Origin of the sequence: Promicromonospora iranensis (assembly GCF_028994805.1) — a bacterium.
GTDB lineage: Bacteria > Actinomycetota > Actinomycetes > Actinomycetales > Cellulomonadaceae > Promicromonospora > Promicromonospora iranensis.
The window spans coordinates 1-115343 of record NZ_JAJQQP010000014.1; the positions used below are offsets into that span (position 1 = coordinate 1).

Here is a 115343-nt window from a genome sequence, read left to right on the forward strand (position 1 = left end):
TGGAACACGAACCCGACCCGGTCCCGACGCAACCGCGTCAACGCCTTGTCGTTCAGACCAGTGATCTCCGTGCCACCAAGGAACGCCTGCCCCCCGGACGCCGAGTCCAGACCAGCCAACAGATGCATCAACGTCGACTTACCCGACCCCGACGGCCCCATGATGGCCGTGAACCGACCCTGCTCGAAGTCGACGTCCACGCCATCCAGAGCGCGCACGATCGCCTCGCCCTTGCCATAGGTCTTGGTCAGGCTCCGGGCCCGTACGGCGCGGGCGGCGCCGCCCGGCGCCGGGGCCGGCTGGTCCGCCGGGACGTACACGGTGGTGTCCACGAGTTTGCTCCTCGAGTCGTCGATGCTGCTGAGTGCTGCAGGCGGGTCGCCGGTGGCGACTCGCGCCGGGCGGCGCACGTGGAGAACGTCCCCTGCGTGCGGCCCGGAAGTGGTCCGGCCTTCCCGGGGTTGACCCCGGTACGGCCGGCAGGTACGAACTTACGGAGCGGGGACCGGCAGGGACATCGGGCGTCGGCCTGATCCTTCCCTGGCCGTGTCATCCCCTGGTCGTACATCCGGTCGGGCCCGGGTAGGGGCACTCACCCAGGGGTTGTGCCGTAGCGAGCACGACGGCGGTCCTGTGGAATCCGGGATCGTGCACAGAAACCCTTGTGCCCGCCCCGATCCGGGCGGGTGGACGACGAGGCTGGGACCATGACTCCACCCCCGACGTCCGGCGACGCCGTGTGCGTGACCCTGCACCCTGGCGAGGACGTGCTCCTGCGCCCCGGCGCCCGCCTGACCGACGTGCGGGCACCCCTCGCGGCTCTCACCCGGCGCCCGGAGCTGCGGTACGCCACGTTCACGGTCGACGACGTGCCCCTGACCGACGACCAGGTGGTCGGCGAGCGCCCCCTGCTACCCGGTGCCGTCCTCGGGGTGCGGCTGCCGGGCCGGAACGGTGTCGAGCGCACTCCTGCCCCGGGGGCTGGCCCAGGTCCTGGACCAGCTCTCGGGCCAGCTCTCGGCTCCGCCGACGGCCGGCCCTGGCTCGTGGCGCGGGTCACGGGCCCGGACGCCGGAACGGTGGTCGGCGTCGCCGGACCGCTGGCCGCGCTCCGGACCTGGGTCCGCCTGCGGCCGGGGGGTCGCCTCGCGGTCCGCCGGACGCGGGGTCCGGCGGCGTGGCTCACGCCCCGTCCCGCGCCGCCGCACAGCGGCATGCCCTGGGCACTCACGCTGCTCCCGGCCGCCGCGTCGCTGAGCCTCGCCCTCGCTCTGCGTCAGCCGCTCCTGGCGGTGTTTGCGCTGGTAGGCGTGGCTGTGGCCCTCCCACAGCTCCGCGCGGCCCGGCAGCGGGCCACGGCTCACGGCGGGCCGCAGGACCGCGCGCAGGAGCTGCCCGGACCGGCCCGGCTCCTGGCCTTCGCGCACGCCGCGCACCACGTCTCGCCGGGTGCCTGGGCGGCCGCGCTGGACGCCCGGGCCGCTGCCCCCGCAACCCGCCCGTCGAGTGCCCCGGGCACTCCCCCGGGAACCGCCCTTGGGCTCTTGCCCGCGCGCCCCGACGACCCCTGGGAGCCGCTGCTGCACGACGGCGCCGTCGCCGTGCTCGGCCCCGCCGACCTGGCCGGCTCGGTCGCCCGCGCGCTCGTCGCCGGCCGTGCCGCCCGGGGTGCCACCGTGCGGCTCGGCGCCGACACCCCAGGCTGGTCCTGGGTCCGCTGGCTCCCCCGGGGCGGCCCGCTCGTGCTCGTGCTGGACGGCGCCGGTCCCGTGCCGGGCCCCGCATCCGCGGTCGGAGCCGCGGTCACGCGGGCCCGCGCGGCCGGCGGACTCGTGGTGTCCGTCGGAGCGGTACCACCCGGGTGCCGCGCGGTGGCGCACGTGCTCGACGCCCGCCGCGTCCGGATCAGCGGACCGGACGGGACCGCGCGCGTCGTGCCGCTCGTCGGTGTCACCACGGAGTGGGCCGAGCACCTGGCCCGCCTCCTCGCCGGCGCGGCCAGGCTCGGCCGCACCGCCGCCGGGCACCCCGAGGACGCCCCCCTCCCCTCCGCCGTATCCCTGACCAGGGCGCACGGCCTTGCGGAACTGCCCGGGCCAGAGGCACTCGCACAGCGGTGGAGCCGTGCGGACGGCTGGGCGGTACCGCTCGGGATCGGCACGGACGGCGCGCCGGTGTGCCTCGACCTGGTTCGCGACGGGCCGCACCTGCTCGTCGCTGGCACGACCGGGTCGGGCAAGTCGGAGCTGCTGCAGGCGCTCGTGCTCGGGCTCGCCCTGACCCGGTCGCCCGCCGACCTCGCCCTGGTGCTCGTGGACTTCAAGGGCGGAGCCAGCCTCGGCGCGTGTCCCGGGCTGCCGCACGTCGTCGGTCAGGTCACCGACCTCGAACCAGGGCTTGCGGCACGGGCGCTCGCCGGGCTGCGGGCGGAGCTGCGTCGCCGTGAGCGCGTCCTCGCCGTCCGCGGCCTGCCCGACGTCGCCGCCCTGCCACCGGGTGTCCTTCCCCGGCTGGTGGTGGTGATCGACGAGTTCCGCGCCCTGGCCGACGACCTGCCCGCGTTCCTGCCGGCCCTGCTGCGCGTCGCGGCGCAGGGGCGGTCGCTCGGTGTGCACCTCGTCCTCGCGACGCAGCGTCCGGGCGGGGCCGTCGGGCCGGACCTGCGGGCCAACGTCAGCGCCCGCGTCGCGCTCCGCGTCACCGACCCGCTCGAGTCGCGGGACGTGCTCGACGATCCCGTGGCGGCGAGCATCCCGGTCGCGGCACCAGGGCGGGCGGTGCTGCGCCTGGGCCCGGCGCCACCCGTACCCCTGCAGTGCGCGCACGTCACGGCGGCGCCCGAGACAGAGATGCCGCTGGTGCGCCGCGCCCCGGCCTGGCCCACGGGCCGCTGCGTGCCTGGGCCCGCTGGCGGCCCCGGGACGGTGACCGCGCGCGCCGACGCCAACCTCCGGGTCCGTCCGCAGAGCGGGCCCGGTCCCGCTCGGCCGGACACGGCGGTGCTCGTGGTCGACACGGCCCGTCGAGCGGCGAGCGCGCTGGGCCACACACCCGGTGCACCGCCCTGGCTGCCGCAGCTCCCCCAGCGGGCAGGCGTCGCCGACCTGCCACCGGCCACCCGGCGGGACCGGTCGGGGCTCGTACTCGCCCTCGGCGACGACCCGGACCGGCAGCGGCGCACGGCCGTCACGTGGGACCCGGACGAAGGCCACCTCGCGATCGTCGGACGGGGCCGGTCCGGCCGCACCACGGCGCTGGTCACCCTGGCACTGGCCGCGCTGCAGCGGGGCTGGACGGTGCACGGGATCGCCCGTGACCCGCGTCCGTTCGCGCACCTTCGGCAGCATCCTGGCTACGGCGGGACGGTCCGTCCGGACGACGCGGGGGCGGTGGCCCGGCTGCTCGCCGACGCCGACGCCCGCCCCGACACAGGCGCCGACGCCGGTACGAGCACCGACACCGATACCCGGCGCCAGGCCCGCGCGCTGGTCCTCGTCGACGGCGTCGAGGACGCGCGCGCCACGCTCTCACCAGCGGCGTTGCGGTCCGAGGTGGCGTTCGCGGTCACGGCGGAGGGCCCGTCGGTGGGCGGCCTGACGTCGCGGACAGGGCCACGTCTGGTGTTGCTCGGGACGGACCGCGCGGCCGACGTCGCGCTCGGGGCACCGGTAGCCCTCGCCGGCTCGGGTGGTCCGCCGGGCCGGGCAGCGTGGTGCGGCCGGAGCGAACCGGTGCTCTGCCAGGTGCTGGAGCCGGCGATCGGTCCGGAGCCGCCGATCAGTCCTCGGAGCCGGTCCCCGACGTGGCCGCCACGACGGACGGAGTCATGAGCAGACCACCGACGGCCACGGCGATCACCAGGGCGGCCCAGCCGCCCGTGACGGCGATCCCGGTGCCGCTCCCGATCGCCGCGACGGAGCCGATGATCTGAAAGAGCTGCCAGGTCACGACGGGTCCACGGCCAGAACGACGACCCGCCAGGAGGGCTCGGCAGCACACGACGAGAACCCAGGCGACACCCAGGAGGAAGAGCACCAGAAAGAGGCTCACCCCGAGAGATGAGGAACCGCCCGCAAGGAGTTCACCAAGTAACACCACTGCGAAAGCAACGAGCCCGATCACTTCGATCAGGACGCCGATGACGAGGGCACGAAGAAACGCCGGGACACGACTTGCGAAAAAGGCTTCCAGTACGGGCACGACGGACTAGGATACTGGTGAGCGGCCTATTCACAATAGTGTGACGGATACCTCAGGGTTCACTCCGAAGAAACTTCGCCGTAACCCCTTGTGCGAGCGTTCACGAGCGTGTGAACCTAGACGCAGCAATCCACCACACCCCCGAACAAACCCCCGTCGGTCGCCGCCTGGCGCACAGGGATCGGAAAAACGATCCATAACCAGACCTGTGCGCCCCAGACGCACGACGACGATGCTCCCACATGGCGAGCCGGACGGCGGGTAGTTCCTTCCAAGGAGTACGTGACCATGGACTGGCGCCACCGCGCAGCATGCCTCGAAGAGGACCCCGAGCTGTTTTTCCCGATCGGCAACACGGGCCCCGCCCTGCTGCAGATCGAGGAGGCCAAGGCAGTGTGCCGTCGCTGCGACGTCGTCGACACCTGCCTCAAGTGGGCTATTGAGTCCGGCCAGGACGCCGGCGTCTGGGGCGGTATGAGCGAGGACGAGCGCCGCGCGCTCAAGCGCCGCACCGCGCGCGCTCGTCGCGCGGGCTGACCTCCGCCCCACGCTTTTCTCCGCGAGCCGTGCCCGAGCACTCCCCCTTCGCTCGGGCGCGGCTTGCGTCATTTTTTGTCGGCGATGTCCGGGCAGCCGGCTCAGGACCGTGACGAGTCCGCCACCCGCAGCACGAGCTGGAGCTCCACCTGTGTGCCGCCGCCCTCACGGGTCGACCATTCGATGGTTCCCCCGAGCTCGTTGGTGACCAGCGTGCGCACGATCTGGGTACCCAGGCCGCTGCCCGGGCCCCGCCCACCTGCACCATCGTTCTCCGGCAGACCGACGCCGTCATCGGCGACGACCACCCGCAGATCCGAGTTCTCGCGCTCCACGCCGATCTCGATGGTGCCCACCGTGCGACCCACGAACCCGTGCTCCACCGCGTTGGTGACCAGCTCCGTGAGCACGAGGGCGAGCGGCGTCGCGTCCTGCGCCGGCACCATGCCGAACGAACCGGTGCGCACCGTCCGGACCGAGGTGCCCGCGGAGGCGACGTCGGCCGTCAGGCGGAGCGCCCGGCCCACCATGTCGTCGAGCTCGACCTGCTCGTCCAGGGTCTGCGAGAGACTCTCGTGCACCAGGGCGATGGTCGAGACACGCCGCATGGCCTCCTCGAGCGCCTCCTTCGCCGCCGGCACGTCCATCCGCCGCGCCTGAAGCCGGAGCAGCGCGGCCACGGTCTGCAGGTTGTTCTTCACACGGTGGTGGATCTCGCGGATCGTCGCGTCCTTGGTGATGAGCTCACGCTCGCGCCGGCGCAGCTCGGACACGTCGCGGCACAGCAGCACGGCGCCGATGCGCTGACCACGATCCGTCAGCGGCATCGCGCGCAGCGACAGGGACACCCCGTGCGCCTCGATGTCGGTGCGCCAGGGCGCGCGGCCCATCACGACCAGCGGGAGCGACTCGTCGACGGGCTTGAGCTGCTCGACCATCTCGGCCGTCACCTCGACGAGCGACTGCCCCACGAGCGGGCCGATGACACCCAGCCGGTGGAAGCACGACAGGGCGTTGGGGCTGGCGTACAGCACCTCGCCCTCGGAGTTGAGGCGGATCAGGCCGTCGCCCACGCGCGGGGCACCGCGCCGCGAGCCGGTCGCGGCGTTCGGCAGGGGGAACTCGCCCCGCGGGATCATCGCGACGAGGTCGTCGGCGGCCTCGACGTAGTTCAGCTCCAGCCGTGACGGCGTGCGGCCCGAACCGAGGTTGGTCTGTCGCGCGATCACCGCGACCGCCGTCTCCTTGTGGACGACGGGGATGGCCTCCTCCCGCACCGCGTACGCGCCGAACCAGCGCGGCTCGCGGGCGCGCTGCGCCTTGGCCTCCGCCATGGCCTTGGCGAGCTGCGGGCGCTGGCCCTCGGGCGCGAAGGAGCCGACGATGTCGTCGTAGTGCACCGTGGCGCCCGTCGAGGGACGGCACTGCGCGATCGCGACGAACCGCCCGTCGTCGGTGGGCAGCCACAGCACGAGGTCCGCGAACGCCAGGTCCGAGACCACCTGCCAGTCGCCGACCAGCAGATGCAGCCACTCGACGTCGGCCGGCTCGAGGTCGGCGTGCTCAAGGATCAGGTCACTCATCGCGGACACGCGCCCAGCCTATGCCGGAACCACCCATGACCTGTTGCGGGCGCAGCGCCCGCCCCTGGCCAGGGCATCGCACGTACGGATCGGACGCGCGCAACGCGTCGGTTAGAGTTCCACCACCGGCATGCCCCGTCGGCGCGAGGAGGAAAGCCCGTGCACCTGACAGTGGACCTGACGTTCCCCGCGAACATCGACGACGTCTCAGCGATGCTCGCCGACGAGTCGTTCGTGCGGTGGCGTGCCCAGCGCTCCACCGGATCCGTGAACGGCGCGGTCGAGCAGGCCGACGTCACCGGCTCCGCGGCCACCGGCTTCACCGTGGTGGTGCGTCGCACCCTGCCGACCGACATCATCCCCGTGCAGGCCCGCCCCTTCGTGGGCGCACATCTCGAGATCCGCCAGGCCGAGGCGTGGGAGGCAGCGTCCGAAGGACGCCGCACGGGCACCGTGGCCGTCGAGATCATGGGCGCGCCGGTGCGGGTCACCGCGACGGCCGCCCTGACCGCGCTGCCCGACGGCGGGACGCGTCTCACCTACGCGGGTGACGTCCGGGCGACGGTGCCGCTGTTCGGCGCGGTGATCGAGGAGGCCGCGGTCAGCGCGGTGCGCACGACCCTCGAGACCGAGGCGGAAGCAGGCCGTGACTGGCTCGCGGGCAAGCACACGGGTACGGCCTGAGCCGTCCCGCTCCGGACGCCCCGCCAGGGGCGCCCTCTGCCGGCCGCGCCGGGCACCGCGGCCGTGTCATCCTGACGACCCTGTGCCCGTTCTGGCGCAAGCACGTCATTTCGGACATAGTTTCCACATTGTGACCTCTGGTTCGTCCAAAGCCTCCCCATTTCGGGCAACTGGTGCTAGAACCTGAGCGAACATTCGTGTCGGATGTGGGCAACTCTGTGCTCTGATATCGCTTTCAAGCCCCGACACACACGTCACGATCACGAGGAGTCCCGAGTGCCCAGCAAAAACGGACCGGTCCGAAGCCGGACCGTCGCCCCCAGACGCACAGCCGTTGCCGCGCTCACAGCCGTCGTCCTGCCCCTCACCGCCTGCGGCTCTCTCCTGGGGCAGAGCCCGGCGGACGACGGAGGCGACGACGCCCCGATCACCCTCACCGTGTCGACGTTCAACGACTTCGGCTACTCCGAAGAGCTGCTCGCGGAGTACACGAAGGAGCACCCGAACGTCACCGTCGAGCACATCGTGGCTCCCACGTCGGACGAGGCCCGTCTGCAGATGCTCAAGGCGTTCACCACGGGCGACGGTGCCGAGCTCGCTGACGTCGTGGCGGCCGAGGTCGACTGGATGCCGGAGCTGATGCAGCACTCCGAGCTGTTCGAGGACCTGACGGATCCCGAGGTCACCAAGCGCTGGGTGGACTGGAAGGTGGCACAGGCCACCACGCCGGACGGCAAGCTTCTCGGCTACGGCACCGACATCGGCCCCGAGGCCATCTGCTACCGCGCCGACCTGTTCGAGCAGGCCGGCCTGCCGAGCGACCGCAAGGCGGTCGCCGAGCTGCTCGGCGGCAAGAACGCCACCTGGGAGCGCTACTTCGAGGTGGGCCGCCAGTTCGCCGAGCAGTCCGACGTCGCCTGGTTCGACGGCGCCACCGGCACGTTCCAGGGCATGGTCAACCAGCTTCCCGCCGCGTTCGAGGACCCGGCGACGCAGAAGCCCACCGACCTCTCGACCAACAACGAGGTCCGCTCGGTCTACGACCAGATCACGGCCGCGATCGGCGACGACCTCTCGGCAGGCCTCGTGCAGTGGACCCCCGAGTGGGCGGCGGGCTTCCAGGAGGACGCCTTCGCCACGATGCTGTGCCCGGGCTGGATGATGGGCCCGATCGAGTCGTACTCCGAGGGCGTGCAGGGCTGGGACGTCGCCAACGTCTTCCCCGGTGGCGGCGGCAACTGGGGCGGCTCGTTCCTCGCGGTGCCGTCCGCGGGTGCGTACACCGAGGAGGCGAAGGAGCTCGCCGCGTGGCTCACCGCACCCGAGCAGCAGACGAAGGCCTTCGCCGCGGCCGGCGCCTTCCCGTCGCAGATCGAGGCGCAGGACTCCAAGGCCGTGCAGGGTTACACCAACCCGTTCTTCAACAACGCTCCCGTCGGCAAGATCTTCACCGCACAGGCGCAGTCCATCGACGGCGCGCCGTACAAGGGCCCGTACTACTTCGCCATCCGCGACGAGGTGAACAACGCCCTGACCGCTGTCGACACCGGCAGCAGCGGGCCGGAGATCGCCTGGAACCAGGCGGTCCAGACCGTCGGCGACTTCCGGGTCCCGGAGTAGCCGACAATCCTTTCGCCCACTGCCCGTCTTGACACGACATGGCGGTCAGCGCAACGATCAGTGCCTGTGGAAGCGCTACCACACCATGGTGGTGGGAGCGCTTCCAGCGCAGGTACGCCGACGTGCTCGCACGTCACGCGACCGCACCCAGCTTGACCGCAAGCCCCAGATCGCACGACAAGGGAGTCCCCAGTGCTGAGCAGTACCCGACCCACGCGGCGCACCGCCGCCCGCACCCTCCAGGCGACCGCCGGCGTCGCCGCCATCGCCCTCGCCCTCACCGCCTGCGGCGGGTCCGGCGACGCAGCCGAAGGCGAATCGGGCGACGACAGCCCCATCACGCTCAAGGTCGCCACGTTCAACAACTTCGGTTACACGGAGGAGGTGCTCGCCGAGTACACGGAAGAGCACCCGAACGTCAAGGTCGAGCACGTCACGGCCGCCACCAGCGACGACGCTCGCGCCAACCTGACCACCAAGCTCGCCGCCGGTGGCGAGGGCCTGGCCGACATCGAGGCCATCGAGGTCGACTGGCTGCCCGAGCTCATGCAGTACCCCGACCTGTTCACCGACCTGGCCGACCCCGAGCTCGACGGTCGCTGGGTGGACTGGAAGGTCGAGCAGGCCACCACGCTCGAGGGCAAGGTCATCGGTTACGGCACCGACATCGGCCCCGAGGCCATCTGCTACCGCTCCGACCTGTTCGAGGAGGCCGGCCTGCCGACCGACCGCGAAGAGGTCGCCGAGCTGCTCGGTGGCGAGGACGCGACGTGGGAGGACTACTTCGCCGCGGGCCGCGACTTCGTGAAGGAGTCCGACGCTGCCTGGTACGACAGCGTGGGCGGCACCTTCCAGGGGATGGTCAACCAGCTCCCCGAGGCGTTCGAGGACGCCGAGACCGGTGAGCCCAAGCCCCTCGCGGACAACACCGAGGTCAAGGACATCTACGACGAGATCACCGCCTCGGTCGAGGACGGCCTGTCGGCCGGCCTGGTGCAGTGGGAGGGTGACTGGGACGCCGGTTTCCAGAACGACGCCTTCGCCACGATGATCTGCCCGGCCTGGATGACCGGTCCGGTCGAGGAGCGCGCCGGTGGCGTCGAGGGCTGGGACGTCGCCAACGTCTTCCCCGGTGGCGGCGGTAACTGGGGCGGCTCGTTCCTGACCGTCCCCGCCTCGGGCGAGAACGCCGAGGCGGCCAAGGAGCTCGCCGCGTGGCTCACCGCCCCCGAGCAGCAGTCCCGGTTCTTCGAGTCGGCAGGCACGTTCCCGTCGCAGCTCGAGGCGCAGGACTCGGAGGCCGTCCAGGCCGCCACGAACCCGTTCTTCAACGACGCGCCGGTGGGCGAGATCTTCGCCACCCGCGCCCAGACGATCGAGGGCGCTCCCTTCAAGGGCGCGCACTACTTCGGCATCCGTGACGAGGTCACCAACGCGCTCAACCGTGTCGACGTCACGAAGTCGCAGGACGCCGACGAGGCATGGGACGAGGCAGTGCAGAAGGCTTCGGCCCTCGGCTGACCTGAGCTGCGCCTGAGCCCTCCCGAGGGCTGACGTGATCCGGTGGTCGAGCGTGTCGAGACCTGAGGTCTCGACACGCTCGACCACCGATTGCCGTCGCCCTCCGTTCCGGGCTCGGCGACACACCGGAAGTGACCCTCACCCGACGATGACGCGGCGGAAGATGAAATGGCTGTCCTGACACCTCAACGATCGGCACCGGATTCCGGTGCGCCCCAGCGCGAGTCGCGCAGAATCGGCTTCTCCCAGCGGCTCGGCCGGTGGGACGTGAAGCTTTCCCCGTACCTGTACATCTCGCCGTTCTTCATCCTGTTCGCGGTGACCGGCCTGTTCCCGCTCGGCTACACCGCCTTCGTCTCGGTGCACGAGTGGAGCCTGCTGGGCGGACAGGGCGACTTCGTCGGCCTGGAGAACTTCACGTTCGTGCTGGCCCAGCCCACCTTCTGGAAAGCCCTGGTCAACACGCTCTCGATCTTCGTGTTCTCCTCGGTGCCACAGGTGGTCATCGCGATCACCATCGCCGCGCTGCTGGACCAGAACCTGCGGGCGGCGACCTTCTGGCGCATGGGTGTGCTGATCCCCTACGTGGTGGCGCCCGTCGCGGTGTCGATGATCTTCGGCCGGCTGTTCGCCGACCAGTACGGTCTGATCAACGCGATGCTCAACACGATCGGGCTCGACTCCATCGCCTGGCACGGGGACCGGATCGCCAGCCACGTCGCCATCGCCACGATGGTCAACTACCGGTGGATGGGCTACAACGCCCTGATCTTCCTGGCCGCGATGCAGGCCGTACCGCGTGACCTCTACGAGGCCGCCGTGATCGACGGCGCGGGCCGCGTGCGCCAGTTCTTCTCCATCACGGTGCCGCAGATCCGCTCCACCATCATCTTCGTCGTCATCACCTCGACCATCGGCGGCCTGCAGATCTTCGACGAGGTCCGGCTGTTCGACTCGATCGGGCTCGGTGGTCCGGACCAGAACTGGATGACCACCGTCGTGTACATGTATGACCTCGCCTGGGGCGACCAGCACAGCCTCGGCCGGGCATCGGCCGTCGCCTGGATGCTCTTCATCCTGATCGTGGTGATCGGCCTCGTGAACTTCCTGGTCACGCAGCGCATCTCGTCGAACGCGGCGGTCAAGAAGCCCAAGCGCAAGAGCACCACCGGAGGGAACGCATGAGCTCCGTCGCTGTCACCGCCCAGACCGCTGGTGAGGGCGCCGCCAAGGTCGCCGCTCAGCGTCGGGCGAAAAGGTCCCGCGGGAGCACCAACCGCCGCGCGAGCTGGATCGTCTACGCGCTGCTCGGGATCACGCTGGTGGTCTCGATCTTCCCGCTGTACTTCACGCTGCTGCTCGGCTCGTCCGAGCCGATCGCGATCTCGCAGAACCCCGTGCCGCAGTGGCTGCCGGACCTGTCGCTGTTCACCCAGTTCCGGACGGTGATCGAGTCCACGCAGATCAACTTCTGGCTGGCGCTGACCAACTCGCTGATCATCGCGGTGATCGTCTCGGCTGCCGTCGTGCTGTTCTCGACGCTCGCCGGGTTCTCGTTCGCGAAGCTGCGTTTCCGCGGCCGCGGACCGCTGCTCGTGTTCGTCATCGCGACGATGGCGGTCCCGACCCAGCTCGGCGTGATCCCGATGTACATCCTCATGTCGGACCTCGGCTGGATCGGCAAGCTCCAGGCTGTCATCGTGCCGTCGCTGGTCGCGGCGTTCGGTGTCTTCTGGATGACGCAGTACCTGTCGGAGGCGCTGCCGTACGAGCTGATCGAGGCGGCTCGCGTGGACGGTGCCTCGATGATCCGCACGTTCTGGAGCATCGCGCTGCCCGCCGCACGACCCGCGGCGGCGATGCTGGGCCTGTTCACGTTCGTCCAGCAGTGGACCAACTTCTTCTGGCCATCGATCGTGCTCAGTTCATCGAATCCAACGCTGCCGATCGTCGTCAAGTCCCTGCAGGCGAACTACTTCGTCGACTACTCGCTGGTCATGGGCGGTGTGTTCCTGGTGACGCTGCCGCTGCTGGTGATCTTCGCCTTCGTCGGCAAGCAGCTCGTCGCGGGCATCATGCAGGGAGCTGTGAAGGGATGACTTCCGAGATGACACTGAACGTCAAGACCGCCGCGGGGGCGCACCGCGTGCCCGCGCCGGGCATCGCCCTGCCGTACACGCCGACCGCGCCCCGCACGGAGCGGACGGCCAACGCCACCGGCACCGTCGACTTCCCGGACGGGTTCCTGTGGGGCGCGGCCACCGCCGCCTACCAGGTCGAGGGCGCCGCCCACGAGGACGGACGCGAGGACTCCGTCTGGGACGTGTTCGCGAAGGTCCCGGGCGCCGTGCTCGGCCAGGAGGACGGTGAGGTCGCCTGCGACCAGTACCACCGCTACCCGGCCGACGTCGCACTCATGAAGGACCTCGGCATCAAGGCCTACCGGTTCTCGACGTCGTGGGCCCGCGTGGTCCCCGGCGGCCGTGAGGTCAACCCGGCGGGTCTCGCGTACTACGACCGGCTCGTGGACGAGCTGCTCGGCGCCGGCATCCTGCCCTGGCTCACGCTGTACCACTGGGACCTGCCGCAGGCCATCGAGGCCGAGTCGAACGGCTGGGTGGGCCGCGACACCGCGTACCGGTTCCGGGACTACGCCGTGACCATGCACGAGGCCATCGGCGACCGCGTCGACGTGTGGACCACGCTCAACGAGCCGTGGTGCGCCGCGTTCCTCGGCTACACGGGCGGCCAGCACGCACCGGGCCGGCAGTCCCGCGAGGACGGCCTGGCCGCCGCGCACCACCTGATGCTGGGCCACGGGCTGGCCGTGGAGGCACTGCGGGAGCGCGCTCCCGAGGCCAACCTCGGCATCACGCTCAACTTCGAGGTCGAGGACCCGATGAACCCGGACGACCCCGCCGACGTCGACGCCGCACGCCGGCTCGACGGTGGGTTCACCCGGATCTTCGCCGACCCGATCCTGCGCGGGGCCTACCCCGAGGACGTGCTGGAGGACGTGCGCGAGTACGGCCTGGAGCAGCACATCAAGGACGGCGACCTCGAGATCATCTCGACACCCATCGACTCGCTCGGTGTGAACTACTACCACGGCAACGGCGTCTCGGCGACGCCGCCCGAGCGGTCGCTGGACGGCAGCGCCCCGGTGACCCGGCCGTCGTCGTCCCCGTTCCCCGGTGGCGACGGCGCGTACACGCACCCGCGTGGCCTGCCGATCACCGACCAGAACTGGGAGGTCCAGCCCGAGGGCCTGACCCGGCTCCTGCTGCGTCTGCAGCAGGACTACACCGGTCCGCGCGGCGTCGCGATGTACGTGACGGAGAACGGCAGCGCGTACGACGACGTCGTCGGGCCGGACGGGTTCGTGGACGACCAGAACCGGCTCGAGTTCATCGACGTGCACCTGCGGGCCATCAAGGACGCCATCGACGAGGGCGCCGACGTGCGCGGGTACTTCGGCTGGTCGCTGCTCGACAACTACGAGTGGGCGTGGGGCTACGGAAAGCGCTTCGGGCTCGTGCGCGTCGACTTCGAGACGCAGGAACGCACGGTGAAGGCGTCCGGCCGCTGGTACGGTCAGGTCGCGCGGGCCAATGCCGTTCCGGAGCGAGCTGTGGCGCCCGCACCGCACGGAGACGACGACAACGGCGGAGACAAGGCGGTTCCCCAGGCGTGACCATCTCAGGCCCACCCACCCTGGACGACGTGGCCCAGGCGGCCGGGGTATCCCGGTCGACCGCGTCGCGCGCCATCAACGGTGGCCTGCGAGTCTCACCCGAGGCGCAGGCGGCGGTGGACGACGCCGTCGCCCGCCTCGGGTACGCACCGAACCGCGCCGCCAGGTCGCTCGTGACCCGGCGGACCGACTCGATAGCCCTCGTGGTTCCCGAGCCGGACCAGCGCATCCTCACCGACCCGTTCCTCAGCGGCACCCTCGCGGGCGTGAGCGAAGGGCTGGCCGGGACGGACCTGCAGCTCGTGCTGCTGCTCGCCCGTCCGGGCGAGCAGCGCGGGCGTGTCGGCCGCTACCTGCGCAGCGGCCATGTGGACGGCGTCATCGTGGCGTCGCACCACCGGGGCGACCACCTCGAGACGGAGCTCGGGCCGGCCATGCTGCCCGCCGTCTTCGTGGGGCGCCTCTTCGAGCCCGACCCCTTGTTCTCGCGCGGCCTGCGCTACGTCGACGTCGACAACGTCACGGGCGGGCGCATCGCCACCCAGCGGATGATCGACCGTGGGCGTCGGCGCATCGGCACCATCACCGGGCCGCTCGACATGCCGGCCGGGGTGGACCGGATGATCGGGTGGCGCGATGCCCTGCGTGACGCCGGCCTGCCCGACGACGCCGTCGTCGAGGGTGACTTCACCGTAGCCGGGGCAGCTGTCGCCGCCGCGCGGCTGCTGGACCAGCACCCGGACCTGGACGGCATCTTCGCCGCGTCCGACCTCATGGCGGAGGCCACCCTGCGCGTGCTCACCGACCGCGGCCGGTCCGTGCCCGGCGACGTCTCGGTCGTCGGGTTCGACGACCTCGGCATCGCCGAGACGACGTCGCCCCGGCTGACCACCGTGCACAACCCGGTGGTGCAGATGGTCGGCGCGGCCACCAGCATGCTGGTCGACCTGGTCGCGGGCCGCCCGGTCCGCGACGAGCGCCGGATCTTCGCCCCGCGCCTGGTCGAAGGCGACTCGGCCTGACCAGCTCGACCTGTTGAGTGCTGGCTATTTGTTGCTCTCGAGGGCCTGGAGCAACAAATAGCCAGCACTCAACGAGGTGGGTCAGGCGGTGCGTTGGTGGCCGTAGCGGTGCATGGTGCGGCTCACGGCCTGCTCCCGCAGCATCGTGAGTAGCTCGCGCCGGCCGCTCGCCAGCACCGGGCCGTCGAGCACGGTCACCGAGCCGAGACGGCTCGCCGCGGCCTCACGCAGGCCCGGCGCCGTCCCCACCACGCGGATCCGACCGGTCACCTTGCCGTCGGCGACGGCCTCGGCGAACGCCTCGTCCGTCATCTCCTGCTGCCCGACGACGGTCGCCGCGACGTCAGCCCGCGCGGCCGCTGCCAGCACGCGCTGCACCTCGACGTCCGGTGCGTCGGCGCCCACCCGTACGGTGATGCCGGGGATCGGCCGGTAGCGGAACACGTTCGACTCGACGCCGAGCGCCGACGGGTCGTGCTCGCAGCCGAGCTCGGTGACCCAGGCGCGGTCGTCGTCGGCCCGGGCCCAGGCGAGCCAGCCCGACGGGTCCGCGGTGCGCGACGGCACCTCGGGCGCGTCCTCCCAGCGGCCGAGCTGCGCGACGTAGTTCGGACCGCCCGCCTTGGCGCCCGGACCCACCGACGAGGCCTTCCAGCCGCCGAACGACTGGCGCTGCACGATGGCACCGGTGATGTGCCGGTTCACGTACGCGTTGCCGACCTCGACCCGGTCGAGCCAGTGCTCCACCTCGGTGTCGTCCAGGGAGTGGATGCCGCCCGTGAGACCGAACGACACGGCGTTCTGCAGCGCGATCGCCTCGTCCAGGGTGCGGGCGGTCATGATGCCCAGCACCGGGCCGAAGCACTCGGTGAGGTGGAAGAACGAGCCGGGGCGGACGCCGTCGCGCACACCAGGGGTCCAGAGCCGGCCGTGGCCGAGACCCGTCGCCCGCGCCACGCCGTCCATCCGGCGCGGCCGCACGAGCCAGGTCTCACCGGGCTCCAGCGTGGTCAGGGCACGCAGCAGCTTGCCCTGGGCCGGCTCCGTGAGCGGCCCCATCACGGTCGCGAGGTCCGTGGCGGGCCCGACCGCGACGGACGCCACCGCGTCGACCAGCTGGCGGCGGAACCGCTCACCGGTCGCCGTGCGGGGGTCGCCGACGGAACCGACGAGGATCACGAGCGACGCCGCCGAGCACTTCTGCCCCGCATGCCCGAACGCGGAACGCACCACGTCCGCGACGGCCAGGTCGAGGTCGGCCGAGGGGGTGACGACCAGGGCGTTCTTGCCCGAGGTCTCCGCGAGCACCGGGAGCTCCGGCCGCCACGACGCGAACATCTCGGCGGTCTCGATGGCGCCCGTCAGGATCACGCGCGACACGTCGTCGTGCGTCACGAGCTGGCGCCCGAGGTCGCCGTCGGGCACGCGGACGAACTGGGCGACGTCGCGCGCGAGCGCCGAGTCCAGCCCGATCTCCGGGGCCACCTCGTCGAGCGCCGCGTGCACCGCCTCGACGGCGAGCTCCAGGCAGCGCGGCGTGGGCGGCGCGGGCTTCGCGATCACCGCGGAGCCGGCCGCGAGGCCCGCGAGCACACCGCCGATGGGGATGGCGACGGGGAAGTTCCACGGCGGGGTGACCAGGGTGACGCCGTCGGGCGTGAAGCGGGCGCCGGGCCAGGCCTCCGACGTCGGGTCGAGTGCCTCCGCGGCCTGCGCGTAGTAGGCAGCGAAGTCCACCGCCTCGCTGACCTCGGGGTCCGCCTCCGCGACGGTCTTGCCCGCCTCGTGCACCATGGCCGCGACGAGATCGGTTCGCGCGGCCTCGAGGTGCTTGGCCGCCGCGCGGAGCACCCGGCCCCGGTCCGGTGCGGACACCTTGGACCACGCGGCGCCCGCGCGGCGGGCGAGCGCCACGACGTCGTCCACCTGGGCGGACGTCGCCAGCGGCTCCGCGAGCGCCGGGACGTACCCGGAGTGCGTGCTGGTGACCTGCTGCGCCCACTCCCGGTGAGCGGCGACGGCGGGGTCGGTGTCGGCGGCGTTGCGGAACGGCCCCGTCAGTGGCTGCGGCGCGGGTCGCGGGCGGCGGCGCGGGGTGACGTCGTCGGGCGAGTAGTGCACGCCGTGGGTGACCGAGGCCCGGAACGCGGCCTCCTGCCGGTCCATCGGCGCGCCACTGTGCGAGTCCGGCGTGGCCGGGGCGAACGCCGCGTGCAGGAAGTTCTGCTCCGTCGCGTTCTCCTCCAGGCGGCGCACGAGGTACGAGATCGCCACGTCGAAGTCCTCGTCGCGGACCACGGGGGTGTAGAGCACCACACGACCGTGGTCCTTGGCGACCTCGTCGCGGACCGCCGCGGCCTCGGTGGGAGCCATGCCCTGCAGCATCTCGATGTCGAGCGCCTCGGAGACACCGCGCGCGCGGCCGAGCAGGATCGCGAGCGCCACGTGGAACAGGTTGTGCGACGCCGCGCCGATGCGGACCGCGTGCGCACGCTCGGGGCGCAGCGCGTGGTCGAGCATGCGGACGTAGTTGGCGTCGACGTCGGGCTTGGTCGGGTACGGCGCCTGCGGCCAGTCGTGCAGGGCGGCCTCGACGTGCTCCATGGCAAGGTTCGCGCCCTTCACGATGCGCACCTTGATGCGCGCGCCGCCGTTCGCCACGCGCTGCGTCGCGAACTCGGTGAGGCCGTCCAGAGCGCCCAGGCCGTCCGGGAGGTAGGCCTGCAGCACGATGCCGGCCTCCAGGTCGCGGAACTCGTCGCGGCCCAGGATCTCGGTGAACACCGCGGTCGTCAGGGCGAGGTCGCGGTACTCCTCCATGTCGAGGTTGAGGAAGACATCGTGGTCACGGGCGGCGCGGTACAGCGGCAGCAGCCGTTCGACGACGCGGTCGCGGGATCCCTCGAGGTCCCACGTGACCAGCTGTGCGGCGACGCTGGAGACCTTGACCGACACGTAGTCGACGTCGGGGCGCTCCACCAGCGCGATGGTGCGGGCGAGCCGGGCCGTGGCCTCGTCCTCCCCGAGGACCGCCTCGCCGAGCAGGTTCACGTTGAGGGTGTACCCCTCGGCCCGGGTGCGGGCGAGGTGGGCGGCGAGCCCGGCGCCGGCGTCGGCCACGAGGTGCCCGACGAGCTGGCGGAGACGGATTCGGGCGGCGGGGACGACGATGCCGGGGAACACCGGGGCGGCGAGGGCGCCGGCGCGGAACAGGGCACGGTCGGCGGGGCTGAGGAACGTGGCGCTGCCGGCCTGCTTGCCGAGCCGGGCCAGGGCCTTCGCGGCGACGTGGGTGTCCTGCGGGCGGGCGACGTCGTCGACGAACCCGACGGCGAGCTCCAGGCCCGCCGGGTCGGACACCAGGGCGCCGAGGGCGGCCGAGGCGCGGGCGACGGCCTTGTCCGTCTTGGTGGACCTGGGGGTGGACCCGGTGGTGGACCCGGTCGGGGGCGTGCCGGCGGCGGTGCCGGAGGTGTGGGTGCCGGAGGTGTCGGTGCCGATCCAGGTCCTGGCGAGGGCTACGGCGTCCTCGACCAGGGTGTCGGCGGCGGGCTGCACGGACGACTCGGTCGGAGCCGGCGGCGTGGCGCTGTCCGGTGCGCCTGCGCCCCCGGTCGGGACTGCGGCGGAAGTGGCGCTGTCGCGCCGGGCGGAGGTCTTCATCTTTCCAGGGTGCACCCGAACGCGTTCGCATGTATTGGCGGGATCACTCGCTGTGGGCACCGGTTTTCGCCAAGGCGCCGCGTACGATCAGGTCGAGATGAGCAACCCGTCGAACGGCACCGCTCGGCCTGAGACGAAGGCCCTGCTGGCAGCGCTGAACCCCGCCATGGTGTCCCTCATGGACGAGCTGTCCGGTGTCATGTTCTGCGCCAAGGACGCCGACGGGCGGTACGTGCTGGTGAACCAAGTCTTCGTGGGCCGTACGCGGGAGCGCTCGCGCCGGGACGTGATCGGCAGGCGCGCCGCCGACCTGTTCGTGCCCGAGCTCGCCGAGCGCTACGAGAGCCAGGACACGCTCGTCCGCACCACCGACAAGCCGCTGCGGGGAGAGCTCGAGCTGATCCGTCACGTCGGTGGGGCGCCCGGCTGGTTCCTCACCTCGAAGTTCCCCCTGCACGACGACGACGGCGCGTACGTGGGGCTCGTCTCCGTCTCGCAGGACCTGCGCTCCGGGGACGCCGACGACGCGACGATCCAGGCCATGGCTCGCCTGCGCGGCGACATCGAGAACCTGCTCGAGCACGGCGAGGTGCCCTCGGTGACGGACCTCGCCGCCCTGGCAGGCTGCAGCCCGGCCTCCTTGGACCGCCGGGTACGCCGGGTCTTCGGGCTCTCCCCGCGCCAGCTCGTGCTGCGGTTGCGGGTCGACCGCGCCGCGCACCTGCTCACGACGAGCACCGTGCCGCTCGCCGACGTCGCGGCGGCCGCGGGCTTCTACGACCAGCCGTCGTTCACGCGGACGTTCGCGCGACTGACCGGCGAGACGCCGTCGTCGTTCCGCAGCAGGTCGAGGCGGCAGAAGGCGGAGCCTGAGGCGCCGCCTCGACCGGCCGCGGACGTGGGTCAGCGGGACAGCCGCCGGTAGGCATGCGCCGTCAGCGGCACGAACACCAGGACCAGCGCCGCCGGCCACAGCACGGCGAGAAGGAGCGCGTGGTCGGCCAGGACGCCCCCGGTGATGCCTGTCGGGTTGCCGAACAGCTCGCGGCACGCGGCCGCCGTCGCGGAGATCGGGTTCCACTGCGCCACCGCCCCGAGCCACGCGGGCATGGACTCGGGCGCGACCAGCACGTTGGACAGGAAGCCGACGGGCCACACCAGCACCTGCACCGCCGTCACACCGCCCTCACCACGGAACGCGAGCCCGAGGAACACCCCGAGCACCAGCATCGCGAACCGGAGCCACAGCAGCAGCACGACGGCGAGCACGGTCGCGCCGAGGCTGCCCGTGGCCCGCCACCCGATGAGGAACCCGCCCACCATGAGCACGGCCAGCTCCGCCGCGGAGTTCATCAGGTCGGCCCCCGCCCGTCCGAGCGGCACGGCGGCGGAGCTGATGGGCAACGACCGGAAGCGGTCGGTGACGCCCTTCTTCGAGTCGTTGGCGACGGCGCTCATCGTGGCCTCGATGCCGAACATCATGGAGAGCGCGAAGATCCCGGGCAGCAGGTACGGCAGGTAGTCCCCGCCGCCCGGCAGCCCGATCGCTCCGCCCATGAGGAAGCCGAACATCAGCACGAGCATCACGGAGAAGGCGATCCCGAAGATGGGTGTCCACGGCTCCCGCTGCCAGTGCTTGAGGTCGCGCAGCGTGATCACCCAGCTCTGCCGCAGGGTGGTGGCGACGGCGTTCATCGGTGAGCTCCTTCGGGTCGTGAGGAGACTGGGGCCGGGTGGGCCGCAGTGAGGTGCAGGAACACCTCGTCGAGGGTCGGACGGCGCAGCAGGATGTCCTCGGCCTCCACGCCCGCGGCGTCCAGGGCTCGGACGGCGGCCGTCAGGGCCGACGCCCCGCCACCCGGCCCCGCCTCGACGGTGACCTGCCGGAGCTCCGGGTCCCCGACGCCGCCGAGCACCGCCGCCAGCCGGTCCAGGTCGGCATGTGCCGGTGCGGTGACGAGCACACGGTCGCCGCCGACGCGCCGCTTGAGCTCCTGGGCGGTCCCTTCCGCCACCACCCGCCCGGCGTCCATCACGGTGATCCGGTCGGCGAGCTGGTCCGCCTCGTCGAGGTACTGGGTGGTCAGCAGAACGGTCGTTCCGGCGTCCACGATCCGGCGCACGGCCTGCCAGACCTCGTTGCGGGCACGGGGATCGAGCCCGGTGGTGGGCTCGTCGAGGAACAGCAGCGCCGGACGGCGGATCAGGCCCGCGGCGATGTCCAGCCGGCGCCGCATCCCGCCGGAGTACGTGGACACCTTGCGGTCCGCGGCGTCCGACAGGCCGAAGGTGCGGAGCAGCTCGTCGGCCCTCTCGCGCGCGGCGGCCTTCGACAGGCCGTACAGCCGGCCGAACATCACGAGGTTCTCTCCGCCGAACAGGACCTCGTCGAGTGCTGCGTGCTGGCCCACCAGCCCCACGGCGGCCCGCACCGCCGCGGGCTCGCGGCGGACGTCATGGCCTGCGACGTGCACCTCGCCCTCGTCACAGCGCGTGAGGGTGGCGAAGACGTTGACCGCCGTGCTCTTACCGGCCCCGTTGGGGCCGAGCAGCGCGTGGACGGAACCGGGTAGGACCTCGAGGTCGAACTCGTCGAGAGCGAGGGTGTCGCCGTACCGCTTGCGCAGTCCGTGAGCGACCAGGGGTAGGACAGGCACGATGGCCTCCTTTTTCGTACGGCGTACGGCTAAAGCCCGACCAGGGTAGCATCTATTCCGTACGGCGTACCAAAAAGTTACGGTGAAGCCATGCCCAACCAGCCCGACCCCGTCCTCCGACTCCTGTGGCGCCACGATGCCGGCGAGCCGGAGGGACCTCGGCGCGGCCGCAAGCAGCGGTTGACCGTGGACGACGTCGTCGACGCGGCGATCCGGATAGCCGACCGCGACGGGCTGGCCGGCCTCTCGATGCGACTGCTCGCCACCGACCTCGGGCTCGGCGCCATGAGCCTGTACACCTACGTGCCCGGCCGGGACGAGCTCCTCGCGCTGATGGTGGACCGGGCCCTCGGCCGTCGGGAGCTACCGGCGATGCCGGACGACCTGCCCGACCGCATGGCACTGATCGCGCGCGTCCAGTACGAAGAGCTCCAGGAGCACCCCTGGCTGCTCGAGATCTCGGGGCTGCGGGCCTGGGTGGGCCCCGGCGCGTCCGACCGCTACGAGTGGCAGCTCTCCGGTCTCGAGGGTGTGGGTCTCGACGACATCGAGATGGACCAGACGGTCGCCCTGCTCAGCGGTTTTGTGGGCAGCGTCGTCCAGGCCCAGCAGCGGATCCGGCAGGACGAGCGCACGTCGGGCCTGACCCAGGCCGAGTGGTGGGCGGCGAACGCCGACGAGCTCGACGTGGTGATGGCCGGGCGGGCGTACCCGCTCGCCGGGCGCGTGGGAGCTGCCGCGGGAGAGGCCTACCAGGCGGCCACGGACCCCGCTCGGGAGATGGAGTTCGGCCTTGCACGGATCATCGACGGCCTGATGTCCTACATCGAGGACAAGCAGGCCGCCGAACGCTGACCGCCGCCCGGGCGGCGACCGCACCTGGTCCCGCTCAACCTTTTCCGTGCGCAAATTTCCTTGCCTGGCCGCCGTTCGACGGCAGAGTTTCGATCGGCAAGCCTTGCGGCCACCGAATCATCACCAAACTGATTCCCGCCGGTGAGCACCGAGGCCCGTCGAAGCGATACGGTGATACCCGAGGCGCAAACCCCGCGCCGCGCAACCCGCGCCCTCGCCCTCGAGGCGGTCGGCGCCGTTCTCCCCGGAGGACCCACGTGACGACGACAACGACGTCCACACCCGCAGCACCGCCCAGCTTCGCACCGTCCGGATCGCCCATCGAGGGTTCAGCGCTCGCCACCGCGCACGCGCAGCTCGCCACGGCGGCCGAGATCCTCGGTTACGACGAAGGCCTCCACCGCATGCTCGCGACCCCCCGCCGTGAGATCCACGTCGCGGTGCCGCTTCGCCGCGACTCCGGAGAGACCGTGCTGTTCCACGGTTTCCGCGTGCAGCACAACGTGAGCCTCGGCCCGGGCAAGGGCGGCCTGCGCTACCACCCCTCGGTCGACGTCGACGAGGTGCGGGCGCTGGCCATGTGGATGACCTGGAAGTGTGCGGTGGTCAACCTGCCGTACGGCGGCGCCAAGGGCGGCGTCGCCATCGACCCCCGCGGCTACTCGCAGGCCGAGCTCGAGCGCGTGACCCGGCGGTACACGTCGGAGATCATGCCGATGATCGGCCCCGACACCGACATCATGGCCCCGGACATGGGCACCGACGCCCAGACCATGGCCTGGGTCATGGACACCTACTCGGTCAACCGCGGGTACACGATCCCCGCGGTCGTGACCGGCAAGCCCCTCGCGGTCGGCGGCTCCCTGGGCCGCGGTACCGCCACGTCCGCGGGCATCGTGCACGTCACGTCGGCCGCGCTCGCCGAGGCAGGCATGAGCCTGAGCGATGTGTCCGTCGCCATCCAGGGTTTCGGCAAGGTGGGCTCGCACGCGGCGGCGATCTTCGCAGCGCGCGGCGCGCGCGTCGTCGCGGTGAGCGACCAGTACGGCGGTATCCGTGCCGACGACGGCCTCGACGTGCCCCGGCTCATGGAGCACGTGCGGCGCACGGGTTCCGTGATGGACTTCCCTGACGCGGACCGGGTCTCCAACACCGAGCTGCTCGCGCTCGACGTCGACGTGCTGGTCCCGGCCGCGATCGAAGGTGTGCTCGACGAGACCACGGCCAGCCACGTCAAGGCACGCTGGGTGGTCGAGGGCGCCAACGGCCCCACGACCGAGGCCGGCGACGCGCTGCTCGCGAAGAACGACGTGACGGTGGTCCCGGACGTCCTGGCGAACGCCGGCGGCGTCGTCGTCTCCTACTTCGAGTGGGTCCAGGCGAACCAGACCTACTGGTGGACCGAGTCGGAGATCGCGGACAAGCTGGAGCACCGCATGACCACCGCGTACGCGGAGGTCTCGGCCCTGGCTCAGCGTGAGCACCTGTCCCTGCGGGACGCCGCCCTCGTGATCGGCGTCAAGCGGGTCGCCGAGGCCCACCAGATCCGCGGCCTGTACCCCTGACGGCGTCCGGTGGTCGAGCTTGCCCGGACCTGGAGGGGTCTCGGCAAGCTCGACCAGCGGTGGGGCGGGCGGGCTCGTCTACGCTCTCGGAGTGGACGAACTCGTAGCGCGGCTGCGCGCCGCCGGCTGTGTCTTCGCCGAGGACGAGGCGCGCATCATCACCGAGGCCGCCGACGGTGACGTCGCCCGCCTCGAAGAGCTGGTCGTTGCCCGCGTCGTCGGCCTTCCGCTGGAGCACCTCGTGGGCTGGGCCGAGCTCGACGGCCGCCGCTGGCGGGTATCGCCCGGCGTGTTCGTGCCGCGGCAACGGTCCGAGCTGCTGGTCCGGGAGGCGACCGCGCGCGCGGCCGGCGACGGGGCTGCGACCGGGCCCGTCCTGCTGGTCGACCTGTGCTGCGGCTGCGGCGCGCTCGGCGGGGCGGTCGCGGCCCGCCTCCTGGCAACGGGGCGCGACGTCGAGATCCACGCCGCCGACGTCGATCCCGTGGCTGTGGCCTGCGCCCACGACAACCTCAGGACGCTGGCCGAGAACGCTGCCGCGCACCCGGCCGGCGCGCTCACGGCGCACACCTACGCGGGCGACCTCGCCGATCCCCTCCCGGCTGAGGTGTGGGGCCGCATCGACGTCCTCGTCGCGAACGCGCCGTACGTGCCGACGTCCGCGATCAGCCTGATGCCGCCCGAGGCCCGGGAGCACGAGCCGCATGCGGCACTCGACGGCGGCGACGACGGCCTGGCGATCCTGCGGCGGGTGATCGACCTGGCCCCGAAGCTCCTGCGCCCGGGCGGACACCTGCTCGTGGAGACGGGCGACGGTCAGGTGAGCGCCGCCGTCGGACACCTGGAGGCGGCCGGACTGACGACCACGGTCCTGTCCGACGACGACCTGGGCGCCACGGCCCTGGCCGCCACCCTCCCGCCGAAGTAGTCACCTGGCGATCCCGGGTTAGCTCAGGGGCTGGCGGGACGCCCAGGCCTCCAGGCTCGTGCGCGGGCCCGTGAAGAACGGGATCTCTTCACGCACGTGACGGCGGGCCTCGGTCGCACGCAGGTCGCGCATGAGGTCGACGATGCGGTGCAGCTCGTCGGCCTCGAACGCGAGGATCCACTCGTAGTCACCGAGCGCGAACGCGGAGACCGTGTTGGCGCGGACGTCCTTGTAGCCGGCGGCCGCCATGCCGTGGTCGCGCAGCATGGCGCGGCGCTCGTCCTCGGGCAGCAGGTACCAGTCGTAGGAGCGCACGAACGGGTACACGCAGATGTAGTCGCGCGGCGCCTCGCCCGCGAGGAACGCCGGCACGTGCCCACGGTTGAACTCGGCCGGGCGGTGCAGCGCGGCGACCGACCACACGGGCTCGAGCGAGCGGCCCAGCTCGGACGCGCGCAGGGCCTGGTAGGCGCCCTGCACCGCCTCGATCGAGGACCCGTGGGTCCAGAGCAGGAGGTCGGCGTCGGAGCGCAGCCCGCCCACGTCGTACCAGCCACGGGTCACCAGGTCCCCGACGGTCGCGGCCGGGTCGCTGCCGCCGCCGACGGCCGCCTCGGCGTCGGCCACCACTGCCTTGCGCTCTGCCTCGTCCGCCGGGAGCGTCTCGGTCACGGAGAAGACCGAGAACATCGTGTACCGGATGCCCTCGTTGATGGCGGTGGTGTCGATCTCGTGGCCGGTGTCGCCGTGCACGTGTGCGTCGTTCATGTGTTGCCTCTCGCTCGTGGCCGTCCCGCGGGACTCAGGAGTACAGGTCGGTGCTGCACAGCGCCGGGACGCCGCTCGGCTCGCCGTCCCGGCGCAGGCAGCAGCCCGGGGCGCAGACGGAACGCAGGGCGGGCAGCGAGCCCACGGTCGCCTCGGTGATCTTCTCGTCACGAGCCAGCGCGGCCCGCTCGAGCAGCAGGTCCACGAGACCACGGACGAACGGCTCGCGCGTGCCCACCGTGCCGGCTCGTACCGCCGTCATGCCGAGGTCCTTCGCAGTGGCGAGCGCCTCGGTGTCGAGGTCGTAGGCCACCTCCATGTGGTCCGAGATGAACCCGATCGGAGACAGGACGACGTTGCGCAGCCCGTCGCCCGCGAGGGCCTCCAGGTGGTCGTTGACGTCCGGCTCCAGCCACGGCTGGCTCGGCGGGCCGGAGCGCGAGCAGTACGCCAGGTCCCAGGGCACGTCGTGCCCGAGACGCTCGGTGACCTGCGCGGCGACGACCCGAGCGAGGTCGAGGTGCTGCTCGGAGTACGTGGCGCGCGAGATCCGTGACGCCGCCTCCATCGTGTCCGGGATCGAGTGCGTCACGAACACCAGCCGTGCGTCGGCCCCCGACCCGCCCGCCGCCTCGAGCTCGGCGTAGGCCTCGACGACGGCGTCGATGTTGGCCTGCGCGAAGCCCGGGTGGTTGAAGTAGGAGCGGATCTTGTCGAACTGGACGCCCGTGGACCCCTCAGGGCCGAGCTGTCCGCGCTGCTCCAGCGTGACCGCGAGGTCCTCGCGGTACTGGCGGCAACCGGAGTACGACGAGAAGGCGCTGGTCACCAGCGCGACCGCGCGCTCCGCGCCCAGCTTCTCCAGCTCGTCGACCGCGTCGTGGGTGTACGGCTCCCAGTTGCGGTTGCCCCACACGACGGGCAGGTCGATGCCGCGCTCGGCGAGCTCGGCCTCGAGCGCCGCCTTCAGCGCGAGGTTCTGCTCGTTGATGGGGCTCTTGCCGCCGAACCCGTAGTAGTGCTCGCCCACCTCTTCGAGCCGCTCGTCCGGGATGCCCTTGCCTGCGGTGACGTTGCGCAGGAACGGCACCACGTCCTCCGGCCTGTTCGGGCCACCGAAGGAGTAGAGCAGAAGGGCGTCGTACGGCGCGGCGTCGTGCGCCGCAGGCCGGGGGGAGTTCGCGGGCATGCGCCCATCTTTCCACCGTCGGCGACGCGCGCTCGCCCGGAGCGGGGCGAACGGGACGTGACATCGATGCGACATCCTGTCAGAACCACCCCGGGCGCCCCCGGCTCAGGCCTCGCGTGCCCGGGCGTGCACGTTGCCCCGGTCCAGCCGCTCCCGCAGCCCGGGCAGGACGTCGACCAGGTCCGACGGCGCCGGGCTCCGCGTCACCATCGACAGCCGGACCCGGGACCGGACCGGCGCCGGCACGATGCGATCGCCCGGCGCCGCGTACCAGTGCGCCACCATGTCGGGCACGACGACGGCGCAGCGCCGCTCCCGCGCGGTCCGCACCGCCGACTCCGCCGTGGCCGCTTGCCGGACGTGCGCGCCCAGGTCCGTCAGCCGCTGCAGCAGGACGTCCCGGGACAGGTCGAGCGCGCAGCACACCACCGTCTGTCCGGTATACGGCCGACGACCCTGCCCGCGCTCCGGGGCGCCGTGCGGCAGCAGCGTGACCAGGTCGTGCTGCCCCACCTCCGTGATCACGAGGCCTCGGGCGATCGGCACCTGCTTCGCGATGGTCACGAATGCCGCGTCGAGCGTCCCCCGCTCGACCCACTCCAGCAGCCGCGGGCCGTGCTCCACCTCCGGCTGGACGACCACGTCGTCGAGCAGCACGTCCAGCACGGCGAACAGCGTGCCCGCGAGGCTCGGGATGGTGCCGACCGACACGGTGCGCGACCGGGCGGCCACGAGCGTGCGATCGACGATCGCGCCCAGGTGGTCGAGCACGTGCGCCGCCTGCTCACGGAACTCCTGCCCGGCGGCCGTCGGGCGCGCACCGGTGGTGTCCCGGTCGAACAGGGTGACGCCCACGCGCCGCTCCAGCGCGGCCAGCCGCTGGCTCGCCGAGGGCTGGCTCACCAGCAGCTCGCGCGCGGCGGCGCCGAGGGACCCGTGGCGCGCGACGGCGTCGACCAGCCGGAGATCCTCGACCGTGGGGTATGAGCTCATAGTCCCAGCCTATGTCCGCTCCTGCGAGGCAGGCGTCTACCGGCCGGCCTCGGGCCCGCGCAGGATGACGCTGTGCGTCACCCCCACCTCGTCACCCTGACCGCCACGACCTTCGTCACGTGGACCGGCCAGCGCATCACCGCGGTCGCGCTGCCGCTCGTCGCGCTCGACCAGACGGGCGACGCCTGGACCACGGGCCTCGTCGGCGGCTTCGCGGGCTTGCCGCTGCTCACCTCCGCGTGGTGGGGCCGGAGCCTGCGGTCGCGGCTGGCCTCTGGCCGCGCACTGGCGGTCCTGCTCGCCGTGCAGGTGCTCGGGCTCGCCATGGTGCCCGTGGCGGCGGCCACGGTCGGCGTCGGTGCGGTGGTGCTCTGCGCGACGGGCCTCGTCACCGGCACGACGTCGGCGATGCTCGCGCCGGCGCAGCGCGCCCTGACCGCCGACCTGGCCGAGCTGCCCGGCAACGGGCCGGACGTCGGCGCACGGGCCCTCGCCTGGCAGGACCTTGCGCACCGGTCGTCGATGATCTTCGCGCCACCGCTCGGGGCGTGGCTGCTGGTCGTGTGGGGCGCCGTGCCGCTGCTGTGGTGCGAGGCCGCGGCCGTCGCGCTGGGCGCCGTGGCGATGCTGACGGTGCCGGCAGCCTCGGCGGTCGAGCGCACGCCGTCGGTGGAACCCGACCGACGAAATGAGCCGGCCCCCTCGATCCGCTCGGTGCTGCGCCATCATCCGGACCTGGCCGTCGGCATCGGTCTGGCGGGCATCGGAGGCGTCACGTGGTTCGCCTTCACGCTGGGCCTCACCCTGCTCGGCGCCGAGCTCGACCGGCCCGGCGAGCTGGTCGCGGCCGGCATGGCGGGGTACGGCGCCGCGACGGTCGGCATGTCGTTCGTCGTGCCGCTCGTGGTGCACCGGGTGCCACGCCTTCCCGCGATCATCGTGTCGTGGGTGATGTTCGGACTGGCCTACCTCGCGCTGCCCCTGGTCGCACCCGACCTCCTCGCGGTCGCCCTGGTGTCCGCGGTGGGCGGTACGACCATGCCGTTCGGGATAGCGGCGCTCAACGCGCTGATCGTGGACCGGACGACGGGCGCGGAACGCCGGACCGCGTTCACCGCGGAAACCGTGCTGCACAGCGGCGGTGCCTCGGCGGGACTGCTCGTGGGTGGTGCGGTGATCGGCGCGTTCGGCGCCGGCCCGGTCCTGGTCGCCACCGGGATGGTGCAGGTCGCCGCGGCGGTCGGGGCGGTCCTGTGGCTGCGCGCCCGGCATGCGGCGGACGCACGGCGACCCGCTCGGGACCTGCTGGTCCGGGCCTCGGCAGGCGCGGCCGGTCCGAGCACCGGCAGCGCGGTCACCGGCAGCGAGGTCACCGGCCCCACCGGCAAGGGCCGGACGAGCTAGCGGCGGGCCGCACCGATCAGGCTCGTCACGGCCGCGGCGAGATCGCGCAGTCGCGGTGCGGTGCGAGCGATCAGGTCGTCCAGCTCGACCGGACCGGGCGCTATCGAGAACGCGGCGGCGATACCCGCCGCGCGTGCCTGCGCCTCCGGCAGCAGCACCTGACCGGCCACGACCACCACGGGCGGCCGGGCGGGCGACGCGGCGGCGAGCCGCGCGACGCCGTCGGCCACCTTGCCGTTGACCGACTGGGAGTCGAAGGAGCCCTCCCCCGTGATCACCAGGTCGGCGGAGGCGAGCGCGGCCGGCAGGCCCACCGCCTCGGCCACCAGCACCGCGCCCGGGGTGTTCTCGGCACCGAGCACGGCGATCAGCCCGGCGGGCACACCGCCGGCCGCGCCCGTGCCCGGGAGCTCGGCGACCGCGACGCCCGTCTCCCGCTCCAGGACCTCCGACCAGTGCCGCAGCGCGTCGTCGAGGAACTCCACCGCTCCGTCGCGTGCGCCCTTCTGCGGCCCGAACACCTGCGCCGCACCGTGCTCGCCCACCAGGGGGTTCGTGACGTCGACGGCGAGCCGCCAGCGCACCTCGCGCGCCCGCGGGTGCAGCCCGGAGAGGTCGAGGGAGGCGACGGAGGCCAGCCCTTCCCCGCCGTCGGGCACCTGCCGACCCTCTGCGTCGAGGAGGCGGGCACCCAGCCCGGTCAGGATGCCCGAGCCGCCGTCCGTGGAGGCGGAGCCGCCCAGGCAGAGCAGGATCTCGTCGACGCCCGCGTCGAGCGCAGCTTGCGCGACGTCCCCGGTGCCGCGGGTGCTCGCGTGCAACGGCTGCAGCGGCGCGTCGGACACCCCCGGCAGGCCGCTGGCCTCGGCCAGCTCGACCACGGCGGTGCGCCCGTCGGGCGATACCGCCCAGCGGGCCGGCGCCGGCCTGCCGATCGCGTCGACGGTCGCGGTGACCAGCGCCTCGGCGCCCCAGACCTCGAGCAGCGCGTCGAGCGTTCCCTCACCGCCGTCGGCCATGGGCAGGCGGATGACGACGGCGTCCGGGGCGGCGTCCAGCACCCCGTCGGCGATCGCGGACGCGACCTCGGCAGCGGACAGGCTGCCCTTGAACGAGTCGGGACAGACAACGACGTGCAGCGGCTCCACGCGCTGATCGTAGGCGGTCGAGGCGGTCAGTCGGAGAGGATTTCGGCCACTGGAACCACGTTCGCACCGAACGCCTCGGCCACACCCGCGCTGGTGATGTGCCCGGCGTGCGTGCTGAGGCCGTGGGCGAGCGCCGGATCGGCCCGCAGTGTGTCCCGCCAGCCCTTGTCCGCGAGCGACGCGACGTACGGCAGGGTCGCGTTCGTCAGGGCCCGGGTCGCCGTCACGGGGACGGCGCCGGGCATGTTCGCGACGCAGTAGTAGAGCGTGTCGTGCACGGCGAAGGTCGGGGCGTCGTGCGTGGTGGGGTGCGAGTGCTCGAAGCAGCCGCCCTGGTCGATCGCGATGTCGACGAGCACGGCACCGGGCTTCATGGCCTTGACCATGGCGTCGGTCACGAGCTTGGGCGCCGCGGCGCCGGGGATCAGGACCGAGCCGATGACCAGGTCGGCGGTCTCGATCTGTTCGGCGACCTCGTACGTCGTGGACGCGCGCGTGGCGAGCGCCCCGCCGAACTGCACCTCCAGCTGACGCAGCCGCGGGATGGAGATGTCCAGGATGGTGACGTCGGCGCCCATGCCGAGCGCGTTGGCCGCCGCGTGCTCGCCGGCCACACCGCCCCCGATGACGACGACCTTGGCCTTGGGCGTGCCGGCCACCCCGCCCATCAGCACGCCCGCGCCGCCCTGGGGCCGCATCAGGTGGTAGGCGCCCACCTGCGTGGACAGCCGTCCGGCGACCTCGCTCATGGGGCTGAGCAGCGGCAGGGAGCGGTCGGGCAGCTGGACGGTCTCGTATGCGATGGCGGTGGTGCCGGCCGCGAGCAGCGCGTCGGTGCACGCCCTGGACGCCGCGAGGTGGAGGTAGGTGAAGAGGGTCAGGTCGGGCCGCATCAGTGCGTACTCGGGCTCTATGGGCTCCTTGACCTTGACCAGCAGGTCGACGGTGCCCCACACCTCCTCGGCGGTGGCGGCGATCTGCGCACCGGCGAGCCGGTAGGCATCGTCGTCGAAGCCGGATCCCTGCCCTGCGCCGGCCTGCACCAGCACGTCGTGGCCGCGGCGGACCAGCTCGTGGGTGCCGGCGGGCGTGAGCGCGACCCGGCTCTCGTTGTTCTTGATCTCCGTGGGGACGCCGACGTTCATAAGGTGACGGTAATCACGGTGCGGTGTGCGGGTCCAGGCCGCGTTGCCGAATAGAATGTTCGGCAGTTGTGCACAAGAATGGGTGAATGCTCAACCCCTGGCGACTGCGCCTTCTGCACCAGCTGCACCTTCTCGGCACCGTTCGGGCCGTCGCCGACGCGGCCCACATGAGCCCGTCGAGCGTGTCCCAGCAGCTCGCGACGCTGGAGACCGAGTCGAAGGCACAGCTCTTCGAACGGGTCGGACGGCGCATCCGGCTGACCCCTGCCGGCGTCACGCTCGCGGGCCACGCCTCCGACATCCTCGACCGGATCGCCGCGGCGGAGGCCGACATCGCGGGCCTGCACTCCGAGGCCACCGGCGTGGTGCGGCTGGCCGCGTTCACCAGCGCCTTCCACGGCATCGTGGTGCCTGCCGTCGCCGGCCTCGCCGAGGAGCACCCGCGCATCACGGTGGAGCTCACCGAGGCGGAACCCCTGGTCAGCCGCCCTGCGCTGCAGCGCGGCGAGGTGGACGTCGCCGTCTGCGCCGACTTCCCGGACGCGCCGGTCCCGCCCGACGCCGACCTCACCCGCCTACCGCTGACCGGCGACCGCGTGGTGCTCGTGACGGCCCGGGACACACCCACCGGCGAGCGGTCGGGCCGGGTCGACCTGGCCGCTCTCGCGGACGAGCCCTGGGCGTTCGAGCATCCCGGCGCCCACCTGGCCGACCTCGCCGAACGGCTCTGCCGCCGCGCCGGCTTCACACCACGGACAGTTGCCCGGTTCGAGAGCCACGGCACGCTGCTCAGCCACGTCGAGGCAGGGCTGTCGGTCACACTGCTGCCGCTGCTCGCCGTCCACGACCGGTATGCGGTGCGCACGCTGGACCTCATCGACCCACCCCGCCGGGACATCCACCTCGTGGCCCGCCGCACCACCATGGACCGGGCGGCGGTCCGCGTGGTCGTGGAGGCACTCCGTCACCAGGCCCGATCGGCCTGAGGCGTCGTCAGAAGTCGTCGATGTCCGCCTGAGCGGCGCGCAGCGCTTCCGTCAGCTCGCGCAGCCGGGCGAGATCCTCCGCGTCCATCGCGGGAGCCACGTAGTGCGCTATCGACCGCACGTGGCGGCGACCGAGCTCCTTCTGGGTGGCCGAGCCCTCGTCGGTGAGGCTCACCAGCACACCCCGCCCGTCGTCCGGCGAGGGATGCCTGCGCACCAGGCCGCGCTTCTCGAGCCGCTCCACCATGCGCGACAGCGAGGACTGGGCCATGAGGATGTTCTCGTTGAGCTCACGCAGCCGCAGCGTCTCCCCCGGAGCAAGAGCGAGAGTGAACAGCACGTCGTACTCCCGCATGCTCAGATCGCCCCAGATGTCGTCCGCCAGGAGCCGGCGCATCACCGTCACCTGGGCGCGGAACAGCGACTCCCACGCTTCGGCGGCCTCGCGAGCCGACGGCGCACGTCGCTCAGTCATCAGCGCCCCCCTCGTCATCCACGGCACGCTACCTGACTGAACTTTCGCTTACCTACCTGGGCAGGTGGTGGCGAATTTCACCATGTCGAATATCGGCGACAGAGGCGTCGTGACCCCCACGGGCGACACGTCCTCACCGTCCGAGACGGCGCTCCCGGAGCGAGAAGTCGCGCAGCGCGCGCAGGAAGTCGACGCGCCGGAACGCGGGCCAGTACGCCTCGCAGAAATAGAACTCGGTGTGCTGGCTCTGCCACATCAGGAACCCGCCGATGCGCTGCTCCCCCGAGGTCCGGATGACCAGCTCCGGGTCCGGCTGCCCCTTCGTGTACAGGTGCTCCGCGATGTGCTCGACGTCTATGGACTCGGCAAGGTCCGCGAGCGTGGCCCCGTCCTTCGCGCGCTCGGTGAGGTAGGAGCGGACGGCGTCGGCGATCTCCGTGCGGCCGCCGTACCCGATCGCGACGTTGACCTGGAGGCCCTTCACGCCCGCCGTGCGGTCAGCCGCCGAGCGCAGCGCGCCGGCCAGGCGGGCGGGCAGCAGGTCGAGCCGGCCGATGACGCGCAGGCGCCAGCGGCCCGACTCCGCGAGATCCGACACGGCGTCCTCGATGATGTCGAGGAGATTGCTCAGCTCCCCGGCCGACCGGCTCAGGTTGTCCGTGGACAGCATCCACAGCGTGACGACCTCGATGCCCAGCGACTCGGCCCAGCCCAGGAACTCGGTGATCTTGTCGGCGCCGCGCCGGTGTCCGGTCGCCGCCGTCTCGCCGAAGGAACGCGCCCAGCGGCGATTGCCGTCGAGCATCACGCCGATGTGCCGGGGCAGCGTCGCGCCGTGCAGGGCGGACGCGAGGCGGCGCTCGTAGAGGCTGTACAGCGGGCTGGGCAGGCGCACGAATACCTCAGTGGGTCCGGGCCGTGGACCGCGAGACGCGGTCCGCACGGCAGCTCTGGCGGCCGGATCGACACCCGGCAGGACGTGGACAAAGGTACCCCCCGAACACGCGCGTTCCCGCGCACGGGGACCCTTCCGGGACGCCTGGCGGGCGACTCCCGCCAACCCGGCGCAGGATCTTCACAAGGCCCTTGTCACGGGGGCGGCCAGCCAACCTACGCTAGAGTAAGTTACGCAACCGTAGGTAGCGTCCTGCTCTGCGGACGCCGGTTGCCGAACGAAGAGGAGAGCAGCGTGCGAGCACCCACGGACGAGCCCGACAACTCGGCCGGCCGCTCGGACGAGGACACGAGCAAGCTCACCGACAGGCTCGACGACGTGCGGGACCGGGCTGACGACGTCGTGCAGGACATCTCCGACTCGGTGTCGAACACCGTCGAGAAGGTCGAGCAGAAGATCAAGCCCCGCCTGCGCGGCTGGATCCACGCGGGGACGTTCCCGCTGGCCCTCGTGGCGAGCGTCGTCCTGATCGTGCTCGCCCCGACCGTGCCGGGCAAGATCTCCGCGTCCGTCTTCGGCCTGAGCGCCTGCCTGCTGTTCGGCGTCTCCGCGGTGTACCACCGCGGCAACTGGTCACCCCGGGCCGACGCCGTCCTCCGCCGCCTCGACCACACGAACATCTTCCTCATCATCGCGGGCACCTACACGCCGCTCGCGGTCCTGCTCCTGCCCCGCGACCAGGGGACGGTGCTGCTCTGGCTGGTGTGGAGCGGCGCGCTCCTCGGACTGCTGGCCCGGGTCTTCTGGCTCCACGCCCCCCGCTGGGTCTACGTGCCGGTCTACCTCGCGCTCGGCTGGGTCGCCGTCGCGTACATGGGCCAGTTCTGGACCACCGGCGGTCCGGCCATCGTCTGGCTCATCCTCGCGGGCGGCCTCGCCTACACGGTCGGCGCCATCGTCTACGGCACCAAGAAGCCCGACCCGAGCCCCGCCTGGTTCGGCTTCCACGAGATCTTCCACGTGCTCACCGTGGTCGGCTTCGTCTGCCACCTGGTCGCGATCTACCTGGCCAACCTCGCGATCTGACCGCCCGGCGAAACCGCCCGGCGGTGCCCTGTGAGCGCTCAGGCGCCGGTGGGCACCACCGTGTAGCGCCGGTTCGCCAGCGACGGGTTCGTCCGGCGGACCGCTGCGAGCGGGGCGGGGTCCAGGTCGACGGTGCGGTACGCCTGCTCCTCACCCATCTCCAGACCCACGGCTCCGTCCGGCCCGACGAGGAGCGTGCGCCCCGTGACGCCCTTTCCCGTCATGCCGACGCCGATCACCACCGCGGTGTTCTCGATCGCCCGCGCCCGGAGCAGCGTGCGCCAGTGGTCGGCCTTGAGCGGGCCTGCGACCCAGGCGGCCGGGTAGACGAGCACGTCGGCGCCGGCGTCGACCACACGGCGGGCCGACTCCGGGAACCGTAGGTCGTAGCAGGTCAGCACCCCGAAAGTGAGCCCGCCCAGGCGCAGCGTGACCGGCTCCGCATCGGCGGGGCCCGGCTCGAGCAGGTCCGACTCCTGGTACCCGAACGCGTCGTACAGGTGCACCTTGCGGTAGACACCCGCGAGCTCGCCGGCGCCGTCGACGACGATCAGGGCGTTCACCGCGCGGACCCCGTCCGAGCCGGGCAGCGTGACGCCGGCGATCACGGCGAGCTCATGCTTGCGCGCCCTGGCCCGCAAGAGCGTGACGAACGGTCCGTCGAGCGGCTCCGCGTGCTCCGGCCCGACGCCGTGCGGGTCGTAGCCGGAGGCGTACTCCGGCAGTACGAGGAGGTCGGCCTTGGCCCGCGCCGCCACCTGGAACGCGTCGAGCACGGTCTGGCGGTTGGCGCCGTGGTCGTCGGTGACGGCCACCTGGGCGACCGTCACGCGGACCGCTTCGGCTGCGCTGACCCGCTCGGCCTGATCAGTCACCCGAGCCGCCGCTGTCCCCGCCCGAGGAACCACTACCGCCGGACGACGAGCTGCCGGCGTCGGTCGGCGCGGAGGTGCCGACCGCGTCAGAGGTACTCGCGTCGTCGGGCTCCTTGGAGCCGTCGTGCGCCGTGCCGCCTGCCGCGTCCGACCGGCGGAAGCTGACGACCTGCGGCGCCGGGACCGGCAAACCCTGCTGGCGGGCGTTGTGGCCTGTCTGACGCAGGTGCTTGCTCATGTTCAGGAACAGCAGCACGCACGCGAGCGCCAGCGCGAAGGTGACGACGAAGCCGATGAGCCCCGGCGAGACCTGCCACTCCTCCAGGCCGGGGCGGAGCGTGCCCTCGGTGGGGTTCGGTGACGGGTCGGACGTGAGAGCGATCGCGCCGGCTACCAGCGGGTTCATGCGGGGACCTCCGACCGGACGCCCTCGAACAGGTCCTCCTCGTACTCGCCGGTCGCGCGCTCGGGCAGCGGCACACGGGACTCCGCGATCTCGTACTCGTCCCACGGCCACACGTCGATCTCGAGGTCGCGCGGCACGGCGAAGAAGAAGCCCTGGGGGTCGATCTGCGAGGCGTGCGCCATCAGGGCGGCGTCCCGGTTCGAGAAGTAGTCGGCGACCGGGACCAGGGTGGTCACCTGGCGCTCCGGGATCTCGCGGGCGTCGCGCGACTCGACCCAGTCACCGAAGGGTGACTCGAGGCCTGCGCCCTCCATCGCCTCGTGCACCGCGCGGATGCGCTTCATCGAGAAGCCATGGTTGTAGTAGAGCTTGAGCGGCTCCCACGGCTCCCCCGTACCGGGGTAGCGGTCCGGGTCGCCCGCCGCGGCGAACGCCTCGAACGACACCTCGTGGCACTTGATGTGGTCGGGGTGCGGGTAGCCACCCGACGGGTCGTACGTGGTGATCACGTGCGGGCGGAACGCGCGGACCGCCTGGACCAGCGGCGCCGCGGCCTCCTCCAGCGGGACCAGCGCGAAGCAGCCCTCGGGGAGCGGGGGCAGCGGGTCGCCCTCGGGCAGACCCGAGTCCACGAAGCCCAGCCACTGCTGACGCACCCCCAGCGCCTCGGCCGCCTGGGCCATCTCCCGCCGGCGCACCGCGCGGCGGCCCTCGACCGAGTCGAACTCGTGGCCCGCGGGCACCTCGAACGACGGGTTCAGGATGTCGCCCCGTTCGCCCCCGGTGCACGTCACGACGAGGACCTCCACCCCCTCGGCGGCGTAGCGGGCCATCGTCGCGGCCCCCTTGCTCGACTCGTCGTCCGGGTGCGCGTGCACCGCCATCAGACGGAGCGGCTCGCGCTCGGGTACGGACACTGGGTCCTCCTGTGTGGGATGAGGCTGCGTGGGATGACTACTGGGACAATCACTCACATGGACCATGATGGTCCAGGGACAATCTTGCTACGAACCACTGACACCCCGAACCGAGCGAGCTGTGATGACCGACCCAGACCCCGCCGCCCCGACCGGCACCGAGCCCGTGCCGGCACCGAGCCTCGCCGAGCGCTACGGCCGCGCCCGGCCCGGGTCGCAGCAGGCAGCGGCACAGCCCGGCGAGGGCGACCCGTGGGACGAGGCGGACGGCGTCCGACCTCGTCCGAAGCTCTCGGTGGGCGCCCGGATCGCGGTCGCCGCTGCGCTGGCCGCCGGCGTCGCGATCGCCGCGTGGTTCACGATCGCCGACACCCAGCGCGATCCCGTGACCTTCACCGACGTCGGGTTCTCGGTGACGAGCGCCGAAGCGACGGACGTCACGTTCGAGGTGAGCAAGCCGCCGGGGACCGAGGTCGTGTGCACGGTGACCGCGCTGAGCCCGAGCTTCGCGGAGGTCGGCGCGGTCGACGTCGAGGTGGGCCCGGACGCGGCGCGCACGACACGCCACACGGTGACCGTCGCCACGACGGAGCTCGCGACGACCGGTGTCGTCGACCACTGTGAGCTGCGCTGAGACCGAGCTCCCCGAACAAGTACGTCGTCCGCTCAGAGCGGAAACAGGGATTGTCTTGGCAAGTCTTTCCCGGGAATTGGTATTCTCGTCGTTTCACACGCTGTGTTGACCGGCTGGCGCGCGTGCCCGATCCGTTCCGTCGGCCGGGACCGCGCGCTGTCGTAACTGTGGCTCGATCGAGCAACGACGAAAGGAGAGCCCCCGTGGCCGACGCTTCTGTCACCTGGCTCACCCAGGAGGCGCACGACAAGCTCAAGGCTGAGCTGGAGTATCTCTCCGGCCCTCACCGGGCGGAGATCACCGAGCGCATCGCGGCTGCCCGCGACGAGGGCGACCTCAAGGAGAACGGCGGGTACCACGCCGCGCGCGAGGAGCAGGGGAAGAACGAGGCGCGGATCCTTGAGCTCACCGAGAAGCTCCGTAACGTCCAGGTCGGCACCCCCGCGGACGACGGCAAGGTCGAGCCGGGCATGGTCGTGACCGCGATCGTCGCCGGCGACGAGATGAACTTCCTTTTCGGCTCGCGCGAGATGGCGGGGTCCACGGAGCTCGACGTCTACTCGCCGACGTCGCCGCTGGGCGCAGCGATCGACGGCAAGTCGATCGGCACGAAGACGACCTACCACGCGCCGAACGGGCGCGACATCCCCGTGGAGATCACGGGGGCGAAGCCCTTCCAGGGCTGAGCCGCAGGCTCGGGCCGTGCCCGGAGAGCCTGATCGCAGCGCAGAACGACGGGCCTGTCAGACGGCCGGTTCACCCAGGTGACCGGAGTGTCCGGCAGGCCCGTCGGCATGCCCGAGCTCCGCGAGCCGGCGCTGCAGGAACCTGCGGTCGCCCTCCCGGTCCACCTGCTCGAGCGCACGCCGGTACTCCACCGCGGCCTCGGCCGGCCGGCCCGCGCGCCGCAGCAGGTCCGCCCGCGACGCAGGGAGCAGGTGGTACGCCGCCAGCTCGGGTGCTGACGCGACGTCGTCGAGCACGGCCAGGCCCGCGTCGGGCCCGCGTGACATCCCCACCGCCACCGCCCGGTTGAGCGCCACCACCGGCGAGCGCGTCATACCCGCCAGCACGTCGTAGAGGGCTTCGATCTCGGCCCAGTCCGTGGCGTCGGCCGACTCCGCCCGGGCGTGCAGCGCCGCGATCGCCGCCTGCACCTGGTACGGCCCGGCACGGCGTGTTGCGAGCGCGTCGTCGAGCACCGCCAGTCCCTCGGCGATCTCGTCGAGCCGCCACAGTGACCTGTCCTGTTCCTCGAGCGTGCGCGGCGCCACCTCGGTCTCGGCACCCTCCCGTGCCCGGCGCCGTGCGTGCTGGAGCAGCAGCAGGGCGAGCAGCCCGCGTGCCTCCGGCTCGTCGGGCAGGAGGCGCGCGACGAGCCGGGCGACGCGGACCGCGTCGTCGGCCAGGGCACGGCGAGCCGCGGCCCCGGCGACGTCGTCGGCGGGCTCCGCCCAGGCGTCGTAGCCCTCGGTGAACAGGACGTACAGCACGGCCAGGACCGCCGAGACGCGCTCGTGCAGCAGCTCGGGCGGCGGCACCCGGAACGCGATGCCTGCAGTCCGGATCTTGCGCTTGGCCCGGGTCAGGCGCTGGGCCATCGTCGTCTCGGGCACCAGGAACGCTCGCGCGACCTGCGCCGTCGTCATGCCGGTGAGGGACCGGAGCGTGAGCGCGACCCGGCCCTCCAGCGGCAGCGCGGGGTGACAGCAGGTGAAGACGAGGCGCAGCAGGTCGCCGTCGGGGTCCTGCGTCCCGACGGCGGCCCAGCCGTCACCGGGGCCGACGGCGCCGTCCACGGCGTCGGCCCCGGGATCGCCGGCAGCCGGGGCGAGCCGCTCGGTCAGTCGCGCCGCGACCGCCACCTTCTCCGTCTCGACCTTGCGACGGCGCAGCCGGTCCAGCGCGCGGTTGCGCGCGGTGGTGGTCAGCCACGCCCCGGGACGTACGGGCACGCCGTCCCGCTCCCAGGTCCGCAGCGCGACCGCGAACGCCTCCTGCGCGCAGTCCTCCGCGAGGGCGAGGTCACCGGTGCTGCGGGCGACGGCTGCGAGCACGCGGCCCCACTCCTCGCGGAACGCGGTGGTGACCGCCTGCCCGACGTCGGTCACCCCTCGGCCTCGGCGCCCTCATCGAGGTCGAGCGGCCAGAACGGGCGCAGCTCGATCGCCCCGGTGTGTGCCATCGGGTGGGCGGCCGCGATCCGGATGGCCTCGTCGAGGTCCGGCGCCTCCAGGACGTCGAAACCTGCGATCACCTCTTTGGTCTCGGTGAACGGGCCGTCGGTGACGACCACCTCGCCGGTACGGACCTGCACGCCGACGGCGTCGGCAGGCGGGCGCAGCCGGTCGCCGATGACCGCCCGTCCCGTGCCGTAGATGTCCCGCACCCAGTCCTCGATGTCGGGCACGTTCTCCGTGGACGCAGGTGCGTCGGGTGTGGACAGGACGAGCATGAGATAGCGCATGGTGTGCTCCCTTCCGGGGCAGCCCCCGGGTCATGGTCCCGCGACCGGGCGGCCGCGTCACTCCGACGACGAACGGGAACGCGCCCGCACGACACCCGCACGACACTCAGTTCGCGACGACCTCGTAGCCCTCGGACTCCAGCCGCTCGACGACAGCGGCCCGGTGCTCGGTGCCCTTGGTCTCGAGCTGCAGGTTGACCCGCACCTCGGACACCGCCAGCGAGACGTCGGTCCGTGTGTGGTCGACGGCCACGATGTTGGCCCCCGCCGCGGCGATCGTCTCCACGAGCCGGGCGAGCGCACCGGGCTTGTCCATCAGCCGCACCTGCAGCTTCAGGTACCGGCCGGCCGCGACCAGGCCGTGCTGCACCACGCGCAGCAGCACCAAGGGGTCGATGTTCCCGCCCGACAGCACAGCGACGACCGGCCCCTTGAACGCTCCGGGGCCGGCGGACATGATGCCGGCGACGGCGGCCGCGCCGGCCGGCTCGACCATCAGCTTCGAGCGCTCGAGCACCGCGAGCAGAGCCCGCGAGAGCTGGCCCTCGGTGACGGTCCGGACCTCGACGCCCTCCTTCTGCACGATCCCGAACGGCACGTCGCCCGGCAGCCCCACGGCGATACCGTCAGCCATGGTGGAGCCGAGCGTGCCCGCCAGCGGCTTGCCGGCCTTCAGGGAGCCCGGGTAGGCCGCGGCCGACGCCGCCTGCACGCCCACCACCTTCACGTGCGGTGCCGTCTCGGCCAGCACGGCGGCGATCCCGGCCACCAGGCCGCCACCGCCCAGCGGCACGACGACGGTGCCGACGTCCGGCACCTGCTCGAGGATCTCCAGGGCGATGGTGCCCTGGCCCGCCACGACGTCCACATGGTCGAACGGGTGGATGAGCACCCGGCCGGAGCGGGCGGCCTCGACACGTGCGGCGGCGAGCGCCTCGTCCACCGACGAGCCCACCATCCGCACCTCCGCCCCGTACCCGCGGGTCGCGGCGACCTTGGGCAGCGCCGCGTCGACCGGCATGTAGACGACGGTGTCGATCCCCAGCATGCCTGCGGCGACCGCCACGCCTTGCGCGTGGTTCCCGGCCGAGGCCGCGACGACTCCGCGCTCGCGCTCAGCGGCCGACAGGCGTGCGAGCCGCACGTACGCGCCGCGCACCTTGAACGAGCCGGCACGCTGCAGGTTCTCGCACTTGAGCAGCACCTTTGTACCGGCGATGGTGGACAGCGCGCGGCTCTCGGTGATGGGCGTACGGGTGATGACGCCGTCGAGCATCTCTGCGGCGGCGCGGGCGTCGTCGGCGGTCACCGTGAGGTGGCCGCCGTAGGACTCCAGGTCGAACGGATCCAAGGGCACAGCGCGCATGTTGCCCGACTACGCCCTCGGATGCACGTTCAGTGCTTCTGATCGCCCTCTGAAGGATCGCGGTCCTCGGCGACGCCGACGTCCGTGACCGCGGCTTCGGCCACCACGCCGGGCGTACGGCGCAGCCGGAGCGGGATCGGTGGCGCGTCGGCGGCACGCCACCGGATCGGGAGCGCGTCCTCGTCCCCGAGCTCCGGGAACTTGTCGTGCCCGTTGAGGTAGAGGATCACGGTGTTCAGCACGGCCGCGAGCGGCACCGCGAACAGGGCGCCGACGATGCCGGCGGCGTACGACCCGGCGGCCACGGCGAGGATCACGGCGACGGGGTGCAGCGAGACGGCCTGACCCATGAGGAACGGCTGCAGCGCGTGCGACTCGATCTGCTGCACCAGCAGCACCACACCGAGCATGATGAGGGCGGCCACCCAGCCGTTCGACACGAGCACCACGACGACGGCGATGGCTCCCGTGACGATGGCACCGACCACCGGCACGAACGAACCGACGAACACGAGGATGCTGATCGGCAGGGCGAGCGACGGCACGAAGAACACGGCGCCGATCCCGATACCGACCGCGTCCACGGCGGCGACGAGGATCTGGGTGCGGGTGTAGGCGGCGAGCGTGACGGCGCCGCGGCGACCGGCCTGGTTGACCCGCTCCCGGGAGGACCGCGGCAGCAGGCCGACGATCCACGTCCAGATGCCTCGCGGGTCGTGCAGGAAGAAGAACGTGCAGAACAGCGCGATCAGCGCGCCGACCAGCACGCTGCCCGCGGTGGCGGCGGCACCCAGGGCGCCGCTCACGATCGCGGCCTGCTGCGCCTCGAGCTGGTCGAGGATGTCCTGGCTGTAGCTCTGCAGCTGCTCCTCGAGCCCGAACTGCGACGAGAGCTGCGTCCAGAGCTCGTTGAAGCCGCTGATGGCCTGCGCCGTCAGGTCGGCGAACCCGTTCGCGATCGACTGGCCGGCCAGGGTGATCAGGCCGGCGACCACCACGATCAGGCCGACCAGGGAGAGCCCGGCGGACAACCCGCGCGGCAGGCGCAGCCGCTCGTTCAGCAGGCGGCGCACCGGCGTCAGCATGATGGTGAGCAGCAGCGCGACCGCCACCGGGATCACGATCGACTTCAGGAGCGTGAGGAGCCAGAGCGCGGCGGCGACGAACGCGCCGATGAGGAGCATCCGCCACGACCAGGAGGCAGCGGCCCGGATCGTTGGCGGGACCGCACCTGACTCGTCGGTCGGCGGCGCGGTGGTCTGGCTGGACGTCACGCTTGTCTCCTCGGTCTGCGACACGGATACGACCCTAGGGGAGCACACCGGCACGCCGCTGGCCTGCTCACGCGCCGCACCAAAAGTGCACCGCCCGCTCACGGGTCCGACATGTCTCGAACGCGGCGCGGGTGCCGCTCTCGCGAGCCGTCCCGGCAGCCGAGGTCAGGCCTCCAGCTTCCGCTTCTGCGGGTACACCGTCTCGCCGCGCTCCAGCATCTCGACGAACTTGGTGACGTTGCGGGCGCGGGTCTCCGCCTTCTTGCCGCTGGTGACCCGGAACAGGATCGCGAACCGGTTCTGGGCGGTGAGGATCTCGAACATCGCCGCGGCACGCGGGCTCGCCGCGAGCGCCTCTGCGAGGTCGGGCGGCACCTCGAAGTTGCTGTTGACCTCGTAGGCGGCTTCCCAGCGCCCGTCGGCTCTCGCCTTGTCGATCTCCTCCTGACCCCGGGGACGTATCCGCCCCTCGGCGATCAGGCGCTCCACGATGCGGACGTTCCGCGCGGACCACCGGCTGCGCGGCCGGCGGGGGCAGTACCGCTGCAGGGTGGTCGTGTCGTCGCGACTGCGCGCCTGGGCGTCGATCCAGCCGCTGCACAGCGCCTCGTCGAGCGCCTGGTCGCGGGTCAGCGTGGTCGGAGAGTCCTTGCCCTTCCTCGCGAGGATCAGCCAGACGCCGTTCGCCGTCGACTCGTTCTCGTCGAGCCAGGCCCGCCACGCCGCGACGTCCGGGATCAGGAGCTCGGGATCGGTCTCAGCCATGGGGAGGACGCTACGCCGAACCACTGACATGCCGCCCGTCCCTCGGCCCGAACGCCCGCAGCGCGTCGGCGTCGCTGTTGGCCGAGGTCACGTACTCCCGCGCCCACTCCCCCGCGCCGGGATAGGTGCTCGCCGTCGCGATCGAGGCGACCGCCACCTCGACGTCGACGGGCGTGTGCCGCAGCTCGACCTGCCCGTCCCGCAGGAGCACCCACGAACCGCCCGCGCGACCGTAGGGCATGCCGATGCTGCCGGGGTTGACGCACAGGCGCCGGTCGACGAGGCGCACGAACGGCATGTGGGTGTGGCCCATCACGACCGTCCCCACGTCGGCGTCGAGCCCACCGAGCACCTCGGCCCAGCGCTCCAGGGAGGAGTGGACGAGCACCACCTCCTCGTCGTCCCGCGGCGTGGCGTGACAGAACACGACACGGCCGAACCCGCGCACCGTCAGCTCGGCCGGGTGCGGCAGGCCGGCGAGCAGCGCGACGTCGTCGGCGCGCAGCTGGGACGCCGCCCACGGGGCCACCGGATCGGGGATGTCGGTGCCGCCGCCGCGCGCGAGCGCGACCAGCTCGCGGTCCGCGTTGCCGCGCACCAGCAGTGCCCGCTCGCCCAGGGACCGCAGGCGGTCCAGCACGGCGACGGGCTGTGGCCCGGCGGCGTGGTCGCCGGTCACGACGACACGGTCGGCGGCCACCACATCGGGCTCCGCGAGCACCGCCTCCAGCACGGGAAGCACCCCGTGGACGTCCGACAGGACCGCTACGGAACCGACCTCGCTGCTCATGCCTCGACCTTGGCGTGAACCGGCTCGCGCCGCCACCAGGGTCTGCCGCTGGCAGAACGGCAGCGCCGGAACACCTCCACGTCGGTCCGTGTTGGGATAGGCAAACGTGCTACCGCACGAAGCAGACCCTTAAGGATGTGCGCCTGATGACGTTCTTGAACTCCCTCTTCGGCCCTGGTTCCGGCTCCACGAAGACCACGATGGTCGCGCCCGAGGACGCCCTGCCCGGCCGCTCCGCGCCGCTGCTCCAGAACCCACGCCCGCACACGGTCCTCGGCTCGTCGATCACCGGTCCGTGGGAGCCCGGCACACGGGTGCTGTACCTGGCGATGGGCTGTTTCTGGGGCGCCGAGGAGATCTACTGGCAGGTCCCCGGTGTGGTGAGCACCGCCGTCGGCTACATGGGTGGGACCACGCCGAACCCGACGTACGAGGAGGTCTGCAGCGCCCGGACCGGCCACACGGAGACGGCGCTGGTCGGGTACGACCCCACCAAGGTGACCGAGGCCGAGCTGCTCAAGATCTTCTGGGAGCGGCACGACCCGACGCAGGGCTTCCGCCAGGGCAACGACGTCGGCACGCAGTACCGCTCGGCGATCTACTGGACGTCGCCGGAGCAGGCAGCGGCCGCCAAGGAGACCGCGCAGCGCTACGCCGAGGTGCTCAGCGCCAAGGGGTACGACGCGATCACCACGGAGATCGCCCCGGCCGCCGAGGCCGGACCGTTCTACTACGCCGAGGACTACCACCAGCAGTACCTGTCCGACGCCAAGAACCCGAACGGCTACCGCTGCCACGCGACGACCGGCGTCCCGTTCCCCGACGCCGCCTGACGGCCGGCTCCCCGCAGGAGGTCAGGCCTCCTGCGGGGGTGAGCTGCCCGTCGACCCGGTGGCGACGTAGACCGTGTTGCTCGACTCCCCACCCGTGACGGGATTCGCGAACGCGACGACGTGCGCCCACGTCGTGGCGAAGACCTGTCCGAGCGCGTCCTCGAAGGCGGCATCGGGCGGGTCGTCCGACCACAGCGCGAAGACGCCGCCGTCGGTCAGGTGCCGGGACAGCTGACGGACACCCTGGACCGTGTAAAAGGCCGCGTGGCTCGGGTGCAGCACGTGGCGTGGGGTGTGGTCGATGTCGAGCAGGATCGCGTCGTAGCGGCTCTCAGGCTCGTCTCGGACCAGCCGGAAGAAGTCGTCGTGGACGAGGCGGCACCGCGGATCACCGGCGAGTCCCCGGGTCTCGGGCAGCAGCTCGCGTCGGTGCCAGCCAAGGACCGGCTCCGCGGCCTCGACGACCGTCAGATCGGCGACCCGGGCATCGGCCAGTGCCGTGTGCGCGGTGTAGCCGAGGCCCAGGCCGCCGACAAGCACGCGCACAGGGTCCCGGTCGACGGTGTCCAGCGCCAGCGTCGCGAGCGCCTTCTCCGCGACCGTGAACAGGCTCGACATCAGGTACTCGTCGCCGAGACGAACCTCGTACACCTCGGCGGCAGCCGCGGGGTCGTACCGACGACGGAGGCTGATCTCGCCCAGCGGCGTGCGCTGCCAGTCGAGCTCCTCGAAGCGAGCCTTCAAGGCGTTTCCTCTCCTCCAGCGTCATGAACCACGGTCCGGGTGGGTCGCCCGGCCAACATACCGACTCGGTCAGGTCTCCTGCCCGGCGGACTGTCAGGGGGTCCGACTACTGTCCGCAGCATGATTCGAATGCCCCCGACCGAGACCTCCGTGACCGGCGAGGACTGGTACGGCCGTGACCTGTCCGGTGAGGACCACACGGCCACCCTGTTCGCCGACGTCGATCTGACGGAGGCCACGGGGACCGGCGCGACCTTCGACTCGTGCGTGTTCCGGGGCGTGCGCTTCAACAGCGCCCACCTCACGGAGCTCGCCTTCACGTCGTGCGTGTTCGACGCGTGCGTGTTCTTCGACGCGAAGCTGGAGCGCTGCAAGCTCGTCGGCTCCCAGTTCGCCGACTGCCGGTTCGACCTGCTCAAGGTCACCGGCGGCAACTGGTCCTTCACCGACCTGCACCGCGCGGCGCTGGCCGGCGCGGAGTTCGACGGCGTCCGCTTCCGCGAGGCCGACCTGGCCGGGATCAAGGCGTCCGGAGCGGTGCTCGTCGGCTGCGACCTGTCCGGGGCGGATCTGGAACAGGCCGACCTGACCAACGCCGACCTGCGCGGCAGCGACCTGTCGACGCTGGACCCGCTCTCGGCGAGGCTGACCGGCGCGGTGGTCGGCGAGGCGCAGGCGATCATGCTCGCCGAGACGCTCGGCCTGGTGGTCCGGCCGGACTGAGGGCCGGCGGCGCTGCCGCTCCGGCTGGTGATACCTCGGCTGGTGATATCGGTTCGATCGGACCCGGCGCACGGCCCTATGCTCGGGTCCGCTCGCACACGTACTGGGCTCACGCCCTCGAGGGACGAGGATCGATGATGATCAGCCGCGAACTGACCGACTGGAACCTGACGGCCACTGGTGGCCCCGTCCCCGCAGACCTCGCCGGGGTCGAGGTCCCCGCGACCGTCCCGGGCACCAACCACACGGCGCTCCTGGACCGCGGCCTCATCCCTGATCCGTACCTCGGCACCAACGAGACGTCGCTCGCCTGGATGAAGCGGGCCACCTGGCGGTACGCGACGGTCCTCGACGAGCCCGCCGCGGCCCCCGACGAGCGTGTCGACCTGCTCTTCGAAGGGGTCGACACGGTCGCCGGCATCTCGCTGGGCGGCACCGGGCTGGGCCGCACGGCCAACATGCACCGGTCCTACCGGTACGACGTCCGGTCGTTCGTCGGTGCACCGGCCGACCTGGTCGTCGACCTCGACTCCGCGCTCGAGACCGCCGAGGCCGAGGCGAACCGCATCGGGACCCGGCCCATGGCGTACGACCAGCCGTTCAACATGGTCCGCAAGATGGCGTGCTCCTTCGGCTGGGACTGGGGCCCCGACCTGCAGACCGCCGGCCTGTGGAAGCCCGTACGGGTGCAGCGCTGGCGGGTGGCACGCCTCGCACAGGTGGTCCCCCTGGCCACCGTGTCCGACGACGGCACCGGGCTGGTCGATGTCCGCCTGGAGGTCGAGACGTCCGGCCTGTCCGACGTCGGACAGCTCGTCGTCGACGTCTCGGTCGGTGACCGCGGCGTGGCCACCGAGATATCGGCAGGCTGGTCCGGCGGGTCCATGGACGTCCAGGTCGAGGTGCCCGACGCCGACCTCTGGTGGCCGGCCGGACACGGCGCGCAGCCGCTGTACCCGATCGTGGTGACCCTCTACGAGGGCGACGGTGAGGACCGCTCGAACCCGCTGGACTCGTGGTCCGGCCGGGTGGCGTTCCGCACGGTCGAGGTGAACCGCGACCGTGACGAGCACGGGACGGCGTTCACGTTCGTCATCAACGGCAAGCCGGTGTTCGTCCGCGGAGCCAACTGGATCCCCGACGACCACCTGCTCACCCGCATCACCCGCGAGCGTCTGGAACAGCGCGTCGACCAGGCGCTCGGCGCCAACCTCAACCTGCTGCGGGTCTGGGGCGGCGGCATCTACGAGTCCGACGACTTCTACGACGTCTGCGACGAGAAGGGCGTCATGGTCTGGCAGGACGTCCTGCTGGCCTGCGCCGCCTACCCGGAGGAGGCGCCCCACTGGGCCGAGCTCGAGGCAGAGCTGCGCGAGAACGCCGCCCGCCTCGCACCGCACCCGTCGCTCGTGCTGTGGAACGGGGGCAACGAGAACATCTGGGGCCACGAGGACTGGGACTGGAAGGAGCCGCTGGGCGACCTCACGTGGGGCGCCGGCTACTACTACGAGCTCTTCCCGAAGGTCCTGGCCGAGGTGGACCCGACCCGGGCCTACTCGGACGGGTCGCCCTACTCCCCCGGCTTCACGCCCGAGGAGACGCACCCCAACGACCCGGACCACGGCACCCACCACCAGTGGGACGTCTGGAACCGGGTCGACTACACGCACTATCGCGACGACGTGCCGCGGTTCCCGTCCGAGTTCGGCTTCCAGGGCCCGGCGACGTGGGCGACGATGCAGCGTGCCGTCCTTCCTGACAGCGCTGACGTACCGCCGGGGTTCAAGGAGTCCGAGGTCTTCCTGCTGCACCAGAAGGCGCTGGACGGCAACGGCAAGCTCGACCGCGGCCTGGCCCCGCACCTGGGCGTCCCCGAGGACTTCGCCGACTGGCACTGGGCCACGCAGCTCAACCAGGCGCGGGCCCTCCAGTTCGCCCTGGAGCACTACCGGTCGTGGTGGCCCCGTACCGCGGGCGCGATCGTCTGGCAGCTCAACGACTGCTGGCCGGTGACCTCCTGGGCCGCCGTCGACGGCGACGGCCGACGCAAGCCCCTCTGGTACGCGCTGAAGCACGCGTTCGCGGACCGGATGGTGACGGTGCAGCCGCGCGGCGCCGACCTCGTGGCGGCGCTCGTGAACGACACCGACGAGCCGTGGACCGGGCAGGTCGAGGCGGTCCGGACGACCCTGGGCGGCGAGCTGCTGGCGACGTCGGACACGGCGGCCGGGACGGTGACGGTCAGCCCGCGGTCGGTGGCCCACGTCCCGCTGTCCGGAGACCTGGTAGCGGTCGGCGACCCGGCGAACGAGGTGCTGGTCGTCACGCTCGGCGAGGCACGCGGGCTGCACCGCTGGGCGGAGAGCAAGGACCTCGCCCTCGACCCGGCCCCCGTGCGGACCACCGTGATCGAGGAGGACGGCGGCTACCGGGTGGACGTGACGGCGACGTCGCTGGCCCTCGGGGTGACGCTGCTGGCCGACCGCCTCGACCCGGACGCCCAGGTGGACGACCAGGTCGTCGACCTTCCAGCGGGCACGACGGCGGTGTTCCACGTGACGGGCCGCGGCCTCGACCCGGAGGCGCTGGTCGCCCGGCCGGTGCTGCGTACGGAGAACGACCTGGTCCGCACGGCGGGCTAGGGTCGGGCGGATTCGATGTCGGTGGCCGCACGTACGGTGTGGCCGAGGGGGCGGAAGGACACCACCATGAACGCGCTTGTCGAGGATTCCAGCTGGTCAGTGCTACGCCGCGACGGTGTCGCGGTCGTGGTGGCGCACCCGGAGGTGGGCCTGCCGCTGGTGCTCCACTGGGGTCAGGACCTGGGCGAGCTCTCGCCCGCTGATCTGCGGGCGCTCGACTCGGCGACCAGCCGCCAGACCGCTCCCGGCACGCTCGACGCGGCCTGGCGCCCGTCGCTGCTCCCGCAGGAGTCGGACGGCTGGTCGGGTCGGCCCGGTCTGCTCGTGGTGTCGGACGGCGTCACGCTCTACCCTCGCTGGGCCGTCACCGAGGCCGAGCGGGACACGGCGGAGCTGATCGTCACCGCACAGGACGCGCACCTGGGGCTCACGCTGCGGTCGCACCTGCAGATCGGCGCGGGCGGACTGGTGCTCCTGCGGCACGAGCTCCTCAACGACGGTCCCACCGTGGTCGACGTGCACTGGCTCGAGGCCACGCTGCCCGTGCCGCGGTCCGCTGACCACCTCACCCAGTTCACCGGCCGCTGGCCTCGCGAGAAGGTGCCGGTCACCACCGCCATGCCCGCCGGCAGCACGGCCCGCCAGACCCGTCGCGGCCGCTCGGGACACGACGCGCCCTGGGTGACCCTGGCGTCGTCCGGCACGCCGCGCAACCGTGCGGGCGAGGTGTGGGCCACCCACCTGGGCTGGAGTGCCGACGCCACGCACCGGGTGGACCACCTCACCGAGCACTCGACGCTGCTCGGTGCGGGCGAGCTCGTGCGACCCGGCGAGATCCGGCTGACGCCGGGCGAGACCTACCGCACGCCGGTCACGTACTTCGCGTGGTCGGCGGCAGGGCTGGACGGTGTCGCGGACCGGTTCCACACGTGGATGCGCGCGCGCCCGCAGCACGTGACGAGCCCTCGGCCGCTGGTGCTGAACACGTGGGAGGCCGTGTACTTCGACCACTCACCGGCCAAGCTGGAGCGGCTGGCTCGCCGCGCCGCGGCAGTCGGCGTGGAGCGTTTCGTGCTCGACGACGGGTGGTTCCACTCCCGTCGCGACGACACCACCGGCCTGGGCGACTGGGTGGTCGACCACGACGTCTGGCCCGAGGGCCTCGACCCGCTCGCCGGTCTGGTGCACGAGCTGGGGATGCAGTTCGGGCTGTGGTTCGAGCCTGAGATGGTCAACCTCGACTCCGACCTCGCACGCGCCCACCCCGAGTGGATCCTGTCCAACCCGGCAGCCGTCCCGTCGCCGGACGGCCTCTCGTTCCGCACGCAGTACGTGCTGAACCTCGCGAACCCCGACGCGTGGGAGCACGTGCGGTCGCAGATCTCGACCCTGGTGGCGCAGCTGGGGATCGACTTCATCAAGTGGGACCACAACCGCGACCTCGCCGAGCCCGTCCACGTCGGCACCGACGGTGCGGCCCGCCCGGGTACTCACGTACAGACCAGAGCCGCCTACGCGCTGATCGCACGGCTCAAGGCGGACCACCCGGGACTCGAGATCGAGTCGTGCTCCTCGGGCGGCGCCCGGACCGACCTCGGCATCCTCGAGGTCACGGACCGGGTGTGGGCATCGGACTCCAACGATCCCCTGGAGCGCCAGGACATCCAGCGGTGGACGTCACTGGTGCTGCCGCCCGAGCTGGTGGGGGCGCACGTCGGGCCGTCGCCGGCACACTCGTCGGGGCGGAGCACGGACCTGTCGTACCGGGTGGCCACGGCGTTGCAGGGGCACGCGGGCTTCGAGTGGGACCTGCTGACCTGCACCGACGACGAGCTGGTCGCCGTCGCCGCGTACGGGGCGCTCTACAAGGAGCTCCGGTCGCTGGTGCACACCGGGACCATGGTGCATGCCGACACGGTGGACCCGGCGCTGCGGGTCACCGGCTTCGTGTCCCCCGACCGCACGGCGGGCGTGTGGACGGTCGCGACGGTGGCGTCGCCGCGGGACGCCCTGACCGAACGGGTGCGGCTCGACGGGCTCGACCCCGCCCGGCGCTACAGCGTGCGGGTGCGCGACGAGGCCGGAGCGGCGAAGTGGCACCGCTGGATCACCCCGGGCTGGCTCGGCAAGGACGCGATGGACATACCCGGATCGGTACTGACCGGTGTCGGCCTGCAGCTGCCCACGCTCTGGCCGATGCAGGCCCTGATCATCCAGGTGGCGGCCACCACCCCGCCGGAGTAGTCCGTGCGCGGCCCCGCCTGACGATCGGGGCGACTACCGGTCCCACTACGAAGAGCGGGCGCCCGGCCGGCCCTCCACCCGGAGCCGAAGCTCATGGGACGGAGAACCTGCCGGACGCCCGCTCTACCAGCGGTCGCTCGTTGCGACGACTCGGTATGACGACAGCGTCAGCTACCGAGCACGCCCTTGCGGCGGAGCACGATCAGCGTCACGCCGCCACCCACGAGGGCCAGCGCGATCAGCGTGAAGCCGATGGCGGTGCTGGCACCGGTCGCGGCGAGCACGCCCGGCGCGTCGGTGGCTGCGGAGGGAGAGGGGGACGGCGTGACGTCGCCGTCGACCTCGTCGACCGGGGCGACAGACCCGTCGGTCGGCTCTTCGCCCGGCACGGTCGGCTCGACACCCGGCACGGTGGGCTCCTCGCCCGGCACGGTCGGCTCGACGCCCGGTTCGGTGGGCTCTTCGCCCGGCACGGTCGGCTCCTCGCCCGGCTCCGTCGGCTCTTCGCCCGGCTCCGTCGGCTCTTCGCCCGGCTCGGTGGGCTCTTCGCCCGGCACGGTCGGCTTCGGCGTCGGCTCGGTGGTGATGTCGACGTACACGAGCGCGTAGTGGCTGACGTCGCGGCCCCCGCCCCACGGGTAGGTGATCGTCACGCGATCGGTCGGCTCGCCCAACGTGACGAAGTACGCGCCGCCATCGCCCTCCTGGTTCTTGGAACCAGCCTTGACGCAGTATCCGGAGATCAGCTTGCCCGCAGGAGCCTCGACGGTGACCTTCTCGCTGTTCTCCTTCGGCTCCTCCTTGCCGGAGTCATAGTCTTCGCAGACCTGAGCATCCGGGAGGTACTTCTCGGTGTCGGTCGGCGTGGCGAATGCAACGGCGGGCGAAGCCATCAAGCCGGCGACGAGGAGCGCGGAGGCTCCCAAGACGGTCATCTTGCGCACTGAGCGCTCCTTCGGAACGGGGGTCTGGCCCGTGCCCGACATCGGGCACGACTCCCCGGAGCGTAGCGAGAATGTCGCAGATCGCCAATATGCCGTTATCTTACCGAAATACCTTACATAGGCTTGTATCGGAGCCTACCGTCCTTTGCCCTTTTTCTTCCCTTTGGGGGTAGGCCGCGCACCCTTGCCCCGTGGCACTCCGCCGCCGCTCCGCTGAACACCGCCGCGACCGCCGGCCTTCGCCCCGCCGCGCCCTCCGCCGGAGCGTCCGGCCGTTCCGCCCGAGCCGCCCTTCACCGGCTTCTTCCCTCCGGTCTTCGCGGACTTCCCGGCCGATGCGCCAGCGGCGCCGTCCACGGCCTGCCGGGTGGCCGGTCCACCCCGACCGCGCGAGCTGTTCACCGTGCGCCCCCGAACGATCCCGATGAGCTCCTCGACGAGGTCGGTGGTGCGGTCCGTGGGCCAGACCAGCCCCACAGGCGCCGTCGGACCGTCCACGAGCGGGCGGTAGGTCACGTCCTTGCGGCGGTGCAGCCGCGCGAGCGACATGGGCAGCACCGCCACGCCCACGTTCGCGGCGACGGTCGCCACGGCGTCGGCGGTGGTCGGGACCGGGCCCAGCGGGTTCCCGTCCGGGTCCACGGGCACGACGCCGGGCACCGGATGTGCGGCGAAGAGGACGTCGTCGGCAGGCACCCAGACGGGATCCTCGGTGATGTCAGCGGTGGACACCGCCTCCTCCTCGTCGAGGGCCGCGAGCAGGTGGTCCCGCGAGAAGCACACGACAGAGGTCTCCTCGTAGAGCGGGATGGCCGAGAACACCTCCTTGTCCACGGGGAGCCTGCCGATCGCGGCGTCCGCCTCGCCCGCCGCCAGCGCTGGGACGACGGCGGCCGCCTCCAGCTGCACCAGGTCGAGACGCACGTCAGGCAGCCGCTCGCGCCACACCGCCGCCCACTTGCCTGGCGACGCACCGGGCACGTAGGCCAGCCGGAAACGCGGCAGGCTCGGATCGGCATCAGCATCAGCATCAGCATCGAGGTCGGCGTCGTCCGCGGACGCCGGGCCGTCCACCGCCTCCGGCTCGGCGGTCGAGGGGTCGGCGGGGTCGCCGCCCGGAACGGGCGGTCCGACGTCGGGCAAGGGCTGGCTCACGTGCCAAGGCTACGGTCCCGGACCGACAGCGGCGGCTCGTCCGGTCCGCCCCGACCTGGTCCGGAGCGAGGCACCCGCGGATGAGCGGTGAGGATCACGCCCGCCATGGAGAGCGAGGAGGGCATGCCCCGATACCCTGGGAACATGAGTTCCTCCTTCGCCTCGCAGCGGTTCAAGCCGTCCAACGCCGCCAAGCGACTCGGCGTCTACCTGCCTGCCACCCCGCAGGAGTTCCAGGACAACCCGATCACGCGCGCAGAGCTCGAGGAGCTGGAGACCAACCCGCCCGAGTGGCTGGCCGATCTGCGCCGCAACGGCCCGCACCCGCGGCCCGTCGTAGCGGGGCGCCTCGGCATCTCGATCGCGGGCCTGGCGCGCGGCGGAATCACCGAGCCGCTGACCACCGAGCAGATCAACGAGCTGCGTGACGACCCGCCGGAGTGGCTGACCCAGGAGCGCGAGATCGCCGCCCAGGTACGCGCCGAGGAGGAGCGCGTCGAGGAAGCCCGGAAGGCGGCGGAGAAGAAGGCCCGCTCCGCACGGTGAGCCCCGAGGCGGACGCCGTCCTGGCCGAGCTCCTCCCGTACCCCGAGGACGGCTCGCGCGCCGACGGCCCCGTCGCCGTCGACGCCACGGACCGGTTGCTCCTCGACGAGGCCGCACCGCTGATCGCGAACGATCCCGAGCATGTGGTGGTTATCGGCGACCGGTTCGGCGCTCTCACCCTCGGCGCACTGGCGCTGGGGGCCCGTGCCGTCCGCGTGCACCTGGACGCGATCACCGCCGAGGCCGCGCTCTTAGACAACGCCTCGCGCGCGTCCCGCACCCTGTGGGCCGCGCACCGAGAGCTCGCCGAGAACGCGCCGACCCCGGACGAACCGGACCCGGTCGGGTACACCGTGCACGACGACCTCGGTCCCCAGCTGCTCGCGGGGGCGCGTCTCGTGCTGCTCCAGCTGCCGACGTCACTGGCGGAGCTGACCGAGATCACCGAGCACGTGGCCCGGCACGCCGACCCGGCGGTGACCCTGCTCGCGGGCGGCCGGGTCAAGCACATGACCCACGCGATGAACGACGTGCTCAGCGCCTCGTTCAGTCAGGTCACCGCGTCGCTCGCCCGGCAGAAGTCGCGGCTGCTGGTCGCGCGCGAGCCACGGTCCGACGTCGGGCCGCTCACCTATCCCGTCACCGCCCGCCTCACCGACCGCGAGATCCTGGACGCCATCGGTGCCCCGGAAGAGGCCAGGACGCCGGACGCCGGGCTGACCGTCGTCGCGCACGGGGCCGCCTTCGCGGGCGCCACGCTCGACCGGGGCACGCGCTTCCTGCTGGCCCAGGTCCACCGCTGGCCGGACCTGTCGGGCGCCGAGCCCCTCCCGACGAGCCCTACGGACCGCCCGGACCACGCGGACGGCCGGCCCGTCGCGGTCGACCTCGGCTCCGGCACCGGCATCCTCGCCACCGTCCTGGCACTGCGGTTCCCCGGCGCCCGCGTGATCGCGACGGACCGGAGCACTGCCGCCTGTGCCTCGACGAAGGCGACGCTCGCGGCGAACGGCGTCCGCGCTGCCGTCGTGCGGGGCGACGCCGGGGACCGGCTGCCCGTCCCCGACGGTTCGGCGGACCTCGTGCTGCTCAACCCGCCCTTCCACGACCGCGCCGCCGTGAGCACCGACGCCGCGCACCGGATGTTCGCCGCGGCAGGCCAGGTCCTGCGCGCCGGTGGCGAGCTCTGGACCGTCTTCAACACCGGGCGGCACTACCGCAACGCGCTGCAGCGCGCCGTCGGGCCGACGGAGCACGTGGCCCAGGACCCCCGGTTCACCGTGACCCGGAGTGTGCGGAAAGCACTTACAGACTAGTCAGTGAGTGGCCGTTAGCCTGGCTGGGCGCTCTCCCCGGGCGCAACGCACCGGCAGCACGCCCGGTCATCGCCGGCCTGCCCCCGAGCCCGAAGGATCTGTCGATGAGGACACTCCGCACCACCCTGCGCGGCGCCGCCGTGGCAGCGGTCACAGCATCGCTCGCCGCCGGAGCAGCGGTCGCAGCGCTACCGGCCACCGCCGCACCGTCCGCCACCGACGAGGGCAGAGCCATGGTCAAGGCCTCCGTGGTCAAGCAGAAGGCGACGTCCGAGGCCAGGGACCAGAAGGCGAAGCCGAAGGTGAAGCCGAAGGTGAAGAAGCCGAAGAAGGCCGCGGCCGACCCGGACTTCGGACCGAACGTCACGTTCATCGACCCGACCTGGTCGACGGACCGGATCAACACCTTCCTCGACTCGGTGAACGACGAGGCGGAGATGAGCCTGGGCCGGCACCAGGTGTTCTTCGAGCCCGGCACCTACGGCAGCGCGGCCGGGCAGAACGACCCGGCAACGGCCACCGACATCGTCAACCAGACGGTCGGGTACTACGAGTCGATCTCGGGTCTCGGCGCGCAGCCGGGCGACGTGCTGATCAACGGCGCCCTGCACGTGGAGCCTGTCGTCGGCTGCCCGGAACGGCCCTGGGAGTGCGCCGCCCCGGGCTCGCTGAACCATTTCTGGCGGTCCATGTCGAACATGGCGATCAACCCGATCCAGCGTCCCGTCGGCGAGGACGCCGCCCGCCCGTTCCCGGCGGGTGTGACCGAGCCGCACCAGATGCGCTGGGCGGTGTCCCAGGCCGCGCCGATGCGCCGCATGGACATCCAGGGCAGCCTGACGGTCTTCGGCCGGTACGGGGAGTTCGCCTCCGGCGGCTACCTCGCGAACTCGCGCGTGGCCGGCACGATCGCCACCGGGTCGCAGCAGCAGTGGTTCACGCGGAACAGCGAGGTCGGCACCTGGGACGGCGGCGTCTGGAACATGGTGTTCTCGGGCGTCCAGGGCGCCCCCGCCACCGACTTCGGGCAGGACCTCGCCGAGGGCGCGAAGGGTGTCAAGACCACCGTCGACAACACCCCGATCAGCCGGGAGGCACCGTTCGTGTACCGGGCCGACAACGGCGAGCTCGCCGTGTTCGTCCCGAACGCGCGGACCGACAGCAACGGGACCGACTGGTCCACGTCCGCCGAGTCCGGCACGTCGATCGGCATGAGCGACTTCTACGTGGCCCGCGAGGACGTCGACTCCGCAGCGTCGATCAACGCCGCGCTGGCCGACGGCAAGAACCTCCTCCTCACGCCCGGCGTCTACGAGCTGGACGCAGCCCTGCGGGTCGACCGCGCCGACACCGTCGTGCTGGGCCTCGGCTACGCCTCGCTCACCCCGACGGCGGGCAACAGCGTGCTGGAGATCGGTGACGTCGCGGGCGTCAAGATCGCGGGCATCACCGCCGACGCGAACGTGCCGGAGTCGGCGACGCTGATCAAGGTGGGTCCGGAGGGCGCGAACGTCTCGGACCCGGCCAACCCGACCACGCTCACCGACGTCTTCGTCCGCGTGGGCGGCCCCTGGGAGGGCAAGGCCGTCACCTCGATCGAGGTGAACAGCGACCACACCCTGCTCGACCACATCTGGGCGTGGCGCGCGGACCACGGCCACGGCGTCTCGTGGGACGGCAACACCGGCGCCCACGGCGTGATCGTCAACGGTGACGACGTGACGGCGACCGGCCTGTTCGTCGAGCACTACCAGGAGAACCAGACGATCTGGAACGGCGAGAACGGCCGCACGATCTTCTACCAGAGCGAGATCCCCTACGACCCGCCGTCGCAGTCGGCGTTCATGGACGGCGACCGTCTGGGCTACGCGTCCTACCGGGTGGCGGACGACGTGACCAACCACGAGGCGACCGGCCTCGGTGTCTACTCGTTCTTCAACCAGGAGCAGGACATCCGCGTCGAGTCCGGCATCCAGACGCCGAACCGACCCGGCGTCAGGTTCCAGTCGATGACCAGCGTCTTCCTCAACGGGTCGGGCGGCATCAACCACGTCATCAACGACACGGGCGGCCCGGCGGTCGGCAGCTTCGCCGCCCCCCAGGTGATCTCCTACCCCTGATCCGACCCACCAGGTAACCCCAGCCCGACCAAGCCAACCAGCCACAACCGAAAGTGACGCCCACAGAAGAGCGGGCGGAGAACAAGAACACCTGCGCGGACGTCAAGGGACGAAACAGGTGAGCCGCCCTCTGGAGGCGCCTCGTCGGCCCAGTCCGCGCAGGTGTTCTCGTTCTCCGCCCGCGGGCCCGCCAGTGCGAGCCTTAGAACAGCGTCACTTGACGTCGACGATGTCCACGACGAACACCAGGGTGTCACCGCCGCCGATCCCGGCCTGCGGCACCCCGCGCGCACCGTAGCCGTGCTCCGGCGGGATCGACAGGAGCAGGCGCGAGCCGACGTTCTGGCCGACCATGCCCTTGTCCCAGCCACCGATGACGGCGCCGACGCCGATCGGGAAGTCGATGGTGGTGCCGCGGTCGTACGAGTTGTCGAACACGTGGCCGCCCCAGGTCTGACCCAGGTAGTTCACCACGATGGTGCGGCCGGACTCGACGACCGGGCCGTTGCCCTCGGAGAGCACCTGCACCTGCAGGCCGGCGGGCGCACCACCCTCGGGGAACGTCAGCTCCGGCTTGTCACCGAAGGTGCCGGAGGCGGTAGGAAGCGTGGTCACGAGGATTGCCTCTCGATCGGGATGGCGCCGGGCAGTCCCGGCGCCGGTACCCGCCCACCCTATGCGGCCACCACTGCCGCCCGCGAAGCGACCGCGGCCTGCCGCAGCGCGTCCAGTGCGGCGATCGCGGGCGGGGTGTGCGCGACGGCGTCCTGCAGCACGGCGTAGATCGAGCGCACGGGCGTGGGACGCACCACGGGCACCGCGACGGTCGCCGGCGGCAGGTTGACGGCACCGAGCTCGGGCAGCACCGTCATGCCGATGCCGGCCTCGACGAACGCGACCGCCGTCGGGTAGTCGTGCGCCTCGACGCGGAACGTGGGGCTGAAGCCGGCGGCCGTGCACGCCTCCAGGAGGTTGCGCCGGCACCAGCCGCGCGCGAAGTCGTTGTCGACCCAGGACTCGTCCGCGAGCTCGGCGAGCTCGATCTCGTCCCGGTCGGCGAACCGGTGGCTCCGCGGCAGGACGGCGACGTACGGGTCGTCGAGGAGGTGGTGCGCCGTGAAGCCGCTCCCCGCGGCGAACTCGGCGTTCGCGACGACCACCTGCAGGTCGGCCCGGTCCTCGGTCTTGTCCGGGATGTGCTCGGCCAGCTCGAGGTCGAGGCGGACGCCGGGAAACTCCGTGGTCACGGTGCGCACGACGTCGGGCAGCCAGGCGGAGCCGACCGAGGCGAAGTAGGCCACCGAGAGCAAGCCGGTGCGCCCCGCGCGCAGGTCGGCGACCATGGCCTCGGCCTCGCCCAGCCGTTCGAGCACGCCGTCGGCCTGCGCGGCCAGAGCGTGCCCGGCGGCGGTGGGCCGGATGCCGCGGCCGTGTCGCGCCAGGAGCTTGAGCCCTGTCTCGCGCTGGAGCGCGGAGACGTGCTGGCTGACGGCGGAGGGTGTGTAGCCGAGGTTCGCCGCGGCCGCGCCGATGGACCCGGAGGCGACGACGGAACGGAAGACGCGGAGGCGGTGGACGTCGAGCATGGGCTCACTGTACAGCCAGACTGAATCCAGATGAAGGAAGAATCGCTGGTGCTTCACAGTGGTTCGGGGCCACCATCGCACCATGACGAACACCACGGCCGATAACCGCCAGACCCGGGCTCCCGCCTCGGGCAGAGTCCCGGACATGACCGTGACCGCCGTGCCCGCCCCGCCGGTCACGAACCGCTTCCTCGTGCCGGCAGCCGCCGCGGTGACCGTGGTGCTGTGGGCCTCGGCGTTCATCGGCATCCGCTCCGCGGGCGTCGACTACTCGCCGGGCGCGCTCACCCTGGGCCGGATCCTCGTCGGCACCGTCGCGCTCACGGTCATGGCCGCCCTGGCCCGCAAGCTGCGGCTGCCGCGCGGCCGGACCCTGGTGGGCATCATCGTCTGGGGCGTGCTCTGGTTCGGGCTCTACAACCTCGCTCTCAACGCGGCCGAGCGCACCCTCGACGCGGGCACCGCGTCCCTCCTGGTCGGTCTCGCACCGATCCTCATCGCGGTGTTCGCCGGCATCTCCCTCGGCGAGGGCTTCCCGGCCCGGCTCCTGCTGGGCATCGGCATCGCGTTCGCCGGCGTCGCCGGGATCGCGCTGGCCTCGTCAAGCGGGGCCTCGGACGCGGTCAGCGTCGTGCTCGGGCTCGCCGCCGCCGTCGTCTACGCCGGCAGCACGATCCTGCAGAAGCGCCTGCTGCCGACGGTCGACTCCCTCACCATGACCTGGCTGGGCTGCGCGGCCGGCACCGTCGCGTGCCTCCCGTTCGCCCCGGCGCTCCTCGACGAGCTCGCCGCGGCCCCGACGTCGGCCACCCTGAGCGTCGTCTACCTCGGCGTCTTCCCCACCGCCATAGCCTTCGCCACCTGGGGTTTCGCCCTGACCCGGACGACCGCCGGCCGGCTCGGCGCGGCCACCTACGCCGCCCCGCCGCTGGCCGTGCTCATGTCGTGGGCCCTGCTGGACGAGATCCCCGCACCGGTCGCGCTGGTCGGCGGGGCGCTGTGCCTGGCGGGCGTCCTGGTGGCGACGCTACGGCTCCGCTCCTGACCTTCGGTCGTGAGCAACCACAGCTCACGACTCGACGGCGCCCGCCTTGCGCTCCAGGACCGAGCGCTCGGCGGCGTTGCCGCACAGCTCGGCGGCACGCAGGTACTCACCACGGGCCTCGGTCGTGCGCCCGAGCCGTGCGAGCAGCTCGCCGCGCACGCCGGGCAGCAGGTGCGAGCCCGCGAGCACGCCCTTATCCACCAGCCCGTCCACCACCTGCAGCCCGAGGGCGGGACCGCGGGCCATGGCGACCGCCACCGCGCGGTTCAGGTCCACCACAGGAGAGGGAGCCAGGCGGCCGAGCGCCTCGTAGAGCACCACGATCCGCTCCCAGTCCGTCTCGGCCACCGAGCGCGCCACCGCGTGGCACTCCGCGATCGCCGCCTGCAGGGCGTACACCCCCATGCCGGACGGCCCGGTGGCGCGCCGCAGCGCCGCCCTGCCCCGGATGATCGCCGCGCGGTCCCAGCGGCGCCGGTCCTGGTCCTCCAGGAGCACCGGTTCCCCCGCTGGTCCCACCCGCGCCGGGAACCGCGCGGCGGTCAGCTCGAGCAGCGCGAGCAGGCCGAACGTCTCCGGCTCGGGTGCGTGTCTGGCCAGCACGCGGGTCAGGCGCACGGCCTCGCGCGCCAGGTCGTGCCGGATCCAGTCGTCGCCCGACGTCGCCGACGAGCCTTCCGTGAAGATCACGTACAGCACCCCGCGCACCGACGAGAGCCGGGCGGCCCGGTCCGCGCCGTCGGGCAGCTCGAACGGGACCTGCGCCGCGGCGATGGTCTTCTTGGCACGCGTGATGCGCGCCTGCACCGTCGCGACCGGAACGAGGAACGCGCGGGCGATCTCGTCGCTCGTCAGACCGCCCACCACCCGCAGCGTCAGCGCGATCTGCGCCTCCCTCGACAGCACGGGGTGGCAGGCCACGAACATGAGGGCGAGCACGTCGTCCTCGATCCGGTCCGGGTCGAAGGCGGCCGGATCAGAACCCAGTTCACCTGTGACGATGCTCGTGCCGGCGGCCACGGACGGGCCTCCGGCGCCCGACGTCGCCTCGCCGTCGGCCAGGCCGTGCGCGAGCGCCGCGTACCGCTCGTCGCGCCCGGCCCGGCGTCGGTAGGCGTCGATCGCCCGGCGCCGCGCCGTCGCGATGAGCCATGCCGCGGGATCGCGCGGCGTGCCGTCGCGCGGCCAGGAGACGAGCGCCGCGGCGAGCGCCTCCTGGGCCACGTCCTCGGCGAGCTCGAAGTCGCGGGTGTAGCGGGTGAGCGCGCCCACGATGTGCGCGGACTCGATCCGCCAGACCGCCTCGACGGCCCGCCGTGCGGCGTCCTCGCCGGTCAGAGCTGGCCGGTCGACTCGCGCCACGCGCGCTCCTTCTGGATGTGCTCGTTGTCCTGCGGGAAGTCCTCCAGCTGCTGGACGCGACGGATCTCCAGCTTGCTCCCCGGCCCGGCCAGCGGTGCCCGCTTGGCCCACTCGACGGCTTCCTCACGCGAGGCGACATCGACGATCCAGAAGCCGTTGAACAGCTCCTTGGTCTCGCCGTAGGGACCGTCGGTCACGACGGGCGTCTCGGAGGAGTAGTCGACGACGACGGAATCGGTCTCGTCCGCGAGGCCCTCACCGGCGACGAGCACGCCCGCCTGGACCATGTCCTCGTTGAACCTGCCCATGTCGTTCATGATCTTCTCGAAGTCCATGTTCTCGTAGACGGCCTTCGTCTCGTCGGTCGAGCGCATGATCAGCATGTACTTCGGCATGGTCTCTTCTCCTGTTGTTCCGGGCCCCCTGATGGGACCTTCTCACCCCTAGGTCGAACGGGAAACCGCTCGATCGACACAACCCGGATATTCCCAGGACGAATGCATGACGAAGCATGGAGCACGGGTTCTGCGCGTCACACACGCACGGCTTGCCACGTGCGCGGAACGTGCGGAACCCTTGAGTCTCATGACGCTCGAATCGATTGAGCCCGTGGGGGCCGATGCCGAAGTCTCCACGGCATCCGGCAAATCCCCACGGCGCCGCCAGACCCCGAAGCCCACGAACTCGGGTCCGGTGAAGGGACATACGTCGAGCGACGGCGCCTCCCCGCGCGCCTGGGACGGACGCAGCAAGTTCCCGCACATCGGCGAGTACGGGTTCCTCTCGGACTGCGAGACCAACGCACTGATCGCACCGTCGGGCAGCGTCGAGTGGATGTGCGTGCCCCGACCCGACTCACCCAGCATCTTCGCCAAGATCCTCGACCGGGGAGCCGGCTACTTCCGCGTGGGCCCGCACGGTGTGCGCGTGCCCGTCGCGCGCCGCTACCTGCCCGGCACACTCATCCTCGAGACCACGTGGCAGACACCGACCGGCTGGCTCGTGGTGCGCGACGCGATGCTGATGGGCCCGTGGCACGACCTCGAGTCGCGCTCGGGCACGCACCGCCGCACCCCCACCGACGACGACGCCGAGCACATCCTGATGCGCACCATCAAGTGCGTGTCGGGCACGGTGGACCTCGAGGTCGTGTGCGAGCCACGCCCGGACTACGCGCGGGACGACGTGGACTGGGAATACGAGAACAGCGGGTACTCGTCGGTGGTGGCCCGCATCGGCGACTCCAACCCCGACCTGTACCTGCGGTCCAGCCTGCGGTTCGGCCTGGAGGGCAAGCGGGCCACCGCGCGCACGCGCATGACGGAGGGCGCGACGCACTTCGTCGCGATGTCGTGGGGCTCGCAGAGCGCGCCGACGACGTATGCGGGCGCCCTGGACGCGATGTGGCGCACCGAGCGGTTCTGGCGCGACTGGATCACGCAGGGCGAGTTCCCGGACCACCCGTGGCGCGCCTACCTCCAGCGGTCGGCGCTCACCCTGAAGGGGCTCACCTACTCCCCCACGGGCGCGCTGATCGCCGCCGCGACGACGTCCCTGCCCGAGACCCCGGGTGGCGAGCGCAACTGGGACTACCGGTACGCGTGGATCCGCGACTCGACGTTCGCGCTCTGGGGGCTCTACACGCTGGGCCTGGAGCGTGAGGCGAACGACTTCTTCGCGTTCATCCAGGACGTCTGCCGCGACAACCGGCAGCTCCAGATCATGTACGGCGTGGGCGGCGAGGAGACCCTGGAGGAGTTCGAGCTGCCGCACCTGTCGGGCTACGAGGGCGCACAGCCCGTCCGGATCGGCAACGCCGCGTACGACCAGCGGCAGCACGACGTGTGGGGCGCGGTCCTGGACTCCGTGTGGCTGCACGCCAAGTCGCGTGACCAGCTCCCCGAGTCGCTGTGGCCCATCCTCAAGCGGCAGGTCGAGGAGGCGGCGAAGCACTGGCACGAGCCCGACCGGGGCATCTGGGAGGTGCGCGGCGAGCCGCAGCACTTCACCAGCTCCAAGCTCATGTGCTGGGTGGCGATGGACCGCGGCGCCAAGCTCGCCCGGCTGTACGACGAGCCCGACTACGCCCAGTCGTGGCAGAAGATCGCCGACGAGATCTCCGACGACATCTGCACCAAGGGCGTGGACGAGCGCGGCGTCTTCACGCAGCGCTACGGCGACCCGGCGCTCGACGCCTCGCTCCTGCTCGTGCCGCTGCTGCGGTTCCTGCCGCCGGACGACCATCGCGTCAAGGCGACGGTGCTGGCGATCGCGGACGAGCTCACCGAGGACGGCCTGGTGCTGCGCTACCGCACCGAGGAGACCGACGACGGCCTGCAGGGCGAGGAGGGCACCTTCACCATCTGCTCGTTCTGGCTCGTGTCGGCGCTGGTCGAGATCGGTGAGGTGGAGCGCGCCAAGGCGCTGTGCGAGCGGCTGCTCGGCTACGCGTCGTCGCTCAACCTCTACGCCGAGGAGATCGAGCCGGGCAGCGGCCGGCACCTGGGGAACTTCCCGCAGGCGTTCACGCACCTGGCGCTGATCAACGCCGTGATGCACGTGATCAAGGCGGAGAACGGCGAGGCGGAGAAGGGCTACTTCGGAGTCACCCGCCCGGTCTGACCTCCCACGCCCGCCCGATCCGGGTGGTCGACCTCGTCCCGGTGGTCGAGCTCGTCGAGACCCAGTTCTCGACGAGCTCGACCACCGGGATCTTTCGTTCGCCGCACCCCCTTGCGCCGTTTGGCTAATGCGCGTAGCTTTTTGGCTATGACGACCAGCCAGCGCGAACCGCTCGCCTTCCTGCCCCGGCCCGAGGGCAACATCGCCTACACCGACGCGGGGGCAGGCCCGCTCGTGGTCGCCGTCCCCGGCATGGGCGACCTCCGGTCCACGTACGACGACGTCGCACCCGCGCTCGTCGCCGCCGGCTACCGCGTGGTCGTGGCCGACCTGCGCGGCCACGGCGACTCGGACACCACGTTCCGCACGCACGGCGACGACGCCACCGGTTCGGACCTCGTCGCGCTCGTCGAGCACCTCGACGGCGGTCCGGCGGTGCTGGTCGGCAGCTCGATGGGCGCCTCCGCCGCCACATGGGCCGCCGCCGAGCGGCCCGACCTCGTACGCGGCCTGGTCCTGCTCGGCCCGTACCTGCGCCAGCCCGGCTCCCCGGGACTGCGCACGGTCATGGGCATCGTCTACCGTGTGCTGCTCGCGCGGCCGTGGGGCGCAGCGTTCTGGGGATCCTTCTACTCCTCGATCTCCAAGGGCCGCCGCTCGCCCCGGCACGCGGAGCACGTCGCCGCGATCCGCCGCAGCATGAGCGAGCCGGGCCGGCTGCGTTCCTTCCGCGACCTCGCGATCGCCCTCGACCACTCGGTCGTCGAGGCGCGGCTGCCCGCGGTCAAGGCCCCGGCTCTCGCAATGGTCGGCGCTATCGACCCCGACTTCTCCGACCCCGCCGCGGAGCTCGCCTGGATCACCGGGGCGATCGACGCCCGCGGGGTCCTGGTCCCCGACGTCGGCCACTACCCCCAGCACCAGGCGCCCGACGTCGTCGTGCCCGCGGTCCTCGATTTCCTCGCCGCTCTCCCGGCCCCGCCGTCCGCTCCCGGCGATACCGCCGCACCGGCCGAGGACGGCGATCGACGTGCCTAGGGCGGGCCTGTCCCCTGACGCCGTCGTGCGCCTGGCGGTCGAGGTGGTGGACGCGGGCGGGCCCACCGGCTTCGCCGACCTGACGCTCGCGAAGGTCGCCGCGAAGGCCGGTGTCGCCGCCCCCAGCCTCTACAAGCACGTGGGGTCGCTGGCGGACCTGCGCCGCGAGGTCACGCTGATCGCCGTCCGCGACCTCACGGCCGCCGCGTCGTCGGCGACCGTGGGCCGCGCCGGTGCCGACGCGCTCCGCGCACTGGCCGGAGCCTGGCGCGACTACGCCCACGCCCACCCCGGTCGATATGCGGCCACACAGATCGGCGCCGACCCGGACAACCCCGCCGACGCCCGGCTCCGGGAGGTGGGCACGGAGAGCGTCCAGGTGGTCGTCGCCGTCCTGCGCGGCTTCGGACTGCCGGACGACCGGGTGATCGACGCCGTCCGCGCGGTCCGCGCCGGCGTGCACGGCTTCGTGACCCTCGAGCTCGGCGGTGGCTACCGCATGCGGGAGGACGTCGACCAGAGCTTCGCCGTGCTGCTCGACATGCTCGTCGCGGGCGTCACCGCACTCAGCACCCCCGGGTCCGCACCGGTACGCGACACCACGGGGAGCCACCGATGACCGCTGCCCGCTGGACCCCGGCCGCCTTCGTGACGGCCGGCCTGGTCTTTCTCCTCTTCCCGCTGCTGCGGCCGTGGCCCGACGAGACCGCCGCCACCACCGAGCTCGCCACGGCGTTCGCGTCCGACCGCTGGGTCGTGGCGCACCTGTTCGGCATCCTCGGCCTCGGGCTCCTCGCCCCGGCACTGCTGGGCCTGCGGACGATCCTCGCCCAGGCGGGTCCGGCCGACGACGGCGGTGCCGGTACTGGGCCCGGGGCAGGCGTCGGCACCGCGACCTGGGCGCTCGTCACGGCATGGGTCGGCGCCGGGTGCGCGGCGCTCTACTTCGGTGCCGAGATCTTCGGCATCCGCACCATCGCGGAAGCCGCGCTGCGTGACGACGACCTCGGGCTGCTCGCCGACGTCGAGGTGCTGCGCATGCAACCGTGGGCCGTCACGTTGTTCGCCGCGGGCCTGCTGCTGCTCGCGGTGGCGGGCGTGCTTGTCGCCGTCGCCCTGTGGCGCTCCGGCGCACGACCGAGGTGGGCCGGTGTGCCGCTGGCGGCTGGCCTGGTGCTCCTGCTCCCTCAGTTCTTCGGCGGCCCGGAGCTACGGATCACGCACGGGGTCCTCGTCGCCGCGGGATGCGTGCTGGTCGCCGTGGCGGCACGCTCCCGAGCTGGTCGCGGATAGCCCCGCCGCATACGACGACGGCCCGGCCCCCTCCGAAGAGGGTGCCGGGCCGTCGCTGGTGCAAGCGGTGGGTCAGTCGCCGCTGAAGAGGCTCTGCAGGATCGTCAGCAGCCGCAGCAGCTCGATGTACAGCCAGATCAGCGTCACCAGCAGACCGAAGGCCGCCGCCCACGCCATCTTGGCGGGCGCCCCGCCCTCGACCCCACGCTTGATGGAATCGAAGTCCAGGATCAGCATCATGGCCGCCAGGCCGACGGCCACGACGCCCACGACGACGCCGAGCCAGCCGTTCCGCATGCCCCAGCCGTCCAGCACGCCGAACATCACGAGGCCGAAGTTGACCAGCGAGAACACGGCGTAACCGGTGACCGCGATCAGCAGCCAGCGCGTGAACTTGGGCGTCACCCGCACGCGACCGCTCTTGAACAGGAACAGCGCGGCGGCGAAGGTCGCGATGGTGCCCAGAATTGCCTGCGGCACCACGCCGTTCGCCATCGACTCCATGACCTTCGAGATGCCGCCGACGAAGGCGCCCTCGAAGACCGTGTAGGCGAGGATGAGCGCCGGGCTCGGGTTCTTCTTGAAGGCGTTCACGAGGCCGAGGACGAGACCGCCGACCATGCCGGCGATCATCACCAGCATCAGCATCGGGGCAGGCACCAACGTCCACGTCGCCGCGGCCACCACAACCAGGAGGGCGAGCAGCCCGCCGGTCTTGATGATCACGTCGTCGTAGGTCATGCGCCTGGTGTCCGCCGTGGTGGCGGACGGCGACTGGTACATCGCGTCGAGGTCCGACGCGTCGACCGGCTGCTGACCCGCGCCGTACCGGCCGTACTGGCCAGGCTGCGGCGGAGTGCCATATGCGGGACTCTGGTTGGGATAGGTGGCGGTGCCGCCGCGCCGTGCGCCAGCTGCACCGGTGCGACGGGGCTCACCGAAGACGTCGCTTCTCGAAAAGACGGGGTTGCTCATCTGCTCCTCCTGGTCTGTCTGACCATCCTAGGGAACGCTGGGAAGGCCTCAGGAGTTCCCGGGTCATACCTTTGGATGAACTGAGTCCGACCTAAGGATGATCAGTGCCTGTTATGGGTGCGGCGGGCGCCGTCGGCTCCCTAGGCTCATAGCAACCAGTCTTGTCGTGACCGACCAGTGACCGCAGAGGTCACCCCGGCGTGCCAGATGGAAGGGCAAGTGATGATCGAGGCCAGAGGCCTGACGAAGAGGTACGGCTCGAAGACAGCCGTGGACGGTGTCACGTTCACCGTGCAGCCGGGCCAGGTGACGGGCTTCCTGGGCCCGAACGGCGCCGGCAAGTCGACCACCATGCGCATGATCGTGGGGCTGGACCGGCCGACGGCCGGGACGGTCACCGTGAACGGAAAGCCGTACGCCGCGCACCGGCGTCCGCTCGCCGAGGTGGGCGCGCTGCTGGACGCCAAGGCCGTGCACACCGGGCGGACCGCACGCAACCACCTGCTCGCCATGGCAGCCACCCATGGCATCCCGACCAAGCGGGTCGACGAGGTGATCGAACTCACAGGCTTGCGACCCGTCGCGACCAAGCGGGTCGGCGGTTTCTCGCTCGGCATGGGCCAGCGCCTCGGTATCGCGGCTGCCCTGCTCGGCGACCCGCGCACGCTGATCCTCGACGAGCCCGTCAACGGGCTCGACCCCGAGGGCGTGCTGTGGGTCCGCAACATCGCGAAGTACCTGGCGTCAGAGGGCCGCACGGTCTTCCTGTCCAGCCACCTGATGAGCGAGGTCGCGCTCACGGCCGACCACGTGCTCGTCATCGGCAAGGGCCGCATCCTCGCCGACGCCCCGGTCTCCGAGATCGTCGACGGCGCCGAGCGCAAGCTCGTGCGGGTCCGGTCGCCGCAGGCCACGGAGCTCGCGGAGCTCCTCAAGGCGCAGGACGCCCAGGTGGACGGCGTCGAGCCGGGCCTGCTGGAGGTCCGCGGCAGCACCGCGGCCGCAGTCGGCGAGCTCGCCGCCCTGTCGAGGATCGTGCTCCACGAGCTCACGCCCGTGGCGTCCACGCTCGAAGAGGCGTACATGTCACTGACCGCCGACTCGGTGGAGTACCAGTCCGAGGGCATCGCGGGCCACGCGGGCACGCAGTCCGATCTTGAGGGGAGCAAGGCATGAGCGCCACGGTCACCGCCCCGGCAGGCGGACCTGCGCCGGGCACGACGGCGGGGTCCACCCCCGTGCAGAACGTCACCTTCTGGCGCGTGCTGCGCTCCGAGTGGATCAAGCTGTGGACGCTGCGCTCGACGTGGTGGACGCTCGCCTCGACGGTCGTGGTCATCGTCGGCTTCGCGCTCATGATGGCCCTCATCGTGCAGCTCGTCGGGAACGAGATGGAGGGCGCTGCGCCGGAGGACCAGGCCGCCATGGGCGGCATGCTCGGCGGGACGATGGTCGTGAGCGCCGGCTTCGAGATGGCGGCCCTCGTGGTCGCGGTGCTCGGTGCCCTGATGATCACCGGTGAGTACTCCACGGGGATGATCCGTTCGACGTTCGCGGCGGTTCCCGGCCGCCTCTCGGCGTTCTTCGGCAAGGCAGTGGTACTGGCGCTCGTGACGGCGGTGCTCATCACCGTCTCGCTCGCCCTGAGCTGGCTCGTCACCTATCCGCTCCTGAACTCGAACGACGCCACGGTGGACTTCGGCGACAGCGCTCAGGTCCGGTCGCTGTTCGGCACGGTGCTGTACGTGGTGCTCGTAGCGCTCTTCGCGCTGGGGCTCGGCGCCCTGCTGCGGCACACGGCGGGTGCGATCTTCACGGTGGTCGCGATCTTCCTCGTGATCCCGACGATCGTCCAGATCGCCACCTTCGCAGCGTCCCAGCTGGAGTGGGTGGGCACGGTGAACAAGCTCCTGCCCAGCGTGGCCGGTGCGCAGATCACACCGAACGCCGGCGCGTTCCCCGACGTGCTCGACCCGTGGGTGGGCATCAGCGTCCTCGCCGGCTACACGGTGCTGGTGCTGGCCGGCGCGGCGGCGCGCCTCAAGCTCCAGGACGCGTAGCGCATCTGGCCTCGGCCCCGTGGCCTGCACCACCGCCCCTCGGGACGGACCGTGCGGGCCACGGGGCCGACGCGTTCCGGTCGCACGCCGCCGCACGCTGCGCCATCGTGGATCTGCGGACCTGAAGAAGCCGGGCCGCGATCCTGAGCTCCCGATCGGAGGGCGCACCATGGCGCGCGACAGGAACCCCGTCACCCACGAACCAGACCTCCACGCCCAGGAGGGCGACCGCCTGACGACGGCGCAGGGCGTCGGTGTGGACGACACCGACCATTCCCTCACCGCTGGTCCCCGCGGCCCTGTGCTGCTCGAGGACCGTCACCTGCGCGAGAAGATCACGCACTTCGACCACGAGCGGATACCCGAGCGTGTGGTCCATGCCCGTGGCGCCGGTGCGCACGGCGTCTTCCGCGCGTACGGCAACGCGGCATCCGTGACGAAGGCCGCCTTCCTGGCCACGCCCGACGAGGAGACCGAGGTCTTCGTCCGGTTCTCCACGGTGCTCGGCTCCCGCGGTTCCGCGGACACGGTGCGTGACGTGCGAGGCTTCGCCACCAAGTTCCACACCCGCGAGGGCACCTTCGACCTGGTGGGCAACGACTTCCCGGTGTTCTTCATCCAGGACGCCGTGAAGTTCCCCGACATCATCCATGCGGGCAAGCCGGAGCCCGACCGGGAGATCCCGCAGGCTCAGAGCGCGCACGACACCTTCTGGGACTTCATCGGGTCCCACACGGAGTCCACGCACATGGCGATGTGGGCGATGTCGGACCGCGGCATCCCGCGCAGCTACCGCACGATGGAGGGGTTCGGCGTCCACACGTTCCGGATGGAGGCGGCCGACGGCTCGACGTCGCTCGTCAAGTTCCACTGGAAGCCCGTGCTGGGCGTGCACTCCCAGGTGTGGGAGGAAGCGCAGATCACCCAGGGCGCCGACCCGGACTTCCACCGCCGCGACCTCTACGACGCCATCGCGGCAGGCGCGTTCCCGCAGTGGGAGCTCGGGCTGCAGATCATGCCCGACTCCCCGGACGAGATGTTCGAGGGCATCGACCTGCTGGACCCCACCAAGATCGTGCCGGAGGAGATCTGCCCGGTGCAGACCGTCGGCCTCCTGACCCTCACCGAGGCCCCGGAGAACTTCTTCGCCGAGACGGAGCAGGTGGCGTTCCACGTGGATCACGTGGTGCCCGGGATCCAGGTCACCAACGACCCGCTCATGCAGGGCCGCCTGTTCTCCTACCTGGACACGCAGCTCACGCGGCTCGGCGGCCCGAACTTCGCCCAGCTGCCGGTGAACCGCCCCCGCGCGGCGGTGAACGACATGTTCCGTGACGGCATGCACCAGCAGGCCGTGCACAGGGGTGTCGTGACCTACAAGCCGAACCAGATCGACGACGACCGTCCGGTGACCGAGCCCGACGGTGACGGCGTGTTCGTCACGCTCCCGACGCCCGTCTCGGGCGAGAAGGGCCGCCACCACCCGGTGTCGTTCACCGACCACTTCAGCCAGGCCCGCATGTTCTGGCTGTCGCTGACACCGGTGGAGCAGGCGCACGAGGTCGAGGCGTTCACGTTCGAGCTCGGCAAGTGCCTGCGCCAGGAGGTCAAGGAGCGCGTGCTCAAGTCGCTCGCCCGCGTCGACTCCGACCTGGTCCGGCGGGTGGCGGCCGGGCTCGGGCTCCCCGTCCCCGAGGGGGAGGTGCCCGACGGCGTCGTGCCGTCCCCCGCGCTGTCCCAGATCCCGGCCGAGCCCGGTCGCGTGGACGGTCGGGTGGTCGGGGTCCTGGTGGCCGAGGGCGGCGACCTGACGCCGGTCTCCGACCTCCGGACCGCCTACGCCGACGAGAACGTGGTGGTCCGCGCGATCGCCGCGCACGGCGGAGAGGTCTCGGGCAGCTCTGCGGAGACGGAGACGGTGGAGCGCACGCTGCTCACCACCCGTTCAGTGGAGTACGACGCCGTCGTGGTCGCCCCCGGCGTCGTCGGCAGCGCCCTGGCCGCGGAGCCGCGCACCGCCGTCCTGCTCCTGGAGGCGTTCCGGCACGGGAAGGCGATGGTCGCCCTCGGCGACGGCGCCGACCTGCTCACCAGCTCCGGCGTCGACACCGCGGCGCCCGGTGTGCTGACCTGCGACGGCGTGCGGGACTGCGTGCAGCCGCTGCGGGACGCGCTCGGGATGCACCGGTCCTGGGAGCGGCTGGCCATGTTCGCGGGGTGAGCCGGGTTGCCGGTGGGGTCCGCGGGCCGGGAGCCGTCGGCCGGGCGGGCGGTTCCAGCAAAGTCGCAGTGACCGCGCGATGTCCAAAGACTTGGTTGCAAAGAATACCTTGCAAAGAGTTATTGGCGTGCGTAGGGTGGCAACACGCGCCACCCCACCCAGCCCCGCAGTCAGGAGATCGCGATGAGCGTCTACACCCCCGCCGTCCGCACCGGTGTTGTCCAGCCCTTCGGGATTCCCCTGCCGACCGCGGCCGCCAGGGTCCAGCAGCCCGCGACACCCAGGCGGCCCGACCCCGAGGCGCGGCGTCGCGAGATCGAGCGCGCCGAGCGACAGCGTGCCCAGGCCGAGCGCGTGCGCGACAACACGGCAGCTCGCCACCCGCTCTCCCTGCGCTGACCGGCACGTCGCCGCGCACCGGCCGCGTCCGACCCCGGCTCCGCCGAGTGGGTAACGTCCTGCCTATGGCGACAGCACGCAAGGGTTCCTCGGGCCGGCAGGCGGAACCGGACGCCCCCTCCCCGGCATCCCTGACGCCGCGCGCGGTGCCAGATCCGCCCGGGTCCCCGGCCGTGGGCCCGCCGGCCGAGCTCGGCCCCGCGGCTCTGCGTGCGCTCGCCCACCCGCTGCGCATCCGCATCCTCGACCTGCTGCCGATCCGCGGGCCGCTCACGGCCAGCAAGCTCGGCGAGATCGTGGGTGAGTCCAGCGGTTCGACGAGCTACCACCTTCGCCAGCTGGCCAAGCACGGCCTCGTCCGCGAGGTGGAGGGCAAGGGCACGGCCCGGGAACGGTGGTGGGAACGCACCCCTGGCGGGTTCAGCATCTCCAGCGCGGGAAAGGACTCCCCCGCGGGCCGGCAGACCGCAGAGGCCGTCAACATGGAGTTCCTACGGCTCCGCAACGAACGCGTGATGGCCTTCGTCCGCACGGGACAGGAGGTCGACGAAGCGACCCTGGAGACCTGGCAGGGCGCCGCCACGTTCATCACGGCCAACAAGTGGGCCACACCGGCCCAGGCCAAGGCGGTCATCGAAGCCTGGGAGCGGTTCGCGGCGGAGCATCTCGACCCGCTGAGCGGACAGGAGGGCGAGCCCGGGGCCGTCCCGTTCGAGGTCCACTTCGACGTGTTCCCCACGATCGACCCCGAGGGCAACCCGCTCTGACACCAGCGGTCTGCCATGAGCAGATCTGCGGCGGGCAGAGATCGCTACCGCGCAGCCGGGCGCGGGCCGATCGTGGGGACATGACCGAGACACCGCACACCCAGCCCATCGACGACCATGTCGCGTCGCGCCTGCTCCACCAGCGCATCGTGCTCATCGGCACCGAGATCGACGACGCCGTCGCCAACCGCGTGACCTCGCAGCTCCTGCTGCTCTCGGCCGAGGACGCCGGCGCGGAGATCAGCCTCTACATCAACTCCCCCGGCGGCTCCATCAGCGCCGGGCTCGCCGTCCACGACACGATGAAGCTCCTGCCGAACGCCGTCTCGACGGTCGCCGTCGGGTTCGCGGGCAGCATGGGGCAGTTCCTGCTCGCCGCGGGCACGCAGGGCAAGCGCTACGCGCTGCCGCACGCGCGGATCATGATGCACCAGCCAGCGGGTGGGATCGGCGGGACGAGCGACGTCGTCATCCAGGCCGAGAACATCCGGCACGTCAAGGACGTGATGACCAGGTTGCAGTCCGAGCACACCGGCCAGCCCGTCGAGACGGTCGCCGCCGACTCCGAGCGCGACCGTTGGTTCACCGCAGAGCAGGCTTTGGCCTACGGCATGATCGACAAGATCGTGGACCAGGTGAACGACGTCCGGCCGGGCGGAAAGCGACGCGCCGGACTCTGAGGTCTCATGCCGCCAGCAGCACTGCCTCGCCTCGCCGGCCGGGGCCGGAGGTACCGGCCGGTGCGGTGTGCTCGGGCTGCAGGGGGTGGCGGGACGACGAGAAGCCGGCCGCACGGCGAGCCGCGGACGACAGCACGCGGACCCTGCGGCTCTCCTCCTGCGCCGCCAGTGCGAGGGCGAGCTCCGCCCAGGCCCGCTCCACCAGGTCGACCAGGCGCATGCCGAGCGCCTCGCACACGGCGGCGAGCACCTCGGACGAGGCTTCCTTGCGTCCCCGCTCCACCTCGGACAGATAGGCCGTGGACACCCGGGCGTCGGTGGCGACGTCGGCCAGCGTGCGGCGCTGCTCGCGGCGGGTGCGCCGCAGGATGCCGCCCACCAGGTCACGCAGCAACGGTTCACGGGTGTGTTCGAGCGTGCCGGGTCTCGACCCTGGCCTGCCGTCGTTCGTGGTGCCGAGCCCAGCAGTGCGTGCAGTACCTGTTGAGATCATTGCCATCTGCCCACTCCCGCCGTTGGTACCCGTCACGGTACCCAACCCCACTGACACCGCGGGTCGTTCCGGCGTCTGCTCCTGGCGTAACGCCCGAGAGCGAAGCCAGGGTGCGTGTCAGTGGCTCCTGGCACCATGGGACCACCGACCAGGAGAGGACAGTGGTGTTCGGATCTATCGAGGTGCGCGGAGCTCGCGAGAACAACCTGCAGGGAGTCTCGATCGACATCCCCAAGCGGAAGCTCACCGTGTTCACGGGGGTGTCCGGCTCGGGCAAGAGCTCGCTCGTGTTCGGCACCGTCGCCGCCGAGTCGCGGCGCCTGATCGACGAGACGTACCCGGCGTTTCTCCAGGGCTTCATGCCGTCCCGCCCGCGGCCCGACGTCGACACCCTGTCGAACCTGTCGGCCGCGATCGTCGTGGACCAGGAGCCCATGGGCGCCAACGCCCGCTCGACGGTCGGCACGGCCACCGACGCCTACACGATGCTGCGGGTCATCTGGTCCCGGCTCGGCCGGCCGCACGTCGGCGGGTCGAACCTCTTCTCCTTCAACGACCCGCAGGGCATGTGCGGCAACTGCGAGGGCCTGGGCCGCGTCTCCGCCGTCGACACCGAAGCGCTCGTGGACCGCACCAAGTCGCTGAACGAGGGCGCCATCACGTTCCCCAACTTCGGGGTCGGCAGCTGGTACTGGAAGGTCTACGCCGACTCCGGCCTGTTCGACGTCGACAAGCCGCTGGCGGACTACACCGAGACCGAGTGGCACGACCTGATGTACGGCGCGGAGCGCAAGATCGTCGCGGGCGGCATCAACGTCACCTACGAGTCGCTGGTCCCCAAGATCACGCGCCTCTACCTCGTCAAGGACGTCGAGTCGATGAAGGGCGCGATGCGGGCCGCCGTCGACCGGCTCGCCACCTTCACGGCCTGCCCGGCATGCGGCGGCACGCGGCTCAACGACCGGGCGCGGTCGTCGCTGGTCAAGGGCAAGCACATCGGCGAGGCGGCTGCCATGCAGCTCACCGACCTCGCCGAGCTGGTGCGCGACCTCGCCGACCCGCAGGTCCAGCCCATCCTCGACGGTCTCAACGACCTGCTCGCCACGTTCGAGCGGATCGGGCTGGGGTACCTGTCGCTGGACCGGGAGTCGTCGTCGCTGTCGGGCGGCGAGGCCCAGCGCACCAAGATGGTGCGGCACATGGGGTCCGCCCTGACGGACATGACCTACGTGTTCGACGAGCCGACGATCGGGCTGCACCCCCACGACGTGCGGCAGATGAACGCGCTGCTGCAGCGCCTGCGGGACAAGGGCAACACGGTGCTCGTCGTGGAGCACAAGCCCGAGGTCATGGCCGCGGCCGACCACCTCGTCGACATGGGGCCTGGTGCCGGCACCCACGGCGGCACGGTGGTCTACGAGGGTGACATCGCAGGGCTGCGCAACTCGGGAACCGCGACGGGCAAGCACCTGGACCAGGCCGTCACGCTCAAGCAGACACCGCGCACCCGGACGGGAGCGCTCCGGATCGAGCACGCGACCCTGCACAACCTCCAGGACGTCTCGGTCGAGGTCCCGCTCGGCATGCTCGTCGCCGTGACGGGCGTGGCCGGATCGGGCAAGAGCTCCCTGATCCACGGCTGCCTGCCGCGCGACGGCGTGACGTTCGTCGACCAGTCGGTGATCCGCGGGTCGCGCCGGTCCAACCCGGCGACCTACACGGGCATCCTCGAGCCCATCCGCAAGCAGTTCGCCCGCGCGAACGGCGTCAAGCCCGCGCTGTTCAGCGCGAACTCCGCCGGCGCGTGCCCGGAGTGCAAGGGTGTCGGCCTCATCTACACCGACCTCGCCTTCATGGCGGGTGTCGCCAGTCCGTGCGAGGCGTGCGGCGGCAAGCGGTTCACGGACGAGGTGCTGGACTACACCCTGCGCGGCAAGAACATCGCTGATGTGCTCGGGATGTCCGTCGAGGAGGCGCTGGGCTTCTTCACGGAGAAGACGGTCCTGCCGATGCTGTCCCGGCTGTCCGACGTCGGGCTGCACTACATCTCCCTCGGGCAGCACCTCAACACCCTGTCCGGCGGCGAGCGGCAGCGACTCAAGCTCGCGATCGAGATGGGCAGCGACACAGCGGTCTTCGTCCTCGACGAGCCCACCGCCGGCCTGCACATGCAGGACGTCGACAACCTCGCCGGCCTGCTCGACCGACTCGTCGACTCCGGCCGGTCGGTCATCGTCGTGGAGCACAACCTCTCGGTCGTCGCCCGCGCCGACTGGGTGATCGACATGGGCCCCGGTGGCGGGCACGACGGCGGACGTGTCGTCTTCGAGGGAACCCCCGCCGACCTCGCCCGTGAGGAGCGGTCACTGACGGGCCGCCACCTCGCTGAGCTGGTCGCCTGATCGTGTGCCGCGCCGACACGCCGGCGCTGGGCGCCCGGCGCCCAGCGATCAGAGGCGGGTCTCGATGAACGCGGCCGTCTGCTGGGCGATCAGGTCCGGCTCATGCTGGAACACGTAGTGGCCGACATCGAGCTGCACCAGCTCCGCACCAGCCTGGCCGGCGAACTCGGTGCTGGCGGGCACCCAGAAGTCGCCGATCTCATCGCCGTCGGACACGAACATGAGCATCGGGTCGTCGGGGACGTCGCCCGCCTGCACGGTTGCCGCGTTGTCGAGGAGCGCGAGACCTTCCCCGTACTGCGAGTCGGCGAGGAAGTTCCGGTGGGTCAGCATGCTCTGCTGGGCGATCTGGTCGGAGCCGAGCCCAGCGGCCAGGTCGTCACCACCCATGAGCCTCGAGAGCCCGAGGAACTTCAGCTTTCGCCCCAGGTCCATCGTGGCCTTCTCACCTTCGAGGTCGAGCAGGTCGTAGGAGTGCGGGACAGCCATGTCGAGCCCGACGACACCGGCCACCTCGTCCGGGTAGGTCTGCGCCCAGTACAGGGCTTCGAGTCCTCCCATCGAGTGCGGCGCCAGGACGTAGGGCGGTATCTCCCCGGCCTGCCGCAGCGCTTCGCGGGTGTCCTCGAGCATGGCGGCCACGTGCCGGTCAGTGTCGATGTCGTCGGAGTACCCGTAGCCGAACCGCTCGACCACGACCGTGCGGAATTCGTCCTCGAGGCGATCGGTGAGCGGCTTGAAGGAGTAAATCGGCGAGGCCGTCCCGGCTCCGGAGATGAAGACGATTGCCGGCTCGTCGTTCTTCGGCCCGTGCGCGCTCACTGACATCCGGTGCTCGTCGACGGTCGTCATCTGCCCGGCAGGCTCGAGCTCGTTCGCCTCGTGACGGAGCATGATGTGGTGGTATCCGGTGAAGCCGCCCACCAGGACGAGCAGGGTGGCGAGCAGGCCCGCCAGGGTCTTGCCGATGAACCTCAGGGCTCGCATGTCATCCCCACAGCTGGAAGCGCGACCTTCCAGTTGGAAGTGCGTCGCTCTGCATCCAGTCTTCCGACAGCGTGACCGCTCCGACAGGGCACCACCCCCCGAGCTGCGCCTCGGGATCACCCCACCCGGAAACGTGGGCAGACCCACCAAGACGGTGGTGAGCTCAAGGCCGACGCCGGTGCCCCCACCCGGATTCGAACCGGGACTGTGCCGGGTTTAAGCCGGCTGCCTCTGCCAGTTGGGCTATGGGGGCGCACCGCAGAGACTACCGAGCCCTCCGCACGAACGGGCGCCTGCCATGCGATCTCCCGCGTGCCATGTGATCCTCCGCGGACCACGTGGCCAGCGGAGGATCACATGGCCGCGACGGCACGGCCCGAGCCCACCAGCGTCAGAGGGTCAGCTCGCCGAACCCGACTCCGCGCGCGAGGCGGACGACTCCGCCCGCTGATCGACCTTCTCGCCCACCGGCTTCGGCGGCACGGACGCGTTGCGGAACTCCTGGCGGGGGTCGTGCAGCGAGCCGAGCGACACAAGCTCACGACCCATGAGGAACTGCCCGATCCAGCCGATCAGGATGCGGATCTTGCGGTTGCCGGTCGGCATCGCCATGACGTGGTAGCCACGGTGCGCGACCCAGGCCAGGAACCCACGAAGCTTGATGAAGCCGAACAGCTCGGCGACGCCCTTGTACAGACCCAGCGACGCGACGACACCCAGGTTCTTGTGGTCGTAGTCGACGGCGGGCTTGTCCTTGTAGAGCGCCACGATGTTGTCGGCGAGGCGCACGGCCTCGCGGATCGCGTGCTGCGCGTTCGGCGGGCAGAACTTGCCCGGGTTGTTCACGTCCGGCACGGCGGCGCAGTCACCGGCGGCCCAGGCGCCCTCGACGACCTCACCGTCCTCCGTCGCGACCTGCAGCGTCGGCAGCACGATGGCGCGGCCCATCTTGTCGAACGGGAGGTCGGACGCCTCCTTGATGACCGGGTTCGCCTTGACGCCGGCGGTCCACACGATCGTCTCGGTGTCGAACTCGACGCCCGTCGAGGTGACGACGTGCCCGTCCACGCAGGACGAGAGGAACGTGTTGAGGTGGAACTCGATGCCGCGCTTCTTCAGCTCGGCGAGCGCGTACTCGCCCATCGGCTCCGTGACCTCCGGCAGGATGCGGCCGGCGCCCTCGATCATGACGAACCGCAGGTCGGACGCCTCGATCGTGTTGTACTGCCGCGTCGCGTAGCGCGCCATGTCCTCGATCTCGGCGAGGGCCTCGATACCGGCGAACCCGCCACCCACGAACGTGAACGTGAGCATGCGCTTGCGCAGGTCGGCGTCCCACGTGGAGGACGCGACGTCCATCCGGTTGATCACGTGGTTGCGGACGGCGATGGCCTCTTCGACGTTCTTGAAGCCGATGGCCGACTCCGCGAGGCCGGGGATGGGCAGCGTGCGCGACACCGAGCCGAGGCCGACGACCAGCTGGTCGTACGACACCTCGTACTCGTCGCCCGACTCGGGCTGGATCTTCACGGCCTTGCGGCCGTGCTCGATCGCGGCGACCTTGCCCTGCAGCACGTCGATGCCCTTGAGGGCCTTGCGGTGCGGTGCGACGACGTCGCGGGCGTCGATCGACCCAGCGGCCGCCTCGGGCAGGAAGGGGGCGTACGTCATATACGGCCGCGGGTCGACGACGACAATGGCCGCCTCCCGCTTCTTCAGCTTCTTACGCAGGCGGCGCGCCACGTAGAGGCCGACGGACCCGCCGCCGAGCACCACGATGCGCGGCACCTTCCGCGGGCGCGGCGTGCTCGCCGCATCGGAAGCATGGCTGACCGAGGTCAGGTCGTTCTGAGGCATGATTCCCAGGGTACCGCGAGCGTCGCATCCGTATCGACACGACAAAGAGCGGCGTGGGCGTGATGCACACCACGCCGTCGTCGCCGCTGCAGGAACGTCCTCGATCCTCTGGCACCCACAACGGACCACCGCCGCCGGAAGTTCCCGGCGGACGGCGGTCCGTGAGCGGCATCGGAACCGGTGTCAGTCGGCCTGCGTCGCCTCGAGCGTCGGCTCCCGGGTCCCGCTGTCCGACGTCGCCCGCTCGCCCGGACGCACCAGGTCCCTTGCGGGGTCGCTCGCCGGGTGGTCGCTGCCAGGACGTGCCGGGGTCGTCGCGCCGGGGTCGTCGCGGTCTGCCACGCCGTTCTCGATCGCCGTCGGTGCCTTGAGGAACGGCCAGGGCATCTCCTGCGGCTGGACCCCCGTGGGCGGGACCGGGTGCCCCTGCTCCTCGGGGCCGTGGATGTCACCGTTGCCGTCGTCCACTCCGACCTGTTCGCCGGGCACGGCGCTGAGGGGGTAGACGTTCCAACGGGTGCGACCGTCGGACGCGATGGCGGGCTGGAAGCTCCAGTCGCCCGGGACGTCGGGCACGGACCAGGTGTCCCAGGTCGCGTCGCTGCCGATCGTGCGCACGGGCCGGCCCCGGTCGTCGAAGAGCTGCACGTCGCGGATCGGGTCGCCCGCCGCGTCGTAGGCGAAGAGGTTGCTGACCCGCACGCCGTCGACCCAGACGCCGTCCACCTCCGGGCCGTTCCCCGGGCCGCCCCGAGAGACCAGTGCGTTGTTGAAACCCTCGTCGAAGCCCGAGTCGTAGCCCGAGTAGTAGTCGGCCACGACCGGTCGCGAGTCGGCCTCGACGTCGATCACCATGGGGATCGCGAGGAGGGCCGCGGCGACCGATGCGACGGCGTTGGCCCGCGGGAACCAGGTCCAGCGCGGGACCCACCGGCCACGCCCCCACTGGACGCTCACGACGATCGCCGCGATGACCACGATCTGCCCACCGGTCGAGGACGGCCAGAGCGTGACATCGCTCATCCCGAACGGCCACATGACGACCTGTGCACCGACCCAGCCGCGCAGGATCCACCAGGCCGGGGCGAGCGACCGCGCGAACTCCACGAACGCCGTCCAGCCCGGCGTGCTCGTCAGCGGCCGCCAGGAGGAGCGCCACCGCTCGGACACCCCGGCCCAGGCCTCCCCGATCACCCGGCCCGGCCCCCGCCCGGCCCGTGCCCCGGCGGGGGCCGGCGGCAGACCCGCCGCCGTGCGCAGCTCGGTCGCGTACTCGTCCGCGGGCCCGAAGCGCGCTGCCAGGTCGAAGGCCTGGGTCCCCGCTCCGTCGGCAGGTGGCGCCGCCTCGTCCAGGACCGCCTCGGTGAGGTCGGCCTCGAGCCCGTCCGTGAGGTCGTCGACCACGTCCTGGCCGAGGTGCGCCAGGTGCAGGCGCACCGCCTGCGCATAGCCACGCACATGGGCGGACAGGGCGTCACTGCTGGTGATGGTGCTCATCGAGCTGCCTCGTTCCTCTCGCCGAGAAGTCCGGCCACCGTGCCGGCGAACTCCTGCCACTCCTTGCGCTGGATCTTCAGCGCCTCCCGTCCGTGCGGGGTGATGCCGTAGTACTTGCGGTGCGGCCCTTCTTCCGACGGCACCACGTAGCTCGTGAGCGAGCCGCTCGCGTAGAGGCGGCGCAACGTCCCGTAGACGGAGGCCTCACCGGACTCGACGCCGCGGGCGCGCAGGCGCCGGACGATGTCGTACCCGTACCCGTCCTCCTGCTCGACGACCGCGAGCACCGCGGCGTCAAGCACTCCCTTGAGCAGCTGTGTCGTATCCACGGACAGCACGGTACCGCGCAATGCGTAATAGCGCGACGAGACACGCCGCGCCGGCCCGCCGGCTGGTGCATGCCGGGCGGTTCACGCCATGGACAGCGCGATCCCGTCGAGGATGTCGTGCTCGCTGGTCACCACGCTCGTGAGCGAACCGCCGGCCGCCGCGACGTCGGACGCGACACGGGAGATCACCTCGGACCAGACAAGGGCCCCCGCAGCGATCACGTCGACCCGGCCCGGGTGCAGGAATCCCATGGCCACCCGCTCGGCCCGCGGCGCCTCCACCAGGGCAGCGCAGGAGTCCAGCACCGTCTGCACGGGCAGCTCCGCCTGGTTCACGCGCTCGCGCCGGTACTCCGTCAGCCCCAGCGCGTGCGCTGTCACGGTGGTGATCGACCCGGCCAGCCCGACCAGGGTGGCCGTCTTCGCGAGCGGGACCACGCGGGCGGCGTCGTCCAGGTGGGCTCGCACGTCCGCGCGGGCGGCCTCGATCTCGGCGGCCGACGGCGGATCGCTGTGCAGGTGCCGTTCCGTCATCCGCACCGACCCGATGTCCATGGAGACGCTCGCGTCCACCGAACCGGTGCCGAGCACGAGCTCCGTGGACCCGCCACCGAGGTCGACCACGAGGAACGGGCCGGCGTGCGCCTCGGCGACCGCGCCGGTGGCTCCGCGGAACGACAGCTCGGCCTCTTCGCTGCCCGTGATGACCTCGACGTCGACACCGAGCGCCGCCCGGACGCCGTCGAAGAACTCGTCCCGGTTCCGTGCGTCCCGCGTGGCCGACGTCGCCACGAACCGCACCTGCTGCGCCCCTGCAGCCTCGATCGCGGCCGCGTACTCACGGGTCGCCGCGAGCGTGCGTGCCAGCGCCTCGGGGGCGAGCTCGCCGGTGCGGTCCACACCCTGGCCCAGCCGCACGACCTCCATGCGGCGGTCGAGCTCGGTGAGGTTTCCGGCGGCGTCGACGTCCGCGAGGAGCAGGCGGATCGAGTTGGTGCCGCAGTCGATCGCGGCTACGCGAGAGAAAGTCACGGGAGGATTCTCCCAGCCCCTCCGCCCCGAGGCGGTCGGACGTGCCGTTCCGCGAGAAACCTCACGTGGTTGTGAGCGCGACCGTTGCGCCGAGAACAGCCGCGTCGCCGCAACGGTCGCGCTCAGGCCAAGGTTCAGCAGGTGCAGCGGTCCGGGCGCCAGGTGTCCTTGGCCAGCTCGAGCGCCTCGTCACCGAGGGGGTTCACGCCCGGCCCGGCGGCCAGCGCGTGCGCGAAGAGCACGTGGAGGCACTTGACGCGGGTCGGCATGCCCCCGGCCGAGATCCCCGAGATCTCCTCGACATGGCCGATCGCCTCGCGCTCGGCGAGGTAGTGCTCGTGCGCCTTCCGGTACGCGGCGGCGAGCTCCTCGTCCGTCTCGAGCCGCGCCGTCATCTCCTTCATCACGCCGTTCGCCTCCAGCGTCGAGGCCGCGGCGACCGCCCCGGGGTGCGTCAGGTAGAAGACGGTCGGGAACGGCGTACCGTCGGGCAGGCGGGGCGCGGTGCGCGCCACCGTCGGACGGCCGCACACGCAGCGTGCCGCGATCCCCACGACACCGCGCGGCTCGCGGCCGAGCTGCTCGGCCAGGACGCGCAGATCGTCGTCGGACACGGTCTCAGTCGCGGTGTTCACCCACCCATTGTCTCCCAGGACGCGGACTGCCCGGCGGCCGGGCGAGGAAGGGCACGGGCGGCCCCGCCGGCCTACTCGTCGCCGCCGGCGATCCGCACGGAGTCCCACACGTTCGTGAACCAGGGGGCGTCCGTATCCTCGGACGCCTCGGGCGACGGCTCGACGACGCCCGGACCCGGCTCCTCCTGCTCGACGGAGTCGGTGTCGAGCGGGCGCCACACCTTGTCCCCGGGCATGACGAACCGCAGCCGCGACCGCGCCTGCTCGATCACGTACGACCGGTCGTCCCAGCGCTCGAGCTCGGTCTCGAGCTGCTCCTTCTGGTCCTGCTGCTGGCTCAGCTCGGACCGCAGCTCGCGCAGCTCGGCCTGCTGCGTCACGACGGCACGAACCGTCGGCAGCAGCAGCACCACCGCGAGAAGGACCACCACGGACAGCACCATCGCGCGGACCGTCAGCACCTCCGGCAGCACGAGGCCGAAGCTGCCGCGCTTGCGCTCGGCACGCGGCGGCAAACCACCGGAGCTGAGCGCGGTACGGCGACGCGGCTGGGTGGGGCGCTTCGCCCCGCCGCCCGACGTCGGCCGCGCGGCCCTGGGAGCCGCCGTACCCGGACGCGCGGCGGCCCGGGCCGGGGCGCTCCGGGGCGCGGCCGTGCGGCGACCCGCGGACGACGACGCGGCGGGCTTGCGGCCGGCGGACGCAGCGGACGCCGACCGCGGCGTCGCCCTGCTCTGCGACGAGCCGGCTGCCCGCGCGGACGAGCCGCCCGGCTTCCGGGCGGCACCCTTCGCCGTCGTGCTCTTGCTCGTCGTGCTCTTGCCCGTCGCGCTCTTGCCCGTCGTCCCCTTGCTCGCCGTCCTGCCTGCCGTCCCCCTGCTCGCCGTCCCTCGGGGCGTGGCGCCCTTCGCCGTGGAGCCGGACGGCTTCTTCGGTGCGGCCTTGCCGGTGGGCGCCGGAGCCGACCCCTTGGTCTTCTTCGCGCCCGAGGCTCCCGAGCCCGCACGCGGGGTCGATGACGGGCGCGCAGCCGAGCCGCGCGCCGCACCCGAGGGTCGCGCCGGGCGACGTGAGGAAGGCATGGGTCGATTGTGCCGATTCGCCAGGCCTTTGTAGCGGCATTACCTCCGGCGCGCCGTGTGTCAAAGCAAAGGTCCGCCCCGACCAAGCCCTCCGGCACACGTCTCGGACGAGACACATGCCGGATCGCTCGGTCGAAGCGGACTCTTCAGGGTCGCCCAGCCAGCAGGGCTCAGCCCTGGAAGCGCGGGAACGCCGACCGGCCGGCGTAGGTGCCGGCCTCGTCGAGCGCCTCTTCGATGCGCAGCAGCTGGTTGTACTTCGCGATGCGCTCGCCACGGGCGGGGGCACCGGTCTTGATCTGGCCGGCGTTGGTCGCGACGGACAGGTCCGCGATGGTGGTGTCCTCGGTCTCGCCGGAGCGGTGCGAGGTCATCGTGGTGAAGCCGTTGCGCTGGGCCAGCGTCACGGCGTCCAGCGTCTCGGTGAGCGTGCCGATCTGGTTGAGCTTGACCAGCAGCGAGTTCGCCGACTTCTCGGAGATGCCGCGGGCGAGACGCTCGGGGTTGGTGACGAACAGGTCGTCACCCACGATCTGCACCTTGTCGCCGACCTTGCTCATGAGCCCGGCCCAGGCGCCCCACTCGTCCTCGGACAGCGGGTCCTCGATCGAGACCAGCGGGTAGTCGGCCACGAGCTGCTCGTAGTACGCGATCATCTCGTCAGAGGTCTTCTTGCCGCCCTCGAACGCGTACACGCCGTCGGAGAAGAACTCCGTGGCGGCGACGTCGAGCGCGAGCGCGACGTCCTTGCCGGGGGTCAGGCCGGCCCGCTCGATGGCGACGAGGATCAGGTCGAGCGCCTCACGGTTGCTGCCGAGGTTCGGCGCGAAGCCGCCCTCGTCGCCCAGCCCGGTGGCCAGGCCCTTCTCCTTCAGCACGGACTTGAGGGAGTGGTACACCTCGGTGCCGGTGCGCAGGGCCTCACGGAACGTCGGGGCGCCGATCGGGGCGACCATGAACTCCTGGACATCCACGTTCGAGTCCGCGTGGGACCCGCCGTTCAGGATGTTCATCATCGGCACGGGGAGAACGTGGGCGTTCGGGCCACCCACATAGCGGAACAGGTCCAGGCCGGCACTCTTGGCGGCAGCCTTCGCGACGGCGAGCGACACGCCCAGGATCGCGTTCGCGCCCAGCTTGCCCTTGTTCGAGGTGCCGTCCAGGTCGAGGAGCGCCTGGTCGATGATGCGCTGCTCCTCGGCGTCATACCCGACGAGCTCGGGAGCGATCACGTCGTTGACGGCCGCGACCGCCTTCTCGACGCCCTTGCCCAGGTAACGGCCCTTGTCGCCGTCACGCAGCTCGACGGCCTCGAACGCGCCGGTCGATGCGCCGGACGGGACCGCCGCACGGGCGAAGGTGTCGTCGTCCAGGACGATCTCGACCTCCACGGTGGGGTTGCCGCGCGAGTCGAGGATCTCGCGTGCTCCAACGGCTTCGATGCTAGCCAACGGGGTCTCCTTCTTAAGGATGGTGCTCGGAGGTTACGGACTCAGCGTAGGACGTCCGGCAGCAGGGCGCGGAACCGTCCACTGTCCGCTCGCGCCGGCGCGTGCCACCCGCCGGACGCCGCCGACGGTCGGCATGTACCCAGCGATCTGGCCCGAAGCGGTGCGGATCTCGGGCCAGATCGCTGGGTAGGCGCCGGCCTTGAGCCCCGCATAGCTTCCCGCCACCTCTCGACGAACGGCGCGCGCGCTGGCTACGCTGCCCCTGTCCGCCGCAGCACTGTCGCTCCGGCGTTCGACCCACCGGAAACACGCGCAAGGGAGCGCCGCATGCCTGATAGAAATCGTTTCACCCCGCCCGGTCCGCCATTTCGAAATCGTTTCACAGCCGCAGGCTTGGCACTGCTCGTCGCTGCCGGAGCCCTCACGGCGGCGCCCGCGAGCGCCGCCGGCGCCACCACGGCTCCGACCACCACGGCCACGACCACCACCGCAGCCGCCGACACCGTCGTCACCTCCGTCGACTTCGAGGACGGCACCACCGGCACCTGGGCGCCCAGCGGCGGTGCGGGCCTCGAGGTGGTAGCCGACCCCGGCCCCGACGGCGCGGGCAAGGTCCTCGCCATCACCCGGGCGGCCGACTACGAGGGCGTCCAGTCCCCCACCGGGATCTTCCAGCCCGGCGTCACCTACACCTTCAGCATGCGCGCCCGCCTCGCCGAGGGCACCGACCCCGGCCAGCCCGCGCCGACCAGCTCCGGCGTCCGGTTCGTCATGAAGCCGTCCTACGCCTGGATCGGCAACACGACCATCGGCTCGGACTGGACCACCGTCACCGGCACGTACACGGCCGACGGGGACCCGGCCGAGCTGCAGGCCTACGTCGGCAGCGCCGACCAGGACGCGCCCTACACCCTCCTCGTGGACGACATCATGGTGACCACCTCTGACACCGTCCCGCCGGACGACGTCGTACCCGGCGGCGCGATCAACCCCGTGCCCACCCCCGCCCATCTCGCGGACGGCAGCGGTGACGTCTCGGCCCTGACCTTCGACGACGGCCCCAACCCCGGCACGACACCCGCCCTGCTCGACTTCCTCGCGGAGCACGACATCAGGGCGGTGTTCTGCGTGATCGGCCAGAACATCCAGGCCGACGGCGGCGCCGCGCTCCTGCGCCGGATCGTCGCGGACGGCCACGTGCTGTGCAACCACTCGACGGGCTACGCCGACATGGGCTCCTGGTCCGAGGGGCAGGTGCGCGCGGACCTGGTCGCGAACCTGGGCATCATCCGCGAGGCGCTCGACAACCCGAACCAGAAGGTCCCCTTCTGGCGTGCCCCGAACGGTTCGTGGGGCGTCACCCCCGGCGTCGCCGTCGAGCTGGGCATGCAGCCGCTCGCCGTCCGGAACACGATCGCCGACTGGGAGACGCAGGACGTCGACACCCTGACCGCCAACCTGCGCTCCGCGATGGTCCCGGGTGAGCTCGTGCTGGCCCACGACGGCGGCGGCGACCGGTCGGGCACCCTCGCCGCGGTCCGGACGGTGGTCACCGAGCGGCTGGCCGAGGGCTGGACGTTCGTCCTTCCCCAGGGCGCTCCCCCGGCGTCAGGCCCGGTGATCAGCACCGACTTCGAGGACGGCACGCTCGGCGGCTGGGCACCGCGCAACGGCACCGAGGCCTCGGACTTCGTCCTCGCGGTCACCGACTCCGACGGCCACGACTCCACCCGCTCGGCGGCGCTCACCGGCCGCGACGTCACGGGTGACGGCATCGGCCGGGACGTCACGGGCGTGCTGCGCGCGGGCGTCACCTACGACGTCTCCGCATGGGTCCGCTACCCCGAGGGGCAGGCGACCGGCGACATCTGGCTGAGCCTGGCGACCACCACCGGTGACGCCCAGACCTTCGCGACGCTCGGCCAGTTCGACGGCATCACCAGCACCGGCTGGACCCAGGTGACCGCCACCTTCTCCATGCCGGCCCACGACAGCGCCCTGCTGTACTTCGAGACCGCCTACAACGGCGGTATCACCAGTGACTGGCTCATCGACGACATCGTGGTCTCGGTCCCCGAGCCGCCGTTGATCGAGGACCTGACCGGCATCCAGGAGACGACCGACTTCCCCGTGGGCGTCGCGATCGACAGCCGCGAGACGTCGGGTGCGGCTGCCCAGCTCCTGGACCGCCACTTCGGCCAGATCACCCCCGAGAACCACATGAAGCCGGAGGCCTGGTACGACGCCGACGGCGCCTTCCGCCGGCATCCCGAGGCGACGGCGCTCATGGACTTCGCCCAGGCGAACGACCTGCAGGTCTACGGTCACGTCCTGGCCTGGCACAGCCAGACGCCCGACTGGTTCTTCCAGGACGACGCCGGCGAGCCGCTGCCCGCCGACGAGACGGGCAAGGAGATCCTCCGCGAGCGCCTGCGCACCCACGTGTTCGACATCGCGGAGAGTCTCAGCTCGGACTACGGGCTCTTCGGCTCGGACACCAACCCGCTGGTCGCGTTCGACGTGGTCAACGAGGTCGTGTCCGACGGCGGCGAGAACGCGGACGGCCTGCGCCGCAGCGAGTGGTTCCGGGTCCTGGGCGAGGAGTTCATCGACCTGACGTTCCGGTACGCGGACGAGGCGTTCAACGAGACGTACGCCGCTCCGGCCGGTGCCGACCGGCCCGTGACCCTGTTCATCAACGACTACAACACGGAGCAGGGCGGCAAGCAGGACCGGTACCGCGCGCTGGTGGAGCGGCTGCTGGAGCGCGGGGTGCCGGTGGACGGTGTGGGGCACCAGTTCCACGTGTCGCTCGCGATGCCGGTGAGCGCCCTGGAGGGTGCGATCGAGCGGTTCGCGGACCTGCCGGTGACGCAGGCGGTCACCGAGCTCGACGTGACGACGGGCACGCCGGTGAGCCAGGCCCGGCTGATCGACCAGGGGTACTACTTCCGGGACGCGTTCGACGTGTTCCGCACCCACGCCGAGGACCTGTTCTGCGTGACGGTGTGGGGCCTGACCGACGGGCGGTCGTGGCGCGTCGACAGCGGTGCGCCGCTGATCTTCGACGACCGGTACCAGGCCAAGCCCGCGTACCACGGTGCGGTCGGGGCAGAGCTCCCCGCGCGTCTGCGCACCGCGAACGTGTTCGCGGGCGACGTGCCGCTGGACGGGGACGCCGCGGCGTCCCCCGAGTGGGACCGGCTGCCGCGGCACACGTTCGCCGCGCCGGACGGCGGCGAGGCCGCGTTCCAGCTCCGCTGGGCGTCCGACCACCTGACGGCGTTCGTCTCCGTGGACGACGCCGAGCCCGCCGCCGGCGATGCCGTCACGCTGGTGCTCGGTGGCACGGAGGTCGGGCCGGACGCGGAGTACGTGGTCGGCCGCGACGGTGCGGTGACCGGCACCGGCGCGGACGCCGTGGTGACGGAGCGGGAGGGCGGCTACGACGCCGTCGTGCACCTGCCCGGTGCCCTCGAAGAGGGCACTACCGTCACCTTCGATGCCCGGGTGACCAGCGGCGACGCGACGACGGCGTGGAACACGCCGGGTGCTCTCGGCACGCTGACGCTGGTCGAGGAGCTGTCGTACCTGGAGGTCCCGCAGGCCGCCGCGGCACCGGAGATCGACGGCGAGGTCGACGACGTGTGGGCCACGGCCGGCGAGGTGTCCACCACCAAGGAGGTGGAGGGCTCGGGCGGCGCGGTGGCCACGGTCAGCACGGTGTGGCGGGACGGCACGCTGTTCGTCCTGGCGGACGTCGCCGACCCCGTCGTCGACGTCTCCGGCTCCGACCCGTGGATCCAGGACTCCGTGGAGATCTACGTGGACGGGGGCAACGCGAAGAACGGCGGCTACCGGGCTGACGACACGCAGATCCGCATCTCTGCCGAGAACGCCGTGTCGTTCGGGACGGGCGACGAGGCGGCGCAGCGCGCTCGCGTGGCGAGCGCCACCACCCGGACCGACGGCGGGTACCGGGTCGAGGCATCGGTCGACCTGCTGTCCTACGGCGGGCTCGGCACGTTCCACGGCCTGGACTTCCAGGTCAACGACGCGACGGACGGTGCACGGACGGCCGTCCGGAACTGGGCGGACCCGACCGGGACCGGTTACCAGTCCACCGCCCGCTGGGGTGTGGGCCAGCTCGTGGCCGACACCGGGCTGGTCAGCCTCACCCCGCCGGTGGTGACGGGCCGCGCGGTCAAGGGCAAGATCCTCACGGCCGACCCGGGCACGTGGTCGCAGGAGGCGACGTACACGTACCGGTGGCTCCGGGACGGCGAGCCGGTCCACGGCGGCGGCAAGTCGTCCGGCGACGGGACGACCTACAAGGTGAAGCCGTGGGACGTCGGGCACGCGCTTTCCGTGCAGGTCACGGCCCGGGCCGCGGACGGCACGACGGCGTCCGCGACGAGTGATCCGGTGACCGTGCGGCGGTGAGCGAAGGGCCGGAGTTGTTGCTGTCTCAGAAGGTTGAAACAGAAACAACTCCGGCCCGGACCTGGTCTGGACCTGGTTCCTCCTGCCTCGAACAGGAAGGGGTCCTGACGAATCGTTACAGATGGTTTACACGAGTTTCCAGGCAACCGGCCTCCCGTGGCGATATGGTCCAAACCTCCCCACCCACAGACGGGGGAGACGAACTGGGGAGGCAAGCAATGACGCATGCACGAGCAGGACGAAAGGCGCCACTCGCCACGGTTGCCGCGTGCGCCACCGTGGCGCTGGCGGTCGCAGGATGCAGCCCGAGCCAGACCACGGACGACGACGCCGAGGGCCCGGTCACGCTGGAGACCTGGATCAGCCAGGACATGGAGACGCTGTTCCCCGGCGACGCCGGTGCGTACGACAACATCAGCGTTCTCGACGTCGTCTACGACGGACTGGTCCGGTACGACCCGGAGACCACCGAGCCGTACAACTACGTGGCCGAGTCGATCGAGCCGAACGACGACAACACGGTCTGGACCATCAAGATCAAGCCGGACCTCACGTTCCAGAACGGTGAGCCCGTCGACGCCGAGGCGTTCGCCCGTGGCTGGAACTACACCGCCGACGGTGACAACGGTCTGTATTCCGGTTACTTCTTCAGCATCATCCAGGGTTACGACGAGATGCAGCCGGAGACGGACGAGAACGACGAGATCGTCAAGGAGGGTGCGACTGACGAGCTGTCCGGGCTGAACGTCGTCGACCCCCTGACGCTTGAGGTTACGCTGAACTCTCCGTTCGCCGGCTTCGCGACGATGCTCGGCTACACCGGCTTCTTCCCCGTCGCGCAGGAGTGCCTGGACGACGTCGAGAAGTGCGCCCTCGAACCCATCGGCAACGGCCCCTTCCGGGTCACCGAGTGGTCGCAGGGTCAGGAGCTCACCGCGGAGAAGTGGGTGGACTACCCGCTCGACGAGACCCCTGAGTACGACGCGATCCACTGGACCGAGTACGCGACGGGCGAGACCGCGGGGTGGGCCGACTTCAAGACCGGCGACCTCGACCTCTCGTTCCCGCCGACCGCAGAGGTCGAGGCGGCCAAGAACGACCCCGAGCTCGCCGAACGCTACGTCGAGCGCCCCGGGGCCGCTCTGACGTACCTCGGTTTCTCGGGCTACACCGAGGGCCCGTGGAACGACAAGGAGTTCCGCAAGGCCATCTCGATGGCGATCGACCGCGAGGGCATCATCGGCTCGCTGGGCAGCGGCCAGGCCACCCCTGCCGACTCCTGGGTGGTCCCTGGTGGCGTGCCCGGTGGCGAGGCGGGCACCTGCGAGTGGTGCGTCTTCGACCCGGAGGCCGCCCAGGCGGCGCTGGAGAAGGCGGGCGGCTGGCCCGAGGGCGGGAAGCTGCAGATCAGCCTGGGCGACGACGAGGCGGAGGTGGAGTACTTCACCGCGATCGGCAACTCGATCGAGGAGGTGCTCGGCATCCCGTACGAGCTCAACATCGACCCTGACTACTTCACCACCCGTGCGGAGCAGGGCTATGACGGCATGTTCCGGAACAACTGGTTCCCGGACTACCCGCTGAACGAGAACTACCTCAGCTTCTACGCCTCGGGCGAGCCCGGAGCGGGGCACTGGGGCTGGTACAGCGAGGAGTTCGAGGACAAGCTGGACGAGGCGGCCGCGGCCGGCTCGCTGGACGAGTCCGTCGCCCTCTACCAGGAGGCGGAGAGCATCCTGGCCGAGGACTTCCCGACCATCCCGTTCCGCTGGAGCTTCAGCGCCACGTACTACAGCGAGCGGCTCGACAACGTGATCCTGAACCCGTTCTCGGGTGCGCCGATCCTGCGTGAGATCGAGGTCTCGGCACGCTGACCACCCGCACGTGATCACCGCGAGGTAGTGCCACCGACGCACCACGGCACTACCTCGCGGTCATGGACGACCGAAGGAATCCATGGGCCGCTACATCTTCAGACGTGTGCTGCAGGCCGTCGGCACGCTGCTGCTCGTGATGCTCCTGCTCCACCTGCTCACGACAGTCGCCATCCAGCTCAACGGCAACCCGGCGCAGGCGTTCTTCGGGGACAAGGTGGCGTCGCCGGCCCAGATCGCCGTCGTCGAGCAGCGCTTCAACCTCGACGACCCCTGCTTCGACCAGGTGGGCAACCCGTGCCTCGGCCCGTTCGTCGAACGCCTCGGCCAGTACGCCCAGGGCGACTTCGGCACCAACCTGCGCGGGCGTGAGGTCTCGGACATCGTCGCGACCGCGGCGCCGAACACGCTCCGCCTGTTCTGCGTGGTCCTGGTCACCTGGCTGGCGCTCGGCATGGTGCTCGGCTCCGTCGCCGCCCGCTGGCGCGGCTCTCCGGGAGACCACGGCATCCGCCTCACGTCGGTGCTCATCGACGCCTTCCCCGTCTTCGTGCTGCTGATCGTCTACCGCTACGTGGTCGCCGTCCCCCTCAGCAGGTGGGCCGAGGAGACGTTCGGCGAGGACAGCTGGCCGCCGTACTGGTTCAAGCCGTCGTTCGACCCGGAGCATCCGTGGGCCACGGTGCTCGTGCCGGGCATCCTGCTGGGCCTGGCCGGTTCGGCGGCGTTCATCCGCCTGGTCCGCGCGGGCCAGCTCGAGTCCTACCAGGGCGACCACGTGCGGACGGCACGGTCGAAGGGCCTGGGCGAGCGGCACGTCGTCGTGCACCACGTGGTGCGCAACTCCTCGGTCCCCGTGGTGACCGCCGTCGGCCTCACCTTCACGGAAGCCCTGGGTGGCGCCGTGATCACCGAGGGCCTGATGAACATCTACGGGATGGGCGGCGTCCTGTGGGGCGCCGTGCGCGACGACGACGTCGGGCTCGTGCTCGGCATCGTCACCCTGCTGGCCGCCGTGACCGTCGTGGTGATGATCGTCGTCGACATCGCCTACGCCCTGCTCGACCCGAGGATCCGCTATGAGTGACGCCGCCACCCCCACCCCTACGGTGCCGCGGGGAGCCGGTGCGTCGTCGAGCCCGATGGCCGACGCCTGGCGCACGCTCCGGCGCAGGCCCGACACGATCGCCGCGGCGGCCGTCCTCGTCTTCTTCGCCGTGATGGCGGCCTTCCCCCGGCTGTTCACGGACACCAGCCCGCGGAGCTGCCCCATCCGGGAGGCTCGGACGGCGCCCCAGGGCTGGGGCGGCGAGCACCCGCTGGGCACCGATGCGCTCGGCTGCGACGTGCTGGCCACGATGGTGCACGGCGTCCGCCCGTCGCTGCTGCTGGCCATCGTCGTGGTCGGCGTCTCGCTGGTCATCGGCGTCACGCTCGGGCTGCTCGCCGGGTACTACCTCGGCTGGGTGGACTATCTGGTGTCCCGCACCGTCGAGGTGTTCCTCGTGATCCCGCTGCTGCTCGCCGCGCTGCTGGTGCTGTCCCTGTTCAAGGGTGTCGACCTGGGAGCCGGGACGTTCGACGTCATCCTGCTGCCCGCGGTCGTGCTCATCCTGTTCGGCTGGATGCCGTACGCCCGCTACGTCCGGGCCGCCACGCTGGAGGCCAAGAACCTCGACTACGTGACCGCCGCGCGGTCCCTCGGCGCCTCCGACCTGCGCATCATGGGCCGGCACGTGCTGCCGAACGCGATAGGCACGGTCACGGCGCTGCTGCCCACCTCGGTAGCCGGCGTGATCAGCGCGGAGGCGGTGCTGTCGTTCCTCGGTATCGGGGTGCGCCCCCCGGCGACGAGCTGGGGCATCCAGATCGAGCAGGGGTCGCAGTGGGTGCTCGGCGGCTCGCCGCACGTGCTGCTCGCACCCCTGATCTGCCTGGTCGCCACCGTGCTTGCCCTCGTCGTGCTCGGTGACGCCCTGCGTGACGCCCTCGACCCGAGGCTGAGCTGATGAGCCGCACGCAGAGCGCGGCGGAGGAGAAGACCGTGCACAAGGACGAGAGCTCCGCGCCTCCACCGCTGCTGGAGGTGACCGACCTCAGCGTCGAGTTCCGCACCTCGGCCGGCCAGGTGCGTGCCGTGGACGGGCTGTCCTACCGGGTGGAGGCAGGCCGCACCCTCGCCATCGTCGGCGAGTCCGGCTCGGGCAAGTCGGTCTCGTCGCTGGCCGTGCTGGGCCTGCTGCCCGACACGGCCACCGTGACAGCGGGCACGGCCCGCCTCGACGGCGTGGACCTCCTCGCGCTGAGCCGCAAGGAGCACCGCGCACGCTGTGGCGACCAGGTGGCGATGGTGTTCCAGGACGCGCTGGCCGCGCTCAACCCCGTGCACACCGTGGGCTACCAGCTCACGGAGGCGCTGCGGGCGCGGCGGGGGATGTCCCGCGCGGACGCCCGCAAGCGGGCCGTGGAGCTGCTCGACCTGGTCAAGGTGCCGAACGCGAAGGCACGGGTCAAGGAATACCCGCACGAGTTCTCCGGCGGCATGCGGCAGCGCGTCATGATCGCCTCCGCCCTGTCCTTGGACCCGGCGGTGCTCATCGCGGACGAGCCCACGACCGCCCTCGACGTCACCGTCCAGGCGCAGGTGCTGCGGCTGCTCGCCGAGATCCAGGCGGAGCGGCAGATGGGCCTGGTGCTGATCACCCACGATCTCGGCGTCGTCGCCGGCGTCGCGGACGACGTCACGGTCATGTACGCGGGCCGCGCCGTCGAGCAGGCACCCGTGGTGCCCGTCTACACGGCGCCCGCGCACCCCTACACGCGGGCGCTCCTGCGCTCGATCCCGTCCGCGTCCGGGACGGGGCGCCTGCCCGTGATCCCGGGCCGACCGCCGAGCCCTGCCGCCATGCCGTCCGGCTGCCCGTTCCACCCGCGCTGCGACGCCGTCCGCGGCGTGTGCCGGACCGAGGTACCGCCCCACGCCGTGCCCGCCGAGGGCCGCATGTCGGCGTGCCACTTCGCGGACGACATCCTGGCGGGCCGGGACCCGGCACCGGACGGTAGCGGGAACGACCGCGGAGACTCTGGAGGGGACCATGGCTGAGCCCGTGCTCGAGGTACGTGACCTCGTCAAGCACTACCCCGTGCGCAACGGTCTGCTGCGCCGTTCGGTCAGCGCGGTCAAGGCGGTCGACGGCGTCTCGCTCACCCTGGACCGGGGCCGCACCCTCGGGCTGGTGGGCGAGTCCGGTTCGGGCAAGTCGACGCTCGCGCGCGTGCTGGTCGGTGTCGAGCCGCCGACCAGCGGCCAGGTGCTCGTGGACGGCGAGGACGTCTCACGCCTGTCCCGGGCCGGGCGCAAGCAGCTGCGCCGCGACGTGCAGATGGTGTTCCAGGACCCGTACACCTCGCTGAACCCGCGGATGTCGGTGAGCGAGATCGTGGGCGAGCCGTTCGCCATCCACGGCATCAGCCCCGCGGGTGGACGGCGGGCCGCGGTGGGCGAGCTGCTGGAGCTCGTGGGCCTGGACCCGGACCATGCGGCCCGGTATCCCCACCAGTTCTCGGGCGGGCAGCGGCAGCGCGTCGGGATCGCCCGCGCGCTGGCGCTGCGGCCGAAGATCCTGGTGTGCGACGAGCCCGTGTCCGCGCTCGACGTGTCGGTGCAGGGGCAGGTCATCAACCTCCTGGAGGACCTCCAGGCGGAGCTGGGCCTGTCGTACCTGTTCGTGGCGCACGACCTGGGCGTGGTGCGGCACATCGCCCACGACGTCGCGGTGATGTATCTGGGGCGCATCGTGGAGCAGGGGGCCGAGGCCGAGGTGTACGACGGGGCACAGCACCCGTACACCCAGGCGCTGCTGTCGGCCGTGCCCGTGCCGGACCCGTCGGTCCGCCTGGTGGCCACCGGCGGCGCGCGGGTCGAGCCGGCCGGCACCACGGACCCGGTCACGGGCGCCGGTGCGACCGGCAGCGTCGGCGCGATCGTCCTGGAGGGCGACCCGCCCTCCCCCGTGGACCCGCCGTCCGGCTGCCCGTTCCACACGCGCTGCTGGCTCGCGCCGACGCTGCCCGAGGCGCGTACGGAACCGGCCTCGGCGCAGCCGCCTGCCGACCGGCCCGACCTGGGTCTGCGGCAGGTCCCGACCGTGTGCGAGACGGACGTGCCCGCGCTGGCCCCCCGCTCCCCCGGCACCTCTCCTGGTGCTGCCGGGGGCGCTTCCCACGTGGTGGCCTGCCACTTCGCGCGAGAGCTGGTGGACCCTAGGGTCGAGGTATGACGCGTGTCCTGGTTGTCCTGAACTCGCCCACCAGCCTGATGGGCCGGCTCGAACAATGGCTGCCCGAGGCCGGCCTCGAGCCGGTCCTGGTTCCCGGCGCCGAGCTCCCCGAGAACCTCGACGGGTTCGGGGGCATGATCCTGCTGGGCGGCGGCTTCATGCCGGACGACGACGCGCACCACCCGTTCCTGGCGCGCGAGCGGCGGCTGACCAGCGAGGCGCTGGCCGCGGGTCTGCCGCTGCTCGGCCTGTGCCTCGGCGGCCAGCTGCTGGCGCACGTCACGGGCGGCGGCGTGACGGCGCGGTCCGGCGAGACCGAGCGTGGCATGTGCCCGCTCACGGTGCTGCCCGCCGCCGCCGACGACCCGGTCTTCGGCGGGCTGCCAGGAGTTCCGGACGAGCCGCTGTGGATGATCGAGAACCATGAGGACTCGGTGACCACCCTGCCGCCGTCGGCGACGCTGCTGGTCTCGAGCGGCGAGTGCCCGATCCAGGCCTTCCGCGTGGGTGAGCGGGCCTGGGGCCTGCAGTTCCATCCCGAGGCGCGGCCGGAACGCGTGGCGACGTGGGACGAGGCGGCACTCTCCGAGCAGGGCATCGACCGGGAGGCGCTGGCCGCGGCGGCGCTGGTCCATGCGGCCGAGAACGAGGCGCAGTCCCGCGCGCTGGTCCACGCGTGGGCCGACGTCGTCCGCGAGGCCGCGAAGTAGGAGCCAGGGCGGTGCAGGACCAGGGCGGAGCAGAGCCCGGCGAGGGACAGCCAGGCGAGGATCGACGAGAGGACGGACCGAGATGGTATCCACAGGGACGCACAGCGACGGGGTACCCGTGCTGGCCTACCGGATAGCCCGGGCGTCGGGCGACGTGCTGGCGGCGCGCCAGGACTACCTGGACTTCTACGCGGCCTCGACGGTGAAGCTCGCGGTGCTGGTGGCCGCGGCCCGCGAGCTCGACGCCGGGACGGCGAGCCTGGACGAGACCTGCACCGCCACCCGCACCTTCACGTCCCAGGTGCCCGGCGCGGGCGACTACACGATCGAACCCGACGACGTCGACAGCGGGCTGCCGCCGGACGGCACGCCGATGCCGCTGGGCGACGTCGTCGAACGCATGGTCGTGGTGTCCTCCAACGAAGCGACGAACATGGTCGTAGAGCGTGTCGGCCTGCCCGCGGTGAACAAGGTCCTGGCCGACGCCGGCGCCATCGACTCGGTGTTCGGCCGCAAGTACTCCGACCTGGCGGCCGAGCAGGCGGGGGCCTCGCACCGGACGACGGCGGCCGACCTGTGCCTCCTCATGTCCGCGCTGGTGACGGGCAGGCTGGCCGGCGTGGAGCGGACGACCTGGATGTGCGAGATGCTCGGCCGCCAGACGGACCGCCTGCTCACGGCCGCCGTGCCGCACGGCATCCCGTTCGGCTCCAAGTCCGGCTGGGTCGACGGCATCCGGCACGACGTCGCGTTCGTCGGCGAACCCGGTCCGGACGCGCTGGTGATCTCGGTGTGCTCCCGCGGTTACGACGAGCAGGCCGCGGAAGAGACCCTCAAGTCCCTGGGTGCCCTGGCCACCACCCTGACCTGACCCGCTGTGTCCCGTAGCGTCGGGTCCCTTTTCGAGGTCTAAGTTTCTCCGTTCTGAATCGGTTCAGAGCGGAGAAACTTAGACCTCGAAAAGGGCGTGTCGGACGGCGACCGCCGGGAGCCTCTTGCCCCCCGGGGTTGATCCGGGGTTGATCCGGGCGCGGCTTTCCTCTTGAATGCGAGTGCAATAGCGGCGAGCCAAAGGGGGCCTGCGTGGCGACCACCGAAGCGACCACCAAAGCGACAGGGACACGACCCGACGGCCTCGCGCAGGTCGAACGCCGGGAGAACCTGCTCAACCAGGGCTTCCATCTCGTCCGGTCGGGCGTCCTCGCCCCGGGCCTGCGCGTGCACCGGGACGTCGGCGCGATCTGGCAGCTGGTCACCTGGGGACCGTCGATCGCGGGCGGGTACCGCGCCTCCGCCGTCCGCGCCCCGCACCAGACCGCGGTCGTCGACGACGGACGCACCCTGACCTTCCGCGAGCTCGACGACCGCACCAACCGGCTGGCCAACACCCTCCGGGACCTGGGCGTCGACGTCGGCACCCCGGTCGGCCTGATGTGCCGCAACCACGGCGGCCTGATCGAGGCGATGGTGGCGCTGGCCAAGGTCGGCGCGACGACGCTGCTGTTCAACTCCGGCCTCTCCCCCGCCCAGGTCTCGGCCATCGTGGCCGAGCAGCGCCCCGCGCTCTTCCTCGCCGACCAGGAGTTCCTCGACAAGGAGCCCGAGCTGCCCTCGACCCTGCGGGTCCTGAGCACCTGGTCGGACGACGGCCCTCCCGGCCTCGCGGAGCTCGTCAGCTCGGGCGACCCTGCCAAGGCCCCCGTACCCGCGAAGCCCGGCCGGACGGTCGTCATGACGTCCGGCACGACGAGCACACCGAAGGGTGCCCGCCGCCCGCAGCCCCACGGCCTGAGCGAGGCGGCGTCGCTGCTGTCGGTCATCCCGCTGCGGACCGGCGACCGGATGATGGTCACCACGCCCATCTTCCACACGTGAGGGCTCGCGGCCCTGCAGCTGGGCATGGCGCTGCACGCCGAGCTGGTGCTCCAGCGCCGGTTCGACCCGGAGCAGGTGCTCCGGACCATCGCGGAACGCCGGGTGACCGCCCTGATCGCGGTGCCCGTCATGCTGCAGCGCATCCTCGACCTGCCGGCCGAGGTGAAGGCCCGGTACGACACGTCCTCGCTACGCGTCGTCGCCTACTCCGGCTCCGCCATGCCGCCCGACCGGGTCACCCAGTTCCTCGACGAGTTCGGCCCGGTCCTCTACGGGCTGTACGGCTCGACGGAGGCCTCGTGGGCCTCGATCTCCACGCCCGAGGACCTGGCCGCCGAGCCCACGACGGCGGGCCGTCCACCTCTGGGTACCCGCATCGGCATCCTGGACGACGACGGCCGCCCGGTCCCCCGGGGCGAGGTCGGCCAGATCTGCGTCGGCAACGGCATGCTCTTCGAGGGGTACACCAGCGGGGCGGGCAAGCCGATGTTCGGCGACCTGATGGCCACCGGCGACCGCGGCCGGCTCGACGGCGAGGGCCGGCTCTACGTGGTCGGTCGTGCCGACGACATGATCGTCTCCGGCGGCGAGAACGTCTTCCCCCGTCCCGTCGAGGACGCGATCACCGCCCTGCCGGAGGTCGCGGACGTCGCCGTCTTCGGCGTGCCCGACGACGAGTTCGGCACCCGGTTCGCCGCGTACGTGGTGCTGCACGACGGCGCGACACTCACCGCCGACGCCCTGCTCGACCGGCTGCGCGACCGCCTCCCGCGGTTCTCGCTGCCGCGCGACATCCACTTCCTGAAGTCGCTCCCCCGCAACCCGACGGGCAAGGTCCTCCGCCGAGACCTCCCCTGACCCCACATCGTTGAGTGCTGGTTATTTGTGGGGTCAGAACGTTTCGAGACCACAAATACCCAGCACTCAACGAAGCTGGTTGTTCAGAAGGTCTCGGATGAGCCAGAGGCCGTTCGCGACCTCGGTGAAGCTCGTGCTCAGGGGCGAGAGGCCGACGCGCAGGCCTTGCGGCGGCCGGAAGTCCGGCACCACGCCGCGCTCCCAGGCCTCCGCCACCACGCGCCTGAAGTCCGGGTGGTCGAGCATGATGTGGCTCCCCCGGCGCTCCGGGTCACGCGGCGAGGCCACGTGCACGCCGGCGAGGTGCTCGTCGGCGATCTCCATCGCGAACCCGGTCAGCGCGAGCGACTTCGCGCGTACCGCCGCCATGCCGGCCTCCTCGATGAGCGCGAGCATGTCGCGCATCGGCAGCATCCCGATCACGGGCGGCGTACCGCTGATGAGCTGGCGGATCCCGGTGGCGGGCTCGTACGCGGCGCTCATCGCGAACGGCTCGGCGGCGCCCATCCAGCCCTGGACCGGCTGGCGCACCTCGCCCTGCAGGCCGGCGGCCAGGTAGGCGAAGGCGGGCGAGCCCGGCCCGCCGTTGAGGTACTTGTACGTGCAGCCGACGGCGATGTCCACGCCGTCGGCGTCGAGGTCCAGCGGGACCGAGCCCGCCGAGTGGCACAGGTCCCACAGGACGAGCGCGCCGGCGTCGTGCACGATCCGCGTGATCGCCGGGAGGTCCGCGACGTACCCGGACTTGTAGGCGACGTGGCTGAGCAGCACCAGGGCGGTGTCCTGCCCGACGGCGGCCGCGACCTCCTCCGGTGTCACGCCCGCCTCGGCGTCGGGCGTGATCCAGCGGAGCTCCAGGCCGCGCTCGGCGGCGATGCCCTGGAGCACGAACCGGTCGGTGGGGAAGTTCTCCGTGTCCGCGACGATCACCCGGCGCCCCGGGCGGGCGTCCACCGCGGCGCGGGCCAGCTTGTAGAGCAGCACCGTCGTGGAGTCGGCGACGACCGTCTGCCCCGCGGCCGCTCCGAGGACCACCCGGCCGAGCGTGTCGCCGAGCTCGGTCGGGGCGTCCATCCAGCCCTCGTCCCAGGAGCGGATCAGGCGCGCGGCCCACGGCCCGTCCACGAAGGAGGCCAGCCGCTCGCGCGTGGCGGCCAGCGGCCGGCCCAGCGAGTTGCCGTCCAGGTAGGCGATGAGGCCGTCGCTCGGGGCGAAACGGGCCCGGTAGGGGGCCAGCGGATCGTCGGCGTCGAGCGCGGCGGCCCGGTCGCGCAGGGCGTCGGGCAGGTTCAGCGACAGGTTCTCGGGCAGGGCTGCGGGTGCTGCGGGTGCGGCAGGCGCGGCGGGGTCGGTCACAGGTGCTCCAGGTCGTTCGGCTTCGGCCGAGCGTACGTGCTGGACCGGTTCAGCCGAAGCACTCCACGACGTCGGACCCTTGACGCCCTCTCCGTGCCGTCAGTACTGTCCAAGACGTTCGTACGCAAGAACTCGACAAGGTACTGCGTTTTTATCAACAGAGCCTCGGCAAGTACCGACGATTGATCCAGTGACGACGCCCGTCAACGACGACGGGAGATCGGGGACGACGATGTTCCGCTCCGCCACACCACGCCACGCACCGGGCCCGGTGCCCAGACCGGGACGAGCTCCCGCCCTCCTGTCCGTGCTCACCGCGGCCGCCCTCACGGCGGTGACCCTCGTGCCGGTGACGGCCGTCGCCGCTCCAGGTGTCCTCTCCGCGGGTGCGCCCGCGGCAGCCAGCAGCAACAACGCGCCCTACCTCGCCGACAACCTGACGGACGGCGACCCGGCCACCTACTGGGAGTCGGCCAACGACAACTTCCCGCAGTGGGCACAGGTGGACCTGGGCACGGGCGCGACGGTCGAAGAGGTGGTCCTCCGCCTGCCGGCCACGTGGGAGGCACGGACCCAGACCCTGTCCGTCCAGGCCGGTACCGACGGCTCCGCCTTCACGACCCTCGCGGCGAGCGCCCAGCGACGGTTCGACCCGGCGTCGGGGAACACGGTGACCATCGACGTCCCGGACACGAAGGCGCGCTACCTGCGGGTCGCCGTCTCCGCGAACAGCGGCTGGCCGGCGGGCCAGCTGTCCGAGCTCGAGGTCCGCGGCACGCGGGCGGCTCCTGACCCGGACGAGCCGGTGGAGGGCACCGACCTCGCGGCGGGCCGCGGTATCCAGGCGTCGTCGACGCAGTGGACGTACGTCGCCACGAACGCCAACGACGGCGACACCGCCACGTACTGGGAGGGTGCGGGCGGGCAGTACCCGAGCACGCTCGCGGTGACGCTGGAGTCCGCGGCCGAGCTGAGCGCCGTCGTGGTGAAGCTGCCGCCGGCCACGGCCTGGGGGCCGCGGACGCAGACCTTCGAGGTGCAGGGCCGCGCGGGCTCCGGGGATGCGTGGGCCACGCTCGCGCCGTCGGCCGGCCGTGCCTTCTCACCGGCGACGGGCAACACCGTGACCGTTCCCGTCAGCGGGACCGCGCGCGAGGTGCGGCTGCGGTTCACCGGCAACACGGGCTCGGGCAACGGACAGGTGGCCGAGCTGCAGGTGTTCGGCGCACCCGCGGCGAACCCGAACCTGACGGTCACCGGCATCAGCGCCGACCCGGCGTCGCCCACGGAGTCGGACGACGTCACCCTGTCCGCCGTCGTGAAGAACGTCGGGTCGAAGGCCTCGGCCGCGACGGACGTGTCGTTCACCGTCGACGGAGACCCGGTGGCGACCGGCCGGGTGGGTGCGCTCGACCCGGGCGCCGAGGCGACGGTCACCGCCGACATCGGCTCGCAGGAGGCGGGGTCCTACGAGATCGGCGCCGTCGCCGACCCGTCGGGGGCGGTCGCGGAGCAGTCCGAGACGGACAACGCCTCCGTGCACCCGGACCCGCTGGTGGTGACCGAGATCCCCAGCTCGGACCTGGTCCCGACGGTGTCGTGGACACCGACCACCCCGGCGGCGGGCGAGACCGTGAAGTTCTCGGCCCGGATCGCGAACCGGGGCACGCTCGCCACCAGCTCCGGCGCGCACGGCCTCACGCTCTCCGTGAAGAACGACCGGGGCGCCGTGGTCCGCACCCTGACGGGATCCGTCTCGGGCGCCATCGCGGCGGGCGGCACCAGCCAGAGCGTGGACCTCGGCTCCTGGACTGCCGCCGACGGCTCCTTCGACGTCACCGTGACGGCGGCCGCCGACTCGACGGAGGTCGCGGCCAAGCGCGCGAACAACGAGGTCACGCAGTCGTTGTTCATCGGCCGTGGTGCGGACCTGCCGTTCGACACCTACGAGGCGGAGGACGGCGTCTCGGGTGGCGGTGCGGTCGCCGTCGGGCCGAACCGCGTGGTCGGTGACGTCGCCGGCGAGGCGTCCGGGCGCCGGGCGGTCACGCTGGGCACGACAGGCGCGTACGTCGAGTGGACCACGCGGGCGACCGCCAACTCCCTCGTGGTGCGGTTCTCCATGCCGGACGCCGCGGGCGGTGGCGGCACCGACGCCACGCTGGCGGTCTACGTCGACGGTGAGTTCCTCAAGAACATCGACCTGACCTCGCGGTACGCGTGGCTGTACGGCCCCGAGGCGAACCCGGGCAACCAGCCCGGTCAGGGCGCACCACGGCACATCTACGACGAGGCGAACACCCTGCTCGGCACGACCGTCGAGGCAGGGTCGACCATCCGGCTGCAGAAGACCGCGAGCAGCACGAGCCGGTACACCGTCGACTTCGTCGACCTGGAGCAGGCGACGCCGCAGGCCAACCCCGACCCGGCCCGGTACGTGGAGCCCGCCGGGTTCTCCCACCAGGCCGTCCAGGCCGCGCTCGACCGGTTCCGGATGGACACGACGGGCAACCTGGCCGGGGTCTACCTCCCCGCCGGCGACTACCAGACGGCCAACAAGTTCCAGGTCTACGGCAAGGCGGTCGACATCGTGGGTGCCGGGCCGTGGTTCACGCGGTTCCATGCGCCGGCCTCGCAGGAGAACACGGACATCGGGTTCCGGGCCGAGGGGACGGCCAACGGCTCGACGTTCCGCGACTTCGCCTACTTCGGCAACTACACCTCGCGGATCGACGGCCCTGGCAAGGTGTTCGACTTCGCGAACATCTCCGACATGACCATCGACAACATCTGGGTCGAGCACATGATCTGCATGTTCTGGGCCGCCAACATGGACGACTCGGAGATCAAGGACTCCCGGATCCGCAACACGTTCGCCGACGCCCTGAACATGACCAACGGCAGCGCGAACAACCACGTGCACAACAACCAGGCGCGGGGCACCGGGGACGACTCGTTCGCGCTCTTCGCCGCCACCGACGCCGGTGGCAGCGGCCAGCGGGGCAACGTGTTCGAGAACCTGACGTCGACGAACACCTGGCGGGCCGCCGGTCTCGCCGTCTACGGCGGGCAGGACAACACGTTCCGCAACATCTACATCGCGGACACGCTCGTCTACTCCGGCGTGACCATCAGCTCGCTGGACTTCGGGTACCCGATGGAGGGGTTCGGCCCGGCTCCGACCACCTTCGAGGGCATCTCCGTGGTGCGCTCCGGCGGGCACTTCTGGGGTGACCAGGTGTTCCCGGCGGTGTGGATGTTCTCGGCCTCGAAGGTGTTCACCGCCATCCGGGTCAACGACCTCGACATCGTGGACCCGACGTACTCCGGGATCATGTTCCAGACCCAGTACATCGGCGGACAACCGGTGAACCCGATCCAGGACACGGTGTTCACCGACGTGTCGATCACCGGCGCCCAGCGCAGCGGCGACCGGTACGACGAGCGGTCCGGATACGGGATCTGGGCCAACCCGATGCCGGAGGCGGGCCAAGGACCGGCGGTCGGCTCGGTGACGTTCACCAACCTGACCCTGGAGAACAACTACCGCGACATCGTGAACGACACCTCGACGTTCACGATCACCCGCAACTGACCACCCCCACCGGCAACCCGCCGAGGTAGTCAGCTGACTACCTCGGCGTGGGGATGCGGCGGGCCGAGCGGAGCCAGGCGATCAGCTCGGCCGCCGTTCCCGGCATCGGGAGCGGCGCCGTCAGCACCAGGGCGTCCGCCGGGCCCAGCACCGCGCGCCGCAGCTGCTCCCCCGTCAGGCCCACGGCACCCAGCAGCTCGATCTCGCGCTCGTTCACCCCCACCGGCGTCGGGCCGTTGCCCATGTCCGTGCCGTAGACGAGCGTGCCGCCCGCCGCGACGAACCGCCGCGCGTTGTCGAGCGCCAGCTCCAGACCGGCCCTCCGGCCCGGCCCGTCGTGGATCGCGAGCGTGGAGATCCAGGTCATGGGGGCCCCGCGGGCGATCAGCTCCGACGACAGCGACTCCGTCCAGGGCACGTGCACCAAGGTGTCCGCCCCCGCGTCGAGCGCACGCTCGGCCTGGCCCGCACCCTCGGCGTGCACGACCACCGGCAGCCCTGCCGCGTGCGCCTCGTCAGCCAGCGCCCGCAGGACGTCGTCGGGCAGCAGGACCATGCCCGCGTGCAGAGCCACCTTGACCGCGAAGCCGCCCCCGGCGACGACGTCCGCCACCGCCTCGGCGGCGGCCCGCGGCGAGGCGACGTGCCGCACGGCGGCGTCCGGCGCCCACGAGCGGCCGCTCGGGTACCCGCCGGGCGCGGTGTGGAACGGCCCGACGTACCGCACCCGGACGCCCGACGGCGGCGTGGCCGCCCACCCGGTCGTCTCGCGCGGGTCCCAGCCCAGGTCGTGCACCTCGGTGACCGGGCCGTCGGCCAGGAGCGCCCGGTCGACAAGGCCCAGGTGCACGTGGCGGTCGACGACGCCCGGGAGCGTCACCTCCGGCACGCCGTCAGGCACCGAGCGGGCCGTCGATCTCGGTGCGCACCGAGATGAGCTCGGGGAAGAACGTCAGGTCCAGGGCACGCTTGAGGAAGCCCACGCCGCTCGAGCCACCCGTGCCGGTCTTGAAGCCGATGGTGCGCTGCACGGTGCGCAGGTGGCGGAAGCGCCACAGCTGGAACGCATCCTCGATGTCGACCAGGTCCTCGCAGGCCTCGTACAGCTCCCAGTTGCCGTGCGGGTCCTCGTAGATCGTCTTGAAGACGGCGATCAGCTCCGGGTGCTCGGCCCAGGCCTGCGTCACGTCGCGGTCCAGGATCTCGGCCGGGACGGGATGTCCGCGCCGCGCCAGCAGGCGCAGGAACGCGTCGTACACGGTGGGCTCCGCCAGGAGCTGGGCCAGCTGCGCGTGCACCTCGGGCTTGTCGCGGAACACCTGCAGCATCCCGGCGTTCTTGTTGCCCAGCAAGAACTCCACGGCTCGGTACTGGTGCGACTGGAAGCCGGAGGACTGCCCCAGCGACCCCCGGAACTCCGCGTACTCGCTGGGCGTGAGCGTCGCCAGCACCGACCACTGCTCGGTGATGGTGCGCTGGATGTGCTTCACCCGGGCCAGCCCCTTGAGCGCCCGCGACAGGTCGTCGCCGTCGAGGAACCCGCGCACGGCACGCAGCTCGTGCACCACGAGCTTGAGCCACAGCTCGGTGGTCTGGTGCTGGATGATGAACAGCAGCTCGTCGTGGTGCGGCGGGTCGCTCATCGGGTGCTGCGCCGAGAGGAGCTCGTCGAGCCCCAGGTAGGAGCCGTAGTCCATCTCGTCGCGGAAGTCCGTGCGGAGGGAGGCCTCGATGGGTCGGGTGTTACCAGTCACCTCTGGAGCGTAACCCCGCCCTGTTGGCTGTGAGCGCGACCGTTGCGACTGTCTGCCCGGTTGAGGCGCAATGATCACGCTCACGACCAAGGGTCAGGCTGCTCGGGCCTCGTCACCGTTCGGGTTCTCGAAAGCCTCCGCCATCAGTGCGATCTCCTCGGGCGGGAGCGACATGTCGTGCGCGATGCGCGTCCAGCCGGACGTCGCCGCCGCGACCTCGGCGAGCACCCGGCGCGCGTCGTCCTGCCGAAGGCCGTAGGAGTCCGCGGTGGCCAGCAGCTCCCGCACGTCCCGGTCGATGCGGCTCCCGCCGGGGCGCAGCGGCGTCGACTCGGCGACCGTGAACGGGTTGGGGTTCACGTCGAACAGCGGAGAGAGCGACCAGCCGTCCGGACGGCGCAGGAAGCCGTGGTTCTTCATGTGGTCGTCCACGTTGCGCACGAGCAGCGTGAACGCGACGCGGCGGAACAGGTCGTGCCCGTCCGTGGCCGGCCGGCCCGAGTGGTCCGCCAGCGTCTCCGCGAGCGTCCGGTAGTCGATGACCTCGAAGAAGGCCTTCTGCGTGAGGCTGTCGGCGGACAGGAAGCCGATGCGTCCGCCGTCCGGCCGCCGGTCGAAGCGCCGCGTCAGCAGGATGGACCGTGCGGGGCCGATGCGGTGCAGGCGTGCCACGGGCACCTCGATGCCCGCGTCCGAGGCCAGCCGCAGCGTCAGGTACTCCCAGGCCTGGACGTCCCACCGGTCGCCGCTCTCGGGCAGCTTGGCCATCCACAGGTCGCCGGCGCTGTCCTTCACCGTCACCTTGGGCCGCGCTCCGCCCATCGAGGTCCCGGCGGCGACCAGGAGCCGCACGTCGTGGTCGGTCTCCCGGTGCTGCGCGACGGCGTCCGCGGCGGCCGTCAGCGACGGCAGGTCCACCAGGTCGGGGACCTCCGCCCGCGGCGGGCCCATGAAGGTCCTGCCCTCGTCGAGCGAGAACCGCAGCGCCCCCAGGCGGGTCTCGTCCTGCACCCCGAGCAGGAAGTCCACCTCGGTGAGGGTCATGAAACCGCGGCCCTCGGCGCGAGCGGCACGCCGCTCCGCGTGGAACAGCAGGGTGCGGCCCCACTGGTCGGGCTGACAGTCCGCGAGGACGCCGAACAGGGGCCGGTCGCTGCCGGAGGGGATGTTCCCCGGCGTCAGCGGCAGCTCCGGGCACAGGGCGTACGCGCGCGGGTCGCGCAGGTAGGCGGCGTCGTAGCGGAACGTGCAGCCCACCAGGGCACCGCCCCGGTTGAGGTGCATGTCGAGGTCACCGGCGCGCGCCTGACCCCCGCCCGGCAGCTCGACCTCGACGTGTATCGACACCGCGGCTCACCTTCTCAGCTCGGCACCCTGACGCGCTGCGGCAGGGCGCGTTCCGCGTGGAACCTGCCCATCTCGGTGGTCAGCGGGTCGGTGGCGCCGACGACGGCGTCCGCCACCCCGAGCACCCGCAGCACCGCGAACGTGTTCTCCAGGCTCACCGTTCCGGTGCCCGTCTCGATCGCGCGGAGCGTGGTGCGGGTGATGCCCGCACGGTCGGCGACGAGCTGGGCCGTGAGACCGTGGATCTTGCGCCAGGCACGGACGTGGTCGCCGAGTGTGGCGAGGTCACGCCGGGTCCGGAGGGAAGTTCTGGCCATGACTGCTCCTTTCGGTCACCAGGCTAGCCGACGGACCGCGTAATGGTCACTAGGGTGACCGTTATTCGCGCGGTCCCGGCGAGTGGACCCACCGACAGGACCGGACACGGCAGAACGGGCCGCCCCACCATGGGGGCGGCCCGTTCTGCAGGACGTTCAGCGGTGCGCTACGGCTGCTGGTTGTTGACCGTGGCCGTCGCCAGAGCACCCTCGGAGAGGTCGTGCTTCTCGAGGATCTGGGCGTACGTACCGTCGTCGATGATGCTCTGCAGCGCCGCCTGATACGCCCCGACCAGCTGGACGTCACCCTTGAGGAACCGGAAGCCGAGCGGCGTCGGGTTGATGATCTCGGTGTTGCCGACCTCGAAGACGTCACCGGAGCCGATCTGCTTCGCGTTGTACGCGCCGGTGGACCACTGCGTGAGCTCGGCGTCGGCCTTGCCGGCCTGGACCTGGGCGAGCGCGTCGGCGTCGGTCTCGAACTCGACGATCTTGACCGGCTTCGCCCGGCAGTCACCCGCGTTGAGCCCGGTGAGCGCCTCCGCCTGCGTGGTCTCGACGAGCACGGCCACCGTGCGGCCGCACAGGTCAGTGAGCTTCGTGATGCCCTCGGGGTTGCCGGCCGGGACCATGATGGCGTCGCTGTCGTTGTAGTAGTCGACGAAGTCGGAGTCGGCTCGGCGCTCGGCCGTGTCCGACATGGCCGCGGCGACGATGTCGACGTTGCTCGCGTACAGCTCGTCGACGAGCGAGTCCCACGGCATGTCGTGGAACGTGTACTTCAGGCCCAGCCGGTCCGAGGCAGCGTCGAACAGGTCGATCTCGAACCCGACGATGCGCCCGGCCTCGTTGGTGTACTCGAAGGGCGGGTAGCCCGACTCCGTACCGACCGTGATGCGCGTGGACTCCGCCAGCAGCTCACCCGGCAGCATCGCGCGCAGCTGCGGATCGACCTCGACCGTCTGCTCAGCGGCTTCCGCCGACTCGTCCGAGCTGGTCGAGCAGCCGGTCATCAGTGCCCCGAGCGCGGTGGTGACCGCGATAGAGCCAATGACCGCAAGCGCGCGGTGTCCGAGAGCCATGCGGGGTCCTCCACACAAAAAAGACATGATGAGCGAGTTACGCGGGTGGAGCCTATACGGTCCTGGCGGATTACTGTGAATCCGAGTTTCACCTACGCCCACGGGCCGTGACACCGGGGCTCAAGCGCTGGTGCCGACCTTAGCCGCAGCCCCCACGTCCGCCAGAATCACCGCATCAATGAGACCCCGCGCCCACTCCAGCACCTCGGTACCCCGCAGCGGTCGGCCACCGATCCGCGCGGTCGTCGGGAACGGGACGAGGATCGCCCGGATGGCCGGCTTGAGCACCGTCCCGGGGTAGAGCCGCTTGAGTCGCAGCTGCGCCGACTCGGGCAGGTTCACGGGCGCGAACCGGACGTACTTGCCCTGTGCGGTGATGTCCGTGAGCCCCGCCTGGCGGGCGTGGTTCCGGAAGCTCGCGACGTCGAACAGGGCGCCCGCGACGTCGGGCAGGGCGCCGTAGCGGTCGGTGAGCTCGGCGCGTACCTCGTCGAGGGCCGCGGCGTCGTGGGCCGTGGCGATCTTCTTGTACGCCTCCAGCCGCAGCCGCTCCGTGGCGATGTACGCCTCCGGCAGGTGGGCGTCGACGGGCAGCTCGATGGTGACCTCGGGCGCCTCTTCCTCGGCGTCGCCGCGGAAGGCGGAGACCGCCTCGCCCACCATGCGCACGTAGAGGTCGAACCCGACGCCGGCGATGTGCCCGGACTGCTCGCCGCCGAGCAGGTTGCCCGCCCCGCGGATCTCGAGGTCCTTCATGGCGATCTGCATGCCGGCGCCCAGGTCGGTGTGCGCGGCCATGGTGGCGAGCCGGTCGTGCGCCGTCTCGGTGAGCGGCTTCTCCGGCGGGTAGAGGAAGTACGCGTAGGCGCGCTCGCGCCCGCGGCCCACCCGACCGCGGAGCTGGTGCAGCTGGGACAGGCCCAGCATGTCGGAACGCTCCAGGATCAGGGTGTTGGCATTGGAGATGTCCAGGCCGGTCTCGATGATCGTGGTGCACACCAGGACGTCGAGCTCCTTCTCCCAGAAGGCGCGGATGACCTGGTCGAGCTGGTGCTCGCTCATCTTGCCGTGGGCGACGCCGACACGGGCCTCCGGCACCAGCTCGTTCAGTCGTGAGGCGGTGCGCTGGATGGTCTCCACCTTGTTGTGCACGTAGAAGACCTGCCCCTCGCGGAGCAGCTCGCGCCGCAGGGCGGCGGCGATCTGCTTCTCCTCGAAGGCGCCCACGTAGGTGAGCACGGGGTGGCGCTCCTCCGGGGGCGTGGCCAGCGTGGACATCTCACGGATGCCGGTCACCGCCATCTCCAGCGTGCGCGGGATCGGGGTCGCGGACATGGCCAGCACGTCCACGTTGGTGCGCAGCTGCTTGAGCGTCTCCTTGTGCTCGACGCCGAAGCGCTGCTCCTCGTCGACGACCACCAGGCCCAGGTCCTTGAACACCACGGAACCGGTGATGAGACGGTGGGTACCGATGACGACGTCGACGCTGCCGTCCTTGAGACCGGCGAGCGTCTCCTCCGACTCCTTCGCCGACTGGAACCGGCTCAGCGCCCGCACGTTGACGGGGAACCCGGTGTACCGCTCGGAGAACGTCTCGAAGTGCTGCTGCACCAGGAGCGTGGTGGGGACCAGGATGGCGACCTGCTTGCCGTCCTGCACCGCCTTGAACGCTGCCCGGATCGCGATCTCCGTCTTGCCGTACCCGACATCGCCGCACACCAGGCGGTCCATCGGCACGGACTTCTCCATGTCGGCCTTGACCTCGTCGATCGTCGCCAGCTGGTCCGGGGTCTCGACGTAGGCGAAGGCGTCCTCGAGCTCGCGCTGCCACGGGGTGTCGGGGCCGTAGGCGTGGCCCTGCGTCGCCATGCGCGCGCTGTACAGCCGGATCAGCTCGCTCGCGATCTCCTTGACGTGCTTGCGCGCCTTGGCCTTGGTGTTCTTCCAGTCGGCGCCGCCCATCTTGGACAGCGATGGCGACTCCCCGCCGGTGTACTTGGTGACCTGGTCGAGCTGGTCGGTGGGGACGAACAGCCGGTCGCCCGGCTGGCCGCGCTTGCTGCTCGCGTACTCGATCACGAGGTACTCGCGGGTGGCCCGGTTGCCGCCGGTGCCCATGGTGCGCTGCGCCATCTCGACGAACCGGCCCACACCGTGCTGCTCGTGCACCACGAAGTCGCCGGCCTTGAGCTGGAGCGGGTCCACCACGTTGCGCCGTCGGCTGGGCATCTTGCGCATGTCGCGTGTGCCGGAGCCCGCACGCCCGGTCAGGTCCTGCTCGGAGAAGACCGCGAGCCGCAGGTCGGGCGCCACGAACCCCTTACCCGCACCGCCCGCGACGACGTGGACGACGCCGGGCTCCGGCTCGTCGTCGAGCGACACGGCCAGCCGGGCAGCGGTACCCGCCTCGGACAGCTGCTCGGTCATGCGCTTGGCGGGACCGTGCCCCTCCGTGGTCAGCACGAGGCGCCAGCTCGCGACCTGCAGACCGCGCACGTCGTCGAGGGCGCGCGCGAGGTCTCCGCGGTACGACTCGACGTCCCGGGCGCTGATCGTGAACACGGTCTCGCCCGCCCCGCCGGGCTCGTCGTCACCGGCCGGTCCCAGCTCGATGTCCTGCGTGAACGACGAGAGCGTCCACCAGCCCAGGCCGCGCCGGGCCGCCACCTCACGCACCTCGGCGAACGTCGCGAAGGACGCGGCGGACAGGTCGATCGGTGCCGCGCCGCCGGCCACCGCCCCCGTCCAGGCGGCGGCGAGGAACTCCTCGGTGGTCGCCACCAGGTCGTGGGCGCGGCGGCGCACGCGCTCGGGCTCGTTGACCACGAGCAGCGCGTCGTCGGGCACCAGCTCCAGGACCGAGATCATGCGGTCCACCAGGACGGGCGCCAGCGACTCCATGCCCTCGACGGCGACACCGGCGGCCAGCTTGTCGAGCATCTCGACGGCGCCCGGCAGGGTCTCGACGAGCTCCGCTGCGCGTGCCCGGACGGCGTCGTCCAGCAGGATCTCGCGGCAGGGCGGCGCCCAGAGCCCGCGCTCGGCGATCTCCAGGCTGCGCTGGTCGGCCACGGCGAACCAGCGGATCTCCGTGACCTCGTCGCCCCAGAACTCGCACCGCAGCGGGTGGTCCTCCGTGGGCGGGAAGATGTCGAGGATGCCACCGCGGACCGCGTACTCGCCGCGCCGCTCCACCATGTCGACGCGGGTGTAGGCGGCTGCGGTGAGGCGCTCGGCGACGTCGGTCAGGTCGGCCGTGGCGCCGATGTCGAGCTGGACCGGCTCGAGCTCCCCCAGGCCCTCGACCACCGGCTGCAGCAGTGCCCGGACCGGCATCACCAGGACCCGGATCTCGGCCGCCTGCCCGTGCCCCTCCGCCGGGTGGGCCAGGCGGCGGAACACCGCGAGGCGCTTGGCCACGGTGTCCGCGCGCGGGCTGAGCCGCTCGTGCGGCAGCGTCTCCCAGGCGGGGAGCACCGCGACGTCGTCGGCACGGCCCTCCGGGAGGTACCCGCGCAGGCTCGCGGCCAGGTCGTCGGCCTCACGACCGGTCGCGGTGACCACCACGAGCGGACGCTTCTCGGACGCCGCGACCAGCAGGGGCGGGCGCACGCCTGCGGGGCCCACCACATCGGCGAAGCCACGCGCACGCACGTGCTCCACCGCGGCAGCAGCGCCAGGATCACGCAGGAGGGTAGGAAGCAGGCCGGTGAGGTTCATGGGTTCTGTCCTTCGAGGGCGCACGACGACGGGCCCACCACGAGGGCGACCGGGTGCGGCCGACGGGGTGAGGGGCTGATCCCAGGCTACTCCCGACCACCGACACCGCCGTCCGGCACGGTGTGGAGCACGGTGTCGAACAGGGCGTCCGACGTCGCGGCCGGCACTGCCCTTCGAACGGCTCTGCACGTACGATGACCCGCGATGTTCACCCCCTCCGGGTCCCCACGGCACGCAGGCGCGCCGAAGCCGGGACGAGACGCCGCCGTCGGGCCGCGCACGCCTGGCCGCCTCGCCTGGCCGGACGCCGCCCGCGGCCTCGCCATCGGTCTCGTGGTGCTGTACCACGCGACCAACTGGACCTGGTCCACCGGGTACGAGGTGAGCGTGCTGCGGGAGGTCAACGAGACCCTTCGCAGCCTGCGCATGCCGCTGTTCTTCGCGGTCGCCGGCATGTTCGCCGGAAAGTGGATGACGGTGCCGTGGTCGCGGCTGGCCCGCGGCAAGCTGCTCTTCTTCGCGTGGGTGTTCGTGCTGTGGGAGCCGATCTCCCTGGTGGTCCGCCTGCTCACCGGCTACTACCAGGTGGCTGACGCCGACTGGGGCACCCTGGGCCACGACCTCGCCTGGTCGCTCCTGGTCCCCCGCTCGGAGCTGTGGTTCGTCTGGACGCTTGCGGCGTTCTTCGTGATCGCGCGGGCGCTGCGCCGTATCCCGGCACCCGTGCAGCTCGTGCTCGCCGCCTGCGTGAGCGGGTGGGCGCTCGCCGGCTGGGAGCCGGAGAGCATCGCGTGGCGCGGCACCGCACAGTTCGTGCTGTTCTTCCTGGGCGGGCTGCACCTGCGGCCGCTGCTCGAACGGTTCGCCCGGCGAGTCACCTGGCTCTGGGCGGTGGGCGCCGTCGTCGTCTGGCTCGGGATCCAGATGGCGGTGCGCGAGCTCGGTCTCGCCGGCGTCCCCGGGCTCTACCTGCTGGCGAACATCGCGGGCGTGCCGGCCGGGGTGGCGGTGAGTGTGCTGGCCTCCCGGGTGCCCGGGGTCGGGTATCTACCCAGGTCGCTCGGGTTGCAGTGGCTCGGAGCGCGGACACTGCCCGTGTTCGTGACGCACACGTCGGTGGTGCTCGGGCTCCTGTGCCTGCTCTATCGCAACGCCGTCTGGATCCCCGCCCCGCAGTCGCAGTGGCTGCCGGTCATCCTCTGGGTGGCGGCGATCACCGTCGGGCTGGGGCTGGGCGCCCTCGCGCCCCGGATCGGCGCACGCTGGCTGTTCGCCCCACCGAGGGGGCTGTCGGGCTCCACGGATGGTGTGCGGCATCCAGGGAACGCGGCGTCGAAGCCGGGGGAACGGTGACCGACCTGGTAGCCGGGGACCCGAGCCGGACCACGAGGGGCGGGCTGAGCGACGACCGCAGCGCCCGTCAGCCCTGTTCCGCGGCGGTCGCAGCGTAGTCGGTCGGGGTCTGACCGTAGCGATCCCGGAAGGCACGGGTGAAGTGGCCGCTGTCCGCGAACTGCCAACGGGCGGCGATCTCCGTGATGGTCGTGCGCCGAGGCCCGGCGACGAGCGCACGACGGGCCTCGTCGAGGCGACGGGCCCGGATGTACGTGCTCGGTGTCTACCCCTCGGCCGCGAACGCCCGCTGCAGTGTCCGCACGGAGACGTTCAGCTGCCGCGCCAGGATCGTCGGCGAGAGGGTGGGATCGGTGAGCCGCCGGTCGGCGATGTCCCGAGCGGCCTGTGCCAGCGCCGCCGCCAGGCGAGGCTCGACGTCGTCGAGGCCGCCGTGCACCACGGCCCGGGCCAGCTCGGCCAGGGTCTCCCGTGCGGCGTCCACGCCGGCCGGCTCCAGATCGTCCAGCAGCCGGCTCACCATGGTGGCGTGCGCGGTCAGCAGGCGCACCCCCGCGGCGTCGGCGCTGCCGGCCGCCGCGGTGCCCCCCACCCCGGCGGACGATCCACAGGCGCAGGTTGTCCTCCGCGCCGACCCGCGGGACCGTACCCGGAAGCCGGAGACGGTCTCCCGGCTGTAGGGCGGCAGCGCGAACCTCTCGCCCATCCGGGAGCGCCACACGCGGGCGAACTCGCTGAAGGCGTTCCCGCCGCTCGGACTCATCGAGAACGTGCCGTCCATCGTGTCGCGCATCTTCCCGGGCAGCCTGCGACCTCGACCGGGTTCAGGGTCCAGCGGCGGGCCCGGACAGCGGCGGTCCTGACCCGCACGAGCGCAATGTTGCTTTTTACCGACATCTACCCCGTACGTGGCATGTCCTGTTACTGTGTCCCACTCAGCAACGGCAAAGGCGCCGTCGCGACCGGCGGAGCCCTGGCCTCGCCCCGGTACAGCGGGAGGTCCTGTGCAACGCCTGCGACGCATCAGACGAACGGCTGTCCTCGCAGCTGTGGTCGCCGCCGCCTGCCTCAGCAGCACGGCGCTGGTGGCGCCGGCGTCGGCCAGCGGACCGGACGCCGGACCGCCCGCCGGCCCCGTCGCCCTGGCCGAGCCGGCGCTCCCCAGCCCGGAGTCCGAGGTCAATGCCACGGGCGTCCCCTTCACCGGCACCCGCCCGGACGGCACCGTGTACGGCCTCATCGACGCGCACAGCCACCTGTTCATGCAGGACGGCATGGGCGGGGCCGCCCTGTGCGGCAAGGTCTTCTCGGAGCGCGGGATCGAGGCCGCGCTGCGGGACTGCCCGTCGCACGAGCCCCACGGCCTGGGCGCCCTGCTCGAGAACCTGACCCGGGACGGCTCCCCCCTCGGCACGCACGACACCACGGGGTGGCCCACGTTCTCCGACTGGCCCGCCCACGACTCGCTCACCCACCAGCAGATGTACTACCGCTGGGTCGAGCGGGCCTGGCGCGGCGGACAGCGGGTGCTCGTCAACGACCTCGTCACCAACGGGCTCCTGTGCTCCATCAACCCGGGCACCCACC

At 71.7% G+C, this 115343-nt stretch carries 96 protein-coding genes, 1 tRNA gene and 2 pseudogenes (1 of these 99 running past the window's edge); 50 read left to right on the plus strand and 49 right to left on the minus strand.

The window, feature by feature from the left end; all coding sequences use genetic code 11:
* The coding region (locus tag LUM46_RS21510) for an ATP-binding cassette domain-containing protein (protein WP_274996819.1) at positions 1 to 332 on the minus strand (332 nt) is incomplete at its 3' end.
* Positions 333 to 707: 375 nt separating this feature from the next.
* On the opposite strand from LUM46_RS21510, the gene LUM46_RS21515 reads away from it, so the two are divergent.
* Positions 708 to 3830, plus strand: a complete 3123-nt coding sequence (locus tag LUM46_RS21515) for an FtsK/SpoIIIE domain-containing protein (protein ID WP_274996822.1) — start codon at positions 708 to 710, stop codon at positions 3828 to 3830.
* Here LUM46_RS21515 and LUM46_RS21520 read toward each other — a convergent pair.
* Positions 3778 to 4050 (minus strand): hypothetical protein, encoded by a 273-nt coding sequence (locus LUM46_RS21520; protein ID WP_274996824.1) that lies wholly within the window; start codon positions 4048 to 4050, stop codon positions 3778 to 3780. The genes LUM46_RS21515 and LUM46_RS21520 overlap by 53 nt on opposite strands.
* Positions 4051 to 4488: 438 nt before the next feature.
* Here LUM46_RS21520 and LUM46_RS21525 point away from each other — a divergent pair, with 438 nt between their 5' ends.
* Positions 4489 to 4737 carry a WhiB family transcriptional regulator gene (locus tag LUM46_RS21525; RefSeq protein ID WP_026365970.1) on the plus strand — a complete coding sequence of 83 codons (249 nt, stop codon included), beginning with the start codon at positions 4489 to 4491 and terminating at the stop codon, positions 4735 to 4737.
* 101 nt (positions 4738 to 4838) lie between these two features.
* Here LUM46_RS21525 and LUM46_RS21530 read toward each other — a convergent pair whose 3' ends face one another.
* Positions 4839 to 6320 (minus strand): sensor histidine kinase, encoded by a 1482-nt coding sequence (locus tag LUM46_RS21530; protein WP_274997148.1) that lies wholly within the window; start codon positions 6318 to 6320, stop codon positions 4839 to 4841.
* 159 nt (positions 6321 to 6479) lie between these two features.
* Here LUM46_RS21530 and LUM46_RS21535 point away from each other — a divergent pair, with 159 nt between their 5' ends.
* The 7 genes from LUM46_RS21535 to LUM46_RS21565 all read left to right on the plus strand — a co-directional run bounded on the left by LUM46_RS21535 (position 6480) and on the right by LUM46_RS21565 (position 14861).
* The gene (locus LUM46_RS21535) at positions 6480 to 7004 is read left to right on the plus strand and encodes a DUF2505 domain-containing protein (RefSeq protein ID WP_274996826.1); all 525 of its coding nucleotides are present in this window, start codon (positions 6480 to 6482) and stop codon (positions 7002 to 7004) included.
* Positions 7005 to 7280: 276 nt separating this feature from the next.
* Positions 7281 to 8624: an ABC transporter substrate-binding protein gene (locus tag LUM46_RS21540; protein ID WP_274996828.1), complete on the plus strand. Its 1344-nt coding sequence runs from the start codon at positions 7281 to 7283 to the stop codon at positions 8622 to 8624.
* Positions 8625 to 8816: 192 nt separating this feature from the next.
* Positions 8817 to 10145 (plus strand): ABC transporter substrate-binding protein, encoded by a 1329-nt coding sequence (locus LUM46_RS21545; protein WP_274996830.1) that lies wholly within the window; start codon positions 8817 to 8819, stop codon positions 10143 to 10145.
* A 168-nt stretch (positions 10146 to 10313) separates the two neighbouring features.
* Entirely contained in the window at positions 10314 to 11330 is a 1017-nt protein-coding gene (locus LUM46_RS21550) for a carbohydrate ABC transporter permease (protein WP_274996833.1), read from the plus strand.
* Positions 11327 to 12244 (plus strand): carbohydrate ABC transporter permease, encoded by a 918-nt coding sequence (locus LUM46_RS21555; protein ID WP_274996837.1) that lies wholly within the window; start codon positions 11327 to 11329, stop codon positions 12242 to 12244. The genes LUM46_RS21550 and LUM46_RS21555 overlap by 4 nt, the downstream gene beginning before the upstream one ends.
* A gap of 8 nt (positions 12245 to 12252) precedes the next feature.
* Positions 12253 to 13839 (plus strand): GH1 family beta-glucosidase, encoded by a 1587-nt coding sequence (locus tag LUM46_RS21560; RefSeq protein WP_274996840.1) that lies wholly within the window; start codon positions 12253 to 12255, stop codon positions 13837 to 13839.
* Positions 13836 to 14861: a LacI family DNA-binding transcriptional regulator gene (locus LUM46_RS21565; protein WP_274996841.1), complete on the plus strand. Its 1026-nt coding sequence runs from the start codon at positions 13836 to 13838 to the stop codon at positions 14859 to 14861. Before LUM46_RS21560 ends, LUM46_RS21565 begins: the two co-directional genes overlap by 4 nt.
* A gap of 81 nt (positions 14862 to 14942) precedes the next feature.
* On the opposite strand, the gene LUM46_RS21570 is transcribed toward LUM46_RS21565, so the two are convergent.
* Entirely contained in the window at positions 14943 to 18524 is a 3582-nt protein-coding gene (locus tag LUM46_RS21570; protein ID WP_274996843.1) for a proline dehydrogenase family protein, read from the minus strand.
* 97 nt (positions 18525 to 18621) lie between these two features.
* Here LUM46_RS21570 and LUM46_RS21575 point away from each other — a divergent pair, with 97 nt between their 5' ends.
* The gene (locus LUM46_RS21575) at positions 18622 to 19449 is read left to right on the plus strand and encodes an AraC family transcriptional regulator (protein ID WP_274996844.1); all 828 of its coding nucleotides are present in this window, start codon (positions 18622 to 18624) and stop codon (positions 19447 to 19449) included.
* Here the strand turns inward: LUM46_RS21575 and LUM46_RS21580 are convergent.
* Entirely contained in the window at positions 19428 to 20219 is a 792-nt protein-coding gene (locus tag LUM46_RS21580) for an ABC transporter permease (RefSeq protein ID WP_274996846.1), read from the minus strand. The genes LUM46_RS21575 and LUM46_RS21580 overlap by 22 nt on opposite strands.
* On the minus strand, positions 20216 to 21181 hold the full coding sequence (locus LUM46_RS21585; protein WP_274996848.1) for an ATP-binding cassette domain-containing protein: 966 nt from the start codon (positions 21179 to 21181) through the stop codon (positions 20216 to 20218). The genes LUM46_RS21580 and LUM46_RS21585 overlap by 4 nt, the downstream gene beginning before the upstream one ends.
* 90 nt (positions 21182 to 21271) lie before the next feature.
* Between LUM46_RS21585 and LUM46_RS21590 the strand changes: the two genes are divergently transcribed.
* The 3 genes from LUM46_RS21590 to LUM46_RS21600 all read left to right on the plus strand — a co-directional run bounded on the left by LUM46_RS21590 (position 21272) and on the right by LUM46_RS21600 (position 24529).
* Entirely contained in the window at positions 21272 to 22036 is a 765-nt protein-coding gene (locus LUM46_RS21590) for a TetR/AcrR family transcriptional regulator (RefSeq protein ID WP_274996850.1), read from the plus strand.
* A gap of 257 nt (positions 22037 to 22293) precedes the next feature.
* Positions 22294 to 23601 (plus strand): Glu/Leu/Phe/Val family dehydrogenase, encoded by a 1308-nt coding sequence (locus LUM46_RS21595; RefSeq protein ID WP_274996852.1) that lies wholly within the window; start codon positions 22294 to 22296, stop codon positions 23599 to 23601.
* 91 nt (positions 23602 to 23692) lie between these two features.
* Positions 23693 to 24529, plus strand: coding sequence for a putative protein N(5)-glutamine methyltransferase (locus tag LUM46_RS21600; protein ID WP_274996853.1), 837 nt, complete (start codon positions 23693 to 23695; stop codon positions 24527 to 24529).
* Positions 24530 to 24547: 18 nt separating this feature from the next.
* Here the strand turns inward: LUM46_RS21600 and hemQ are convergent, their stop codons facing one another.
* The 3 genes from hemQ to LUM46_RS21615 form a co-directional block, all read right to left on the minus strand.
* Positions 24548 to 25297, minus strand: coding sequence for a hydrogen peroxide-dependent heme synthase (hemQ, locus tag LUM46_RS21605; RefSeq protein WP_274996856.1), 750 nt, complete (start codon positions 25295 to 25297; stop codon positions 24548 to 24550).
* A gap of 34 nt (positions 25298 to 25331) precedes the next feature.
* Complete coding sequence (locus LUM46_RS21610; RefSeq protein ID WP_274996858.1) at positions 25332 to 26486, minus strand: ferrochelatase; 1155 nt, start codon at positions 26484 to 26486, stop codon at positions 25332 to 25334.
* Positions 26487 to 26591: 105 nt separating this feature from the next.
* Positions 26592 to 27479 (minus strand): LysR family transcriptional regulator, encoded by an 888-nt coding sequence (locus LUM46_RS21615; RefSeq protein WP_274996860.1) that lies wholly within the window; start codon positions 27477 to 27479, stop codon positions 26592 to 26594.
* Between the two features lie 72 nt (positions 27480 to 27551).
* Between LUM46_RS21615 and LUM46_RS21620 the strand changes: the two genes are divergently transcribed.
* Positions 27552 to 28883, plus strand: coding sequence for an MFS transporter (locus LUM46_RS21620; RefSeq protein ID WP_274996864.1), 1332 nt, complete (start codon positions 27552 to 27554; stop codon positions 28881 to 28883).
* On the opposite strand, the gene LUM46_RS21625 is transcribed toward LUM46_RS21620, so the two are convergent.
* Positions 28880 to 30031 carry a glycerate kinase gene (locus LUM46_RS21625; protein ID WP_274996866.1) on the minus strand — a complete coding sequence of 384 codons (1152 nt, stop codon included), beginning with the start codon at positions 30029 to 30031 and terminating at the stop codon, positions 28880 to 28882. The two genes, LUM46_RS21620 and LUM46_RS21625, sit on opposite strands and share 4 nt — an antisense overlap.
* A 26-nt stretch (positions 30032 to 30057) precedes the next feature.
* Positions 30058 to 31176: an alanine dehydrogenase gene (gene ald, locus LUM46_RS21630; RefSeq protein ID WP_274996868.1), complete on the minus strand. Its 1119-nt coding sequence runs from the start codon at positions 31174 to 31176 to the stop codon at positions 30058 to 30060.
* An 86-nt stretch (positions 31177 to 31262) separates the two neighbouring features.
* Between ald and LUM46_RS21635 the strand changes: the two genes are divergently transcribed.
* Positions 31263 to 32162, plus strand: a complete 900-nt coding sequence (locus tag LUM46_RS21635; protein WP_274996870.1) for a LysR family transcriptional regulator — start codon at positions 31263 to 31265, stop codon at positions 32160 to 32162.
* Between the two features lie 7 nt (positions 32163 to 32169).
* Here the strand turns inward: LUM46_RS21635 and LUM46_RS21640 are convergent, their stop codons facing one another.
* Both LUM46_RS21640 and LUM46_RS21645 read right to left on the minus strand, forming a co-directional pair.
* Positions 32170 to 32637 carry a MarR family winged helix-turn-helix transcriptional regulator gene (locus tag LUM46_RS21640; protein WP_274996872.1) on the minus strand — a complete coding sequence of 156 codons (468 nt, stop codon included), beginning with the start codon at positions 32635 to 32637 and terminating at the stop codon, positions 32170 to 32172.
* A gap of 133 nt (positions 32638 to 32770) precedes the next feature.
* Positions 32771 to 33532, minus strand: coding sequence for an isoprenyl transferase (locus tag LUM46_RS21645; RefSeq protein ID WP_274996875.1), 762 nt, complete (start codon positions 33530 to 33532; stop codon positions 32771 to 32773).
* 402 nt (positions 33533 to 33934) lie between these two features.
* Here LUM46_RS21645 and trhA point away from each other — a divergent pair, with 402 nt between their 5' ends.
* Positions 33935 to 34618 carry a PAQR family membrane homeostasis protein TrhA gene (gene trhA / locus LUM46_RS21650; RefSeq protein WP_274997151.1) on the plus strand — a complete coding sequence of 228 codons (684 nt, stop codon included), beginning with the start codon at positions 33935 to 33937 and terminating at the stop codon, positions 34616 to 34618.
* 38 nt (positions 34619 to 34656) lie between these two features.
* On the opposite strand, the gene LUM46_RS21655 is transcribed toward trhA, so the two are convergent.
* From LUM46_RS21655 to mca, 3 genes are read right to left on the minus strand one after another with little or no spacing between them, the layout of a single operon-like run.
* Positions 34657 to 35493, minus strand: a complete 837-nt coding sequence (locus LUM46_RS21655; RefSeq protein WP_274996878.1) for a carbon-nitrogen hydrolase family protein — start codon at positions 35491 to 35493, stop codon at positions 34657 to 34659.
* Positions 35486 to 35899 (minus strand): hypothetical protein, encoded by a 414-nt coding sequence (locus tag LUM46_RS21660; RefSeq protein WP_274996880.1) that lies wholly within the window; start codon positions 35897 to 35899, stop codon positions 35486 to 35488. Before LUM46_RS21660 ends, LUM46_RS21655 begins: the two co-directional genes overlap by 8 nt.
* Positions 35896 to 36783 carry a mycothiol conjugate amidase Mca gene (gene mca / locus LUM46_RS21665; protein WP_274997154.1) on the minus strand — a complete coding sequence of 296 codons (888 nt, stop codon included), beginning with the start codon at positions 36781 to 36783 and terminating at the stop codon, positions 35896 to 35898. The genes LUM46_RS21660 and mca overlap by 4 nt, the downstream gene beginning before the upstream one ends.
* A 157-nt stretch (positions 36784 to 36940) precedes the next feature.
* Between mca and LUM46_RS21670 the strand changes: the two genes are divergently transcribed.
* A complete protein-coding gene (locus LUM46_RS21670; protein ID WP_274996882.1) occupies positions 36941 to 37450 on the plus strand; it encodes a DUF4307 domain-containing protein in 510 nt (169 codons plus the stop codon).
* 203 nt (positions 37451 to 37653) lie between these two features.
* Positions 37654 to 38136, plus strand: a complete 483-nt coding sequence (gene greA / locus LUM46_RS21675) for a transcription elongation factor GreA (RefSeq protein ID WP_274996884.1) — start codon at positions 37654 to 37656, stop codon at positions 38134 to 38136.
* Positions 38137 to 38193: 57 nt separating this feature from the next.
* Here greA and LUM46_RS21680 read toward each other — a convergent pair whose 3' ends face one another.
* From LUM46_RS21680 to LUM46_RS21705, 6 genes are all read right to left on the minus strand, one after another.
* On the minus strand, positions 38194 to 39561 hold the full coding sequence (locus LUM46_RS21680; protein WP_274996886.1) for an RNA polymerase sigma factor: 1368 nt from the start codon (positions 39559 to 39561) through the stop codon (positions 38194 to 38196).
* On the minus strand, positions 39558 to 39917 hold the full coding sequence (locus LUM46_RS21685; RefSeq protein WP_274996889.1) for a YciI family protein: 360 nt from the start codon (positions 39915 to 39917) through the stop codon (positions 39558 to 39560). The genes LUM46_RS21680 and LUM46_RS21685 overlap by 4 nt, the downstream gene beginning before the upstream one ends.
* Before the next feature lie 106 nt (positions 39918 to 40023).
* Positions 40024 to 41283, minus strand: a complete 1260-nt coding sequence (gene ilvA, locus LUM46_RS21690) for a threonine ammonia-lyase (protein ID WP_274996891.1) — start codon at positions 41281 to 41283, stop codon at positions 40024 to 40026.
* Positions 41284 to 41312: 29 nt separating this feature from the next.
* Positions 41313 to 42557, minus strand: coding sequence for an AI-2E family transporter (locus LUM46_RS21695; protein ID WP_310243077.1), 1245 nt, complete (start codon positions 42555 to 42557; stop codon positions 41313 to 41315).
* A gap of 165 nt (positions 42558 to 42722) precedes the next feature.
* The gene (locus tag LUM46_RS21700) at positions 42723 to 43322 is read right to left on the minus strand and encodes a YdeI/OmpD-associated family protein (protein ID WP_274996892.1); all 600 of its coding nucleotides are present in this window, start codon (positions 43320 to 43322) and stop codon (positions 42723 to 42725) included.
* Between the two features lie 10 nt (positions 43323 to 43332).
* Positions 43333 to 44112 carry a metallophosphoesterase family protein gene (locus tag LUM46_RS21705; RefSeq protein ID WP_274996894.1) on the minus strand — a complete coding sequence of 260 codons (780 nt, stop codon included), beginning with the start codon at positions 44110 to 44112 and terminating at the stop codon, positions 43333 to 43335.
* Between the two features lie 146 nt (positions 44113 to 44258).
* On the opposite strand from LUM46_RS21705, the gene msrA reads away from it, so the two are divergent.
* A complete protein-coding gene (gene msrA / locus LUM46_RS21710) occupies positions 44259 to 44945 on the plus strand; it encodes a peptide-methionine (S)-S-oxide reductase MsrA (RefSeq protein WP_274996896.1) in 687 nt (228 codons plus the stop codon).
* Positions 44946 to 44966: 21 nt separating this feature from the next.
* Here the strand turns inward: msrA and LUM46_RS21715 are convergent, their stop codons facing one another.
* Entirely contained in the window at positions 44967 to 45689 is a 723-nt protein-coding gene (locus LUM46_RS21715) for a spermidine synthase (protein ID WP_274996898.1), read from the minus strand.
* Positions 45690 to 45809: 120 nt separating this feature from the next.
* On the opposite strand from LUM46_RS21715, the gene LUM46_RS21720 reads away from it, so the two are divergent.
* The 3 genes from LUM46_RS21720 (at position 45810) to LUM46_RS21730 (ending at position 51298) form a co-directional block, all read left to right on the plus strand.
* The gene (locus LUM46_RS21720) at positions 45810 to 46412 is read left to right on the plus strand and encodes a pentapeptide repeat-containing protein (protein WP_274996900.1); all 603 of its coding nucleotides are present in this window, start codon (positions 45810 to 45812) and stop codon (positions 46410 to 46412) included.
* Positions 46413 to 46549: 137 nt separating this feature from the next.
* Entirely contained in the window at positions 46550 to 49054 is a 2505-nt protein-coding gene (locus tag LUM46_RS21725; RefSeq protein ID WP_274996902.1) for a glycoside hydrolase family 2 protein, read from the plus strand.
* A 66-nt stretch (positions 49055 to 49120) separates the two neighbouring features.
* Positions 49121 to 51298, plus strand: coding sequence for an alpha-galactosidase (locus LUM46_RS21730; RefSeq protein ID WP_274996905.1), 2178 nt, complete (start codon positions 49121 to 49123; stop codon positions 51296 to 51298).
* Positions 51299 to 51465: 167 nt separating this feature from the next.
* On the opposite strand, the gene LUM46_RS21735 is transcribed toward LUM46_RS21730, so the two are convergent.
* Together LUM46_RS21735 and LUM46_RS21740 are read right to left on the minus strand one after the other, a co-directional pair.
* A complete protein-coding gene (locus tag LUM46_RS21735; RefSeq protein ID WP_274996907.1) occupies positions 51466 to 52242 on the minus strand; it encodes an LPXTG cell wall anchor domain-containing protein in 777 nt (258 codons plus the stop codon).
* 135 nt (positions 52243 to 52377) lie between these two features.
* Positions 52378 to 53397, minus strand: coding sequence for a LysR substrate-binding domain-containing protein (locus LUM46_RS21740; protein ID WP_274996910.1), 1020 nt, complete (start codon positions 53395 to 53397; stop codon positions 52378 to 52380).
* A 144-nt stretch (positions 53398 to 53541) separates the two neighbouring features.
* Between LUM46_RS21740 and LUM46_RS21745 the strand changes: the two genes are divergently transcribed.
* The 3 genes from LUM46_RS21745 (at position 53542) to LUM46_RS21755 (ending at position 57379) form a co-directional block, all read left to right on the plus strand.
* Positions 53542 to 53943 (plus strand): DUF5997 family protein, encoded by a 402-nt coding sequence (locus LUM46_RS21745; RefSeq protein ID WP_274996912.1) that lies wholly within the window; start codon positions 53542 to 53544, stop codon positions 53941 to 53943.
* On the plus strand, positions 53940 to 55259 hold the full coding sequence (locus tag LUM46_RS21750) for a class I SAM-dependent methyltransferase (protein ID WP_274996914.1): 1320 nt from the start codon (positions 53940 to 53942) through the stop codon (positions 55257 to 55259). Before LUM46_RS21745 ends, LUM46_RS21750 begins: the two co-directional genes overlap by 4 nt.
* A gap of 104 nt (positions 55260 to 55363) precedes the next feature.
* Positions 55364 to 57379, plus strand: a complete 2016-nt coding sequence (locus LUM46_RS21755; RefSeq protein ID WP_274996916.1) for an adenylyl cyclase — start codon at positions 55364 to 55366, stop codon at positions 57377 to 57379.
* 213 nt (positions 57380 to 57592) lie between these two features.
* Here LUM46_RS21755 and LUM46_RS21760 read toward each other — a convergent pair whose 3' ends face one another.
* The gene (locus tag LUM46_RS21760) at positions 57593 to 57994 is read right to left on the minus strand and encodes an FKBP-type peptidyl-prolyl cis-trans isomerase (RefSeq protein WP_274996919.1); all 402 of its coding nucleotides are present in this window, start codon (positions 57992 to 57994) and stop codon (positions 57593 to 57595) included.
* A gap of 59 nt (positions 57995 to 58053) precedes the next feature.
* The gene (locus LUM46_RS21765; protein ID WP_274996920.1) at positions 58054 to 58965 is read right to left on the minus strand and encodes a LysR family transcriptional regulator; all 912 of its coding nucleotides are present in this window, start codon (positions 58963 to 58965) and stop codon (positions 58054 to 58056) included.
* An 82-nt stretch (positions 58966 to 59047) separates the two neighbouring features.
* Between LUM46_RS21765 and LUM46_RS21770 the strand changes: the two genes are divergently transcribed.
* Positions 59048 to 60010: a DMT family transporter gene (locus LUM46_RS21770; RefSeq protein ID WP_274996921.1), complete on the plus strand. Its 963-nt coding sequence runs from the start codon at positions 59048 to 59050 to the stop codon at positions 60008 to 60010.
* A 24-nt stretch (positions 60011 to 60034) separates the two neighbouring features.
* Here LUM46_RS21770 and LUM46_RS21775 read toward each other — a convergent pair whose 3' ends face one another.
* Both LUM46_RS21775 and LUM46_RS21780 read right to left on the minus strand, forming a co-directional pair.
* Positions 60035 to 61372 (minus strand): RNA polymerase sigma factor, encoded by a 1338-nt coding sequence (locus tag LUM46_RS21775; RefSeq protein WP_274996923.1) that lies wholly within the window; start codon positions 61370 to 61372, stop codon positions 60035 to 60037.
* Positions 61345 to 61767, minus strand: coding sequence for a YciI family protein (locus LUM46_RS21780; protein ID WP_274996925.1), 423 nt, complete (start codon positions 61765 to 61767; stop codon positions 61345 to 61347). Before LUM46_RS21780 ends, LUM46_RS21775 begins: the two co-directional genes overlap by 28 nt.
* Before the next feature lie 298 nt (positions 61768 to 62065).
* On the opposite strand from LUM46_RS21780, the gene LUM46_RS21785 reads away from it, so the two are divergent.
* From LUM46_RS21785 to LUM46_RS21800, 4 genes are all read left to right on the plus strand, one after another.
* Complete coding sequence (locus LUM46_RS21785; protein ID WP_274996927.1) at positions 62066 to 63994, plus strand: glycoside hydrolase family 15 protein; 1929 nt, start codon at positions 62066 to 62068, stop codon at positions 63992 to 63994.
* A 147-nt stretch (positions 63995 to 64141) separates the two neighbouring features.
* A complete protein-coding gene (locus tag LUM46_RS21790; RefSeq protein ID WP_274996929.1) occupies positions 64142 to 65032 on the plus strand; it encodes an alpha/beta fold hydrolase in 891 nt (296 codons plus the stop codon).
* Positions 65025 to 65651: a TetR/AcrR family transcriptional regulator gene (locus tag LUM46_RS21795; protein ID WP_274996931.1), complete on the plus strand. Its 627-nt coding sequence runs from the start codon at positions 65025 to 65027 to the stop codon at positions 65649 to 65651. The genes LUM46_RS21790 and LUM46_RS21795 overlap by 8 nt, the downstream gene beginning before the upstream one ends.
* On the plus strand, positions 65648 to 66325 hold the full coding sequence (locus LUM46_RS21800; RefSeq protein WP_274996933.1) for a hypothetical protein: 678 nt from the start codon (positions 65648 to 65650) through the stop codon (positions 66323 to 66325). The genes LUM46_RS21795 and LUM46_RS21800 overlap by 4 nt, the downstream gene beginning before the upstream one ends.
* A gap of 72 nt (positions 66326 to 66397) precedes the next feature.
* On the opposite strand, the gene LUM46_RS21805 is transcribed toward LUM46_RS21800, so the two are convergent.
* Positions 66398 to 67300: a Bax inhibitor-1/YccA family protein gene (locus tag LUM46_RS21805; protein ID WP_274996935.1), complete on the minus strand. Its 903-nt coding sequence runs from the start codon at positions 67298 to 67300 to the stop codon at positions 66398 to 66400.
* A gap of 222 nt (positions 67301 to 67522) precedes the next feature.
* Here LUM46_RS21805 and LUM46_RS21810 point away from each other — a divergent pair, with 222 nt between their 5' ends.
* The 6 genes from LUM46_RS21810 (at position 67523) to LUM46_RS21835 (ending at position 73427) form a co-directional block, all read left to right on the plus strand.
* A complete protein-coding gene (locus LUM46_RS21810) occupies positions 67523 to 68476 on the plus strand; it encodes an ABC transporter ATP-binding protein (protein WP_274996937.1) in 954 nt (317 codons plus the stop codon).
* The gene (locus tag LUM46_RS21815; RefSeq protein WP_274996939.1) at positions 68473 to 69360 is read left to right on the plus strand and encodes an ABC transporter permease subunit; all 888 of its coding nucleotides are present in this window, start codon (positions 68473 to 68475) and stop codon (positions 69358 to 69360) included. Before LUM46_RS21810 ends, LUM46_RS21815 begins: the two co-directional genes overlap by 4 nt.
* A 169-nt stretch (positions 69361 to 69529) precedes the next feature.
* The gene (locus LUM46_RS21820; RefSeq protein ID WP_274996940.1) at positions 69530 to 71581 is read left to right on the plus strand and encodes a catalase; all 2052 of its coding nucleotides are present in this window, start codon (positions 69530 to 69532) and stop codon (positions 71579 to 71581) included.
* Positions 71582 to 71764: 183 nt separating this feature from the next.
* Positions 71765 to 71980, plus strand: a complete 216-nt coding sequence (locus tag LUM46_RS21825) for a hypothetical protein (RefSeq protein ID WP_274996942.1) — start codon at positions 71765 to 71767, stop codon at positions 71978 to 71980.
* 65 nt (positions 71981 to 72045) lie between these two features.
* Positions 72046 to 72747, plus strand: a complete 702-nt coding sequence (locus tag LUM46_RS21830; protein WP_274996944.1) for an ArsR/SmtB family transcription factor — start codon at positions 72046 to 72048, stop codon at positions 72745 to 72747.
* Positions 72748 to 72827: 80 nt separating this feature from the next.
* Entirely contained in the window at positions 72828 to 73427 is a 600-nt protein-coding gene (locus tag LUM46_RS21835; RefSeq protein WP_274996948.1) for a ClpP family protease, read from the plus strand.
* A gap of 4 nt (positions 73428 to 73431) precedes the next feature.
* On the opposite strand, the gene LUM46_RS21840 is transcribed toward LUM46_RS21835, so the two are convergent.
* A complete protein-coding gene (locus LUM46_RS21840) occupies positions 73432 to 73926 on the minus strand; it encodes a helix-turn-helix domain-containing protein (protein ID WP_274996949.1) in 495 nt (164 codons plus the stop codon).
* 155 nt (positions 73927 to 74081) lie between these two features.
* Between LUM46_RS21840 and LUM46_RS21845 the strand changes: the two genes are divergently transcribed.
* On the plus strand, positions 74082 to 76322 hold the full coding sequence (locus LUM46_RS21845) for an excinuclease ABC subunit UvrA (protein ID WP_274996951.1): 2241 nt from the start codon (positions 74082 to 74084) through the stop codon (positions 76320 to 76322).
* A gap of 48 nt (positions 76323 to 76370) precedes the next feature.
* On the opposite strand, the gene LUM46_RS21850 is transcribed toward LUM46_RS21845, so the two are convergent.
* The 9 genes from LUM46_RS21850 to eno all read right to left on the minus strand — a co-directional run bounded on the left by LUM46_RS21850 (position 76371) and on the right by eno (position 85192).
* Entirely contained in the window at positions 76371 to 77309 is a 939-nt protein-coding gene (locus LUM46_RS21850) for an alpha/beta fold hydrolase (RefSeq protein WP_274996952.1), read from the minus strand.
* Between the two features lie 179 nt (positions 77310 to 77488).
* Positions 77489 to 77562, minus strand: a tRNA-Leu gene (locus LUM46_RS21855).
* 146 nt (positions 77563 to 77708) lie between these two features.
* Complete coding sequence (locus LUM46_RS21860) at positions 77709 to 79166, minus strand: NAD(P)/FAD-dependent oxidoreductase (RefSeq protein ID WP_274996955.1); 1458 nt, start codon at positions 79164 to 79166, stop codon at positions 77709 to 77711.
* A 183-nt stretch (positions 79167 to 79349) separates the two neighbouring features.
* Positions 79350 to 80663: a hypothetical protein gene (locus LUM46_RS21865; protein ID WP_274996957.1), complete on the minus strand. Its 1314-nt coding sequence runs from the start codon at positions 80661 to 80663 to the stop codon at positions 79350 to 79352.
* A complete protein-coding gene (locus tag LUM46_RS21870; protein WP_274996959.1) occupies positions 80660 to 80992 on the minus strand; it encodes a PadR family transcriptional regulator in 333 nt (110 codons plus the stop codon). Before LUM46_RS21870 ends, LUM46_RS21865 begins: the two co-directional genes overlap by 4 nt.
* A gap of 81 nt (positions 80993 to 81073) precedes the next feature.
* Complete coding sequence (locus tag LUM46_RS21875; RefSeq protein WP_274996961.1) at positions 81074 to 82024, minus strand: Ppx/GppA phosphatase family protein; 951 nt, start codon at positions 82022 to 82024, stop codon at positions 81074 to 81076.
* A gap of 134 nt (positions 82025 to 82158) precedes the next feature.
* A complete protein-coding gene (locus LUM46_RS21880; RefSeq protein ID WP_274996964.1) occupies positions 82159 to 82659 on the minus strand; it encodes a DUF501 domain-containing protein in 501 nt (166 codons plus the stop codon).
* A 71-nt stretch (positions 82660 to 82730) separates the two neighbouring features.
* Complete coding sequence (locus tag LUM46_RS21885) at positions 82731 to 83741, minus strand: FtsB family cell division protein (protein WP_274996967.1); 1011 nt, start codon at positions 83739 to 83741, stop codon at positions 82731 to 82733.
* Positions 83742 to 83911: 170 nt separating this feature from the next.
* Complete coding sequence (gene eno, locus LUM46_RS21890) at positions 83912 to 85192, minus strand: phosphopyruvate hydratase (RefSeq protein WP_274996969.1); 1281 nt, start codon at positions 85190 to 85192, stop codon at positions 83912 to 83914.
* Positions 85193 to 85585: 393 nt separating this feature from the next.
* Between eno and LUM46_RS21895 the strand changes: the two genes are divergently transcribed.
* The 10 genes and pseudogenes from LUM46_RS21895 (at position 85586) to LUM46_RS21940 (ending at position 99232) form a co-directional block, all read left to right on the plus strand.
* The gene (locus tag LUM46_RS21895; RefSeq protein WP_274996970.1) at positions 85586 to 89635 is read left to right on the plus strand and encodes an endo-1,4-beta-xylanase; all 4050 of its coding nucleotides are present in this window, start codon (positions 85586 to 85588) and stop codon (positions 89633 to 89635) included.
* A 218-nt stretch (positions 89636 to 89853) separates the two neighbouring features.
* The gene (locus tag LUM46_RS21900) at positions 89854 to 91509 is read left to right on the plus strand and encodes a peptide ABC transporter substrate-binding protein (RefSeq protein ID WP_274996971.1); all 1656 of its coding nucleotides are present in this window, start codon (positions 89854 to 89856) and stop codon (positions 91507 to 91509) included.
* An 82-nt stretch (positions 91510 to 91591) separates the two neighbouring features.
* Positions 91592 to 92596, plus strand: coding sequence for an ABC transporter permease (locus LUM46_RS21905; RefSeq protein WP_274996972.1), 1005 nt, complete (start codon positions 91592 to 91594; stop codon positions 92594 to 92596).
* Positions 92589 to 93518, plus strand: coding sequence for an ABC transporter permease (locus tag LUM46_RS21910; RefSeq protein WP_274996975.1), 930 nt, complete (start codon positions 92589 to 92591; stop codon positions 93516 to 93518). The genes LUM46_RS21905 and LUM46_RS21910 overlap by 8 nt, the downstream gene beginning before the upstream one ends.
* Positions 93518 to 94612 carry an ABC transporter ATP-binding protein gene (locus LUM46_RS21915; protein WP_274996977.1) on the plus strand — a complete coding sequence of 365 codons (1095 nt, stop codon included), beginning with the start codon at positions 93518 to 93520 and terminating at the stop codon, positions 94610 to 94612. The genes LUM46_RS21910 and LUM46_RS21915 overlap by 1 nt, the downstream gene beginning before the upstream one ends.
* Positions 94605 to 95789: an ABC transporter ATP-binding protein gene (locus LUM46_RS21920; protein WP_274996978.1), complete on the plus strand. Its 1185-nt coding sequence runs from the start codon at positions 94605 to 94607 to the stop codon at positions 95787 to 95789. The genes LUM46_RS21915 and LUM46_RS21920 overlap by 8 nt, the downstream gene beginning before the upstream one ends.
* Positions 95786 to 96499 carry a type 1 glutamine amidotransferase gene (locus LUM46_RS21925; RefSeq protein WP_274996981.1) on the plus strand — a complete coding sequence of 238 codons (714 nt, stop codon included), beginning with the start codon at positions 95786 to 95788 and terminating at the stop codon, positions 96497 to 96499. Before LUM46_RS21920 ends, LUM46_RS21925 begins: the two co-directional genes overlap by 4 nt.
* Positions 96500 to 96581: 82 nt before the next feature.
* Complete coding sequence (locus tag LUM46_RS21930; RefSeq protein WP_274996982.1) at positions 96582 to 97370, plus strand: serine hydrolase; 789 nt, start codon at positions 96582 to 96584, stop codon at positions 97368 to 97370.
* Between the two features lie 347 nt (positions 97371 to 97717).
* Positions 97718 to 98827: pseudogene (locus LUM46_RS21935) on the plus strand (AMP-binding protein); the annotation flags it as partial.
* Positions 98828 to 98944: 117 nt separating this feature from the next.
* Complete coding sequence (locus tag LUM46_RS21940) at positions 98945 to 99232, plus strand: AMP-binding enzyme (RefSeq protein ID WP_274997159.1); 288 nt, start codon at positions 98945 to 98947, stop codon at positions 99230 to 99232.
* Between the two features lie 66 nt (positions 99233 to 99298).
* Here the strand turns inward: LUM46_RS21940 and LUM46_RS21945 are convergent, their stop codons facing one another.
* Positions 99299 to 100588, minus strand: coding sequence for a kynureninase (locus LUM46_RS21945; protein ID WP_374726965.1), 1290 nt, complete (start codon positions 100586 to 100588; stop codon positions 99299 to 99301).
* A gap of 190 nt (positions 100589 to 100778) precedes the next feature.
* On the opposite strand from LUM46_RS21945, the gene LUM46_RS21950 reads away from it, so the two are divergent.
* On the plus strand, positions 100779 to 104183 hold the full coding sequence (locus LUM46_RS21950) for a galactose-binding domain-containing protein (RefSeq protein WP_274996984.1): 3405 nt from the start codon (positions 100779 to 100781) through the stop codon (positions 104181 to 104183).
* A gap of 37 nt (positions 104184 to 104220) precedes the next feature.
* Here LUM46_RS21950 and LUM46_RS21955 read toward each other — a convergent pair whose 3' ends face one another.
* From LUM46_RS21955 to mfd, 6 genes are all read right to left on the minus strand, one after another.
* Positions 104221 to 105084: an amidohydrolase family protein gene (locus LUM46_RS21955; RefSeq protein WP_274996987.1), complete on the minus strand. Its 864-nt coding sequence runs from the start codon at positions 105082 to 105084 to the stop codon at positions 104221 to 104223.
* A complete protein-coding gene (gene kynA / locus LUM46_RS21960) occupies positions 105077 to 105937 on the minus strand; it encodes a tryptophan 2,3-dioxygenase (RefSeq protein WP_274996989.1) in 861 nt (286 codons plus the stop codon). The genes LUM46_RS21955 and kynA overlap by 8 nt, the downstream gene beginning before the upstream one ends.
* A gap of 93 nt (positions 105938 to 106030) precedes the next feature.
* Positions 106031 to 107284 (minus strand): type II toxin-antitoxin system HipA family toxin, encoded by a 1254-nt coding sequence (locus LUM46_RS21965; protein ID WP_274996991.1) that lies wholly within the window; start codon positions 107282 to 107284, stop codon positions 106031 to 106033.
* Positions 107285 to 107298: 14 nt separating this feature from the next.
* Positions 107299 to 107601 carry a helix-turn-helix transcriptional regulator gene (locus LUM46_RS21970; RefSeq protein WP_274996992.1) on the minus strand — a complete coding sequence of 101 codons (303 nt, stop codon included), beginning with the start codon at positions 107599 to 107601 and terminating at the stop codon, positions 107299 to 107301.
* Between the two features lie 167 nt (positions 107602 to 107768).
* Positions 107769 to 108683: an ABC transporter substrate-binding protein gene (locus LUM46_RS21975; RefSeq protein ID WP_274996995.1), complete on the minus strand. Its 915-nt coding sequence runs from the start codon at positions 108681 to 108683 to the stop codon at positions 107769 to 107771.
* Positions 108684 to 108803: 120 nt separating this feature from the next.
* Positions 108804 to 112403, minus strand: a complete 3600-nt coding sequence (mfd, locus tag LUM46_RS21980) for a transcription-repair coupling factor (RefSeq protein WP_274996996.1) — start codon at positions 112401 to 112403, stop codon at positions 108804 to 108806.
* A gap of 204 nt (positions 112404 to 112607) precedes the next feature.
* On the opposite strand from mfd, the gene LUM46_RS21985 reads away from it, so the two are divergent.
* On the plus strand, positions 112608 to 113756 hold the full coding sequence (locus LUM46_RS21985) for an acyltransferase family protein (RefSeq protein ID WP_274996998.1): 1149 nt from the start codon (positions 112608 to 112610) through the stop codon (positions 113754 to 113756).
* A gap of 67 nt (positions 113757 to 113823) precedes the next feature.
* On the opposite strand, the pseudogene LUM46_RS26745 reads toward LUM46_RS21985, so the two are convergent.
* Positions 113824 to 114009 (minus strand): annotated as a pseudogene (locus tag LUM46_RS26745) (helix-turn-helix domain-containing protein); the annotation flags it as partial.
* 12 nt (positions 114010 to 114021) lie between these two features.
* A complete protein-coding gene (locus LUM46_RS21990) occupies positions 114022 to 114549 on the minus strand; it encodes a helix-turn-helix domain-containing protein (protein ID WP_274997000.1) in 528 nt (175 codons plus the stop codon).
* A 256-nt stretch (positions 114550 to 114805) separates the two neighbouring features.
* Here LUM46_RS21990 and LUM46_RS21995 point away from each other — a divergent pair, with 256 nt between their 5' ends.
* Positions 114806 to 115343, plus strand: partial view of an amidohydrolase family protein gene (locus tag LUM46_RS21995; RefSeq protein WP_274997004.1) — the beginning only. It continues 1112 nt past the right edge of the window; only the first 538 of its 1650 coding nucleotides appear in the window; the start codon lies at positions 114806 to 114808; its stop codon lies off the right edge, out of view.

Coding starts and splice junctions, on each gene's coding strand:
- LUM46_RS21975 (WP_274996995.1), bottom strand. CDS start 108,683: ATGGCTCTCGGACACCGCGCGCTTGCGGTCATTGGCTCTATCGCGGTC.
- LUM46_RS21940 (WP_274997159.1), top strand. CDS start 98,945: ATGATCGTCTCCGGCGGCGAGAACGTCTTCCCCCGTCCCGTCGAGGAC.
- LUM46_RS21660 (WP_274996880.1), bottom strand. CDS start 35,899: ATGAACCCGCTGGTAGCCGGCGCGATCGCTCTCACGTCCGACCCGTCA.
- LUM46_RS21800 (WP_274996933.1), top strand. CDS start 65,648: ATGACCGCTGCCCGCTGGACCCCGGCCGCCTTCGTGACGGCCGGCCTG.
- LUM46_RS21900 (WP_274996971.1), top strand. CDS start 89,854: ATGACGCATGCACGAGCAGGACGAAAGGCGCCACTCGCCACGGTTGCC.
- mfd (WP_274996996.1), bottom strand. CDS start 112,403: ATGAACCTCACCGGCCTGCTTCCTACCCTCCTGCGTGATCCTGGCGCT.
- LUM46_RS21615 (WP_274996860.1), bottom strand. CDS start 27,479: ATGAGCTCATACCCCACGGTCGAGGATCTCCGGCTGGTCGACGCCGTC.
- LUM46_RS21810 (WP_274996937.1), top strand. CDS start 67,523: ATGATCGAGGCCAGAGGCCTGACGAAGAGGTACGGCTCGAAGACAGCC.
- LUM46_RS21700 (WP_274996892.1), bottom strand. CDS start 43,322: ATGGCTGAGACCGATCCCGAGCTCCTGATCCCGGACGTCGCGGCGTGG.
- LUM46_RS21790 (WP_274996929.1), top strand. CDS start 64,142: ATGACGACCAGCCAGCGCGAACCGCTCGCCTTCCTGCCCCGGCCCGAG.
- hemQ (WP_274996856.1), bottom strand. CDS start 25,297: ATGAACGACGCACACGTGCACGGCGACACCGGCCACGAGATCGACACC.
- LUM46_RS21610 (WP_274996858.1), bottom strand. CDS start 26,486: ATGCCCGCGAACTCCCCCCGGCCTGCGGCGCACGACGCCGCGCCGTAC.
- LUM46_RS21850 (WP_274996952.1), bottom strand. CDS start 77,309: ATGCGAGCCCTGAGGTTCATCGGCAAGACCCTGGCGGGCCTGCTCGCC.
- LUM46_RS21780 (WP_274996925.1), bottom strand. CDS start 61,767: ATGCCGAAGTACATGCTGATCATGCGCTCGACCGACGAGACGAAGGCC.
- LUM46_RS21670 (WP_274996882.1), top strand. CDS start 36,941: ATGACCGACCCAGACCCCGCCGCCCCGACCGGCACCGAGCCCGTGCCG.
- LUM46_RS21860 (WP_274996955.1), bottom strand. CDS start 79,166: ATGCCTCAGAACGACCTGACCTCGGTCAGCCATGCTTCCGATGCGGCG.
- LUM46_RS21915 (WP_274996977.1), top strand. CDS start 93,518: ATGAGCCGCACGCAGAGCGCGGCGGAGGAGAAGACCGTGCACAAGGAC.
- LUM46_RS21985 (WP_274996998.1), top strand. CDS start 112,608: ATGTTCACCCCCTCCGGGTCCCCACGGCACGCAGGCGCGCCGAAGCCG.
- LUM46_RS21815 (WP_274996939.1), top strand. CDS start 68,473: ATGAGCGCCACGGTCACCGCCCCGGCAGGCGGACCTGCGCCGGGCACG.
- ilvA (WP_274996891.1), bottom strand. CDS start 41,283: ATGCGCGCTGTGCCCTTGGATCCGTTCGACCTGGAGTCCTACGGCGGC.
- mca (WP_274997154.1), bottom strand. CDS start 36,783: ATGGCGGTGCACGCGCACCCGGACGACGAGTCGAGCAAGGGGGCCGCG.
- LUM46_RS21590 (WP_274996850.1), top strand. CDS start 21,272: ATGCCCAACCAGCCCGACCCCGTCCTCCGACTCCTGTGGCGCCACGAT.
- LUM46_RS21925 (WP_274996981.1), top strand. CDS start 95,786: ATGACGCGTGTCCTGGTTGTCCTGAACTCGCCCACCAGCCTGATGGGC.
- LUM46_RS21920 (WP_274996978.1), top strand. CDS start 94,605: ATGGCTGAGCCCGTGCTCGAGGTACGTGACCTCGTCAAGCACTACCCC.
- LUM46_RS21640 (WP_274996872.1), bottom strand. CDS start 32,637: ATGACTGAGCGACGTGCGCCGTCGGCTCGCGAGGCCGCCGAAGCGTGG.
- LUM46_RS21770 (WP_274996921.1), top strand. CDS start 59,048: ATGACGAACACCACGGCCGATAACCGCCAGACCCGGGCTCCCGCCTCG.
- LUM46_RS21765 (WP_274996920.1), bottom strand. CDS start 58,965: ATGCTCGACGTCCACCGCCTCCGCGTCTTCCGTTCCGTCGTCGCCTCC.
- LUM46_RS21840 (WP_274996949.1), bottom strand. CDS start 73,926: ATGGCAATGATCTCAACAGGTACTGCACGCACTGCTGGGCTCGGCACC.
- LUM46_RS21685 (WP_274996889.1), bottom strand. CDS start 39,917: ATGCGCTATCTCATGCTCGTCCTGTCCACACCCGACGCACCTGCGTCC.
- LUM46_RS21820 (WP_274996940.1), top strand. CDS start 69,530: ATGGCGCGCGACAGGAACCCCGTCACCCACGAACCAGACCTCCACGCC.
- LUM46_RS21930 (WP_274996982.1), top strand. CDS start 96,582: ATGGTATCCACAGGGACGCACAGCGACGGGGTACCCGTGCTGGCCTAC.
- LUM46_RS21530 (WP_274997148.1), bottom strand. CDS start 6,320: ATGAGTGACCTGATCCTTGAGCACGCCGACCTCGAGCCGGCCGACGTC.
- LUM46_RS21805 (WP_274996935.1), bottom strand. CDS start 67,300: ATGAGCAACCCCGTCTTTTCGAGAAGCGACGTCTTCGGTGAGCCCCGT.
- LUM46_RS21885 (WP_274996967.1), bottom strand. CDS start 83,741: ATGCCTTCCTCACGTCGCCCGGCGCGACCCTCGGGTGCGGCGCGCGGC.
- LUM46_RS21570 (WP_274996843.1), bottom strand. CDS start 18,524: ATGAAGACCTCCGCCCGGCGCGACAGCGCCACTTCCGCCGCAGTCCCG.
- LUM46_RS21635 (WP_274996870.1), top strand. CDS start 31,263: ATGCTCAACCCCTGGCGACTGCGCCTTCTGCACCAGCTGCACCTTCTC.
- ald (WP_274996868.1), bottom strand. CDS start 31,176: ATGAACGTCGGCGTCCCCACGGAGATCAAGAACAACGAGAGCCGGGTC.
- LUM46_RS21730 (WP_274996905.1), top strand. CDS start 49,121: ATGAACGCGCTTGTCGAGGATTCCAGCTGGTCAGTGCTACGCCGCGAC.
- LUM46_RS21825 (WP_274996942.1), top strand. CDS start 71,765: ATGAGCGTCTACACCCCCGCCGTCCGCACCGGTGTTGTCCAGCCCTTC.
- LUM46_RS21560 (WP_274996840.1), top strand. CDS start 12,253: ATGACACTGAACGTCAAGACCGCCGCGGGGGCGCACCGCGTGCCCGCG.
- LUM46_RS21990 (WP_274997000.1), bottom strand. CDS start 114,549: ATGCGCGACACGATGGACGGCACGTTCTCGATGAGTCCGAGCGGCGGG.
- LUM46_RS21910 (WP_274996975.1), top strand. CDS start 92,589: ATGAGTGACGCCGCCACCCCCACCCCTACGGTGCCGCGGGGAGCCGGT.
- LUM46_RS21705 (WP_274996894.1), bottom strand. CDS start 44,112: ATGAGCAGCGAGGTCGGTTCCGTAGCGGTCCTGTCGGACGTCCACGGG.
- LUM46_RS21865 (WP_274996957.1), bottom strand. CDS start 80,663: ATGAGCACCATCACCAGCAGTGACGCCCTGTCCGCCCATGTGCGTGGC.
- LUM46_RS21720 (WP_274996900.1), top strand. CDS start 45,810: ATGATTCGAATGCCCCCGACCGAGACCTCCGTGACCGGCGAGGACTGG.
- LUM46_RS21580 (WP_274996846.1), bottom strand. CDS start 20,219: ATGAACGCCGTCGCCACCACCCTGCGGCAGAGCTGGGTGATCACGCTG.
- LUM46_RS21755 (WP_274996916.1), top strand. CDS start 55,364: ATGAGGACACTCCGCACCACCCTGCGCGGCGCCGCCGTGGCAGCGGTC.
- LUM46_RS21745 (WP_274996912.1), top strand. CDS start 53,542: ATGAGTTCCTCCTTCGCCTCGCAGCGGTTCAAGCCGTCCAACGCCGCC.
- LUM46_RS21555 (WP_274996837.1), top strand. CDS start 11,327: ATGAGCTCCGTCGCTGTCACCGCCCAGACCGCTGGTGAGGGCGCCGCC.
- LUM46_RS21835 (WP_274996948.1), top strand. CDS start 72,828: ATGACCGAGACACCGCACACCCAGCCCATCGACGACCATGTCGCGTCG.
- LUM46_RS21905 (WP_274996972.1), top strand. CDS start 91,592: ATGGGCCGCTACATCTTCAGACGTGTGCTGCAGGCCGTCGGCACGCTG.
- LUM46_RS21525 (WP_026365970.1), top strand. CDS start 4,489: ATGGACTGGCGCCACCGCGCAGCATGCCTCGAAGAGGACCCCGAGCTG.
- LUM46_RS21725 (WP_274996902.1), top strand. CDS start 46,550: ATGATCAGCCGCGAACTGACCGACTGGAACCTGACGGCCACTGGTGGC.
- LUM46_RS21515 (WP_274996822.1), top strand. CDS start 708: ATGACTCCACCCCCGACGTCCGGCGACGCCGTGTGCGTGACCCTGCAC.
- msrA (WP_274996896.1), top strand. CDS start 44,259: ATGACGTTCTTGAACTCCCTCTTCGGCCCTGGTTCCGGCTCCACGAAG.
- LUM46_RS21970 (WP_274996992.1), bottom strand. CDS start 107,601: ATGGCCAGAACTTCCCTCCGGACCCGGCGTGACCTCGCCACACTCGGC.
- LUM46_RS21550 (WP_274996833.1), top strand. CDS start 10,314: ATGGCTGTCCTGACACCTCAACGATCGGCACCGGATTCCGGTGCGCCC.
- LUM46_RS21575 (WP_274996844.1), top strand. CDS start 18,622: ATGAGCAACCCGTCGAACGGCACCGCTCGGCCTGAGACGAAGGCCCTG.
- LUM46_RS21830 (WP_274996944.1), top strand. CDS start 72,046: ATGGCGACAGCACGCAAGGGTTCCTCGGGCCGGCAGGCGGAACCGGAC.